General features: G+C 71.4%; 84 protein-coding genes and 1 pseudogene (1 of these 85 only partly in view). 53 read left to right on the top strand and 32 right to left on the bottom strand.

Annotation, left to right across the window (positions count from 1 at the left end; all coding sequences use genetic code 11):
* Window positions 1-174 precede the first annotated feature (174 nt).
* The 8 genes from ACIRG6_RS07525 to ACIRG6_RS07490 all read left to right on the top strand — a co-directional run bounded on the left by ACIRG6_RS07525 (window position 175) and on the right by ACIRG6_RS07490 (window position 12,778).
* Window positions 175-4,458 carry a discoidin domain-containing protein gene (locus ACIRG6_RS07525; RefSeq protein WP_403321435.1) on the top strand — a complete coding sequence of 1,428 codons (4,284 nt, stop codon included), beginning with the start codon at window positions 175-177 and terminating at the stop codon, window positions 4,456-4,458.
* A gap of 73 nt (window positions 4,459-4,531) precedes the next feature.
* On the top strand, window positions 4,532-5,578 hold the full coding sequence (locus ACIRG6_RS07520; protein WP_350716172.1) for a LacI family DNA-binding transcriptional regulator: 1,047 nt from the start codon (window positions 4,532-4,534) through the stop codon (window positions 5,576-5,578).
* Between the two features lie 176 nt (window positions 5,579-5,754).
* Window positions 5,755-7,170 carry an extracellular solute-binding protein gene (locus ACIRG6_RS07515; protein WP_364678039.1) on the top strand — a complete coding sequence of 472 codons (1,416 nt, stop codon included), beginning with the start codon at window positions 5,755-5,757 and terminating at the stop codon, window positions 7,168-7,170.
* A 121-nt stretch (window positions 7,171-7,291) separates the two neighbouring features.
* Window positions 7,292-8,251 carry a carbohydrate ABC transporter permease gene (locus tag ACIRG6_RS07510; RefSeq protein ID WP_364678038.1) on the top strand — a complete coding sequence of 320 codons (960 nt, stop codon included), beginning with the start codon at window positions 7,292-7,294 and terminating at the stop codon, window positions 8,249-8,251.
* 16 nt (window positions 8,252-8,267) lie between these two features.
* The gene (locus ACIRG6_RS07505) at window positions 8,268-9,143 is read left to right on the top strand and encodes a carbohydrate ABC transporter permease (protein ID WP_403321431.1); all 876 of its coding nucleotides are present in this window, start codon (window positions 8,268-8,270) and stop codon (window positions 9,141-9,143) included.
* A 111-nt stretch (window positions 9,144-9,254) separates the two neighbouring features.
* Entirely contained in the window at window positions 9,255-10,859 is a 1,605-nt protein-coding gene (locus ACIRG6_RS07500) for a glycoside hydrolase family 13 protein (RefSeq protein ID WP_403321429.1), read from the top strand.
* Between the two features lie 52 nt (window positions 10,860-10,911).
* On the top strand, window positions 10,912-11,475 hold the full coding sequence (locus ACIRG6_RS07495; protein WP_364825846.1) for a cysteine hydrolase family protein: 564 nt from the start codon (window positions 10,912-10,914) through the stop codon (window positions 11,473-11,475).
* 163 nt (window positions 11,476-11,638) lie between these two features.
* Complete coding sequence (locus tag ACIRG6_RS07490) at window positions 11,639-12,778, top strand: hypothetical protein (protein WP_364825844.1); 1,140 nt, start codon at window positions 11,639-11,641, stop codon at window positions 12,776-12,778.
* Window positions 12,779-12,809: 31 nt separating this feature from the next.
* On the opposite strand, the gene ACIRG6_RS07485 is transcribed toward ACIRG6_RS07490, so the two are convergent.
* Both ACIRG6_RS07485 and ACIRG6_RS07480 read right to left on the bottom strand, forming a co-directional pair.
* Window positions 12,810-13,976 (bottom strand): alanine--tRNA ligase-related protein, encoded by a 1,167-nt coding sequence (locus ACIRG6_RS07485; protein WP_364825841.1) that lies wholly within the window; start codon window positions 13,974-13,976, stop codon window positions 12,810-12,812.
* Between the two features lie 344 nt (window positions 13,977-14,320).
* Window positions 14,321-15,517, bottom strand: coding sequence for a glycoside hydrolase family 64 protein (locus ACIRG6_RS07480; RefSeq protein WP_364825839.1), 1,197 nt, complete (start codon window positions 15,515-15,517; stop codon window positions 14,321-14,323).
* Window positions 15,518-15,881: 364 nt separating this feature from the next.
* Between ACIRG6_RS07480 and ACIRG6_RS07475 the strand changes: the two genes are divergently transcribed.
* From ACIRG6_RS07475 to ACIRG6_RS07465, 3 genes are all read left to right on the top strand, one after another.
* On the top strand, window positions 15,882-16,541 hold the full coding sequence (locus ACIRG6_RS07475) for a YoaK family protein (protein WP_403321425.1): 660 nt from the start codon (window positions 15,882-15,884) through the stop codon (window positions 16,539-16,541).
* A 231-nt stretch (window positions 16,542-16,772) separates the two neighbouring features.
* Window positions 16,773-17,546 carry an SOS response-associated peptidase gene (locus ACIRG6_RS07470; RefSeq protein ID WP_403321423.1) on the top strand — a complete coding sequence of 258 codons (774 nt, stop codon included), beginning with the start codon at window positions 16,773-16,775 and terminating at the stop codon, window positions 17,544-17,546.
* Between the two features lie 69 nt (window positions 17,547-17,615).
* On the top strand, window positions 17,616-18,521 hold the full coding sequence (locus ACIRG6_RS07465; protein ID WP_403321420.1) for an arginase family protein: 906 nt from the start codon (window positions 17,616-17,618) through the stop codon (window positions 18,519-18,521).
* A gap of 58 nt (window positions 18,522-18,579) precedes the next feature.
* On the opposite strand, the gene ACIRG6_RS07460 is transcribed toward ACIRG6_RS07465, so the two are convergent.
* Window positions 18,580-19,611 (bottom strand): LLM class flavin-dependent oxidoreductase, encoded by a 1,032-nt coding sequence (locus tag ACIRG6_RS07460; RefSeq protein WP_364825834.1) that lies wholly within the window; start codon window positions 19,609-19,611, stop codon window positions 18,580-18,582.
* A 152-nt stretch (window positions 19,612-19,763) separates the two neighbouring features.
* A complete protein-coding gene (locus ACIRG6_RS07455; RefSeq protein ID WP_403321417.1) occupies window positions 19,764-20,315 on the bottom strand; it encodes a TetR/AcrR family transcriptional regulator in 552 nt (183 codons plus the stop codon).
* A 110-nt stretch (window positions 20,316-20,425) separates the two neighbouring features.
* Here ACIRG6_RS07455 and ACIRG6_RS07450 point away from each other — a divergent pair, with 110 nt between their 5' ends.
* From ACIRG6_RS07450 to ACIRG6_RS07440, 3 genes are all read left to right on the top strand, one after another.
* The gene (locus ACIRG6_RS07450) at window positions 20,426-21,076 is read left to right on the top strand and encodes an FMN-dependent NADH-azoreductase (RefSeq protein ID WP_350716142.1); all 651 of its coding nucleotides are present in this window, start codon (window positions 20,426-20,428) and stop codon (window positions 21,074-21,076) included.
* Complete coding sequence (locus tag ACIRG6_RS07445) at window positions 21,073-21,393, top strand: DMT family transporter (protein ID WP_225630892.1); 321 nt, start codon at window positions 21,073-21,075, stop codon at window positions 21,391-21,393. Before ACIRG6_RS07450 ends, ACIRG6_RS07445 begins: the two co-directional genes overlap by 4 nt.
* Window positions 21,394-21,541: 148 nt before the next feature.
* Window positions 21,542-22,789, top strand: coding sequence for a glycosyltransferase (locus ACIRG6_RS07440; protein WP_403321415.1), 1,248 nt, complete (start codon window positions 21,542-21,544; stop codon window positions 22,787-22,789).
* A gap of 250 nt (window positions 22,790-23,039) precedes the next feature.
* On the opposite strand, the gene ACIRG6_RS07435 is transcribed toward ACIRG6_RS07440, so the two are convergent.
* Entirely contained in the window at window positions 23,040-23,198 is a 159-nt protein-coding gene (locus ACIRG6_RS07435; RefSeq protein ID WP_403321413.1) for a hypothetical protein, read from the bottom strand.
* Window positions 23,199-23,441: 243 nt separating this feature from the next.
* Window positions 23,442-24,008 (bottom strand): hypothetical protein, encoded by a 567-nt coding sequence (locus ACIRG6_RS07430; RefSeq protein WP_364677981.1) that lies wholly within the window; start codon window positions 24,006-24,008, stop codon window positions 23,442-23,444.
* 334 nt (window positions 24,009-24,342) lie between these two features.
* On the opposite strand from ACIRG6_RS07430, the gene ACIRG6_RS07425 reads away from it, so the two are divergent.
* On the top strand, window positions 24,343-24,828 hold the full coding sequence (locus ACIRG6_RS07425; RefSeq protein WP_364677980.1) for a hypothetical protein: 486 nt from the start codon (window positions 24,343-24,345) through the stop codon (window positions 24,826-24,828).
* A 21-nt stretch (window positions 24,829-24,849) separates the two neighbouring features.
* Here the strand turns inward: ACIRG6_RS07425 and ACIRG6_RS07420 are convergent, their stop codons facing one another.
* Entirely contained in the window at window positions 24,850-25,272 is a 423-nt protein-coding gene (locus ACIRG6_RS07420; protein ID WP_364677978.1) for a MerR family transcriptional regulator, read from the bottom strand.
* 55 nt (window positions 25,273-25,327) lie between these two features.
* Between ACIRG6_RS07420 and ACIRG6_RS07415 the strand changes: the two genes are divergently transcribed.
* Window positions 25,328-26,299 carry an SDR family NAD(P)-dependent oxidoreductase gene (locus ACIRG6_RS07415; protein WP_403321410.1) on the top strand — a complete coding sequence of 324 codons (972 nt, stop codon included), beginning with the start codon at window positions 25,328-25,330 and terminating at the stop codon, window positions 26,297-26,299.
* Here ACIRG6_RS07415 and lepB read toward each other — a convergent pair.
* Window positions 26,289-26,890: pseudogene (gene lepB, locus ACIRG6_RS07410) on the bottom strand (signal peptidase I). The gene ACIRG6_RS07415 and the pseudogene lepB sit on opposite strands and share 11 nt — an antisense overlap.
* 197 nt (window positions 26,891-27,087) lie before the next feature.
* Between lepB and ACIRG6_RS07405 the strand changes: the two are divergent.
* Window positions 27,088-28,920, top strand: coding sequence for a cholesterol oxidase substrate-binding domain-containing protein (locus ACIRG6_RS07405; RefSeq protein ID WP_364677975.1), 1,833 nt, complete (start codon window positions 27,088-27,090; stop codon window positions 28,918-28,920).
* 187 nt (window positions 28,921-29,107) lie between these two features.
* Here ACIRG6_RS07405 and ACIRG6_RS07400 read toward each other — a convergent pair whose 3' ends face one another.
* The 4 genes from ACIRG6_RS07400 to ACIRG6_RS07385 are packed head-to-tail and all read right to left on the bottom strand — an operon-like array spanning window position 29,108 to window position 32,798.
* Window positions 29,108-29,992, bottom strand: coding sequence for a TauD/TfdA dioxygenase family protein (locus tag ACIRG6_RS07400; RefSeq protein ID WP_364677973.1), 885 nt, complete (start codon window positions 29,990-29,992; stop codon window positions 29,108-29,110).
* Between the two features lie 40 nt (window positions 29,993-30,032).
* Entirely contained in the window at window positions 30,033-30,851 is an 819-nt protein-coding gene (locus tag ACIRG6_RS07395; RefSeq protein ID WP_364822828.1) for an ABC transporter ATP-binding protein, read from the bottom strand.
* The gene (locus ACIRG6_RS07390) at window positions 30,838-31,887 is read right to left on the bottom strand and encodes a taurine ABC transporter substrate-binding protein (RefSeq protein WP_364822826.1); all 1,050 of its coding nucleotides are present in this window, start codon (window positions 31,885-31,887) and stop codon (window positions 30,838-30,840) included. Before ACIRG6_RS07390 ends, ACIRG6_RS07395 begins: the two co-directional genes overlap by 14 nt.
* 56 nt (window positions 31,888-31,943) lie before the next feature.
* Window positions 31,944-32,798 carry an ABC transporter permease gene (locus tag ACIRG6_RS07385; RefSeq protein WP_364677968.1) on the bottom strand — a complete coding sequence of 285 codons (855 nt, stop codon included), beginning with the start codon at window positions 32,796-32,798 and terminating at the stop codon, window positions 31,944-31,946.
* Window positions 32,799-33,373: 575 nt separating this feature from the next.
* Between ACIRG6_RS07385 and ACIRG6_RS07380 the strand changes: the two genes are divergently transcribed.
* The 3 genes from ACIRG6_RS07380 to ACIRG6_RS07370 are packed head-to-tail and all read left to right on the top strand — an operon-like array spanning window position 33,374 to window position 36,404.
* Entirely contained in the window at window positions 33,374-34,330 is a 957-nt protein-coding gene (locus ACIRG6_RS07380; protein ID WP_364822823.1) for an alpha/beta hydrolase, read from the top strand.
* Window positions 34,327-35,583 carry an MFS transporter gene (locus tag ACIRG6_RS07375; protein ID WP_403321405.1) on the top strand — a complete coding sequence of 419 codons (1,257 nt, stop codon included), beginning with the start codon at window positions 34,327-34,329 and terminating at the stop codon, window positions 35,581-35,583. The genes ACIRG6_RS07380 and ACIRG6_RS07375 overlap by 4 nt, the downstream gene beginning before the upstream one ends.
* Window positions 35,580-36,404 carry a 4'-phosphopantetheinyl transferase family protein gene (locus ACIRG6_RS07370; protein WP_403321403.1) on the top strand — a complete coding sequence of 275 codons (825 nt, stop codon included), beginning with the start codon at window positions 35,580-35,582 and terminating at the stop codon, window positions 36,402-36,404. Before ACIRG6_RS07375 ends, ACIRG6_RS07370 begins: the two co-directional genes overlap by 4 nt.
* On the opposite strand, the gene ACIRG6_RS07365 is transcribed toward ACIRG6_RS07370, so the two are convergent.
* The 5 genes from ACIRG6_RS07365 to ACIRG6_RS07345 form a co-directional block, all read right to left on the bottom strand.
* The gene (locus tag ACIRG6_RS07365) at window positions 36,387-38,078 is read right to left on the bottom strand and encodes a dipeptide ABC transporter ATP-binding protein (RefSeq protein WP_403321402.1); all 1,692 of its coding nucleotides are present in this window, start codon (window positions 38,076-38,078) and stop codon (window positions 36,387-36,389) included. The two genes, ACIRG6_RS07370 and ACIRG6_RS07365, sit on opposite strands and share 18 nt — an antisense overlap.
* Window positions 38,075-38,980, bottom strand: a complete 906-nt coding sequence (locus ACIRG6_RS07360; protein WP_364822818.1) for an ABC transporter permease — start codon at window positions 38,978-38,980, stop codon at window positions 38,075-38,077. The genes ACIRG6_RS07365 and ACIRG6_RS07360 overlap by 4 nt, the downstream gene beginning before the upstream one ends.
* Window positions 38,977-39,933, bottom strand: a complete 957-nt coding sequence (locus tag ACIRG6_RS07355; protein WP_403321400.1) for an ABC transporter permease — start codon at window positions 39,931-39,933, stop codon at window positions 38,977-38,979. The genes ACIRG6_RS07360 and ACIRG6_RS07355 overlap by 4 nt, the downstream gene beginning before the upstream one ends.
* Window positions 39,934-39,964: 31 nt before the next feature.
* Entirely contained in the window at window positions 39,965-41,581 is a 1,617-nt protein-coding gene (locus tag ACIRG6_RS07350; RefSeq protein ID WP_364682692.1) for an ABC transporter substrate-binding protein, read from the bottom strand.
* Between the two features lie 91 nt (window positions 41,582-41,672).
* Window positions 41,673-42,359 (bottom strand): response regulator transcription factor, encoded by a 687-nt coding sequence (locus tag ACIRG6_RS07345; RefSeq protein WP_364682690.1) that lies wholly within the window; start codon window positions 42,357-42,359, stop codon window positions 41,673-41,675.
* A 463-nt stretch (window positions 42,360-42,822) separates the two neighbouring features.
* Here ACIRG6_RS07345 and ACIRG6_RS07340 point away from each other — a divergent pair, with 463 nt between their 5' ends.
* From ACIRG6_RS07340 to ACIRG6_RS07280, 14 genes are read left to right on the top strand one after another with little or no spacing between them, the layout of a single operon-like run.
* Complete coding sequence (locus ACIRG6_RS07340) at window positions 42,823-44,298, top strand: FAD-dependent monooxygenase (RefSeq protein ID WP_350722931.1); 1,476 nt, start codon at window positions 42,823-42,825, stop codon at window positions 44,296-44,298.
* A 2-nt stretch (window positions 44,299-44,300) separates the two neighbouring features.
* Entirely contained in the window at window positions 44,301-44,627 is a 327-nt protein-coding gene (locus ACIRG6_RS07335) for a TcmI family type II polyketide cyclase (protein ID WP_239772104.1), read from the top strand.
* Entirely contained in the window at window positions 44,624-45,904 is a 1,281-nt protein-coding gene (locus ACIRG6_RS07330; protein WP_189229595.1) for a beta-ketoacyl-[acyl-carrier-protein] synthase family protein, read from the top strand. The genes ACIRG6_RS07335 and ACIRG6_RS07330 overlap by 4 nt, the downstream gene beginning before the upstream one ends.
* Window positions 45,901-47,121, top strand: coding sequence for a ketosynthase chain-length factor (locus tag ACIRG6_RS07325; protein ID WP_364682687.1), 1,221 nt, complete (start codon window positions 45,901-45,903; stop codon window positions 47,119-47,121). Before ACIRG6_RS07330 ends, ACIRG6_RS07325 begins: the two co-directional genes overlap by 4 nt.
* Window positions 47,122-47,163: 42 nt before the next feature.
* Window positions 47,164-47,445 carry an acyl carrier protein gene (locus ACIRG6_RS07320; RefSeq protein ID WP_364682685.1) on the top strand — a complete coding sequence of 94 codons (282 nt, stop codon included), beginning with the start codon at window positions 47,164-47,166 and terminating at the stop codon, window positions 47,443-47,445.
* A gap of 11 nt (window positions 47,446-47,456) precedes the next feature.
* Complete coding sequence (gene fabG, locus ACIRG6_RS07315) at window positions 47,457-48,248, top strand: 3-oxoacyl-ACP reductase FabG (protein WP_318216736.1); 792 nt, start codon at window positions 47,457-47,459, stop codon at window positions 48,246-48,248.
* A gap of 30 nt (window positions 48,249-48,278) precedes the next feature.
* The gene (locus ACIRG6_RS07310; protein ID WP_350722922.1) at window positions 48,279-49,217 is read left to right on the top strand and encodes an aromatase/cyclase; all 939 of its coding nucleotides are present in this window, start codon (window positions 48,279-48,281) and stop codon (window positions 49,215-49,217) included.
* A gap of 2 nt (window positions 49,218-49,219) precedes the next feature.
* Window positions 49,220-50,419 (top strand): FAD-dependent monooxygenase, encoded by a 1,200-nt coding sequence (locus ACIRG6_RS37715; RefSeq protein WP_450152402.1) that lies wholly within the window; start codon window positions 49,220-49,222, stop codon window positions 50,417-50,419.
* Entirely contained in the window at window positions 50,416-51,183 is a 768-nt protein-coding gene (locus ACIRG6_RS37710) for an SDR family NAD(P)-dependent oxidoreductase (RefSeq protein WP_318216733.1), read from the top strand. Before ACIRG6_RS37715 ends, ACIRG6_RS37710 begins: the two co-directional genes overlap by 4 nt.
* Window positions 51,180-52,199, top strand: a complete 1,020-nt coding sequence (locus ACIRG6_RS07300; RefSeq protein WP_403321395.1) for an LLM class flavin-dependent oxidoreductase — start codon at window positions 51,180-51,182, stop codon at window positions 52,197-52,199. Before ACIRG6_RS37710 ends, ACIRG6_RS07300 begins: the two co-directional genes overlap by 4 nt.
* The gene (locus ACIRG6_RS07295; RefSeq protein WP_403321394.1) at window positions 52,196-53,428 is read left to right on the top strand and encodes an MFS transporter; all 1,233 of its coding nucleotides are present in this window, start codon (window positions 52,196-52,198) and stop codon (window positions 53,426-53,428) included. The genes ACIRG6_RS07300 and ACIRG6_RS07295 overlap by 4 nt, the downstream gene beginning before the upstream one ends.
* Entirely contained in the window at window positions 53,425-54,021 is a 597-nt protein-coding gene (locus ACIRG6_RS07290) for an NADPH-dependent FMN reductase (protein ID WP_318216730.1), read from the top strand. The genes ACIRG6_RS07295 and ACIRG6_RS07290 overlap by 4 nt, the downstream gene beginning before the upstream one ends.
* Window positions 54,011-54,694, top strand: coding sequence for an antibiotic biosynthesis monooxygenase family protein (locus tag ACIRG6_RS07285; RefSeq protein WP_364682669.1), 684 nt, complete (start codon window positions 54,011-54,013; stop codon window positions 54,692-54,694). Before ACIRG6_RS07290 ends, ACIRG6_RS07285 begins: the two co-directional genes overlap by 11 nt.
* A complete protein-coding gene (locus tag ACIRG6_RS07280; protein ID WP_403321390.1) occupies window positions 54,691-55,524 on the top strand; it encodes an NAD(P)H-binding protein in 834 nt (277 codons plus the stop codon). Before ACIRG6_RS07285 ends, ACIRG6_RS07280 begins: the two co-directional genes overlap by 4 nt.
* A 79-nt stretch (window positions 55,525-55,603) precedes the next feature.
* On the opposite strand, the gene ACIRG6_RS07275 is transcribed toward ACIRG6_RS07280, so the two are convergent.
* The 3 genes from ACIRG6_RS07275 to ACIRG6_RS07265 all read right to left on the bottom strand — a co-directional run bounded on the left by ACIRG6_RS07275 (window position 55,604) and on the right by ACIRG6_RS07265 (window position 58,489).
* Window positions 55,604-56,695, bottom strand: coding sequence for a cytochrome P450 (locus tag ACIRG6_RS07275; RefSeq protein WP_435882949.1), 1,092 nt, complete (start codon window positions 56,693-56,695; stop codon window positions 55,604-55,606).
* Between the two features lie 237 nt (window positions 56,696-56,932).
* Complete coding sequence (locus ACIRG6_RS07270; protein ID WP_350722906.1) at window positions 56,933-57,622, bottom strand: response regulator transcription factor; 690 nt, start codon at window positions 57,620-57,622, stop codon at window positions 56,933-56,935.
* A gap of 177 nt (window positions 57,623-57,799) precedes the next feature.
* Window positions 57,800-58,489 carry a TetR/AcrR family transcriptional regulator gene (locus ACIRG6_RS07265; RefSeq protein ID WP_364682663.1) on the bottom strand — a complete coding sequence of 230 codons (690 nt, stop codon included), beginning with the start codon at window positions 58,487-58,489 and terminating at the stop codon, window positions 57,800-57,802.
* Window positions 58,490-58,687: 198 nt separating this feature from the next.
* Here ACIRG6_RS07265 and ACIRG6_RS07260 point away from each other — a divergent pair, with 198 nt between their 5' ends.
* The 5 genes from ACIRG6_RS07260 to ACIRG6_RS07240 all read left to right on the top strand — a co-directional run bounded on the left by ACIRG6_RS07260 (window position 58,688) and on the right by ACIRG6_RS07240 (window position 64,745).
* Window positions 58,688-60,193: a DHA2 family efflux MFS transporter permease subunit gene (locus ACIRG6_RS07260; RefSeq protein ID WP_403321387.1), complete on the top strand. Its 1,506-nt coding sequence runs from the start codon at window positions 58,688-58,690 to the stop codon at window positions 60,191-60,193.
* Entirely contained in the window at window positions 60,190-61,020 is an 831-nt protein-coding gene (locus ACIRG6_RS07255) for an SDR family NAD(P)-dependent oxidoreductase (protein ID WP_364822797.1), read from the top strand. Before ACIRG6_RS07260 ends, ACIRG6_RS07255 begins: the two co-directional genes overlap by 4 nt.
* A 143-nt stretch (window positions 61,021-61,163) precedes the next feature.
* Complete coding sequence (locus ACIRG6_RS07250) at window positions 61,164-61,865, top strand: hypothetical protein (RefSeq protein WP_403321384.1); 702 nt, start codon at window positions 61,164-61,166, stop codon at window positions 61,863-61,865.
* 216 nt (window positions 61,866-62,081) lie between these two features.
* Window positions 62,082-62,681 (top strand): GNAT family N-acetyltransferase, encoded by a 600-nt coding sequence (locus tag ACIRG6_RS07245; protein ID WP_364682655.1) that lies wholly within the window; start codon window positions 62,082-62,084, stop codon window positions 62,679-62,681.
* 294 nt (window positions 62,682-62,975) lie between these two features.
* On the top strand, window positions 62,976-64,745 hold the full coding sequence (locus ACIRG6_RS07240; protein WP_403321382.1) for an RICIN domain-containing protein: 1,770 nt from the start codon (window positions 62,976-62,978) through the stop codon (window positions 64,743-64,745).
* A 50-nt stretch (window positions 64,746-64,795) separates the two neighbouring features.
* Here the strand turns inward: ACIRG6_RS07240 and ACIRG6_RS07235 are convergent, their stop codons facing one another.
* The 4 genes from ACIRG6_RS07235 to ACIRG6_RS07220 are packed head-to-tail and all read right to left on the bottom strand — an operon-like array spanning window position 64,796 to window position 69,913.
* Window positions 64,796-66,616, bottom strand: a complete 1,821-nt coding sequence (locus ACIRG6_RS07235) for a glycoside hydrolase family 2 protein (RefSeq protein ID WP_403321381.1) — start codon at window positions 66,614-66,616, stop codon at window positions 64,796-64,798.
* A gap of 60 nt (window positions 66,617-66,676) precedes the next feature.
* Window positions 66,677-67,576 carry a carbohydrate ABC transporter permease gene (locus tag ACIRG6_RS07230; RefSeq protein ID WP_364682649.1) on the bottom strand — a complete coding sequence of 300 codons (900 nt, stop codon included), beginning with the start codon at window positions 67,574-67,576 and terminating at the stop codon, window positions 66,677-66,679.
* 2 nt (window positions 67,577-67,578) lie between these two features.
* On the bottom strand, window positions 67,579-68,517 hold the full coding sequence (locus tag ACIRG6_RS07225) for a carbohydrate ABC transporter permease (protein WP_318216719.1): 939 nt from the start codon (window positions 68,515-68,517) through the stop codon (window positions 67,579-67,581).
* 22 nt (window positions 68,518-68,539) lie between these two features.
* The gene (locus ACIRG6_RS07220; protein WP_403321379.1) at window positions 68,540-69,913 is read right to left on the bottom strand and encodes an extracellular solute-binding protein; all 1,374 of its coding nucleotides are present in this window, start codon (window positions 69,911-69,913) and stop codon (window positions 68,540-68,542) included.
* A 267-nt stretch (window positions 69,914-70,180) separates the two neighbouring features.
* Between ACIRG6_RS07220 and ACIRG6_RS07215 the strand changes: the two genes are divergently transcribed.
* Window positions 70,181-71,251 (top strand): LacI family DNA-binding transcriptional regulator, encoded by a 1,071-nt coding sequence (locus ACIRG6_RS07215; RefSeq protein WP_364822784.1) that lies wholly within the window; start codon window positions 70,181-70,183, stop codon window positions 71,249-71,251.
* Window positions 71,252-71,435: 184 nt separating this feature from the next.
* Here ACIRG6_RS07215 and ACIRG6_RS07210 read toward each other — a convergent pair whose 3' ends face one another.
* Window positions 71,436-72,311 (bottom strand): LysR family transcriptional regulator, encoded by an 876-nt coding sequence (locus ACIRG6_RS07210; RefSeq protein WP_403321376.1) that lies wholly within the window; start codon window positions 72,309-72,311, stop codon window positions 71,436-71,438.
* A 122-nt stretch (window positions 72,312-72,433) separates the two neighbouring features.
* Between ACIRG6_RS07210 and ACIRG6_RS07205 the strand changes: the two genes are divergently transcribed.
* Entirely contained in the window at window positions 72,434-73,432 is a 999-nt protein-coding gene (locus tag ACIRG6_RS07205) for an NADP-dependent oxidoreductase (RefSeq protein WP_403321374.1), read from the top strand.
* A 473-nt stretch (window positions 73,433-73,905) separates the two neighbouring features.
* On the opposite strand, the gene ACIRG6_RS07200 is transcribed toward ACIRG6_RS07205, so the two are convergent.
* Window positions 73,906-74,796, bottom strand: a complete 891-nt coding sequence (locus tag ACIRG6_RS07200; RefSeq protein WP_403321372.1) for a Rossmann-fold NAD(P)-binding domain-containing protein — start codon at window positions 74,794-74,796, stop codon at window positions 73,906-73,908.
* A 71-nt stretch (window positions 74,797-74,867) separates the two neighbouring features.
* Between ACIRG6_RS07200 and ACIRG6_RS07195 the strand changes: the two genes are divergently transcribed.
* Window positions 74,868-75,809 (top strand): GlxA family transcriptional regulator, encoded by a 942-nt coding sequence (locus tag ACIRG6_RS07195; protein ID WP_403321370.1) that lies wholly within the window; start codon window positions 74,868-74,870, stop codon window positions 75,807-75,809.
* A gap of 283 nt (window positions 75,810-76,092) precedes the next feature.
* Here the strand turns inward: ACIRG6_RS07195 and ACIRG6_RS07190 are convergent, their stop codons facing one another.
* Window positions 76,093-76,992: a helix-turn-helix transcriptional regulator gene (locus ACIRG6_RS07190; protein ID WP_364682636.1), complete on the bottom strand. Its 900-nt coding sequence runs from the start codon at window positions 76,990-76,992 to the stop codon at window positions 76,093-76,095.
* Window positions 76,993-77,088: 96 nt separating this feature from the next.
* Here ACIRG6_RS07190 and ACIRG6_RS07185 point away from each other — a divergent pair, with 96 nt between their 5' ends.
* The 3 genes from ACIRG6_RS07185 (at window position 77,089) to ACIRG6_RS07175 (ending at window position 79,468) form a co-directional block, all read left to right on the top strand.
* The gene (locus tag ACIRG6_RS07185) at window positions 77,089-77,679 is read left to right on the top strand and encodes a non-oxidative hydroxyarylic acid decarboxylases subunit B (RefSeq protein ID WP_318216711.1); all 591 of its coding nucleotides are present in this window, start codon (window positions 77,089-77,091) and stop codon (window positions 77,677-77,679) included.
* A gap of 71 nt (window positions 77,680-77,750) precedes the next feature.
* Window positions 77,751-79,181 (top strand): non-oxidative hydroxyarylic acid decarboxylases subunit C, encoded by a 1,431-nt coding sequence (locus ACIRG6_RS07180; protein WP_318216710.1) that lies wholly within the window; start codon window positions 77,751-77,753, stop codon window positions 79,179-79,181.
* Between the two features lie 50 nt (window positions 79,182-79,231).
* Window positions 79,232-79,468, top strand: a complete 237-nt coding sequence (locus ACIRG6_RS07175) for a non-oxidative hydroxyarylic acid decarboxylases subunit D (protein WP_350722862.1) — start codon at window positions 79,232-79,234, stop codon at window positions 79,466-79,468.
* 539 nt (window positions 79,469-80,007) lie between these two features.
* Here the strand turns inward: ACIRG6_RS07175 and ACIRG6_RS07170 are convergent.
* Together ACIRG6_RS07170 and ACIRG6_RS07165 are read right to left on the bottom strand one after the other, a co-directional pair.
* Window positions 80,008-81,771, bottom strand: a complete 1,764-nt coding sequence (locus ACIRG6_RS07170; RefSeq protein ID WP_403321363.1) for a thiamine pyrophosphate-dependent enzyme — start codon at window positions 81,769-81,771, stop codon at window positions 80,008-80,010.
* 14 nt (window positions 81,772-81,785) lie between these two features.
* Window positions 81,786-83,369 carry an FMN-binding glutamate synthase family protein gene (locus ACIRG6_RS07165; RefSeq protein WP_403321361.1) on the bottom strand — a complete coding sequence of 528 codons (1,584 nt, stop codon included), beginning with the start codon at window positions 83,367-83,369 and terminating at the stop codon, window positions 81,786-81,788.
* 335 nt (window positions 83,370-83,704) lie between these two features.
* On the opposite strand from ACIRG6_RS07165, the gene ACIRG6_RS07160 reads away from it, so the two are divergent.
* From ACIRG6_RS07160 to ACIRG6_RS07145, 4 genes are all read left to right on the top strand, one after another.
* On the top strand, window positions 83,705-83,860 hold the full coding sequence (locus ACIRG6_RS07160) for a DUF6131 family protein (RefSeq protein ID WP_318216706.1): 156 nt from the start codon (window positions 83,705-83,707) through the stop codon (window positions 83,858-83,860).
* 373 nt (window positions 83,861-84,233) lie between these two features.
* Window positions 84,234-84,665, top strand: coding sequence for an NfeD family protein (locus tag ACIRG6_RS07155; RefSeq protein WP_350722856.1), 432 nt, complete (start codon window positions 84,234-84,236; stop codon window positions 84,663-84,665).
* A 4-nt stretch (window positions 84,666-84,669) separates the two neighbouring features.
* On the top strand, window positions 84,670-85,713 hold the full coding sequence (locus ACIRG6_RS07150) for an SPFH domain-containing protein (protein WP_350722854.1): 1,044 nt from the start codon (window positions 84,670-84,672) through the stop codon (window positions 85,711-85,713).
* A gap of 195 nt (window positions 85,714-85,908) precedes the next feature.
* Window positions 85,909-87,039 (top strand): winged helix DNA-binding domain-containing protein, encoded by a 1,131-nt coding sequence (locus ACIRG6_RS07145; RefSeq protein WP_403321359.1) that lies wholly within the window; start codon window positions 85,909-85,911, stop codon window positions 87,037-87,039.
* A 190-nt stretch (window positions 87,040-87,229) separates the two neighbouring features.
* Here the strand turns inward: ACIRG6_RS07145 and ACIRG6_RS07140 are convergent, their stop codons facing one another.
* Window positions 87,230-87,772, bottom strand: a complete 543-nt coding sequence (locus ACIRG6_RS07140; RefSeq protein ID WP_364822762.1) for a pyridoxamine 5'-phosphate oxidase family protein — start codon at window positions 87,770-87,772, stop codon at window positions 87,230-87,232.
* A gap of 19 nt (window positions 87,773-87,791) precedes the next feature.
* Complete coding sequence (locus ACIRG6_RS07135) at window positions 87,792-89,249, bottom strand: MFS transporter (RefSeq protein ID WP_403321357.1); 1,458 nt, start codon at window positions 89,247-89,249, stop codon at window positions 87,792-87,794.
* Window positions 89,250-89,391: 142 nt separating this feature from the next.
* On the opposite strand from ACIRG6_RS07135, the gene ACIRG6_RS07130 reads away from it, so the two are divergent.
* Window positions 89,392-90,315, top strand: coding sequence for a LysR family transcriptional regulator (locus ACIRG6_RS07130; RefSeq protein WP_364682619.1), 924 nt, complete (start codon window positions 89,392-89,394; stop codon window positions 90,313-90,315).
* Window positions 90,316-90,325: 10 nt separating this feature from the next.
* A complete protein-coding gene (locus tag ACIRG6_RS07125) occupies window positions 90,326-90,466 on the top strand; it encodes a hypothetical protein (protein WP_364682617.1) in 141 nt (46 codons plus the stop codon).
* Between the two features lie 68 nt (window positions 90,467-90,534).
* Here the strand turns inward: ACIRG6_RS07125 and ACIRG6_RS07120 are convergent, their stop codons facing one another.
* On the bottom strand, window positions 90,535-91,464 hold the full coding sequence (locus ACIRG6_RS07120; protein WP_403321822.1) for a helix-turn-helix domain-containing protein: 930 nt from the start codon (window positions 91,462-91,464) through the stop codon (window positions 90,535-90,537).
* 92 nt (window positions 91,465-91,556) lie between these two features.
* On the opposite strand from ACIRG6_RS07120, the gene ACIRG6_RS07115 reads away from it, so the two are divergent.
* Entirely contained in the window at window positions 91,557-91,952 is a 396-nt protein-coding gene (locus tag ACIRG6_RS07115) for an MmcQ/YjbR family DNA-binding protein (RefSeq protein WP_364682615.1), read from the top strand.
* Window positions 91,949-91,959, top strand: the 5' end (the start) of a protein-coding gene (locus ACIRG6_RS07110) for an MmcQ/YjbR family DNA-binding protein (RefSeq protein ID WP_364682613.1). It continues 358 nt past the right edge of the window; 11 of the gene's 369 nt are visible here — the first part of the coding sequence; it begins with the start codon at window positions 91,949-91,951; its stop codon lies off the right edge, out of view. The genes ACIRG6_RS07115 and ACIRG6_RS07110 overlap by 4 nt, the downstream gene beginning before the upstream one ends.

Genomic DNA, 91,959 nt, shown 5'->3' with positions numbered 1-91,959 from the left:
CTTTCTCACCCCCGCCTCTTACATTACCCCGTGGGGGGGGCGCGGCCGCCCCCGCCGGCCGCCCCCCCCCCCCCGGGGGGGGGGGGCGCGCGCGGCCCCCCCCCCCCCCCCCCCGCCCCCACCCATCCCACTGCCGTGCCCCGCCGCCCGCGGCGGGGCCGAGATCGGGGACGCATGAGAACCCGCAGACGACCGACACGGAGCCTGTGCGCCGTGGTGACCACCAGCCTCCTGCTCCTGGGCGGCCCCCTGGTGACCGCCGCCCCGGCGGCCGGCGGTCCCAATGTCGCCGCCGGCGACCCCACCGCCGCGAGCAGCTCGCACGGCGAGTACGGAGCCGCGAACATCACCGACGGCAACCAGGGCACCTACTGGCAGAGCGCCGGCAGCGACCTGCCCCAATGGGTGCAGACGGACCTCGGCACCACCACCCGTATCGACGAGGTGGTCCTCAAGCTGCCCGCCTCCTGGGAGCGGCGCAGCCAGACCCTGGCGGTGCAGGGGAGCGCCGACGGCACCAGCTTCACCACCCTCAAGGCGTCCGCCGCCTACTCCTTCGAACCCGGCTCGGGCAACACCGTCACGGTGAGCTTCCCCGCCACCCGGACCCGGTTCGTGCGGGTGGCCGTCACCGCCAACACCGGCTGGCAGGCGGCCCAGTTGTCCGAGCTGGAGGTGCACGCGGCGGGCGAGTCCTCCGTCGATCTGGCCCGCGGACGCATCTTCACCGCCAGCAGCCAGACCGAGGTGTACAGCCCCGTCAACGCCGGTGACGGCAACAAGGCCACCTACTGGGAGAGCCGCAACAACGACCTCCCCCAGTGGCTGGGGACCGACCTGGGCTCCGCGGTGCGCGTCAACCGCGTCGTCCTGCGCCTCCCCGACGGCTGGGGCGCGCGCACCCAGACGCTGAAGATCCAGGGCAGCACCAACGGATCCGACTTCACCGACCTGACCGCGAGCAGCACCTACACGTTCGCACCGACGGACGGCAATTCGACGGCCATCTCCTTCGACGCCGCCACCACCCGCTACGTCCGCGTCCTGGTCACCGCCAACAGCGTCCAGCCCGCCGCCCAGGTGTCCGAGCTGGAGGTCTACGGACCCACGACCGGCGACACCCAGGCGCCCTCCGCCCCGCCGCACCTGGCGCTCACCGAACCCAGCACCGGCCAGGTCCGCCTGACCTGGGACGCGGCCACGGACGACACCGGCGTCACCGCCTACGACGTCTACGCCGACGGCGACCTGCTGACCTCGGTCGGCGGCGACGTCACCACGTACACCGACATACGGCCCGCGGGCAGCCGCGTCAGCTACTTCGTCCGGGCCAGGGACGCCGCCGGCAACCAGTCCCCGGACAGCAACACCGTGACCCGCGCGGCCGACGACGGCGACACCGAGGCCCCCACCGCGCCGGCGAACCTGTCCCTCACCGAGCCCGAGGCGGGCCGGATCCGGCTCACCTGGGGCGCCTCCGCCGACAACAAGGCCGTGACCGGCTACGACATCTACGCCAACAACACCCGGCGCGCCTCCGTCGCCGGTTCCGTGACCACCTGGACGGACACCCAGCCGGCCTCCGCGACCGTCACCTACACCGTGCGCGCCAAGGACGCGGCGGGCAACCAGTCGCCGCCCAGCAACCAGGTGACCCGCAACGGCGGCGGAGCAGGCTCCGACCTGGCGGTGGGCAAGCCCATCGAGGCATCCTCCGTGATCCACACCTACGTCGCGGCCCACGCCAACGACAACAACACGGCGACGTACTGGGAAGGCGGCGCGGGGAGCTACCCGAACACCCTCACCGTCAAGCTGGGCGCCGACGCGGACGTCGACCGGCTGGTCCTGCGCCTCAACCCCGACTGGGGCAGCCGCACCCAGACCATCGAGGTCCAGGGCCGGGAGCAGAACGCGAACGGCTTCACCTCCCTGGTCGCCGCCAGGGAGTACGCGTTCACCCCGGCCGGGCAGAACACCGTCACCGTCCCCGTCGGGAGGCGCACCGCCGACGTGCGACTGCGCTTCACCGCCAACAGCGGGGCGACGGCCGGGCAGCTCGCCGAATTCCAGGTCGTGGGCGTGGCAGCGCCCAACCCGGACCTCGAGGTGACGAGGCTGACCACGTCACCGGCGGCGCCCGTCGAGTCGGACGACATCACCGTCTCCGCGACCGTCCGCAACAGCGGAGCGGCCGACGCGCCGGCCAGCAAGGTCGCCGTGCGGCTCGGCGGCTCCACCGTGGCCACCGCCCGGACCGGGGCGCTGGGAGCGGGGGAGCAGACCACGGTCACGGCGTCCCTCGGCACCCGCGAGGCGGGCACCTACCCGCTGAGCGCCGTGGCCGACGAGGGTGACACGGTGATCGAGCAGAACGAGACCAACAACACCTACACCAGCCCGGACGCCCTGGTCGTCAAGCCCGTCGCCGGCTCGGATCTGGTCGCCGCGTCCGTGAGCACGTCCCCGTCCTCCCCGGCCGCCGGGGACGACGTCACCTTCCGCGTCAGCCTCAAGAACCAGGGCACGGTGGCCTCCGCGGGCGGCGATCACCGGATCACCCTCACCCTGACCGACAGCAAGGGCGCGACCGTCAAGACCCTGACGGGCACCCACACCGGCGTCATCGCCCCCGGCGCCACCACCGCCGCCGCCACCCTCGGGTCCTGGAAGGCGGCCAACGGGTCGTACAGCGCCAAGGTCGTGATCGACCCCGACACCGCGGAGATACCGGCCAAGCGGGACAACAACACCTCCACCAAGCCCCTGTTCGTCGGGCGCGGCGCCAACCTGCCGTACGACATGTACGAGGCCGAGGACGGTGCGCTCGGCGGCGGAGCCAAGGTCGTCGGGCCCAACCGGACCGTCGGCGACCTCGCCGGCGAGGCCTCGGGCCGCAAGGCGGTCACCCTCACCGGGACGGGTCAGTACATCGAGTTCACGACCCGGGCCGCCACCAACACCCTGGTCACCCGTTTCTCGATCCCGGACGCGCCGGGCGGCGGCGGCATCGACTCGACGATCAGCGTCTACGTCGACGGCGTCAAGACGAAGACGCTGCCGCTGACGTCGCGCTACGCCTGGCTGTACGGGGCCGAGGCCGGACCCGAGAACTCACCCGGCTCCGGGGCACCGCGCCACATCTACGACGAGGCGCACCTCATGCTCGACCAGAGCGTGCCCGCGGGGTCGAAGATCCGGTTGCAGAAGGACGCCTCGGACACCACCACGTACGCCTTCGACTTCGTCAACCTGGAGCAGGTGGCGCCGGTCACCAACCCGGACCCGGCGGCGTACGCCGTACCCGCCGGATTCACCCACCAGGACGTGCAGAACGCCCTGGACCGGGTGCGGATGGACACCTCGGGCACGCTGGTCGGCGTGTACCTGCCGCCCGGCGACTACCAGACGTCCGGCAAGTTCCAGGTGTACGGCAAGGCGGTCAAGGTCGTCGGCGCCGGACCCTGGTACACCCGGTTCCAGGCGCCCGCGGGGCAGTCGAACACCGACATCGGCTTCCGGGCGGAGGCCACCGCCAAGGGCTCGACGTTCGCGAACTTCGCCTACTTCGGCAACTACACCTCGCGCATCGACGGGCCGGGCAAGGTCTTCGACTTCCAGAACGTGTCGGACATCGTCATCGACAACATCTGGAACGAGCACATGGTGTGCCTGTACTGGGGCGCCAACACGGACCGCATGACGATCAGGAACTCCCGCATCCGCAACATGTTCGCCGACGGCATCAACATGACCAACGGGTCGACGGACAACCTGGTCTCCAACAACGACGCCCGGGCCACCGGTGACGACAGCTTCGCCCTGTTCTCGGCGATCGACGCCGGCGGCGCGGACATGAAGAACAACCTCTACGAGAACCTGACGACCACGCTGACCTGGCGTGCGGCGGGTGTCGCCGTGTACGGCGGCTACAGCAACACCTTCCGCAACATCCGTATCGCCGACACCCTGGTGTACTCCGGCATCACCATCTCGTCGCTGGACTTCAACTACCCGATGAACGGCTTCGGGACCGCCCCGACGACCTTCGAGAACATCTCGATCGAACGGGCCGGCGGACACTTCTGGGGTGCGCAGACCTTCCCCGGCATCTGGGTCTTCTCCGCCTCGAAGGTCTTCCAGGGCATCCGCGTCAACCACGTGGACATCGTCGACCCCACCTACAGCGGCATCATGTTCCAGACCAACTACGTGGGAGGACAGCCGCAGTACCCCGTCAAGGACACCGTCTTCACGGACGTCACCATCACGGGGGCGTACAAGAGCGGTGACGCCTTCGACGCCAAGTCCGGCTTCGGTCTGTGGGCCAACGAGATGCCGGAGCCGGGGCAGGGACCGGCGGTCGGCGAGGTCACCTTCAACGGGCTGAAGCTCGAGGACAACGCCGTGGACGTCCGCAACACGACCTCCACCTTCAAGATCGACATCAACCCGTAGTCGGTTCCGTTCCGTCGTGAATCGACGCAGCGTAGCGCAAGCCCTTGCGGGGACTTGCGCTACTCTTGCGTGTATGACGCGACGACTTGCTCAAGTGGCGAAGAAGGTTGGGGTCAGCGAGGCCACGGTCAGCCGGGTCCTCAACGGCAAGCCGGGGGTGTCGGAGGCGACACGGCAGTCGGTGCTCACGGCGCTGGACGTCCTGGGGTACGAACGTCCGACGCAGCTGCGCGGGGAGAGGGCCCGCCTGGTGGGCCTGGTGCTGCCCGAGCTGCAGAACCCGATCTTCCCGGCGTTCGCCGAGGTGATCGGGAGCGCGCTGGCGCAGCAGGGGCTGACGCCGGTGCTGTGCACGCAGACGAAGGGGGGCGTCTCGGAGGCCGACTACGTCGAGCTGCTGCTCCAGCAGCAGGTCTCCGGCGTGATCTTCGCGGGCGGGCTGTTCGCGCAGGCGGACGCGCCGCACGAGCACTACCGGCTGCTGGCCCAGCGCCGCATCCCCGTCGTCCTGATGAACGCGGCGATCGAGGGGCTCGACTTCCCGAGCGTCGCGTGCGACGACGCGGTGGCGACCGAGCAGTCCTGGCGCCATCTCGTCTCGCTCGGCCACGAGCGGATCGGGCTGGTGCTCGGGCCCTCCGACCACATCCCCTCCCGCCGCAGGCTCCGGGCGGCCGCCAAGGCCGCCGGCGGCTTCCTGGCCGACGCGTTCGTGCAGCGGTCGATGTTCTCCCTGGAGGGCGGCCAGGCGGCGGCCTCGCGACTGCTGGACGCCGGTGTGACGGGCATCGTGTGCGCCAGTGACCCCCTGGCCCTCGGGGCGGTCCGGGCGGCCCGCCGGCGGGGCCTGAGGGTGCCGGAGGACGTGTCCGTGGTGGGGTACGACGACTCCGCCTTCATGACGTGCACCGAGCCGCCGCTGACCACGGTGCGCCAGCCGATAGAGGCGATGGGGCGCGCCGCGGTCGAACTGCTGGCCCACCAGATCCAGGGCAGCGACGTGCCCCACAGTGAGCTGCTGTTCGAGCCGGAACTCGTCGTTCGTGCGTCGACCGCGCAGGCGGCCGGCTTGCGGGCCGCGACCGCCCCGGCCGGCGCGGACCTGGTGGCCGGCGCCTGACGGTGTTTTGTCCGGGCGAGTGCCACTTCCGTCCGGGCCTCCCGATCAGTTGTCAAGCAATTACGAAATCAGCGCGAGATCTTGCGTTCACTTGTACGTGGTGGTTGAGTGAGCGGCGCCCCACAACGCATCGGCGATGGGGCGCCTTCCTCGTTCATGCCCGAAGGGGACCACCCATGAGAAGTGCTCGGTTCCGCCGTACGCGTCGTGCCGGCGTCATCACGCTCGTCTCCGCTCTCACACTGACCGCTCTGGCCGCCTGCGGCACGAGCAGCAGCGACGACGGCGGTTCCGACGGCAGCGGCAGCGGGTCCTCCGACCCGGCCGCGCCGCTGGACCCGAAGACCAAGGTGACGATCACCATCGACTGCATGCCGCCGGCGGCGAAGGCGGCCGAGCTGAAGGAGTGGAAGGAGGACGTCGAGGAGTTCAACAAGACCTACCCGAACGTCACCGTCGAGGGCCGCTCCACCCCCGGCCAGTGTCTGGAGCCGCCGCGCTTCACGGCGATGCTGAAGGCGAAGTCGCAGCCCGACGTCTTCTACACCTACTTCACCGACCTGCCCCAGGTGCTGGACAACGACGGCGCCGAAGACATCACCGCGTACGTCAACGACAAGAGCGTCCCGGCCCTCAAGGACATCGACCCGAACGTCCTCGGCTCGCTCAAGCACGAGAACAAGCTCTACGGCCTGCCCACCAGCAATTACACGATGGGCCTGCTGATCAACCGCAAGCTGTTCGAGAAGGCCGGCCTCGACCCGGACGCACCGCCGCGCACCTGGGACGAGGTCCGTTCCGCCGCCAAGAAGATCGCCGGCCTGGGCGACGGCATCGCCGGCTTCGGCGAGTACAGCGCCGGCAACACCGGCGGCTGGCACTTCACCGCCCAGATGTACAGCCTCGGCGGCGACATCGTCGACGCGAGCGGCAAGAAGGCGGCGTTCGACAACGAGCTGGGCAAGCAGGTCGCCGAGAACCTCCACGCCATGCGCTGGGAGGACGACAGCATGGGCAAGACCCAACTGCTCAAGTGGGGTGACCTCCAGAAGCAGATAGCCACCGACAAGCTCGGCATGTTCCTCGCCGCCCCCGACGACATCACGTACATGGTCCAGCAACTCGGAGCGGACTACGAGAACTTCGGCATGGGCCCGATCCCCGGCGAGAAGAACACCCTGGCCGGCGGCAACAACTACATGATCAAGAAGGGGATCTCCGCCGACAAGATCAAGGCGGCCATCGCCTGGCTGAACTTCGAGAACCTGACCGTCGGCAAGGGGCAGTTCGACTGGGCCCGCAAGAAGACCGACAAGCTGCCGGTCGGTCTGCCGCAGCCCAACTTCTGGCTGAACGGGTCGAAGACGAAGGACGACGCGGCCCGGGTCGAGCACGCCACGATGCCGGTCGAGAACTTCAAGGCGTTCATGGACAACCCGGTCGCCGGCAAGGCCGAGCCGCCGAAGGCCCAGGAGATCTACAAGGTCCTCGACAACGTGATGTCCGCAATCCTCACCAACGAGGACGCCGACATCGACAAGCTGCTGGACACGGCCGCGAGCCAGGTCGACCAGGTCCTCGCCAACCAGTGAGCGCATCCCGGCGGGGCGGCGGCGACCGCCCCGCCGGACACCGCCGCCCCCGGGCGGCGCGGACCGGACCACCTGTGGCATCCGGGGCGACGCCCCGGCAGACCAGCGTCAAGGAGCGACGATGTCGGCCCCCAGCGTGACCCCGAGCAAGGCGGCCAGCCACCGCCCCACCCCGCCGCCCGCGGCGGACCCCGTGCCCCCGGGCGGCCGCTTCGCCAAGAGCCTGCGGCGCAACCTCACGGCCCACGGATTCCTTATCGGCGCGGTGCTCTGCTTCGCCGTGTTCTCGTGGTACCCGATGGTCCGCGAGTTCTTCCTCGCCTTCCAGAAGACGGACAACGGCGAGGTCAGCTGGGTGGGGCTGGACAACCTCACCACCGTCTTCAACGACCCGGCGTTCTGGCAGGCGTGGCGCAACACCCTGCTGTTCACCGTCCTCGCCCTGGTCTTCGGCTTCGCCGTACCGTTCGTCGTCGCCCTCGTCATCAACGAGTTCCGGCACGGCAAGGGATACCTGCGGCTGCTCGTCTACCTGCCGGTGATGCTCCCGCCCGTCGCGTCGGTGCTGCTGTTCAAGTACCTGTACGACCCGGGGTACGGACTGCTCAACGAACTGTTCGGCTTCTTCGGCCTGCCCGAGCAGCAGTGGCTCCAGGACCCGGACACCTCGATGCTGTCGATCGTCATCGCCTCCACCTGGATGAACATGGGAGGCGCCGCCCTCATCTACCTCGCCGCCCTCCAGGGGATCCCCGGCGAACTCTACGAGGCGGCAGAGCTGGACGGGGCCGGGGTGCTCCGCAAGATCTGGCACGTGACCATCCCGCAGACGCGGCTGATCCTGTCCCTGATGCTGCTGATGCAGATCATCTCCACCATGCAGGTCTTCGTCGAGCCGTTCCTGCTCACCGGCGGAGCCGGCCCCGAGGGGTCCACCACCACCGTGGTCTACCTCATCTACCAGTACGCCTTCAACTTCAACAACTACGGTGCCGCGGCGGCCCTGGGGCTGCTCCTGCTCGTCATTCTCGCCGGGTTCTCGGCGGCATACGTCAAGCTCAACCGCGCCGAGAACGAGTAGGAACCGGAGTCCCAGCATGTCCACACGCACGCTCATCTCACCGGCCCAGCTCGCCAGGCCCCGCGGCAAGGCCGTCTACTGGGTGACGTTCGCCGTCGTCGTCGCGGGCTTCACCCTCGTCTTCCTCGGCCCGCTGTACTGGATGGTCTCCAGCGGCTTCAAGGACACGCAGGAGGTCATCCAGACCCCGCCGACGCTCGTCCCCGGCTCGTTCGAACCGGACAACTACTCCAGGGCCTGGGAGGTCATGGACCTGGCCAGGCTGCTGTTCAACACCCTCTACTACGCGTTCGGCGCCCTGGCCTTCCAGCTCGTCCTCGACGTCGCCGCGGCGTACTCCCTCTCCAAGCTCCGCCCCGTCTTCGGCAAGGCCGTCCTCGGCGCGATGCTGGCGACGCTGATGATCCCCGCGACCGTCCTCGTCGTCCCCCAGTACCTCACCGTGCTCGACGTGCCCGTCGTCGAACGCAACCTTCTCAACACCCCCTGGGCGATCTGGCTGCCGTCGGTGACGAACGCCTTCAACATCTTCCTGCTGAAGCGGTTCTTCGACTCCATCCCCAAGGAACTGCTGGACGCGGCCGCCATGGACGGCGCGAGCCCGATGCGCACCCTCCGGTCGATCGTCCTGCCGATCTCCCGCCCGATCCTCGGCGTGGTCTCCATCTTCGCGATCGTCGGGGTCTGGAAGGACTTCCTCTGGCCGATGCTCACCCTGCCCGACCCGGCCATGCAGACCCTGAACGTCGGCATCTACTCGCTCTCCAACGGCGTACCGACGAACGTGCTGATCGCCGCGCTCACCATCGCCTCACTGCCGACGCTGCTGATCTTCCTGGTCTTCCAGCGCAACATCATGAGCGGCCTCACCGCCGGCGGACTCAAGGGCTGACCCTTCCCCGGCCCCGCACCCCGCCCCCTCCAAGCCTTCGCCGCCGGCCCGTCCGACGCCCCGCTTCCGGGCCGGCGGCGAAGACCCACCCTGCCCGAAAGGACCGCACCCGTGGCAGCCCCTCTTCCGCCCCGCACCGACGACTGGTGGCGAGACGCCGTCATCTACCAGGTGTACCCACGCAGCTTCGCCGACGGCGACGGCGACGGCACCGGGGACCTCGCGGGCGTCCGGGCGAGACTGCCCTATCTCGCCGGTCTCGGCGTCGACGCCGTCTGGTTCACCCCCTGGTACGCCTCCCCCCTGGTCGACGGTGGCTACGACGTGGCCGACTACCGCACCATCGACCCCGCGTTCGGCACCCTGGACGACGCCGAGAAGCTGATCGCCGACGCCGCCGAACTCGGCATCCGGGTCATCGTCGACATCGTCCCCAACCACGTCTCCGACCAGCACGCCTGGTTCCGCGCCGCCCTCGCCGCCGGCCCCGGCAGCCCGGAACGGGAGCGCTTCCACTTCCGGCCCGGCCGGGGCGCGAACGGTGAACTCCCGCCCAACGACTGGCCCTCGCAGTTCTCCGGGGCCACCTGGACACGGGTACCGGACGGCGAGTGGTACCTGCACCTGTTCACGCCCGAGCAGCCCGACCTGAACTGGGCCCACCCCGACGTCCGCCACGAGCACGAGGACATCCTCCGCTTCTGGTTCGACCGGGGGGTCGCCGGCGTGCGCATCGACTCAGCGGCCCTGCTCGTCAAGGACCCGGCGCTCGCCGACTTCGAGGAGGGCGTCGACCCCCACCCGTACATCGACCAGGACGAGCTCCACGACATCTACCGCGCCTGGCGGTCGATCGCCGACGAGTACGGCGGCGTGTTCGTCGGCGAGGTCTGGCTGCCCGACGCGGAACGCTTCGCCCGCTACCTGCGCCCCGACGAACTGCACACCGCCTTCAACTTCAACTTCCTCACCTGCCCCTGGGACCCGGACCGCCTGCGCGCCACCATCGACTCGACGCTCGCCGAACACGCTCCCGTCGGCGCCCCCGCCACCTGGGTCCTCGCCAACCACGACGTCACCCGGACCGTCACCCGCTACGGCCGCGCCGACACCGGCTTCGACTTCGCGACCAAGGCGTTCGGCACCCCGACCGACCTGGCGCTCGGCACGCGCAGGGCACGGGCCGCCGCCCTGCTGACCCTGGCCCTGCCCGGCTCGGTCTACCTCTACCAGGGCGAGGAACTGGGGCTGCCGGAAGCCGACATCCCCCTGGACCGCATCCAGGACCCGATGCACTTCCGCTCCGGCGGCACCGATCCGGGACGCGACGGCTGCCGGGTGCCGCTGCCGTGGACGGCCACGGCGCCCTGGTGGGGCTTCGGCTCGGCGACGGAGCCGTGGCTGCCGCAGCCCGGTGACTGGGCCCACTACGCGGTCGACCGGCAGCTCGGCGACCCGGAGTCGATGCTCACGCTGTACCGGGAGGCCCTGGTGCTGCGCCGGGCGGGCAACGGCTTCGGCGACGGCCCCATGACCTGGCTGCCCGCCGCGGAGGGCGTTCTCGCCTTCGGCCGGACGGACGGCCTGGTCTGCGTGGTCAACCTGTCCGACGCACCGGCCGACCTGCCGGCGCACGAACAGGTCCTGCTGTCCAGCGGCCCGCTCGAACCCGACGGCATGCTGCCGCGCGACACGGCGGTGTGGCTGCGCACCTGACGGCTTTGCAGCAGACTGCTGCCGACCCCCGGCCGAGAAAGGGACGGCGAGCATGACGAAGAGCGCACTTCTGGTGATGGACGTCCAACGGGACGTCGTGGCCATCGCCGACGACGGTTCCGGATACCTGCCTCGCCTGCGCAGGGCGATCGACGGTGCCCGAGCCGCCGGCATCACCGTGATCTACGTGGCGATGTCGTTACGGCCGGGAGATCCGGAAGTCAGCCCACGCAACAAGGTGATGGCGAACGTCGTGCGGGCCGGCCTGTTCACCGAAGGCGCCCCAGGCACCGAGATCCACGACGACATCGCACCTCGGCCGGGCGACGTCGTGGTCACCAAGAGACGGGGGAGTGCCTTCTCGGGCAGCGACCTCGACCTGGTCCTCAGGGCTCGCGGCATCGACAGCCTCGTTCTCACCGGCATCGCCACCAGCGCTGTGGTGCTGTCCACCCTGTGGAGGGCCGTCGACCTGGACTTCGGCCTCACGGTCCTGGCGGACGCCTGCCTCGACACCGACCCCGAGGTGCACCGGATGCTCGTCGACAAGCTGTTCCCGCAGTGGGCGGATGTCGTCGCCGTCGAGGACTGGCTCAAAGCCATCGCAGCGCAATAACGCGGGCGCCGCCCGCCTTGAGGACCTTTGCCGCGACCTGCCCGACGGCCGCGGCCGAGTCCGTACAACCTTCCGGTCACCGCGCGGGTCTGGTAACGGCGAACGGCTGCACGACCCCGTTCGCCGTTACCGTCCCCGCCGGACCGACCGGGAGATCCGCCCTGTGAGCCGTACCGCCACCGAAGCCCTGCGCGCCGCCGCGTTCGGCTGCGCCGCCGTCGCCGTCGCCCTCTGCCTGGTGTACGACCGCGCCGACGGAACCCGTTGGGACGTGCTGGCCGCGCTCGCCGCCGGTGCGGTGTGCGCCGGAGGGTGGGCCGTCGCGACCCGCGGGGAGCCCGTACCCGCCCCCGGCCCGCCGCAGTGGAACGGCCTGCCGTCCGTACTGCCCCGGAACCCGGTGGACTGGTACACGGTCGCGGGCATGCTGCTCGCGGCGGTCGCGCCGTTCGCCGCATACCGTTTCGCCGCCGACGGCGAAGTGAACGACGGCCTCCTGGTCCTCGGGGCCTTCCCGCTGGTCGTCTGGGTCCTGCTCTTCGTCCCGGTGCTGTGGAAACTGCTGGCCCGCACGCTGCCCGAGCGCCACCGGCTCCTCGCTCAGGACGCGAAGTCCGGCCGGGTCTTCGCCGTCCGCTTCGAGTCGGCGGGCGCCGAATGGGCGCGGATCGTGGAGGAGGACAACCCCAAGCTCATCGACCCGACGCCGGAGATCGTCCGGATGCTGAAGGTCCGCGACGAGCACGGCAAGTGGTACGGCGTCCAGGGCCTGCTCCCGGGACTCTTCGGTCAGAGCACCGTCGGCGAAGTCTCCCACTTCGGGGCCAAGTTCAAGGGCGGGCACGTCTGGATCATGTGGCCGGAACGCTGGGAGCAGGTCCTCGCGGTGGCTCGCCGGCAGGGCCCTCCGGCGTACCCCGTGGCCGTCGTCTCGGAGACCGGCGAGATGATCTGGGGCTACGCGGCGATCGACTTCACCGACCGCTACCTCACCGATCCGGCGAACCTGCGCCCCACCGTGCCCGGTCTGGCGGCCCGCACGCTCCGTCCCCGTCCCGCCTTCCGGGCGGCTGTCCACGGCCGCATGTATCTGCGCCTCGCGGTGGCGGTGGCGGCCCTGATCCCGCTCCTCCTGGACATGGTCTCCGGCGCGGCGAGCGCCTGGCTCGGCCTCCTTGCCGCCGTGGCCCTCATCGACGCCCCCTTCGCCGCCTCCCGCGCCAACACCCGCATTCCCGACCGCACCCGCTGGTCGGTCCCGCCGGTCGCGGACCTGCGCACCAGCAACGGAGCGGCCCGGTGAACCGAGGAGTCCCACGGGGCCGCCGACTCCGTCACCCCTGCCGCAGGCTGATCACCAGGTCCCGCGGCAGGCCGTGGGTGTCGTGGAGGTAATGGAAGTCCTCGTCGTCCAGCGGGCCCCGGAAGCGGGGACGGGCGAGGACCTGCCGGCCGCGCTCCAGGAGCCGGGCGAACCGCCGCTCCTCCTCGACCAGCAGCCGGCGTACGACGGCGGGGTCCTCCGTCTGCCGGAAGTGGTCCAGGGTGTGCGGGACCAGCTCGTCCGGCAGGTCCTCCAGCCGGCGCGACGGATCGTCCCGCCACAGCACGGTGAGCACCCGCCGCACCAGGCGCCGCAGCACATAGCCCTGCCCGGTGGCGGCCGGGCGGACCCCGTCGCCGATGACCACGACGGCCGACCGCAGATGGTCGCAGACCAGGCGGAACGACGGCTCGTCCAGCGACCACAGGCCGGGCACCAGACGCCGCCAGGGGGCGAACACGTCGCAGTCGAACACCGATGACGTGCCCTGCAGCAGCGAGGCCAGCCGCTCCAGGCCGAGCCCGGTGTCGACGTTGCGCTGGGGGAGCGGCACGAGACGGCCGTCGTCGAGCCGGCGGTGGCGCATCATGACGTGGTTCCACACCTCCACCCAGCGGGGATCGCGGGTGGGGGTCGAGCGGGGCGGGGTGTCACCGGTCCACAGGAAGACCTCCGAGTCGGGTCCGCACGGGCCGACGGGCCCGTTGGACCACCAGTTGTCCTCCACCGTGAGTTCCACCGGGACGCCGCGCTCCTGCCACAGCTCCAGGGAGGCGGTGTCCGGGCCGACCCGTTCGTCACCGCCGAACACGGTGGCGTGCAGCAGTCCGGGGTCGACGCCGAAGCCCTCGGTGAGCAGCCGGTGGCCCCAGTCGAGGCTCCGCGTGCCTTCGTAGTCGCCCAGTGACCAGGTGCCGAGCATCTCGAAGACCGTCAGGTGCGTGCTGTCGCCGACCTCCTCCAGGTCCGTGGTGCGCAGACAGCGCTGCACGTTGACCAGCCGCCGGCCCAGCGGATGGGGACGGCCCTCCAGGTACGGGGTGAGCGGATGCATGCCCGAGGTGGTGAACAGCACCGGGTCACCGGGTGGAGGCAGCAGCGTCGAGCCGCCGATCCGGCGGTGATCCCGGTCCTCGTAGTACTCGACGAACGTGCGGACGATCTGCTCGGTGTCCATGGGTGACTCCTTCGCGTGGCTGCGGGAAGGCACCGGAGAACGGGACCGGGGGTCGTCGTACCGAGACGAGGGCGGCGGAACGCCACGTGACCACCGACGGGCCGTTTCCGGTCGCCGGTGGGGAGGGGAGAAGGTCAGGCGGCGGCAACCGGCGAGCTGGTCGCTCGCGCGGTCGCGAAGATGCTTCGGCCGGTGACGTTCATACCGAGGAGGGTACGGCCCCCGGCCCCTTCCGGCACCTTAATTTCCCGCGGGGCCCCGGAAGTGTGCACGCCGCATGCCACGGCCCGTGCCCTGTCGCGAGAGCACGGGCCGTCCACCCGGGGGTCGGTCTGGCGCGGTGGTCAGTCGAGCGGGGCGAGGGTCAGTCGCGCCTGCGCGGGACTGCCGTCGTGCACCAGGGACTCGTGGTTGCCCACGTCGTCGAAGGCGAACGCGTACGCCTTCCCGTCGGTGGTCCGCTCGTGGATGATCCGCGCGTAGTGATTGGTCACCGAGTCCCGGTAGAAGCCGGCCGCCGAAGTGTCCGGCTGGTTCGGGTTGCTCAGCAGCGTCGAGCGGTTGAACCCGGCGCACAGCGTCCGCGAGATCGGGCCGCGCACCGCGTCGTTGGGAGCGTCCAGGAGCCGGTGGCAGCCGAAGACGCTGGACGCGTCGGGCTTCTGGAAGCTCGTCACGACCGCCCCGGCGCTGTTCGTGAAGTTCATGATGCCGCCCGAGACGCGCCCGAAGTACCTGGTGCCCGGCTGGTCGGCGAACGGGCTGACCGTCAGCGTGTCCGTCGTGTACTTCCGCCAGACGCGGTCGATGTAGTCGTTCAGGACGGAGGCGGGCAGCGCCCCGGTCTCCAGGCCGTACAGCGGCGACAGCGCCCGCAGGACGGTGCCGTCGGAGCGCGTCTGGATCAGGCTCGACCAGCCGGGCTGTGCGCGCAGCGCGTCGAACACCCCGCGGTAGCCACCCGGCTTGAGCCTGCCGGTGGTGATCACGCCGCCGTCGGAGCGCTGCACCCCGACGGAGTACGGCGCCGAGAACATGTCGACCTGTGTGCTGTTGAGCCACAGACCGGAGTCGTTGAGTGTGTACTCGGACCAGTTGAACAGGATGTCGCGGTTCGGGTCGCTCGGGTTCTGCACGGCCGGCTGCACCAGGCCGCCCGTGGTCAGCCGGAAGTCGAGCTTGCGGCCGTAGGAGAAGTAGATGCGTCCCGACAGTTTGGGGATGCGGATGGTCTTGGTCTGCCCGGCGGCCGGTCCGGGGATGGACGCGTCAGGGGCGGGAGTCGGCGGATTGCCGCCGGCGGGCCAGGCGTGGAAGGTGCCTGCGGCGTCCGCCCAGCCCTGCCGGCCCGACGTCAGGGACGTGCCGAGGGTGTAGACGTAGACGGCGTCACCGCGGCCGGAGTCGTTGGTGATCGTCAGGGGGATGGTGTCGGGCACCGCGGCGCTCGCGGATGGTGCGGGGCCGGCCGTGAGCAGGGCGCCGGTCAGGCCGATGGCGCCGGCCACGGCGAGAAGTCCGTGCTTGAGGGATGACAGCACTCTCCACCTCCGTGCGGGTGTGGGGGGATGGTCCGTACCAGTGTGTGAGAGCGCTCTCAGCGTGCCGTCGCGCCGCGTGCATGTCAACGGTTGGGGATCGTGCTCGCGGTACGGCCGACGGTGGGCGTTGCCCGGACGCGTGCCGGGAGCGCCGCGTCGGCGGGGGATCGCGTGCTTGCTCGGCTAGCGTGGCGCCGGGCACGGACGGGAGCCGCCCCGGTCCGGCGGTGGAGGTGGCCGGGCCCGCGAGCCGGCGCCCGGTGTTCCGGTGTTCGGCTGGCGTTCGGCGAGGTCAGGTGAGGAGAGGGTCACGGAAGGAAGGCGTCGCCGACATGCACCGGCCGGTGCGCGGCAGCGAGGCGGCGTGCGGACCGAGGTGTGGGTCACGCGGCTCCTGGCGTTCTCCGCGGGCGCGGTCAACGCGTGGGGTTTCCTCTTTCTCGGCGGGGTCTTCACCAGCGTCGTGACCGCCAACTCGGCGCTGATCGGCATCGGACTGGGGGACGGTCGACTGGACCTCGGCGCGCTGGCCGGTCTGGCTGTGCTCGGTTATGTGCTGGGCGCGGCGGGCGGCAGCTGGACCGCGGCCCGTGCCCAGAGCTCCGCGCGGCTCCCGGCGGCCGACTTCCTGCTCCTCGAAGCCGTCCTGCTCTGGACGGTCGCCGCGTGGTGGACGGCGGCGGGCGGCCACCCCGGCGGGGCCGCGCGCACCGTCATGCTGGGCGTCGCCTCGGCGGCGATGGGCTGCCAGAACGCCGGCGTGCGCGTCACCCTGGGCGCCCATGTGGCGACCGCCTATCTGACCGGCATGCTGACGCAGGCCGTCGCCGAGGCGGTGACCCGGCGGCGTCTGCAACGGAGGGCCCTGATGACGGTGGGGATGCTGATCTGCGGCGCCGCCGCGTTCGCACTGCTGGGTCGGTGGCTGCCGGGCACCGCCGCGACACTCCCCGCCCTGCTGGTGACGGCAGCGTGGCTGACCTGGCACACGGCGCCTCGGACAGACCCGGCGGCGCCCGTCTGACGGGGGTGCTGCCGAGTGGCCGGCCCTGGGGGAGCCGCGCGAGCAGGGCCGGTCCGCCGGTGCCGTCTCCCGTGGGCCGGACCTTGCGCCGCGCCCCGGATCCCGCCCGGCCGGCTCATCGTCTGCGGACCCCGCGAAAGCCGTGCGCCGGCGGGGACGGGGCGAACACCCGGCCTCCGACACGTCGGTCCGTGCGGTCGCGGGAGGCGCGGAGGGTGCGACAGTGGCTCCATGTGTGGCCGGTACGTATCCACCCGCAGCCCCGAAGACCTCGCCCGGCGTTTCCGGATCACCGATCGGGACTTCGGCGACCCCCTGGCGCCGAGCTGGAACGTCGCGCCGACCGACGAGGTGTGGGCCGTTCTCGAACGCGCCCCGCGAGAGGCGTCCGCCGGCGCATCGGCGACACGGCAGCTGCGGACGCTGCGCTGGGGTCTGGTGCCGTCCTGGGCCGGTGACACGAAGATCGGCGCCCGGCTGATCAACGCCCGGGTGGAGACCGTCCACGAGAAGCCGGCGTTCCGCACCGCGTTCGCCCGGCGCCGCTGCCTCCTGCCCGCCGACGGCTTCTACGAGTGGCAGCGGATCGAGGACCCGGGGACGGGGAAGACCCGCAAGCAGCCCTACTTCATCCACTCCGAGGACGACCGGGTGATGGCCCTGGCCGGGCTGTACGAGTACTGGCGCGACCCGGACACCGGGCACGACGACGACCCTTCGGCCTGGCTGATGACCTGCACCATCATCACCACCGAGGCCACCGACGCCGCCGGACGCGTCCACCCCCGCATGCCCCTGGCCGTTGCCGAGGACCACTCCGACGCCTGGCTCGACCCCGCCCGCCAGGAGACCGGCGCGCTGCGCGACCTCCTCGAACAGCCCGCCGGCGGACGTCTCGACGCCCGCCCCGTCTCCCCGGCCGTCAACAATGTCCGCAACGACGGCCCGCAGCTCGTCGAGGCAGTCACCGCCCCGGCAGCTCCCGGGTCGGATCCCGCCCCGTGAACGGGGGTCGCGCCCGGTGAAGACCAGCGATCCATTGAAGGACACTCACCCGGCGGCGAGGATGGCCCCATGCGGAACATCGTGGTCATGGACGCCCCCTCCAACCTCGGCCTGCGTCCTCCGGGACCCGGCACCGTCCCCGGCTGCTACAAGCTGGCCGGCGCACTGCGGGACAACGGCATCGTCAGCAGACTCGGCGCCCTCGAAGGGGGCGTCGTCGTGCCGCCCCGCTACGACCGGGGCGACTGGCAGGAGGGCGACGGCGTCTTCAACGCGGGGGCGATAGCCGCCTACACGCGCACCCTCGCCGACCGCATCGAGGCGCAGGTGTCCGCCGGGCGCTTCACCGTGGTCCTCGGCGGGGACTGCTCCATCCAACTCGGCGCCGCGCTGGCCCTGCGCCGCCTCGGCCGGTACGGGCTCGCCTCGATCGACGCCTCTCCGGACTTTCGCCATCCGGGCACCTCCGACCGGATCGGCGCGGCCGGCGGCGAGGAACTCGCCCTCGCGACCGGACGCGGGCAGGACGACCTCACCGACCTCGAAGGGCTCCGGCCCTACCTCAGGGACGAGGACGTCCGGCTCTTCGGCACCCGGGACGCGTTCGTGGACGACGCGGACGTCGCCGAACTGCTCCGGCTCGGCGTCCCCGTCACCACCGTCTCCGGCCTGCGCCGCACCGACCCGGCCGACCTCGGCGCCGCAACAGCCGCCGACCTCGCCGTGGAAGCCCTCGACGGCTTCTGGGTCCACCTGGACGCCGACGTCCTCGACCCGTCGGTCATGCCCGCCGTCGACAGCCCCGACCCGGGCGGCCTGCTGCCCGGCGAACTCACCGCCTTGCTGCGCCCGCTCGTCCGGTCCCCGCACTGCGTGGGGATCAACATCACCATCTACGACCCCGACCTCGACCCCGACGGCAGTGCCGGCACCCTCCTGACCGACCTGGTGGTCGCCGCCTTCACCACCGACTGAGACGCGTGGCCCGGACACGGCCGGGGTCGGCTCCGCCGCACGGCCGGCACCGTGGCCGTCAGACGGTTGGTTTCCAGCCCAGCGCGGGACCGAGACGGCCGGCGATGTCGGTCAGGATCTGCTCGTAGTCCTCCGGGCCGAAGGTGAACGGCAGCGCGAAGGCCACCTCCTCCACCTCCCGGAACGCCGCGTGGGCCCGCAGACGCTCCGCGATCCACTCGGAGGGGCCCACGAGGTCCGGGGCGAACAGCAGGCGGGCCGGGCCCTGCGGGCGCCTGGTGCGGGGCAGCCGCCGCGCGGCGTACTCCTCGTACCTGGCGCGCTGCGCGGCGTCGGCGGAGTCGGTGGGGACCACCACGAGCCCCTGGGAGACCCGCGCGGCCTCCCCGTCGGGGTGCGCCGCTCGGAAGGCCCGGATGTGGGAGAGCTGGATCGTGGCGAAGTCCTCGGCCCCGGCGTCCTCTTCGGGGCCCTCGGCCTTGACCACACTGCTGGTGAGGAGGTTCATCGCGTTTTCCCCGGCCCAGCGGGCCGAGCGCAGGCTGCCGCCCCCGTACCACATCCGCCGCCGCAGGCCGGGGGAGTGGGGCTGTACGCGGTCGGAGTAGGTCTCGATGCCCTCCGTGCCGCGGAAGTCCGTGACCGGGTCACCCGCGACGTGGTCGAGCAGGCGCCGCACCCGTGCGTAGCCGAACTCCTCGGCGTCGGCGGTGTCCGGGTACAGCGCGCCCCTCACCTGCTCGTAGTGCGTCGGCGGTCCGGTGCTCACGCCGGGATTGAGGCGTCCTCCGGACAGGATGTCCACGGTCGCCCAGTCCTCGGCGAGGCGCAGGGGGTTCTCCCACCCCAACGGTGTGACGGCGGTTCCCAGTTCGATGCGGCTGGTGCGCTGGGTGGCGGCCGCGAGCACCGCCACCGGTGAGGCGATGCCGTACTGGAGGTGGCGGTGACGCACCCACGCGCTGTCGTAACCGAGCCGTTCGCCCAGCTCCAGCATGCGCAGCGTGTCCTCGTGCCCGCGTCCCGGATCGTCCTCGTCGAACAGTCCGATCGTGAGGAACCCGAGTCTCTTCAGCACCCTGCCACTCATCTCCACCCGACTCCCCGCGACCGGCGCCCGCAACGGGCCTGCGACCTCTCAACAGACGGATCGTGCTCCCTCTTCCCCGCGGGGCGGGCCCTGGGGAACGCCTTTGGCCCGGGTGTTCACGAGAACGACACACCCGCGACGAGAAGGCGAGGTCAGGCGACGGCGCGGGCGAGGTCGGTGAGGGCGGCCGTCATCCGGGCCGTCGAAATGCCCTGCCGGCGCTGGTGCGTGAAGACGTCGGGGGCCAGAGGGGCCAGCAGGATGTCCGCCATGGCGTCGGGGTCGGCCGCGCCTGCCTGGCGCAGGAGCACCAGGACGTGAGCGCGCCAGAAGCCGTAGGCGCCAGTGGCGTACCGTCCGGCGCCGGTCTCGGCGGCGAGTGCCAGATGGGCGTGCCGGTCGAGCAGCTCGATCATGGCGGTGAAGAAGGCGGCCAGCCGCTCGCGGGGCGGCGCCCCGGGGCCCAGCGGCGCGGCGCCCTGGAGCAACTCGTGCTGGAGGGCCTTCTCGTGTTCGTCCAGCAGCGCGGTGGCGATGGAGGCGACGTCCGGGTAGCGCCGGTACAGCGTCCCGCGACCGACGCCGGCGGCTCGGGCGACGTCCTCCATGGTGACGCCCCGCGGGTCCTTCCCGGCGAACAGCTCGGCTGCGGCGGCGAGCACCTTCTGCCGGTTCCGGGCGGCGTCGGCACGTTCCTTGGTCACGGAACCCACTCTAAGCCGTCCACGGAATAAGTGGACACAGCGTCCGGTTGAACGCCTTCGGATGCTATAAATGGACGCCTCGTCCACTTATCTGCCCGGGAGGCACCCCCATGCGCACGACCCTGCTCCACCTCGACGCCAGCGCCCGCCGCACCTCCTTCAGCCGCGAACTCGGCGACACCGTCGCCGGCGCCTGGCGGGAGGCGCACCCGGACGGCACCTACGTCCACCGCGACCTCGCGCTCGACCCCGTCCCCTTCATCGACCAGGCGTGGACCGAGCTGTGCGACCACGTGCTGGAGCACGGGATCACCGACCCCCACCGCTACCGGGAGGCCGTGCGCACCCCGGCCCAGTCCGGGGCCTGGGCCGTGATCGAACCCCTGCTGTCCGAACTCCTCGCCGCGGACGTCGTCCTGATCGCCGCGCCCATGTACAACTTCTCGATACCCGCGTCCCTCAAGGCATGGATCGACCAGGTGACCTTCCCGAAGATGAACCTGGCCCCGCGGCGCTTCGTCGTCGCCCAGGCCCGCGGCGGTGCCTACGGCCCCGGCACGCCGCGCCACCCCTACGACCACCAGGAGCGTTATCTGCGGGACTTCTTCCTCGGGCACTACGCCGTCGAGGACGTCACCTTCGTCGGAACCGAGCTGGTCAACTCCCGTGTCGATCCGGCCCTGGCCGGCCGGCGCGTCCAGCACGACGAGTCCCGCACCGCCGCCCTCGCCGCCGCCCACAGGCTCGGGGGAGAGCTGTGAGCTGGCTCCTGCTCCTGGCCGCCGGCGGTGTGGAGGTGGCCTGGTCGCAGAGCATCAAGCCCACCATGGGCTTCACCCGGCCGGTGCCGACCCTGGTCTGCTTCCTTCTCGCCGCCCTGGCGGTCTACTTGCTGTCCCTGGCGATGCGGGACCTGCCGGTGGGCACGGCCTACGCGGTGTTCACGGGGATCGGCGCGGTGGGCGCGATCGTGCTGGGCATCGTCGTCCACAAGGACCCGGTCGGTGTCGGCCGCATCGCCGCCCTGACCCTCATCATCGCGGGCGTGGCCCTCGCGCGGGCCACATCGGCGGAGTGAGGCCCGTGTCGCCGCTCCGGCCGGCCCGCCCGTCCGGAGCGGCCCGTCCGGAACCCAGGGCACGCGCCTGGCCACGGGGTGCCCTCCTGGGAGCATGTGTCGACGTGGCACCACCGGCAACGCCCGTTGCGTGGTCATACTCCGTTCCATGCGCGTACTGATTGTCACGGTGGGGACCTGGGGCGATGTGGCTCCCTACCTCGGGCTGGGGCTACGGCTGAAGGCGGCCGGTCACGAGGTGGCCCTGGCCACCCACCAGCGCTTCGCCCAAGCTGTCGTGACACAGGGGCTGCACCACCGTCCCCTCCCGGCCGATCCCTGGCAGGAGATGCGGTCACCCGACGGCAGGCGACTCGCCCGCGCGGCGACCGCACCGTTGAAGCTGGGCAGGGCGCTGCGCCACTTCCGGTCGTTCCTGCCCCGCCTGACGGACGGGATGCTGGAGGCGGCGCGTCAGGGCGCGGACGTCCTGCTGGCCTCGTCCCTCGCGGACCCCCTGTGCGGGCCCGTCGCCGAGGCCCTGCGCGTGCCCTGTCTGGGTGCGTACCTTCAGCCGACGGCACCCACCGGGGCGTTCGCACCTCTCGCCCTGAGCGGCTGCCGCTCGCTCGGGCCGCAGGGCAACCTGCTCGCCGCCCACGCGCTGCGCTCGCTCACCAGTCATGCCTTCGCACCCGCGGTGACCCGGCTGCGCCGGCAGCTGGACCTGCCGCGACGGCACCGAGGCGCCACCGGACGTGCCCCGCGCAGCAGGGTGATCTACCACGGCTTCAGTCCCGCGGTGGTGCCGCCACCGCCTGACTGGCCCGCAGACCTGCGAGTATGCGGTTACTGGTGGCCGCCGAGGCCCACCGGGTGGCGTCCCGACAGCCGGATCGTCAACTTCCTGCGCGCGGGCCCCGCACCGGTCTTCATCAGCTTCGGCAGCTTCGCCGGTACGGACGCGACAGCACTGAGTGCGCTGGTCGCCGAGGCCCTGCGGACAGCGGATCTGCGGGGCATCGTGCAATCGGGCTGGAGCGGGCTGCACGTCGAGGGCGACGACATTCTCACCGTCTCCGAGGTGCCGCACGACTGGATCCTCCCTCGCTCGGCCGCCGTGGTTCACCACGCCGGTGCGGGCACCACGGCAGCCGGCCTGCGGGCGGGAGTGCCGGCGGTACCCGTGCCCGGCCAACTCGACCAGTACTTCTGGGCCACCCGGCTCGTCGCCATGGGAAGCGCGCCCGCATATGTCCCGCACCGGCGGCTGACCGCGAGCCTCCTGGCCGACGCACTGCGCCACGCCGTCGACGACCCCTCCTTCCGGGCTCGTTCCGCTCGCATCGCCGCCCGCCTCGCCACCGAGGACGGAGCGGCTCCCGTACTGACCGCGCTGACCCGTCTTTGCCGGTGACCCGGGTATCAGGGCCGTTCTCGCCGGCGTTCTCCCCGTGCTCGGCCCAGGACAACGCGTCTGTCGGTGGGAGGTTCTGCGACCGCCCGCGACGACGCCGTGAGGCGACTCAGAGGCTGCGGATCCTGAAGGCCGCCCGGGCCACTCGTCGTCACCACCTCGGGGCAGGAACGCCTGAGGAGCTCTTGCGCTGGTGGCCGAGCCGGAGGCCTGCTGCGGGGCCCGCGGGGCAGTGCGTGCGGGCAGCGGGTCACAAGCCCGCCGAGCCACCGCCGGTGAAGCCGCCGCCCGGGCCGCGCCCACCGTCGCCGCCGCCGGACTTCCACAGCAACACGCCCACCAGCACGACGATGCCGAGGAAGCCGACGAACGGCAGACCGATCCACACCATGATCAGAACCAGGTCCACGAGCGATCCCCCGTTTCCGCCGGCGTGATGGCGAGCAGACCATGACGTCACATCCGGCCAGCCGAGCCTAGGAGTCCGAGACGTGGGAGTCGTCAACCAGAGGGTGTACGGGGTTCTGCAACGGGCGTGGCAGGACCGCGACGCCTCATACCCACGGTGCAGGCGGACGGCATCACCGACGGCGCCGGTCCTCGGTTCTCCTCAGCGAAGGCTTGCGCGTCCGTGTGCCGTGGACGAGGACGATCACGAGAGTCGTGTGACGGAGCGGGCGTGCTCCCACATTCCGTGCAGTTGTGCCCAGGGACGCTGCTGCTCGCCATGGAGGGCGTTGAGCACGACCAGGCATCCGGTCAGAGCCGGGACGGTCCATTGCGCGAAGGCGAGGTGACGCCGGGCCTTGTCGAAGTCGATGGGGTGGCGCGCGGCCTTTTCGCTGTCCTCGACGGCGGGGGAGGAGGCCAGCTCCAGCTTCTTGCCGAGGACACGGGCGTAGGCGGTCGCGGCCAGAGCTGCCGCGGTGACGGCCGTCTTGGCCGTGGTGGAGGCGGCCACGCCCTTCTGGGAGGTGACCCGGTGGGCGTTGGCGACGAGCAGTCCGCCCCCGCCGAACAGGTGCGCGCCGATCGCCGCGGCATTGACCGGAACCCACTTCGCCCACCCCACCGAGGCGATCCGCGCTCGGGCGGCGACTGTGGGGCCCTCGTTCTCTGCCGCCCCGTTCAGGCCGATCGCGCCCATCAGGGAGCCCCCGAACCATGCCGCCAGGCCCACATCGTGCAGGCTGCGGATGACGGTGTTGCGTCCGGACATTGAGAATGCTCCTTCGCCCAGAGAGTCACGGCCGGCGGAACGCCGAGCCCTTCCCACCCTCGCCGTGACCTGCCCGCACCGCTATCGCGGTTAGCCCAGACGAGCCCCGGCGGCTGAGGAGTGCCCGGCCGGACGGCTCGACGGACGTGTCCGGGTTCGACCACCGGACATCCGTCCGCCCTGAGACCCGCCCGCTGTCGCACTGGCACGGGCCTGCGACGTGATCCGGCGGAGATTTCGTGAAAAGCCGGGTGCCGGCCCCACGGCAAGCGAAGCATTTCGTGTGCAACCCGGCATGTGCCGGATCGGCGACATCTCACCACAGGAGTTGCGGATGAAGCGTCTACGGAGAACACAGCTGCTGGGCCTCGGTGTCATGGCGCTGCTGCTCGGTTCGGTGGCCGCGCCCACCGCGCAGGCGGCGCCGGCCGAGGCAGCCAGGGCGCAGGCCGCCGCCCCCGCGGCCGCCGAGTGCAGTGGCAGCTGGGACGGCAAGACGTACTGGGCCAAGAGCCCCTCAGGGCGCAATGGGGGTGGCTACGCGCGCACCTACTGGAACGCCTCGACCAAGCGCAACTGCGCAAAGTTCTGGTCCAGCCCCTACGACGGCCTGGCATCGAACATCACGCTGTACATCCACGACGAGAGCGGCGACTACGCCGCCGACCCGCCTCCGGAGCACCCGCAGAACTACCACTACTACGCCGGGCCGCTCTACACCTGGTTCGACGCGACCGGTCAGTGCATCCACCTGAGCGGCTCGCTGGTCCGGGGCGGCGTGACCTACCGCCTCAGCACCGGCGAGATCAGGTGCGGCTGACTCCCCGTCACTGATCCTGCCTCACGCGGTCGGGTCCCACAGCCCGCCGGCTTCGCCACGGGCGAGGTGCTCGGCGTAGACGCCGACCTTCCAGGCGATGACGGACCGGCACTCCTCCAGCGCCTGAATCTGTGCGTCGACGCGCCGCCGATGGGCGTCGAGCAGGCGCAGCCGTTCTGCCTCGTTGCCCGGTCCTCGGCGTACCAGTTCGGCGAAGTCCTTGAGGTCGGCGAGCGGCATACCGGATTCGCGGAGCTTGACGCAGATCAGCAGCCAGTCGACATCGAAGGAGGTGTAGCGCCGCCTGCCGCCCGACGTGCGCCGGACCGGCCCGACGAGCAGGCCCTCGCGCTCGTAGAAGCGCAGGGCGTGCACGCTCAGTCCGGTCCGCTCGGCGACCTCGCCGATACTCAGTGACTGCGCGGCAGCCCCGGTGGTCGTCATGCCGCTCACTCCCGCGCTTGATCTAGACCTCGCTCCAGATCGTAGCGTCAGCGGCATGACAGTTTCTGAACAGCAGCCGCTCGGCTCGCCCTTCTCCGCCGCCACCACCGCCGAGGACATCGTGGCCGGCCGCGACCTTTCCGGCAGGACCGCTGTGGTGACCGGGGGCTACTCCGGGCTAGGTCTGGAGACCACCCGGTCACTGACGGCTGCCGGCGCCCGGGTCGTCGTTCCCGCCCGTCGTCCCCATGTCGCCCGTACCGCGCTCCAGGAGGTGCCGGGCTGCGAGGTCATCCCCATGGACCTGGCCGACCTCGACAGCGTCCGTTCCGCCGCGGCGCACATCAACGACCGTCTCGACCGGCTCGACCTCCTGATGGCCGTCGCCGGAGTCATGGCCACCCCGGAGCGGCGCGTCGGGCCCGGCTGGGAAGGCCAGCTCACCACCAACCACTTCGGGCACTTCACCCTCGTCTGCGAGCTCTACCCGCTCCTGGCCGCCGCGGACGGCGCGCGCGTCGTCGTCAACAGCTCGGCCGGACACACGCTGACCGGCATCCGCCGGCACGACCCGCACTTCCGCACCGGCTACGACAAGTGGCTGGCCTACGGTCAGGCCAAGACCGCCAACGCCCTGTTCGCCGTACACCTCGACGCTCTCGGACGCCATGACGGTGTCCGGGCGTTCTCCCTCCACCCCGGCAAGATCATCACCGGTCTTCAGCGGGAGATGACGCCCCAGGAGCAGATCGACCGCGGGTGGGTGGACGCGCACGGCAACGTGATCGGCGCCGGCTTCAAGACTCCCTCCCAGGGCGCCGCCACCGGCCTGTGGGCCGCCACGTCGCCGCTCCTCGACAACCGCGGCGGGCTCTACCTGGAAGACTGCGACATCGCCCGCGTCTCCGGCCCCGACCGGCCCATGGACGACGGCGGCGTCCGCGCGTACGCCGTCGACCCCGACGAGGCCACCCGGCTCTGGGACCTGTCTCTCGCCGCAACCGGCGCCACGCCGATCACCCGATGAACCCCGCTCCGCGGTACGGGGACCGCCCTCGGCGGACGCGAGCCGTGTGCGTTCTTCTACGCCACGGGCCACGGCGGCACAGCCGCGAGCGGCCGCCGGGCATTGCGCCCGGCCGTGTGTCCCCTGATCCCCAGACCGACCCCGGGACGTTGGAGTTCCCCCGGTGGTCGCCCAGCAGGAACAACCGCCCGTCCGGCACCCGCACGTCGTACGGATCGGCTGCCGGGTTCACGTCGCCGCGCGGCACATACGGTTCGTCGATCGGCTTTCCGTTCACCGTGATCCGGTTCCCGTCGGACACCACGTGGTCGCCCCCAGCCCGATGACCCGCTGCAGGACCGGTGCGCCCTGATAGCGGCCGGGCACGCGGGCGAGTACGACATCACCTCTGCGGATCTCGTCCGTGTCGATGTGCTCGACGACCAGCCGCTCGCCCTGGCGGTACGTGGGCTCCATCGCCTGACTCATGACGGTGACGCCTTGGTGGTTCGTGAAGAAGTACCCGATGCTTCCCAGTGCCAGGACCAGCCCGAGTGGCACCAGTACCCAGGCCGCGGCTCTCTGCCGGCTGCCCGCTGTCCGCTGCTGCATGAACGCCCCCCTCATCCCGCCCCAGGCTGGGACGGGATGAGGGCTCCAGAGGGGGCGATTCGCAAGACTTTCACTCGATCGCGTAGATCGAACGACCATATGACTACCCGAGTTCCTGACCACTGGTTAGCGTGCGTGCTCGGTCGGCCCGGCAGGGCCGGTTCCCCGCGGGACGGAGCTGGAGGAGGTACTCGGGGATGACGGACGACTCTTCGGTTCAGGGCGGCGGGCTGTCGCGACGCAGATTGCTCGCGTCGTCAGCCGCCGCGAGCGGCGCGGTCTGGCTGCTGCGCGGGATGGCCCGGCCGGGCAGCGCCTACGCCGACGCGCCGTCGCCGCCCGGCTTCCCGGCCGGGCTCGACATCTACCAGCGCGTCTACGAGAACTGGGCCGGCGAGATCCGCGCCGACCAGGTGTGGACGTGCGCCCCGCGCACCCCGCAGGACGTGCTCGACGTCGTGAACTGGGCCTACGGTGCCGGCTGGACGGTGCGCGCCCAGGGAAGGCGGCACGGCTGGGCTCCGCTCACGGTGGCCGACGGCACGCCCGCCGCGGCCAGGGTCGTCCTGGTGGACACCACCGCCCACCTCACCGGGATGTCGATCGAGCGGCAGGACGCCGACGGGTCGGCCCTGGTCCGGGTCCAGGCCGGGGCCCTGCTGGAGAGACTCCTCGCGTTCGCCGGCGCGCACGGCTACGGGGTGGTCTCCGCGCCGGCACCCGGGGAACTGTCGGTCGGCGGCGCGCTGGCCATCGGCGCGCACGGTACGGCCGTCCCCGCCACCGGCGAGAACCCGTCGCCCGGCCACGGCTACGGCTCGCTGAGCAATCTGGTCACCGAGCTGACCGCGGTCGTCTGGGACGCCGACGCCGGCGGGTACGTCCTGAGGACGGTCGGCCGGGCCGAGCCCGACTGCGACGCGCTCCTCACCCACCTCGGCCGTTCGCTCGTCACCGAGGCCGTGCTGAGGGTGGGCACCGACCACAACCTGCGCTGCCGGTCCATCCTGGACATCCCCGCCACCGAACTGTTCGCCGCACCCGGTGCCCCGGCCGGCACGCGGACCCTGGCCGGCTTCGTGGACAGGACGGGCCGGGCGGAGGCGATCTGGTTCGCGTTCACGGACAAGCCCTGGCTCAAGGTCTGGAGCGTCGCCCCCGACCGGCCGTTCGCCGCCCGTGCGGTCGACGGGCCGTACAACTACCCGTTCTCCGACTCGCTTCCCGAACCGGTGGCCCGGCTCGCCGGAACCCTGGTCTCGGGAGCCTGGGCGAGCGCCCCGCTCTTCGGGCAGGTCCAGTACCTGCTGGCCAAGGTCGCGTTGACCGGCGACATCACCGACGTCCTGCTCTCGGGAACCCTCGTGCGGGACGTGCTCACCGGCGACGTGCTCACGCACCTGCTGGCGGGCGGGCTGCGTTCGGACCTGTGGGGAGCCTCCCGCAACCTGCTGGAGTACGTGCGGCCCACCACGCTGCGCGAGACGGCGAACGGCTACGCCGTCCTCACCCGCCGTGCCGATCTGCAGTGGGTGGTCAGCCAGTTCGCCGACTTCTACCGCACGCTGCTCGCCCAGTACGCGGCACGCGGCGAGTACCCGGTCAACGGGCAGGTGGAGATCCGGGTGACCGGCCTGGAGGACCCGTCGGTGTGCGGCGTCGCCGGCGCCCGGCCACCGCTGCTGTCCGCCCTGCGGCCGCGCCCGGACCGGCCGGACGTCGACACCGCCGTGTGGATCGACATCCTCTCCCTGCCGACCACACCCGCCCTGCACCGCTTCTACCGGGACATCGAGCAGTTCCTCCTGACCATGGACGGGGACCGGGCGACGGTCCGTGTGGAGTGGTCCAAGGGCTGGGCCTACACCGACACCGCCGCGTGGTCCGACCCGGACGTCCTCACCCGCGCCGTCCCCGCCGCCCTGCGCGCCGGGGGCGGCCGGGGCTGGGACGAGGCGGTCGCCACCCTGAACCGTCTCGACCCCCATCACGTGGTCTCCAGCCCGTTCCTCGACGCGCTGCTGCGCTGAGCGGGCGGGCGGCGGGCTCTCTGCGCGGTCACCCTTCCGCGGTACCTCGCAGGTTCACCCCGGCTCAGCCACCGGTGTGACGACCGGCAGAGCATGCAAGCGAGCCGGTCCCGGTCCTGCCGCGCTGCCACCGTCCGGGTGCTGCACGGCCCGGCGCGCGGGGACGCACGCCGGGCCGCGGGGCGGGTCAGCGGGCAGTGGTGGCGGGGCCGACAGGGGTGTCCCCGCGCAGGGTGATGCGGTGCATGACGCGGTGCTGGTCGCCGTAGTCGCGGTTGGCGTAGTGGGCGGTGCTGCGGTTGTCCCACAAGGCGACGTCACCCGGCTGCCAGCGGTGGCGTACGACGTGCTCCGGCTTGGTGAGGTGGGCGTAGAGGATGTCGAGGATGCCCCGGCTCTCGTGCTCGGAGACGCCGACGATGTGCGAGGTGAAGCCGGGGTTCACGAACAGACCCTTGCGCCCGCTCTCGGGGTGCACCCGTACCACCGGGTGCTCGACCGGCACCAGTTCGCTGAACACCTCGCCCTCCCACAGGTTTCCCCGGCCCTGCCGGCGCTGGGCCAGGTAGTAGCCGAACTCGCGGCTGCCGTCGTGGACGGCGGTCAGCGTGTCGACGTACGCCCGCAGACCCGGTGACAGCGACTCGTAGGCGAGCTGGCTGTCGGCCCAGTTGGTGTCACCGCCGGAGGGCGGCAGCACCACGGCCCGGAGCACGGAGATCGCGGGTGGCCGGCGCACGAACGTCACGTCCGTGTGCCACACGTCGGCGAACCCGTTGTCCTGACTGTCCAGGCTGTACACCTCCGGTGCCACGTCGCCGGAGTCGTGGACCGGGTGGCCGACGGTGACCTCGCCCAGACGCCTGCCGAACTCGATCTGCGCGGCATCGTCGAGGCCGTCCTGGCCGCGGACGAACAGTACTTTGTGCCGTACGAGTGCTTCGCGGAGCGCGAGGACCCGGTCGTCGTCGAGGCTGCCGAGGTCGATGCCGCGGATCTCGGCGCCGAAGCTCGGGCCGAGCGGGGTGATCAGCAACTGGTCGGCCTGGGGCCGGACGCTGAGGATGCTCACGTGTGTGTCCTTTCTTCGATTCCTGGCGTGGATACGGCGGTCAGCCCGCCGCGGCGGCCTTCACGGCGTGGGAGACCCGCGTCCGCAGCTCGGCGAACTCGCGTGACTCGCGCAGCTCCTCGGCGTCGACGTCGCCTCGCGGCAGGTCGATCGGCAGGTCCAGGGCCACGGTCCCCGGTCCCTTGGTCAGCACGACGATGCGTGAGCCGAGGAACACCGCCTCGTCGGCCGAGTGCGTCACGAACACCGTGGTCCGCCCGGTCTGCGTGGCCACTCGGCGGACGTCCTCCTGGAGCCGTTCCCGGGTCAGCGCGTCCAGCGCCGCGAACGGCTCGTCGAGCAGGAGGAGGGGGTTCTCGGCGGCCAGAGCGCGGGCGATCGCGACGCGCTGCTGCTGGCCGCCGGAGATCTCCCAGGTGCGCCGGTTCTCCGTGCCGTCCAGACCGACCCGGGCCAGCAACCGCGCCCGTCGCTCGGGCCGGCGGGTACGGTCGACGCCGGCGTACCGCAGGGCGAGATCGATGTTGCCCCCGACGGTCCGCCACGGAAACAGCCGCGGCGTCTGGAACACCACGCCGGCCGCCGCACCGGGCCGCGGTTCGGCGCGGGACACCCGCACGGTGCCGCTGGTCGGCCGTTCGAATCCGGCGATCAGCCGCAGCAGCGTGCTCTTGCCGCACCCCGAGGGACCCACCAGGACGAGGAACTCGCCGGCGGGGACGGTCAGGTCGACGGGCCCCACGGCGGTGACGTCCTCGCCGCCCCGGCCGTACCGGTGGACGACGTGGTCGAGCCGGACGGTGCCGTCGAGTGCGGTCGTGGTGCTCTCGGCGGCCGTCGTGGTCTCACTTGAGGACATCGGGCAGCCCTTCGAGGTAGAAGGCCTTGCGGACGGCCTCCGCGGACGGTGGGGCGTCGATCTGCTTCTGACCGGCCAGGAACGCAGCGGTGTCGGTGACGTAGGACAGCAGCTTGCCCGGGCTGCCGTCGGTGCCCAGCCAGTCGGCGGAGGTCACCTGTTCCGGGGAGAGGAACACGCCCTGGGCGAGCTGCGCCTCGGCGTCCGCCGCGCTGATGCCCAGTTCGGCCGAGACGGCCTTCACGGATCCGTCGGGGTCGGACGTGAGCAGCCGCAGCGCCTCGGCCTGGACCTTCCGCCAGGCGTCGATCGCCTTCGGGTCCCTGGTGATCAGGTCGTCCGACACGACGGCCAGGTCCAGGGTCGGCTTGCCCGCGGTGCCGATCACCTTGCTGCTGGTGAGCTGGGTACCGGTCTTGCGCAGTTCGTCCAGGGTCGGCAGCCAGACGTAGGCGGCGTCGATGTCGCCCCGCTGCCATGCGGCGAGGATCGCCTGCGGCTGCAGGTCGATGAGTTTGACGTCCGAGGTCTTCAGGCCGGCCGTCTCCAGCGCCGCGAGCAGGCTGTAGTGCGAGGTCGAGGCGAAGGGTGTGGCGACGGTCCTGCCCTTGAGGCCGGCGACGTCCGAGACGCCGGTTTCCTTGCGGGCGACCAGTGCCTCGTTCTCCCCGGCCACGTCGAGGATCCACGCGACCTTGTACGGGATCGGCGAGGCTCCGGACACCCCCCGGGCGAAGGGGCTCGACCCGAGGGCGGCTATGTCGAGGGACTTGCCGATGAAGGCCTGGTTGACGCTGGCCCCGGAGTCGAACTTGATCCATGTGATCTTGTAGCCGGGCAGTGCCTTCTCCAGCAGCTTTCTGTTCTTCACGATCAGGTCGCCGCTGGGAAAGGCGAAGTAGCCGATGCGCAGTCTCCTGGCGCCGCCGGCCGAGTCCTCGCTGTCCGACGAGCAGCCGGTGACGGCCGCGGAGGCGACGGCAAGGGCGCCGGCGAGCAGCAGCCGACGGGAAGGGCCTTGGGGGACACGGGGCATCACGGGAGCCGTTTCTGTGCAGGGGGCGAAGAAGTGGAGGTGAGGAGGCGGTCCGGTCACACGCGGCCGCGCCAGGGAACGACGGCGCGTTCCAGCCGCAGCAGCAGGCCGTCGATGACCAGGCCCGAGACGCCGATGGCGATGATGCCGACGAGCACGACCGGGGTGTTGTTGTAATTGGCGGCGTCCTTGACCATGCCGCCGATGCCGGGCAGCCCGTTGACCAACTCGGCGGCGACGAGCGAGGAATAGGCGACGCCGACGGCCAGCCGGATGCCGGTGAGCGTCTCGGGAAGGGCGGAGGGGACGAGGACGTCCTTGACGACGTCCCACCGGGAGGCTCCGAGTGCGCGGGCCGCCTCGACCAGGGCTCTCGGCACGGCGGCCACGGCCGTGGTGGTGGACACCGCCACCGGGGGGAAGGCGGCCACGGCCAGCAGGGTGACCTTCGGCTCCTCGTTGATACCCAGCCAGATGATGAGGAGCGAGAAGTACGCCAGCGGAGGCAGGGTGCGCAGGAACGTGACCCAGGGCTCGAAGAGCGAGCGCACCCAGCCGACCGTGCCCATGAGCAGCCCGAACACCACTCCGGTGGCGATGCCGAGACCGGCCCCGAACGCTATGCGTCGCAGGCTGATGCCAAGGTGCTCGACGAGGTAGGTGCCGTTGTAGCCCCGTACGCCGTCGTGCGTGGTGGACACCTCGAGGAAGGCGTCCCACACATCGGCAGGAGGCGGGACCAGCGTCCGGCTCCACGTACCGCCGGCAGCCAGCAACTGCCACAGGACGAGGAACAGCAGGAACGAACCGAACGGCAGGGCGACACGAGTCACCCAGGGCCGGGCGCGGGGACGACGCGGTACCGGCACCTTGCCGGCAGGGGCTTCTCGCAGGGATGGGGCAGGGGGCATGGGGCGGCCTCCAAGGGGCGTCGGAACACACCGCTGGCGCAGGGGCCGACGTGGGTGAACAGCCCTGAACGAGATCGGGTCAGGGTGGAGAGAACAGCCCCGTCACGAAACGCGGGGGCGGTACGTCACCGGCACGGGCGAGACCACCGGCCGGTGGGAAGCGTCAGGGACGCGGGTTCAGCGACAACACGAAGCCGGGCGTCGGCACAGGTCGATGACCAGGCGTCGCACCAAGGGCTCGTGATTCATGGGGCTATTTCTACAGCAGCCGCGGGCGCGGCACCAACAGACGTCCCGCATGGTGGGACAAGAAGGCGCGACGCCGGTGGGAGCGACCCCCTGGGACTCCTCGCACGCGCTTCTCGCACGGGTATTGCGGTCTTTGAAGTGCCCTGAAGCCAACCTTGCGGACTTGTCCAAGTCCTGCAACGGCCGGCCTTGCTTCGTTCAGCGCGCCGAACGGACGATGGATGAGCGACGATCGGTATGTCGCCGACATGGGGAGAGGGTCTCGTGCGCAAGGTGCTCATCGCCGACCGTGGCGAAGTCGCTGTCCGAAGGAACAAGGCCTGACCATGGCGCATCCGCACACCAGGACCGCCGGCGCGACGGACACGTCGCCCGAGCCGTCCGCCGCCGCGGTCTCCCTTTCGGCCGGCTTGTCGCCGGGAGTACGGCGCATCACGCTGAACGCCGAGCGCGAACCCGTGACGGGACTGCTGGGCGAGCCGGCGGACGTGCCGTCGCGTGGCCTCGTCGTCGCGCTGCACGGCGGCGGCATGAGCGCCGGCTACTTCGACGGGCAGGCTCACCCGGACGTGTCTCTCCTGACCTTGGGACCCCGGCTCGGTTACACCGTGCTCGCCCTGGACCGGCCGGGGTACGGACCGCACGCCCGGCGCAGGCCCGACGGCCTGACCGTGACCGATCAGGTCGGTCCCGTGGCCGCCGCCGTGGAGGAGCTCACCGACCGGCACGCCGGGCACGGGGGGACCCTGCTGCTGGGTCACTCCTTCGGCGGCAAACTGGCACTCGCCGTGGCCGCGTACCGGCCGCCCCGCGCCCTGCTCGGCGTGGAGGTCTCGGGAGTGGGACATCGCCTCGCCGTGCCGCCCGAACGGGCCGGGCAGCGCTCCGGGATCGGGTCCCAGCGGCTGAACTGGGGGCCGCTGCACCTCTATCCACCGGGCACGTTCCGCGCCAGTGCTTCTGTAGTGTCCCCGATGCCGCGGCGGGAGGTGGACTCCGTGGCCGACTGGGCGGACGTGTCCGCGGACGTGCTGCCGCGCGTGCGCGTTCCCGTCCGGTTCACCTTCGCCGAGCACGAGGCGTGGTGGCGGCACGCCCCCGAGGACGTCGCCGGCCTCGTCGACACGCTGACGCGAGCGCCGCGGGTCGTCGTCGACCGGCTCCCGCGGGCAGGGCACAACATCAGCCTCGGCTGGGCGGCGCGCGCCTACCACCTGCGGGCCCTTGCCTTCCTGGAGGAGTGCCGGGAAGCTGCCCATGCCGTCAGGGACGGGCCCCCGTGAGCGACCCCTTCCGCGCGCTGCGCGTGCGCAACTTCCGGCTCTTCGCCCTCGGCCAGGTCGTGTCGGTGGCCGGTACCTGGATGATGGTCGTCGCTCAGGACTGGCTCGTCCTCGACCTGACCGACGACTCCGCGAGCGCGCTGGCCACGGTGACCGCCCTCCAGTTCACGCCGCTTCTGCTCTTCACGCTGTACGGCGGACGGCTCGCGGACCGCCACGACAAGCGGGCGCTGCTGACCCTCACCAACCTCGTCTCCGGAGTCCTCGCCCTGCCGCTGGCGCTGCTGACGCTGTCGGGCGGGGCCCGGCTGTGGCACGTCTACCTCTTCGCCTGCGCCCTGGGAGTGGTCAATGCCGTCGAGGTGCCGACGCGCATGGCCTTCGTCGGCGAACTCGTCGGACCACGACTGCTGCCCAACGCCTCGGCTCTGAGCGCCGCGTACTTCAACGTGGCCCGCATCGCCGGCCCCGCCCTGTCCGGGCTGCTCATCACGGCCGTCGGCATCGGCTGGGTGATGCTCGTGAACGCCGTCAGCTACGTCGCGACGGTCCTCGGCCTGCGCCTGATGCGTCCCGCCGAGCTGTGGCGCGAACCACGCGGAGGCGGCGACCGGGCCCGGATCGTGGACGGGCTGCGGTACGTACGAGGACGTACCGATCTCCTCGTCCCGTTGGCGCTGCTCGCGGCCGTGGCGCTGTTCGGGCTGAATTTCCAGCTGACGCTGCCCCTGCTGGCGAAGTCGGTGTACCACGCCGACGCCTCGTCCTTCGGGCTGTTGACCACTGTGTTCGCGGCGGGGTCACTGGTGGCGGCGCTGGTGGCGACCGGACGCCGCGCACGTCCGTCGGCGCGGCTGGTGGCCGGTGCGGCCGTGGTCTTCGGCGTCCTGGAAGCGGGCGTGGGCCGGGTCTCCTCGTACCCGGTCGCGGTCGTCGTGCTGTTCTTGACCGGCGGCGCGTCGATCTACTTCGTGCAGGCCGCCAACCACCGTGTCCAACTGGGCAGCGCGCCCGAGTTCCGTGGCCGGGTCCTGGCCCTGTACACCCTGATCCTCCAGGGGTCGACGCCCTTGGGCGCCCTGCTGATCGGCCGGATCATCGAATACGGGGGAGCGAGGGCGGGGTTCGTGGCCGGCGGGCTGGTCACCCTTGCCGCGGGTGCCATGGCACTGGCTGTCGGCCGCCGCGGCGAGCCGTGGGAGGCCGGCGCGCCGCCGGCCGTCCCGGCCGAGGAGCAGCGGGCGCGGCCATGACGCACGCGGAAGAGGTGCAGGACGTGGACGATCTGCCGGGGGAGGGCGTCGTGGAGCTCTGGCTGCTGTCCGAGGCGTCGTCCCGGACAGTCCATGAACCCGTTGTCGGGTACGGGATCCTCGACGACGCCGAGCTCAGTCGCGCGCGGAGCTTTCCGACTCCCGGCGGCCGGCGGAGGTACGTACAGGCGCACGTGGCGCTGCGCACCGTCCTGGCCCGCTATACCGGACAGGCACCGGCCGGCCTCCGCTTCGCCCGCGAGGGGTCCGGCCGCCCGGTGCTGCGGGACGCTCCGCTGCCGCGGTTCTCGCTCTCACACAGCCACGGCCTCGTCGCCGTCGCCGTCGCTGCACGGGCCGTGGGTGTCGACGTTCAGTGGATGTGCCCACCGGGCACGGTGGAGGCGTGCCTGCCGCGCCTGCATCCGGCGGAGCGGGACGAGGTGGGGCGGCTCTCGGGGGACAGGCGTGTCGCCGCGTTCTGCCGGCTCTGGGCACGCAAGGAGGCGTATCTCAAGGCGCTCGGGACCGGCCTGTCACGCCCGCCGCGCGCCGACTATCTCGGCGACGGTGACCGTGCCGCCCGCCCGGCGGGCTGGAGTGTGCGCGACGTGCCCGCCCCCGACGGTTACGCGGCGGCGACCGCCCTGCGTGGGGACGTGGGGGGCCCGGGGGGGGGGGGGGGGCGGGGCCCCCGGGGCCCGCGGGGGCGGGGTCCGCGGGGGGCGGGGGGCGCGGGCGGGGGGGGGGGGCGCGGGCCGCCGGGGGGCCCCCCCCCCCCCCTCGAAGCCGTCACCGGACTGTCAACGGATGCCGGTTGAGCGGCCGTTGCCCGGGACGGCGGCGAGCAGTTCCCGGGTCCACGGGTGCGTGGGGGAGGTGAGGACGGACTCCACGGAGCCTGTCTCGATCAGCCGGCCGTGCCGCATCACGCCGACCTGGTGGGCGATCTGCCGCACCACGGCCAGATCGTGTGAGATGAACAGATAGCTGAGCCCCTCTTCACGCTGCAGCTCGGCGAGGAGGTCGAGGATGCGGGACTGCGCCGACACGTCCAGCGCGGAGACCGGCTCGTCGCACACCACGAGGTCCGGCCGCAGAGCCAGGGCGCGCGCGATGGCCACCCGCTGCCGCTGCCCGCCCGACAGCTCGGAGGGACGGCGACGCAGCACCGACGCCGGCAGATGCACCCGGTCGAGCAGGGCCGCCACCCGGCGCACGCGTTCGGGACGGCCCGCCACGCGGTAGGCGCGCAGCGGCTCCGCGACGATGTCGGCGACCGCCATGCGCGGATCGAGCGAGGTGTACGGGCTCTGGTAGACGATCTGCATCCGCCGGCGCAGGGCGCGCAGCGCCGGGCCGCGCAGCCGTGTGACGTCCGTGCCGTCGAAGGTGATCCGCCCCTCCGTCGCGGTGGTCAGCCGCATCAGCATCCGGGCCGTCGTCGACTTGCCCGAGCCGGACTCACCCACCAGCGCCAGTGTCCGGGCCCGCCCGATGCGCAGACTCACTCCGTCGACGGCACGCTGCGGCGGGCCGTCGGAGCGCGCCCGGCGCGTGTCGAACACCTTGACCAGATTCTCGGCGACCACGAGATCGGGCGTCCCCTCGGCCGGCCGCGTCGGCACGGGGCCGCGCGGGACGACCATCGTCGCCCGGCGCGTGGCGAAGGCGGGTGCCGCGGCCAACAGCTCTTTCGCATAAGGGTGTTGGGGGTTCGTGAGGACGTCCTGCGTGGCGCCGGTCTCCACGACGCGCCCCTGCGACATGACCGCGATCCGTCGGGCCCGGTCCGCGGCGACCCCGAGATCGTGGGTGATGAGCAGGACGGCCGTGCCCGTCCGGCGTGTCAGGGCGTCGAGGCGGTCCAGGACGGTGCGCTGCACGGTGACGTCCAGGGCGCTGGTCGGCTCGTCCGCCACGATCAGGCGTGGGCGCGCGGCCAGCGCGATCGCGATGAGGACCCGCTGGCGCATACCGCCGGACAGTTCGTGCGGGTACTGGCGGGCCCGCTGCGACGGCCGGTCCAGACCGACCTCCTCGAGCAGTTCGACCGTTCGCTCCAGGGCCGTACTTCGGTCCCGGGCCGGTCCGTGCAGACGCAGCACCTCCGCGACCTGGCGGCCCACCCGCTGCACCGGGTTGAGAGACACCATCGGGTCCTGCGGGACCAGGCCGATGGCGCTGCCCCGCAGGGCGCGCAGCACGGGCTCGGGCGCGCCCACGAGATCGGTCCCGGAGTAGCGGACGGTGCCCCGCTGGATCCGTGCGCCGGGCGGCAGCAGCCCCAGTACTGCCTGTGCCGTCGTGCTCTTGCCGGAGCCGGACTCGCCGACCAGCGCCAGCACCTCGCCCGGCTCCACGCTGAGGTCGATGCCGCGCACCGCCGGCACCGGGCCTGCCCGGGTGGCGTACGCGATGGTCAGGTCCCGGATGTCCAGCAGGGGAGCGGCGCGGGGTGGCCCTGCGGCGTCCGTGTCGTCGTGGGTGGTCATGGTGCCTCCTTCGCCTCGCCGTCGAGGGCGCGGGCGATGCGATTGGCGGCCAGGACGGTGGCCGCGATGGTGAGGCCGGGCAGGGTGGTCAGCCACCAGGCCGTGGCGAGATAGTCGCGGCCCCCGGCGACCAGTGCCCCCCACTCCGGTTCGGGCGGGCGGGCGCCGTAGCCGAGGAACGACAGCGAGGACACCTGGAGTACCACCGCGCCGAAGTCCACGGCGGCGTACACGAGGACGGGCGCCGCCGCGTTGGGCACCACGTGGCGCAGCAGGACCGTGTACCAGCGCACGCCACCCGCCCGCGCGGCCTCCACATAGGGTGTTCCGGCGACGCGCAGGACCTCGGCGCGCATGACGCGGGCGAACATGCCGACACTGGTGACGCCCACGGCGATCGCGACCTCGACGGTGCCGAAGCCGAGCGCGGTCACCAGCGCGAGGGACAGCAGCAGTCCCGGCACGGCGAGCAGGACGTCGGTCAGCCGCATCAGGGCGTCGTCCACGAGGCCGCCCAGATATCCGGCGAGCAGCCCCAGGACCGAGCCCGCCACCAGGCCCACGGCCACCGCGAGGCCGGTGGCGCGCAGGGTCAGCGAGCAGCCGTGCACCACCCGCGCGAACAGGTCCCGCCCCAGCTGGTCGGTGCCGAACAGGTGGGCGCCGTTCGGCGGCCGCAACCGCTGCGCGGGAACGCCGGCCAGCGGGTCGGCGGACGTCACCAGCCCGGGGAACAGCGCGGCCACGAGCACCAGGGCGAGCAGCACCGCGGACAGGGCGAGCCCCGGCCGCGCCAGCCAGAAGCGGGCGGTGCGCCGTGCGCGCGTCGCGGGCCGCCGGGCCGGGGGCGGCGATTCGGTGGCCGCGGCGGACGTGCCCGGGCCGGTGACGAGGCCGGTCATGAGGCCGCCGCCGGCCGGAGCCTGGCCGCGACGCGCGGGTCCAGCAGCGGATGGAGCAGGTCCACGACGAGGTTCACCGCCACGTACACGCAGGACCCCAGCACCACGAGGCCCTGGACGACAGGGATGTCCTGCGTGGTCACGGACGTCGCCGTCAACCGCCCGACACCCGTACGGGAGAACACGGTCTCCACCACCACCGAACCCGCCAGTACCCCGCCCACCAGCACACCGGACACGGCCAGTGGCGGGGCCAGCGCGCCGCGCACGGCGTGCCCGAAGTGCACGCGGGCGCGGCTCGCGCCCTTGGCCCGGGCCGTGTCGACGTAGGGTTCGGCCAGCGTGCCGCGCAGGCTGCGCGCGAAGACCTGCGCGATCAGCCCGGCGGCGGGCAGCGTCAGGGTCACGGAGGGCAGGATCAGCGAACGCACGCCCTCGTTGCCGTATGCCGGGAGCAGGCCCCAGCGGAACGACACCAGCTGGACCAGGAGCAGTCCCACCCAGAACGTCGGCGCCGACACCCCGGCCGCGGGCAGCGACAGGACGAGCTGGCGCAGCCAGCGGCGCCGTGTGTACGTGCCGAGGAGGGCGATCGCGGCGCCCAGCGGCAGCGCCAGAACCAGGGCGCCCGCCGTGAGCTGCAACGTCGCCGGGAGGGCTTCGGCGATCAGCCGGGTGACCGGCTGCCCCCCGTGCACCGACGTCCCGAAGTCGCCGTGCGCGGCGTGCCACAGGCTCGTGGCGTACTGCTCGGGCAGCGGCCGGTCCAGGCCGTAGCGGCTCCGCAGCTCGGCCACCTGCCGGGGGGTGACGGTGCCGGCGTCCCCGCCGCCCGCGGCCATGATGGTCACCGGGTCGCCCGGCAGCACATACAGCACCGCGAAGGAGACCGTGTAGGCGGCCCACAGGACGAACAGGGCCTGGATCAGTCTGCGCAGAAGGTACGTCTTCACCGTGGCGTCCCGCCGTTTCTCGCGCGCGTCCTCACGACAGCCACGCGTCGTGGAACTGGAGGCCGGAGGCGGAGTCGAACACGACGCCGTGCACCCGCTGGGACAGTCCGAAGACGCTGGTCATCTCGAAAACCGGTATCTGGTAAGCCTGTTCGAGGACGCGGCGCTGCGCGGTGGCCACGTGCGCGGCCCGCCTCCCGGGATCGGCGGCCGACGCCTGGGCGTCGAGTTCCCGCTCCAGCGTCGTGTCGTCGATGCGGGAGAGGTTCAGCAGCTTCGAGGAGAAGGCCGTCCGCAGGATGTCCGGGTCGCTGCGGGTGCCGTTGCCCCACGCGAGGTCGTAGTCGCCGGCCGCCCTGGCCTTCTGGTAGTCGGCGATCGACAGCACCCTGAGGGTGAGCCCGATGCCGGCCTTCTTCACCTGCTGCTGGATCAGTTCCAGCGCGGTCTGGTTGGGGCCGAAGTTGGTACCGAGGATGACCTCGAGGTTCAGCTTCCGGCCGTCCTTGACGCGGATGCCGTCCGCGCCGGTACGCCATCCCGCGGCGTCCAGCAAGGACGCGGCGCGGCCGGTGTCGTGGCGCAGCAGGGCCGCGTTGTCCCGGTAGTCGTCGGTCGTGCTGGACAGCGAACTGGTCGCGGCCCGGTAGCTGGGGCTGAGGACCGTGGCGACGACCTCCTCGCGGTCGACGGCCGCCTGCAGCGCACGCCGCACGGCCACGTCCGCGCCGAGCGGACTCGCCGTGTTGGCGCTCAGCGCCACGGGCACTCCCGGATTGGCGCGGCTGACGACCGACACCCGCTGCGCCTTCAGACCCGCCTCGTCCTGCGGCGCCACCCCGGCGATCGCGTCGACCTGCCCCGACGTCAGGCTGCCGGAACGCACGCCGGACTCGGGCACGACCTGGAAGGTGATCCTGTCGAGGCGGGCCGCGCCGCGGCCGCGCCACAGCGAGGAACCCCACCGGTAGTCGTCGCGCCGGTCCAGTTCGACGGACTTGTCCGGTGTATAGCTCTTGAGCGTGAACGGGCCCGAGCCGATCACCGGCCCGGCGCACCGCTGCTCCGCTGCGCGCCGCAGCGTCGCCGGGCTCAGCAGACCCAGGGTCGGCGTCGACGTGGCCTGGAGGAACTGGGCATTGGGCCCGGCGAAGACCACCCGGACGGTGTGCGCGTCGACGACCTCGGTGCGCCGGTAGCCCTGGAGGTAGCCGGCGCCGAGCATCGAGCGGGCGCCGAGAGCGGCGACGGCGTCCAGGTTCTTCCTGACCGCTTCCGCGTCCACGGGCGTCCCGTCGCTGAAGGTGGCGCCCGAGCGCAGATGGAACGTGAACCGCGAGGCGTCCTCGGCGACCTCCCAGGAGGTGGCGAGCCAGGGCGCGATCTTCCCGGTCCTCGGGTCCTGGTCGGTGAGCGAGTCGACGACGCCGCGGAGCGCGTACATCGCGTCGTTCGTGACCGCCTGGTGCGGATCGACGCAGGTCGGATCGGAGGACAACGCGAAGGTGAGCTCCCCGCCGGAGCGCTCCTTCGCCGAGCCGCCGGCGGATCCGTCGGTCGAGCAGGCCGTGAGCGGCAGGGTGAGGGAGACGATCGAGGCGATCGCGGTGGCGGCTCTGCGGCCGGCGGATCCGGGCTGGCGGGGCATGGGACGTCAACTCCAGTCGTGGAAAAGGAAGAACGAAGAGGAAAAGAAGGGTGAGGCGGGTCGGCAGTTGGCGGCCCGGGCGCGAAAAGGATCAGGCACGGCCGAACCGGAAGCCGACGCCGCGTACGGTCAGGATCCAGTCCGGAGCCCCCAACTTGGCTCGGAGGGCGCTGACATGGGTGTCGATGGTGCGGCTCGCCCGCGCGTCCGGCGTGTAGCCGCTGGGATAGCCCCACAGCTCCGTCATCAGCCGCGTCCGCGAGTGCACGGTGTGCGGGTCGGCGGCCAGGCGGTGCAGCAGGTCGAACTCCTTGCGGGTGAGGTTGACGAGCCGGCCGTTGAGCCGGACCTCCCGGGTCAGCGGGTCGATGCAGAGCGAACCCCGGGCCAGCGGGTCCGTCGACGGACGCGGCGCGGCCTGCACCGGGTGCGAACGGCGCAGCACCGCCTCGATACGGGCGACGAGTTCCCGCAGCCCGAACGGCTTCGCCAGGCAGTCGTCGGCCCCGGCCTGAAGGCACAGGACGCGGTCGAGCCCGTGGTCGCCCGAGGCGAACGCGATCAGCGGAACGTCGCTCGTGGCGCGAACCGCTCGGCACACCTCCAGCCCGTCGATGTCCGGTAACCGCAGATCGAGCAGCAGCAGGTCGAACTTGTCATGTATTTCCAGGGCCTCGGCTCCCGTCACGCATTCCTGAGCATCAAAACCATGGCGCTGCAGCTCGGCGCTGAGAAAAGAGCTTTCGGCCGCATCGGAATCGACCACCAATGCACGCATCAGATCCCCCGGTTCCATGTCGCAGCCGTGCGACCGATGCAGCCTGACCGAATCTGCCGAGTCGCTACAACCCCGGACCTGGATAATTCACAAGCCTGTAAAAGGCGTTGGGGAGCGACATCGGCGGCGCTCCGACACCCATGTGGGTACGTACGGCGAGGTTAGGGAGACGGAGCGTGATCCGGCAGTGACCTGAGTCACACGACGTGCCGGTCCCGGCCGCCGACGGCACCCGGATCCGCAGATTTGTACTTCCCCTGACATTCGCTTGTCGAATTCCTTGCGGCATGCGTCTCGTTGACGATCGCCTGACAGGTCCTTTTGTGGGTCCTGCACCTTCCCGGGTTGAAATCGCACACTGCCGCCGCCGACGATATTTGCGGTTGCTCGAGGCCGCCGAACGAAAAGCGCGGCGAGGGCCTGTCGGACCGGTAATCACCGCCACATCAACCGGGAGAGCTGAATGGACGCTTCGGTCGTCATTGTGGGAGCAGGCCCGGCCGGCCTGATGCTCGCCGGAGAACTGCGCCTGGCCGGAACAGCTGTCGTCGTCATCGAGCGGCTGACGCGACGCACCGGCGAATCCCGCGGACTCGGCCTCACGATCCGCACGATGGAGACCTTCGACCAGCGCGGGCTGCTGCCCCGGTTCGGCCGTCCGGTCACCAGCACGCAGGGGCACTTCGGCGGCATCCCGCTCGACTTCACCGTCCTGGACGGCGCGCACAAGGCCGCCAGAACCGTCCCGCAGTCCCGCACCGAGACCGTACTGGAGGCATGGGCACGCGAGCTGGGCGCTGACATCCGGCGCGGCCACACCTTCCGCGACGTCGAGGAGGACACGGACGGCGTGACGGTGCACGTCGACGGCCCGGCCGGCCGGCACGCGCTGCGGGCCCGCTACCTCGTCGGCGCCGACGGCGGCCGCAGCCGCGTACGCAAGGCGGCCGGCTTCGACTTCCCGGGGACCGCGGCGACCACGGAGCTGCTCCTCGCCGACATCCGGGGCGTCGACATAGCACCCCGGGCGACGGGAGAACTGCTCTCCGACGGCATGATCATGTCCGCTCCGCTCGGCGACGGAGTCCACCGGGTGATCGTCGGGGAACGCGGCACCCCGCCGCGCCGCCGCGACGGACCACCCCGCTTCGAGGAGGTCGCCGACACCTACAAACGCCTCACCGGCGACGACATCGCCCACGCGGAGCCCGTCTGGGTCAGCGCCTTCACCGACGCGGCCCGGCAGGTGACCGAGTACCGGCGCGGCCGGGTGCTGCTCACCGGGGACGCCGCCCACATCCACCTGCCGGCCGGCGGCCAGGGCATGAACACCGGCATCCAGGACTCCGTGAACCTCGGCTGGAAACTGGCCGCCGTCCTGCACGGCCGCGCCCCGGCGCAGCTGCTCGACACCTACCACGGCGAACGGCACCCCGTGGGGCGGAACCTGCTCGCCAACACACAGGCGCAGAGCCTGCTGATCCTCGGCGGCACCGAGGTGCAGCCGCTGCGCGACGTACTCACCGAACTGGTCTCCTACGAACAGGTGGCCCGCCATCTCGCCGCCAAGGTCAGCGGAATCGAGATCCGCTACGACGTCGGCGCCGGAGAGCACCCGCTGCTCGGCGCCCGGCTGCCCGCCGTGCCCGTGACCGTCCGGGAACGCCCCACCACCAGCGCCGCACTGCTGCGCCACGGCCGCGGCGTGCTGCTCGACCTCGACGACAACCCCTGGCTGCGCCGCCGTGCCGACCCCTGGCGCGACCGCGTCGACATCGTCACGGCCCGCCCCACGGGCGACGTCCCGCACGACAGCTCCGCGGTGCTGCTGCGCCCGGACGGCTACGTGGCGTGGGCCGCGCCCGGCAGCCACGACGACCTGCCCACCGCCCTGGCCCGCTGGTTCGGGCCGCACCGCACCGGTTCCCAAGAGAGGTAACGATGCACAGCACCCTGATCGTCGCCCGGCTCCAGCCCGGCTCCGACGACGAAGTCGCCCGCCTCTTCGGCGCGTTCGACACCACGGAGATGCCCCACCTCATGGGCACCCGCAGGCGCCAGCTCTTCGCCTACCGCGGCCTCTACTTCCATCTGCAGGACTTCGACGACGCCGACGGAGGCGAGCGCATCGAGGACGCCAAGACCGACCCGCGCTTCGTCGCCATCAGCGACGACCTCAAGCCGCACATAGAGGCCTACGACCCCGCCACCTGGCGCTCGCCCGCCGACGCCATGGCCCGCCGCTTCTACCACTGGAGCGCCCGGTGACCCGCTCCGCCGGCCACAGGGTCGTGATCACCGGCATCGGTGTCACCGCCCCCGGCTCGCTCGGCACCAAGAACTTCTGGCAACTCCTCACCGACGGGCGCACCGCGACCCGCCGCATCTCCTTCTTCGACCCCTCCCCGTTCCGCTCCCAGATCGCCGCCGAGGTCGACTTCGACGCGGAACTCGCCGGGCTGACCCCGCACGAGATCCGCCGCACCGACCGCGCCGCCCAGTTCGCGATCGTCACCGCCCGCGAGGCCGTGCAGGACAGCGGACTCGACCTCGACGCCCTCGACCCGGCCAGGACCGGAGTCACCATCGGCAGCGCCGTCGGCGCGACCACCGGACTCGACCAGGAGTACCGCACGGTCAGCGACGGCGGACGCCTCGACGTGGTGGACGACGCCTACGCGGTGCCGCACCTGTACAACTTCCTAGTCCCCAGCTCCTTCGCCACCGAGGTCGCCTGGGCGGTGGGCGCCGAAGGCCCCAGCACCGTTGTCTCCACCGGCTGCACCTCCGGCCTCGACGCCATCGGCTACGCCACCGAGGTCATCCGCGACGGACTCGCCGACGTCATGGTGGCCGGCGCCACCGACGCCCCCGTCTCCCCGATCACCGTCGCCTGCTTCGACGCCATCAAAGCCACCACCGCCCGCAACGACGACCCCGAACACGCCTCACGCCCCTTCGACGCCAGCCGCAACGGCTTCGTGCTCGGCGAGGGCTGCGCCGTCTTCGTCCTCGAACGCCTCGACCACGCCCGCGCCCGGGGCGCCCACGTCTACGCCGAGATCGCCGGCTACGCGACCCGCTCCAACGCCTTCCACATGACCGGACTGCGGCCCGACGGCCGGGAGATGGCCGAGGCCATCCGCGTCGCCCTCGACGAGGCCCGCCTCAACCCGCAGGACATCGACTACATCAACGCCCACGGCTCCGGCACCAAACAGAACGACCGGCACGAGACCGCGGCCTTCAAGGCGAGCCTCGGCGAGCACGCCTACCGCACCCCCATCAGCTCCATCAAGTCGATGGTCGGACACTCGCTCGGCGCCATCGGCTCGATCGAGATCGCCGCGTCCGCCCTCGCCATGGAACACCACGTCGTGCCCCCGACCGCCAACCTGCACACCCCCGACCCGGAGTGCGACCTGGACTACGTCCCCCTGACCGCCCGCGACCAGCTGACCGACGCGGTCCTGTCCGTGGGCAGCGGCTTCGGCGGCTTCCAGAGCGCCGTCGTGCTCGCCCGGCCCGAACGGAGCGCTCGATGAGCGTACGCACCGTGGTGACCGGCCTCGGCGTCGCGGCACCCAACGGCCTCGGCCTCGACGAGTACTGGCGCAACACGCTGGCCGGACGCAGCGCCATCGGACAGGTCACCCGCTTCGACGCCTCGTCCTACCCCTCCCGGCTCGCCGGCGAGATCAGCGGCTTCGAGGCGGCCGACCACCTGCCGAGCCGGCTGCTGCCCCAGACCGACCGCATGACCCGCATCGCGCTGGTGAGCGCCGACTGGGCCCTCGCCGACGCCGACGTGGACCCCGCCGATCTCCCCGACTACGCCGCCGGAGTCATCACGGCGAGCCACTCGGGCGGCTTCGAGTTCGGCCAGCACGAGCTGCAGGCACTCTGGAGCAAGGGCGGCCAGTACGTCTCCGCATACCAGTCCTTCGCCTGGTTCTACGCAGTCAACAGCGGCCAGATCTCCATCCGCAACGGCCTGCGCGGCCCCAGCAGCGTCGTCGTCAGCGACCAGGCGGGCGGCCTCGACGCCGTGGCCCAGGCACGCCGCCAGGTCCGCAAGGGCACCTCACTGGTGGTCTCCGGGGCCGTCGACGCCTCCATCTGCTCCTGGGGCTGGGTCGCGCAACAGGCCGGTGGACGGCTCACCACCCGCCACGACGCCGAGCGCGCCTACGTGCCCTTCGACGCGGAAGCGAGCGGACACGTGCCCGGCGAGGGCGGGGCACTGCTCGTCGTGGAGGACGCCGAGCACGCCCGCCGCCGCGGCGCCCCGCGGATCTACGGCGAGATCGCCGGACACGCCGCGACGATGGACCCGAGGCCGGGCAGCGACCGCCCCTCAGGTCTGCGCCGCGCCGTCGAACTGGCCCTGAAGGACGCGGACGCGGAACCGGGCGAGATCGACGTCGTCTTCGCCGACGCGGCCGCCGTACCCGAACTCGACCGGGTCGAGGCGCAGGCCCTGGCCGACGTGTTCGGTCCGCGCGGCGTCCCGGTCACCGCGCCCAAGACGATGACCGGCCGGCTCTACTCGGGCGCCGCGCCGCTCGACCTGGCCGCCGCGCTGCTCGCCCTGCGCGACGGCGTCATCCCGCCCACCGTCGCCACCCGTCCCGCCGACGACTACGCCCTCGACCTCGTGACCGGCGCCCCGCGCCCCGCGCCCCTGCGCACCGCCCTCGTCCTGGCCCGCGGCCAAGGCGGCTTCAACTCCGCGCTGGTCGTCCGCGCGGCCACCCGCTGACACCCGCGGCTCCACCCACACCCCACCCGGAAAGGCTCAGCCATGTCCTTCACCCCCTCCACCCCGTTCACCCTCGACGACCTGCGGCGCATCCTGCGCGAGGCGGCCGGCGCCGACGAGGGAGTCGACCTCGACGGCGACATCCTCGGCACCGAGTTCGAGGCGCTCGGCTACGAGTCGCTGGCCCTGCTGGAGACCGGCGGGCGCATCGAGCGCGAATACGGCATCACCCTCGACGACGACACCCTCGCCGAGGCCCGCACCCCCGGCGAACTGATCGACGCGGTCAACGCCCGCCTGACCGCCGCCGCCCAGGCCGCCTGAAGGAGACCGGCATGACCGACAGGACGACCACACCGCGCGTCGCGCTGGTGACCGGGGCGACCAGCGGCATCGGGCTCGCCGTCGCACGGCTGCTCGCCACCCAGGGCCACCGGGTGTTCATCGGCGCACGCAACGCCGACAACGTGACCGCCACCGTCAAGGAACTGCGCGAAGAGGGACTGGACGTCGACGGCTCCGTCCTCGACGTGCGCTCGCCCGACGACGTACGGGAGTTCGTACGTGCCGCGGTCGACCGCTACGGGCCCGTCGACGTCCTCGTCAACAACGCGGGCCGCAGCGGGGGAGGGGTCACCGCCGACCTCGCCGACGAACTGTGGGACGACGTCATCGACACCAACCTCACCAGTGTCTTCCGTGTCACCCGGGAGGTGCTCAACGCCGGCGGTCTGCGCACCAAGGACCGCGGCCGCATCATCAACATCGCCTCCACCGCCGGGAAGCAGGGCGTCGTCCTCGGAGCCCCGTACTCGGCCTCCAAACACGGCGTCGTCGGTTTCACCAAGGCCCTCGGCAACGAACTGGCCCCCACCGGCATCACCGTCAACGCCGTATGCCCCGGCTACGTCGAGACACCCATGGCCCAGCGCGTGCGCCAGGGCTACGCCACCGCCTACGAGACGACCGAGGACGCCATCCTCACCAAGTTCCAGGCCAAGATCCCGCTCGGCCGCTACTCGACCCCCGAGGAAGTGGCCGGCCTCGTCGGCTACCTCGCCTCGGACACCGCGGCCTCCATCACCGCGCAGGCACTCAACGTCTGCGGCGGCCTCGGCAACTTCTAGCCCCCGCACACACCCGAGAGGAGCTCAGTCATGACCGTACGAGAGGTCGAGCACGACATCACGGTGCGGGCGGCCGCGGCCGACGTGTACCGGCTGCTGGCCGAGGTGGAGAACTGGCCCCGCCTCTTCCCGCCCTCCGTCTACGTCGACTACCTGGAACGCGACGGAGACGAGGAGCGGATACGCATCTGGGCCACCGCCAACGGCGAGGCCAAGAACTGGACCTCCCGTCGCGTCCTCGACCCCGAGGCCCTGCGCATCCGCTTCTGGCAGGAGGTCTCCGCGCCCCCGGTCGCCGAGATGACCGGCACCTGGATCATCGAACCCGTCACCGCCGAGGAGACCCGCGTACGCCTGCTGCACACCTACCGTGCCATCGACGACGACCCCGAGTCCCTCGCCTGGATCGACGCGGCCGTCGACCGCAACAGCCGAGCCGAACTGCCCGCACTGAAAAGCAATCTGGAACTCACCGCGCAGGCCGGCGAGCTCACCCTCTCCTTCGAGGACAGCGTCCGCGTCGAAGGCTCCGCCAAGGACGTGTTCGACTTCCTCAACGAGGCCGACCGGTGGACGGAGCGGCTGCCCCACGTCGCCTCCGTCGAATTCACCGAGGACACCCCGGGGCTGCAGACCCTGCGCATGGACACCCGCACCAAGGACGGCTCGACCCACACCACCGAATCCGTGCGGGTGGCCTTCCCCCATCACAGGATCGCCTACAAGCAGACCACGCTGCCCGCCCTGCTCACCCTGCACACCGGCTACTGGCAGCTCGACGAGGGTCCCGACGGCGTCACCACCGCCACGTCCCAGCACACGGTCGTCCTCAACCCCGACGCCATCACCCAGGTGCTCGGCGCCGACGCCGGCGTCCCCGAGGCCCGGGCCTTCATCCGGGAAGCCCTCGGCGGGAACAGCCGCGCGACCCTCGGCCACGCCAAGCGGTACGCGGAAGCGCGGCGCTGACCATGAACTCCCTCCCGGAGACGGGCGCGCCCGACCACACCGACGTCATCGTGGTCGGCGCCGGACCGGTGGGCCTGCTGCTCGCCGGCGACCTGCGCCGGGCCGGCGCCCGCGTCACCGTCCTCGAACAGCTCACCGCGCCGGTCACCGAGTCACGGGCCTCCACCCTCCACACGCGCACCATGGAGATCCTCGCCGAACGGGGCATCCTCGACCGGCTCGGTCCGCTGCCCGACGGCGGGCCCGGCCACTTCGGCGGGCTCCCGCTCGACCTGCGGGCCGCCGCCCCCGGGCACCCTTACGCCGGACAGTGGAAATGCCCGCAGACCCGGCTCGAAGCCACCCTGTACACCTGGGCCACCGGCCTCGGGGCAACCGTGCGCCGCGGCCACGCCGTCACCGGGCTGCACCAGTACCCGGACCGGGTCGTCGTCTCCGGCATCGAACTCGGCGCCGGACCCCGCCGGTTCGCGGCCTCGTACGTCGTCGGCTGCGACGGTGAACGCAGCACGGTACGGCAGCTCGCCGGATTCGACTTCCCCGGCGACGACGCGACCCTCGAGATGCTGCGCGCCGACGTCGCGGGCATCGGCGTGCCCGACCGGCGCTTCGAACGCCACCCCCACGGCCTCGCCACCGCCCACCGCTGGCCCGACGGCACCACCCGGATCATGGTGCACCTGCACGGCGCCGTACCCGGGCCGCGCACCGGCCCTCCGGCCTTCGACGAAGTCGTGGCGGCCTGGGCGAAGGTCACCGGCGAGGACATCGGACACGGCACCCCCGTGTGGCTCGACGCCTTCGACGACACCAGCCGCCAGGCCGACCGGTACGTCAAGGGCCGTGTCGTGCTCGCCGGAGACGCCGCCCACGTGCAGATGCCGGTCGGCGGACAGGCCCTCAACCTCGGCCTCCAGGACGCCGCGGCCCTCGGACACCGGCTCGCCGGCCTCGCCACCGGCCGGTCCCCGCAAGCCGGGCTCGACGACTACGACCGGCTGCGCCACCGCGTCGGCGCCCGCGCCCTCACCGGGATCCGGGCCCAGTCCCGGCTGCTCCTCGGCGGCCCCGAGGTCGAGGGACTGCGCGCGGTCCTCGCCGAACTGCTCGGCCTCGACGAGGTGTGCGGGCACCTCGCCCGCGTCATCAGCGGCGTCGACGTATTCCCGACACCCCACGATTCCCCAGGAGTTGCCGCATGACCCGACTCACCGGAAAGACCGCTCTCGTCACCGGCTCCAGCCGCGGCATCGGCCGGGCCATCGCCGTCCGGCTCGCCCGCGAGGGCGCGCTCGTCGCCGTGCACTACGCCGGCAACGAAACGGCCGCCAAGGAGACCCTGGACCTCATCGAGAAGGACGGCGGGCGCGGCTTCACCGTCCGCGCCGAACTCGGCGTCCCCGGCGACGTGCACGAACTCTTCCTCGCCCTGGAGGCAGGCCTGAAGGAACGCACCGGCGGCACCACCCTCGACATCGTCGTCAACAACGCCGGTGAGACCACCCAGAGCGGCATCGCCCCCGAGGACCTCACGCCGGAGCAGTTCGACCGGTTCTTCGCCGTCAACGCCAAGGCCCCGTACTTCCTGCTGCAACGCGCCCTGCCGCAGATACCCGAGGGCGGCCGCGTCATCAACATCTCCTCCGGCCTGACCCGCGTCGCCAACCCCGATCAGACCGCGTACGCGATGACGAAGGGTGCCATCGAGCAGCTCACCCTGCACCTCGCACGTCACCTCGCCCCGCGCGGGATCACGATCAACAGCGTGGCGCCCGGCATCACGAACAACGGCAGTGCGGTGTTCGACATCCCCGAGGCCGTCGAGCAGATGGCGGCGCTCTCCGCCTTCCACCGCGTCGGCGAGGCCGGTGACGTGGCCGACGTCGTGACGTTCCTCGCCACCGACGAGGCCCGCTGGATCACCGGGGCCTTCATCGACGCCACCGGCGGGACCCTCCTCGGATGAGCCTGCCGCCCGCCCCCCTACCCAAGGACCAGCACACCGTGGACGTCGGACTCCTCTTCGACCTGCGCAACCCCGACCAGTGGCACCGCCCGCGGGCCGCCCACTACGCACAGACGCTGGAGCTGTGCGAGGAGGCCGACCGGCGAGGCGTCGGCGGCCTCTGGTTCACCGAACACCACCTCTTCGAAGACGGCTACCTGCCGCAGCCCCTGACCTTCGCCGCCGCCGTCGCGGCCCGCACCCGCAACGCCCGCATCGGCACCTCCGTCGTCCTGCCCGCGCTGCACCACCCCGTCGACCTCGCCGAACAGGCAGCCCTCGTCGACCTGATCAGCGGCGGCCGCCTCGAACTCGGCCTCGGCGCCGGCTACCGGCGACCCGAGTACGACCTGTTCGGCGCCCCGTTCGGGCGCCGCTTCCGGCACACCGAGCAGAACATCACCGAGATCCTCAGACTGTGGCGCGACAAGGAGATCACCCCCGCGCCCCTCCAGGACCCGCCGCCGGTGTGGGGCGGGTTCTACGGGCCGCGCGGCGCACGCATCGCCGGACGCCTCGGCCTCGGCCTGCTGCACATCTCCCGGACGGGCTACGAGCACTACCTCAAGGGCCTCGCCGAAGGCGGCCATGCGCCCGACACCGCCCGGGTCGGCGACCTGCTGCCGATCATCCTCTCCCGCGACCCCGAGGCGGCCTGGCAGCGTATCGGCCCGCACCTGCTGCACCAGGTCAACTCCTACCGGCAGGGTGCCCTGCAGGGCACCGGCCAGGACGGCCCGCCGCCGCTGGCCCTGGAGGACCTGCGGGACCCGGACGCCGAGGACACCCGCGGACTGCTCGACATCCTCACTCCCGAGGACGCGGCTGCCCGCATCAAGGACCTCACCGCGGGACTGCCCGTACGCCACCTCATCTTCTGGGCGAGCATCGCCGGGATGCCGGACGACCTGGTGACGGAGAACGTGGAGCTGATCACCGAGCAGCTCCCGCCGCTCCTCGCCCGCGCCGCGCCATGACCGGCACCGCGGCCCACCCGGCCGGCACGGCCGCGCGCAGCGGCCAGGACCGGGACGGCAGGAACCGGGTCGTCCTGCTGATCCTGTCGGCCAACATGATCCTCGACGCGATCGAGGTGTCCGTGGTCCTGGTGGCCCTGCCCACCATCCGCGCGCAGCTCGGCCTGTCGGCCGAGGCCGTGCAGTGGCTGATGAGCGGGTTCGCCCTCGGCTTCGCCCTGCTGCTGATCCTCGGGGCGCGGCTCGTCGCCCGGCTGGGCACCCGCCGCCTCTACCTGGCGGCGATGCTGGGCTTCGCCGCGGCCTCCCTCGCCGGCGGCTTCACCGACGACCCCGCGCTCCTCGTCGCCACGCGCGTCCTCAAGGGCGCGTGCGCCGCCCTGACCGCCCCGGCCGGCCTGGCCCTCATCGCCACCGCGTTCCCCGACGGACCGCGCAGGCGCCGCGCCGTCTCCGTCTACTCCCTGTGCGGCGCCACCGGTTTCACGGCGGGCCTCCTGCTGTCCGGGGCGCTGCTCCGGGCGAGCTGGCGCTGGACCCTGTGGTTCCCCGCGCCGCTCGCCCTGATCCTGCTCCTCCTCGCCCTGCGGCTGCTGCCGGACGTCCCCCGGGCGCCCCGGGCTGGACGGCCCGTGCTGCGGCTGCTGCGCGAGGGCACCCTGCTGCGCACGGCGGTCGGCGCCGCCACGCTGAACGGCACCTATCACAGCCTGCTGTTCCTCCTCACCTTCCACCTGCAGGAACGACTCCACTGGTCGCCCTGGCAGAACGCGCTCGCCCTGCTGCCCGCCTGCCTCCCGCTCGCCGTGACCGTGCCCTTCGCCGGCCGCATGACGGCCCGCTACGGCACGGCGAGGCTGATCACCCTCGGCGCAGCGGCACCGCTCGTCGGCTACGCCCTGCTGCTCGCACGGCCGGCCCCCACCTCGTACGTCACCGGGATCCTGCCCACCCTGCTGCTCGTCGGCGCCGGTTTCGTGCTGTCCTTCGCCGCGCTCAACCTGCGCGCCGCCTCGTCGGCAGCCGACGAGGACCGGCCCGCCGCCGTCCGCGCCTATCAGGCGGCCGTACAGCTCGGCGCCGTTCCGATGCTGCCGCTCACCGCCTGGCTGCTCGGCGCGGGACACGGACAACGGCCTGCCCTCGCCCTGATCACCGCCGTCGCCGCCGTGGGCCTCACGGCGGCGCTGTCCACCGCGTCCGCCTCCGACGGAAAGGCCCCCGCATGACCGCCCCGCACGACCCGCTCACCCTCGTCGTCCTCACGGCCAGCGTCCGGGACGGACGCCTCGGCCCCACGGTCGCCGACTGGTTCGCCGACCGCGCCCGCGCCCGCCCCGAACTCGTCGTCCGCACCGTGGACCTGCGGGACTTCCCGCTGCCCGTGACCCTGCCCGAGCCCGGCCACGAGCCGCCGCCCGAGACCGCCGCCGTCCGCGACGAACTGCACGACGAACTCGCCCGGGCCGACGCGTACGCCGTCGTCACCCCCGAGTACAACCACAGCTTCCCCGCCTCGCTGAAGAACGTCCTCGACTGGTTCCTCACCGAGTGGGCCGCCAAGCCGGTCGGCCTCGTCTCGTACGGGGGACTGGCCGGGGGCCTGCGGGCCGTGGAGCACCTGCGCCAGGTCTTCGCCGAACTGCACGCGGTGACGGTGCGTGAGACCGTCAGCTTCCACACCGCCTGGGACCGCTTCGACACGCACGGAGCGGCCCTGGACCCCGCCGCGGACGCCGCGGCAAAGGCGCTGCTCGACCAACTGCACTGGTGGGCGCGGGCGCTGCGCACCGCACGGCAGGAGCACCCCTATGGCTCGTGACACCCTGCCCGCACCCGCGTACCCGGACATCCGGCGCCCCGACGCCCACGCGGTCTTCGTCACCCAGTGGTACGTGCCCGGCCGGGCGGCCGGCCTCGCCCTGCTCGACGAGGTGGCCGGCCAGTGGCGCGACGCCCGGCCCGACGGCGTCATCGCCTTCCACGCCTACCTCGGCACCGACAACGACACCGTCCTCACCTACGTCCAGGCCCGGCACGCCGACTCCTACCGGCCGTTCGTCCGAACCCTGACCGGCACCGCCCGCGCCGAAGCCGTCGAGTACCGGCTGCGCCGCAGCGTCGTCCGCGGCACCTCGTCCTCCGCGCCCGGTTGCGTGGTCGTGGCCGCCTTCGACGTGGACGGCGCCGAACGGCAGGAACGCATCATCGAGGCCGTCGTCGAGGCGCTCGACGGCGCCCCCGAAGAGCAGCACCGCGGCATGCTCACGGCGCACTTCCACACCAGCACCGACGGCAGCCGCGTGCTCAACTACGCGGAGTGGACGAGCGACGAGGCACACGAGGCCTTCCTGCGCGGCACCACCCGGCAGGCCACCCTGCGCGCCACCGGCGCCACCCCGGGCGTTCGCCCCATCGGCTTCAAGCGCTACCACCTGCACCACAGCATCGACCCGCGACAGCACGTCACCCCGAGCGGCAGGAGCACGCCATGACCGTCCTCGTCACCGGAGTCCGCGGCCGCGTCGGACGCGGGGTGCTCCGTCTCCTCCGCGACGCCGGCGTCCCGGTCCGGGCCGCGAGTGCCGGCGGGGAGACGGACCCGGCCGGCGGGGAACCGCCCGTCCACCTGGACCTGGGCGACCCGGGCACGTTCCCCGCGGCACTCAAGGGGATCCGCCGGGTCTTCCTGTACGCACATCCCGGCACCGCCCGGCAGTTCGTCCGGGAGGCCGTGGACGCCGGGGTGGAACACGTGGTCCTCCTGTCGTCGCTGGCGATCGACGCGGGCGGCGCGCAGGAGAGCCCCATCGCCCGCCTGCACCTCGAAGTGGAAGAGGCACTGCGCTCCTCGGCCCTGGGCTGGACATTCGTGCGCCCCGGCGCGTTCGCCGCCAACGCCCTGCAGTGGGCGGCACCGATCCGTGCGGGCCGGGGCCTGCGCCTGGCCTACCCCGACACGTACAGCGAGCCCGTGCACGAAAGGGATCTCGCGGAGGTGGCGTTCCGCGCCCTCTTCGACGACGCCCACCGGGGCGCCGTGCTGCGGATCACCGGCCCCGAGTCGCTGTCGGCGCGCCGACAGGCGGAGCTGATCGGGCAGGCCACCGGCGTCCCGGTCGCCGTGGAGCGGATCGGCCGGGAGGAGCAGCGCGCGCAGTTGACCGCGGTGCTGCCCGAGGCGTTCGCGGACACCCTCCTGACCTACCAGGAGCAGCGCGACGGCCGCCCGGCGGCACCGTCGACCGACGCGGAGCGGGTACTGGGGCGCAGCGCCGTGTCCTTCGCCGCGTGGGCGCGGGAGCACGCGGAATCCTTCCGCTGAGCCGGCAGCGGCCACACACCGACGGCGCGGTGCCACCCCACCGAGGGGAGGCGCCGCGCCGTCGGCGTCCGCGCGGGTGTCACCACTTCACAGGGAGTTCCTTGACGCCACGCATCACCCGGTTGCTCTGCCACACGACCTCGTCGACCGGCACCGCAAGGCGCAGCCCGGGCAGCCGGCGGACCAGCGTACCGATGGCGATGTTCAGTTCCAGCCGCGCCAGCGGTGCGGCGGGGCAGTGGTGGGCACCGTGCCCGAAGGCGAGATGCGGGTTGGGAGCGCGGGTGAAGTCGATCTCCTCCGGGCGTTCGAAGACGCTCTCGTCCCGGTTGGCCGAGTCGTTCTGCGCGACGACGGCGTCACCGGCACGGATCACCTCACCACCGAACTCGAAGTCCTCGACGGCGATCCGGGAGAACGGCGCGACGCTGGTGGCGAGCGGCGTGTAGCGCAGCAGCTCCTCCACGGCCGAGGGCACGAGGCCGGGGTCCTCGACCAGGGAGTCCCACAGGCGGGGCCGGGACAGCAGCGTGAACAGGAAGTTGCCCGTCTGGTTCGCGGTGGTCTCGTGGCCGGCCGTCAGCAGGTCCACGGCGAAGATGCCCAGTTCGGCCTCGGTGAGCTGGTCGGCGCCCTCTCGAGCCGTGACGAGCCGGCTGAGCAGGTCGTCGCCCGGCTCGGCGATCCGGCGTGCGATGAGGCCGCGCAGATAGGCGTCGAGGCCGTCCCGCGCCGCCTGGATCGCCGTCGGGTCCGCGACCGTGAGCGCCATCATCTCGTCGGTCCAGGCCCGGAACCGGGCCCGGTCCTCCTCCGGGATACCGAACGTCTCGCAGATCACCGTGATGCCCATCGGCCAGGCGAGCCCGCTCGCCAGGTCGGCGGGGGAGCCGGACTCCTCCAGCCGGTCGACGAGTCCGTCGACGATGGCCTGCACCCTCGGCCGGACGGCCTCCACCTGCCGCACGGTGAACGCCTTGGCGGCCAGCCGGCGCAACCGCGTGTGTTCCGGCGGATCCATGCTGAGAAGCGACTCGGCCTGCTGGATGAGCGGACTGGAGCGGGGCACGTCCTTGCCGATGCCCGCGGCCCGGCTGAGCCGGGGGTCGGCGAGCGCCGCGCGGACGTCGTCGTAGCGGGTTATCAGCCAGGCGTCGCCACCATGGGGCATGGTCACACGGCTCACCGGCCGCGTGCGACGCAATTGCGCATACCTCGGGTCGACCTCAAGGCGTTCCGAGGTGAAGTCCGAGGCGAGAAAGGGGCAGGATTTCTCAGGTGAACGAGAATCGGTGGATGTCATACGGGAATCTCCGTCGCTGAATCGGGCGGATGCCGTCCGTTCGACTCTAGGCCGGGATCCAGGACGCGATCGTCAGGGCAACAACCACTTATTCACAATTCGCCGTCAAGAGCAGCCGTGCCCCACCCGGAAACCGACCCCCCGCACCGTGCGGATCCATCCTCTGTCGCCCAACTTGCTGCGCAGGGAGCTCACATGGGTGTCGACGGTGCGGCTGGCGCGAGGCCCGAGCTCTTGCGGCCTCGGATCCTCCCATATCTCCGTCATCAGGCGCTGCCGGCTGACGACTTTCTCGGAGTGCCGGGCGAGATAGTAGAGAAGATCGAATTCCTTCCGGGTCAGATCGACAGGGCGCCCGCGCACCATGACCTCGCGGGACGCCGCATCGATGGACAGACCGCCGATGGACACCACCGTCAGCGATTCCCGGTCCGTCTCCCGCGGCCGCGTCCGGCGGGTCACCGCGTCGATACGGGCGACCAGTTCGCGGAATTCGTACGGCTTGTCGAGGCAGTCGTCGGCACCGGCCCGCAGCCCGAGGACACGGTCGAGTTCGGTACCGCTGTCGGTGAAGGCGATGACCGGTGTCCTCGTGAGCGCCCGGATGCGGCGGCACACCTCCAGACCGTCGATGTCCGGCAGGTCCAGGTCGAGCAGAATCAGTTCCGCGTCCTGGTGCGCCTCCAGCGCCGCGGCGCCGGTGGTGACGCAAGTGACGCTGTGGCCGAGTCGTTCCAGACGCGTCACGGGCGAGCCGGACCCGTCCGTAGCGGTGCCCGCCATCACTATGTGCATGGTGCCTCCCTCGTTGCCGTAGTCGTTCGACAAGCCGCACATGCCTGATGGTTCACCCGCATCGACGGAGCGGGGAGGGGACGACTGCGGCTTTAAAGGGGCGTTCACAGGAGTTCATCGTCGTTCACGAGGACGCCGTCGAGTGGAAGGAGGAGCGCGGGGCGGAGCGCGGAGAGGTCAGGCCGGCCGCCCGTAGGCCAGCAGGAAGGTGCGTACGGCCGACCCCGCGACGGCGCGCAGCTCCTCCTCGTCCACCGCGTGGGTGCCGAGGCGGGAACGCCGCTCCATCGGGCCGGTGAGCAGCGCGAGGAACTGTTCGGCGGCCTCCGCCGGATCACACGGGCGCAGCCGCCCGGCCAGCGACAGACGGGCGAGACGATCGGCGAGGGACTGCTGGAGACGGCTCGCGCCGCGGCCCCAGACGATCTCCAGAAGCTCGGGGAACCGGGCCACCTCCGCGTACAGCAGCCGCCGCAACGCCCACGACCGGTCGTCACAACACTGGAGCAGCAGACGGTGCGCCACGTCCTCGAACGTCGCACGCAACTCCTCGTCGCCGGCCGTGGACCCGTGTCCGTCGAGGGTCAGCAGCTCGACCACGGTCAGGTTCTCGGCCATGACGGTGTCCGCGGCCGCTTCGAGCGCACTGCGGAAGACGTTCTCCTTGTCGCCGAGATGGTTGTACACGGTGTGCTTCGCCACGCCCGCCACCTCCGCGATCTCCTCCATGCACGCGCGGGCGTAGCCGCGTTGGGAGAACACCGCGAACGCGGCACTCAGGATCGCCTCCCGCTTGTCGATACGTCCGCGGGACGCCGCCCGCGGGGCCGCCCTGCCCGTCTTCCTCGCTGCGCTTGCTCCGGTCACCGGGCCATCGTACCCAGTCGTGCCAGAAACTGCACCAGTGGGTTCAATCAACTATGACAGCCATTGCAATCAGACTCCGCTGACCCATAAAGTGCACTAGCCGGTGCAGTCGGCGAGGGCGTGGTCCGTGACCGTTCGCCCCGGCCCCGCACACGGCTTTTCCGCTCGCCCTGTTCCGCTCGAATCTCGGAGACAGTCATGGCGCAACTACCGGACGGACGCCTCGATCCCGCACTGCGGCGACTGATCGGGGTCATCCTGCTGGGCGGGATCATGGGGATCCTCGACGGCTCGATGATCGCCGTCGCGGCCGACACCCTGGCCCACGACCTGGACACCTCACTGGCCACCATCAGCTGGGTCTCCACCAGCTACCTGCTGGCCGTCACCCTCTCCATCCCCGTCACCACCTGGGCCGTCGACCGGTTCGGCGGCCGACGCCTGTGGCTGCTCGGCCTCGTCGTCTTCCTCGCCGGCTCCATCGGATCGGGGCTCGCCTGGGACGCCGCGAGCCTCATCGTCTTCCGCGTCGTCCAGGGCCTGGGAGCGGGCCTGATCGACCCGCTGATGCTCACCCTCCTCGCCCGCGCCGCGGGCCCGGGACGGGCCGGACGTGTCATGGGGCTCATGGGCGTGGTCGGGTCCAGCGGTCCCGTCCTCGGACCGGTGATCGGCGGCATCATCCTGCAGGGACTGCCCTGGCGCTGGATGTTCCTGGTCAACATCCCGATCGGGATCGTCGCCCTGCTGCTCGCCCGCGTCGTCGTCCCCGATGACGCACCCGACTCCGCGCGCGAGGTGTCGCGCCTCGACGTCGTCGGTCTCGCCCTGATCGGTCCGGGCGTCGCCGCGGGAGTGCTCGCCCTGTCGCAGAGCGCCGAGCGCGCCGCCTTCGCCACCTGGCAGGTACTCGTCCCGCTCGCTGCCGCGATCGTCCTGCTCGCCGGGTACGCGGTGCACGCCCTCGGCGCCCGGCGCACACCTCCCCTCATCGACCTGCGGCTGTTCACCCGGCGCAGCTTCTCCGCCAGCGTGACGGTCGGCTCGCTGGTCGGACTCGCCACCTTCGCGAGCCTCTTCGCGCTGCCGCTCTACTACCAGCAGGCCCGCGGGCACGGCACGTTCGCCGCGGCACTGCTCCTCGCGCCGCTGGGCGTCGGATCCGCTCTCTCCATGCCCCTCACCGGACGGCTGTCCGACCGGCTGGGCTCCCGCCGTCCCGTCCTCGCGGGCGGTGTCGTCGCCGGGCTCAGTGCGCTCGCCTTCACTCAGGTCGGCGCGCACACCCCCGAGGCCCTCACGGCGCTGATCGCGTTCACGCTCGGGCTCGGGCTCGGCTCGGTGGGCGCCCCGACCATCGCCTCCCTGTACCGGACCCTGCCACCGGCCCTGGTGCCGCAGGGCAGCTCGGTCCTCTACATGCTCAACCAGCTCGGCGCCTCGATCGGCATCGCGACCGTCGCGCTCGTCGTGCAGACCGTGGGCGACGGCGACGCCGTACGCGGTTTCCGCGCCGCCGCATGGACGGTGACGATCGCGCTCCTGGTGACCCTGGCCGCCTCCACCCAACTCCCGGGCCGCCCAGAAGCGAAGGACGGCCAGGACGACCCCGATGCCCCGGCCACGGCGGCACCGGAACGGCCCGGCCACGAGGACGAGGCCGGTGCGCGGTCCGTCGTGACGACGCAAGGAGACCCGAAGTGAAGACCCTCGTCATCGCCGGAGGCACGGACGGCATCGGCAAGGCCCTGGCCGAGCGGCATCTGGCCCGGGGCGACACGGTGTTCGTCATCGGGCGGAACCCTGCCAAGGGCCGCGCCTACCTGGAGCGGGCCGAGCGGCACGGCGCCGCGGACCGGGCGCGGTTCGTGACCGCAGACCTGAGCCTGCTGGCCCAGACCTCCGCGGCCGTCGACGAGATCACGCGCGAGGCGTCGTCCGTGGACGCGCTGGTCCTCTGCGCCCGGCACTACCAGTACCGCCGCACCGTCACCGCGGAAGGCTACGAGGAGAACTTCGCCCTCTTCTACCTGAGCCGCTACCTCCTCGGCCACGGGCTGGTGGAGTCCCTGCGCAAGGCGGAACGGCCCGTCGTCGTGAACGTCGCGGGCCCCGGCGCCGGCCTCGGCGTCGTGCGCTGGGACGATCTGCAGCTGCGGCACGGATACCACGGGGGCGCCGCCCTCGGCCAGGGCGGCAAGCTCAACGACCTGCTGGGCGTGGCGTTCGCCGAACGGTACGGCGCCACCACCGGCATCCGGTACGTACTCATCCACCCCGGGGTGACGGCGACCGGCTTCTCCGGTGTGTACGACGCGGAGACGCTCGAGCACATCCGGTCGATGCAGCAGCACGCGAAACCCGTCTCCGCCGCGCTGCCGCCGATCGTCGCCGCCCTCGACGATCCACCCGCTGACCCGTTGACCGCCTTCGTCGAGGGGCAGCGGATCAGGGTCGACACCCACGGCTTCGATCGCGCGGCCGCCGGCCGCCTGGACAGCATCACCGAGCAACTCCTGACACGGAGTTGACGTTCTGGCCGAAGAACTTGCGCAGTTCTGAGACGGCGGGCCTTGGGGACGGTCGCCCGGCCGGTCGAGACTGGATCCGTCCCGCGGGCCACCGCGCCCGCGCATCAGAACCGACCCGTTCCGAGCTGTGCCGAGGAGATCCCGTGTCGCATCCGCCTTCCGCCCCCGCCCGACCCGTCCTCGACACCGCGGACAGCGCCGTCGCCCTGGTGACCACGGTGCGCTGCGACGGGCCGCGGTGGCAACGGGCGGTGGCCGAGGCCCTGACCCGCGAGACGCGGGAGCGCAACGACTGGCCCGACGGACTGATATCCCTGACCGTCTACGTGGACGGCCAGGAGGAGACGGTCCTCGTCTACACCCAGTGGGCGACGCGGCGGCGACTGACCGAAGCCTTGGCGGGCCCCGAGAGCGCGGCATGGCGTGGCGACGTCGACGCGGTCGAGGGTGCCCTCCAGGCGCAGGCGATCCCGTTCCGGCACTACCGCACGGTTCGGGGCAGCGCCGTGTCCGAACCGGTCCCGCTCCCCGAGTCGTTCCCGGTCGCGTTCTTCGACACCGCCGGCGAGGACGCGGCCCGCGCCTGGCTCGACGGTCTGCTGGCGTCCGAGGAACGCACGGAGGGCGAGGACCGCGCCTACCCCGGCGCGGTCGCGGCCCATCTGTCCATCAGCCTCGACGGGACCAAGGTGCTCAGCTTCTCCGAGTGGCTCTCCGAGGAACAGGCCGCGGCGCACATCGCGGCCGTGTGGGAGCCGGTCCTCAAGGAACTCGGCGGTACCGGAAGGCTCTACCGTCACTTCAGCACGGTTTTCGCGAGGGACACCGGCACCCGCCCGCGGTGACCCGCACTGGGCGCCCGATGCTGTGACCGGATGCGTACGACGGGCGGCGCTCAGAACGGTGGCCAGTTGCGCTGGGCGGCGTCGGCCGTCTCCTGCAGTTCGGCGCGGCCGAGCCCGGCATTCGGCATCGGCAGGACACCGCAGGCGCTGGGAAAAGCCGTTGCGAGTGACCCGCGTCGGTTGTCTGATGGGTCGGCCACCGACCAGGGAGAGAACATGAGGGCGTCGCTGCCCACCCCCTCGTTGCACACCGCTCGTCTTCGACTGCGTGCCTTCGAAGACGCGGATGCGAACGACCTCTTCGCACTGCAGAGCAGCGCCCGCATCCTGCGTTACTGGGACTCGCCACCGTGGACCGAACGCTCGCGCGCCGAGGCGTTCATCACCGCTTGCCGGCGGATGGAACAGGAGGGCACCGGGGCACGGCTGGCCGTGGACCGTGTCTCCGACGGGGCGTTCATCGGCTGGTGCACCCTGAACAGTTGGAACCCGGACTTCCGCAGCGCGTCGCTGGGCTACTGCTACGACGAGTCAGCGTGGGGCCAGGGCTACGCGACCGAGGCCGCGCGCGCTCTGCTGGGGTGGGCGTTCGACACGCTGGACCTGAATCGCGTCCAGGCCGAGGCCGATACGCGCAACGTGGCTTCCGCCCGCGTGCTGGAGAAGCTCGGATTCGTGCGCGAGGGAACGTTGCGGGAGGACTGCGTCGTCAACGGCGACGTCTCCGACTCGTGGGTCTACGGGCTGCTCAGGCGGGAGTGGCAGCCACTCGGTTCCGTCACTCGGCACCCGGCCTCGGCTGACCCCACCAACTGATCACTGCGCCTCACCCGCACACCACGGCGAACCACCGACAGCCCCCGTGCGGCCGGCCACGCAGGGCCACGTTCCGGTGGGCCGGGCCCTGTCACGTACCGCGGATGCGGCGCAGCAGGGATCCGCACACCCATTTACATCGATGTACACGCAGCTCTACTGTGACGCCGTCAGAAGGCGGCAACACCCCGTAGGCCTCTGCCGCCCCGCCGCACGCACATCCGAAGAGACGACAGCCGCGGTCCGCACCGCGGTCGCCCTGTCACGCCTTCGTGCCTCCAGGGAAGGAAACCCGTGCTCCGCTCACTCCGACCACCCCGCCCCGGCAACCACCCTTCCTCCACCGGCCGGCCCCCGCGCCCCGGGCCCACGACCGCCGGCCACCGCGCCCGGTGGGCTGCGCGTGCCGTGGTGCCGGTCCTTGCCGCGGTACTGGGCCTGTCGCTCACGCCGGCCGGCGCGGCGCCGTCCGCGGCCGCGCCACCTGTCACGTCCCGCCCCGCGGACACCGGGGCGTCCGGTTCCTCTGTCTCGGCCACCGGTACGCCCCTGGGCAACGGGACCGGTCTCTACCCCCGGGCGGTCCGGCTGGCGCACAGCGGCGCCGCCAACGGCCGGGTGCTCGCGAGCGTCGTGACCTTCGACGGCAACAACGGTATCGGCGCCGTCCACGAGAGCACCGACGGCGGAGCGACCTTCCGGCAGGTGGGCAGGGTCACCGATCCGGAGTCGGCGGCCGGGCAGGGCCTGTGCTGCGCCACCCTGTTCGAGCTTCCCCGGCAGGTCGGCGCCCTGCCCGCCGGTACGCTCCTGTGGGCCGCCTCGGCCGGGCAGGACGAGCAGAACCGGCGCATGGCGCTGCGCATCTGGCGGAGCGGCGACGTGGGCCGCACCTGGTCCTACCTGTCCTCCTGCGCCACCGCGACCGGGACGGGCGGGCTGTGGGAGCCTGAGTTCTCCGTGGCCGCCGACGGAGCACTCGTCTGCCACTACGCCGACGAGACGGATCCGGCCCACAGCCAGAAGCTGGCCGCCACCCGCAGTTATGACGGGGTCCACTGGCAGGACCGGCGCAATACCGTGGCCAGCGGCTGGGAAGCGGACCGGCCCGGGATGCCCGTGGTGCGCAAGCTGCCCGACGGCACGTACTTCATGAGCTTCGAGATCTGCAATCCGGGCGGCCAGTACCAGTGCGTCGTGCACTACCGAACCTCTCCGGACGGGTGGAACTGGGGCGACCCCGCGTCCCTGGGCTTCCGCCCGGAGACCGTGGACGGCAAGTACTTCCGCGCGGCGCCCACCATCGCCTGGGCCCCGGCACCGGGTGGTGGACCGAACGGCCGGATCCTGCTGATCGGCCAGCAGCTCCTCAACCGTGACGGCACGCCTGCCGCGGACAGCGGGCGCACGATCCTGGCCAACACGGAGAACGGCACGGGCCCCTGGTACGAGATCGTGGCCCCGGTCCGGGTCACGGCCCCGACCGCGACCTACTGCCCGAACTACAGCTCCCCGCTGCTGCCCTCCGCGGACGGACGTACGGTGCTGGAGATCGCGACCGACTGGGACGGCGACGTCTGCCGCCCGTACGTGGCGACCGGTCCGCTCACCGGCAGCGGTGACGCGGCCGGAGTCGTGGACGGGGCGCGGTACCGGCTGGTGAACGCCAACAGCGGTCACTGCCTGGACGTGGCCGGTGACTCCCGTGCCGCGGGCGGCAACGTCCAGCAGTGGACCTGCAACGGCCAGGGCCCGCAGGAGTGGACCCTGCGGGCGCGCGACGCCGGCTACTTCACGCTCACCGGCCGCAACAGCGGTCACTGCCTGGACGTGGAGAACGGCTCCACCACCCCCGGCACGAACGTCCGCCAGTGGTACTGCAACGCCCAGCCGGCCCAGGACTGGCGGCTGGAGAACGCCGGGCGCGGCTATTACCGCCTCGTGGCGAAGTCCGCCGGACAATGCCTGGACGTCGCCCAGGGCTCTCGCTCGGCGGGCGCGAACGTCCAGCAGTGGACCTGCAACGGCCTCCAGCCGCAGCTCTGGCAGCTCCAGCGGCTCTGAGACACCCGGGTGCCCGCCCTCCAGGGGCGGGCACCCTCCGTCCCGGCCCGTCAGCCGACGTCCGTGTCCTCGATCGCGGTGGGCCTCAGCTGAGCCTCCCGGATGCGGGCGACGTCCAGCTTGGGGCCCCGGTCGAAGCGGTAGACGCCGTTCTGCTCCTGGAAGACGTCGGTCAGCTGGGTGTAGCAGTAGCCGAACATCTCCGGGTCCTCCAGCAGTACGCCGGTGAGGCCGGCGAAGCGCTCGTGGAACTCGTCCTCGGTGCGCACCCGGTCCCCGTAGCCCCAGGACACCGTCCGGTCGCTGCCGGACTGCTCGGCGGCCGCCTCCGGGTCCCACCAGATCCCGCCGAACTCGCTGACGAAGTACGGCTGGCCCCGGTACGGCTGGGAGTAGGCGGCGCCGTTCTCGTAGGCGTTGACGAAGGGCTCGCCCTTGGCCAGTCCCGACATGAGCTGCCGGAAGGCCGCCGGGTCCTGCTCGTAGTTGTGGGAGTCGTAGACGTCGGTCTCCAGGACCCGGTGGGAGTATCCGGAGGCGTCGATCACCGGCCGGGACGTGTCCATGGCCTTCGTGGCGAGGAACATCGCCCGGGTCACGTCGTCGAGCTGGGTGATGCGGTCGTGGAGCTTCTGATAGGTCTCGTTCAGCGGGCACCAGCCGACGATCGACGGGTGCGAGTAGTCGCGTTCCACGGCTTCGAGCCACTGGGCGACGAAGGAGGCGTCGGGCCGCTGGTTGTCGCCCGAGGACCCGCCGACCTCGCAGCCCCAGTCGCCGAACTCGCCCCAGACCAGGTATCCGAGCCGGTCGGCGTGGTAGAGGAAGCGCTCCTCGAAGACCTTCTGGTGCAGCCGGGCCCCGTTGAAGCCGGCCTCCATGGCCAGTTCGATGTCACGGACCAGAGCCTCGTCGGAGGGGGCGGTCATCAGACCGTCCGGATACCAGCCCTGGTCGAGCACGAGGCGCTGGAAGCGGGGGCGTCCGTTGAGGAGCACGGTCCTGCCGCGGACGGCGACGGCGCGCAGGCCCGCGTAGCTCTCGACGGTGTCGGCCACTTCGCCGTCCGCGTCGAGGAGTTCCAGCCGCAGGCCGTACAGGAACGGGTCCTCCGGGCTCCATTCGCGACGCCGGTCCTCCGGGAGGGCCAGGTGCAGGCGGGGCGCCAGATCGAGGTCGGCGCGCACTTCGGCGCGGCAGACCTCGCCCGCGTCGTCGCTGAGGACGGCGCGTACGCGGTGACCAGGGCGGTTGGACGACAGGGGCAGTTCGACGGAGAAGGCCGCGCCGGCCATGTCGGGGGTGATGCGGGGGCGGCGCAGATGCGTCTCGGGTACCGGCTCGGCCCAGACGGTCTGCCAGATACCGGTGGTGCGGGTGTAGTTGCAGTCGTGGTTGGCGTACTGGACAGCCTGCTTGCCGCGGGCCTGGGGGCCGGACTTCGGGTCGCGGGCGCGGACGGTGATCTCCACCTCCCGGCCCGGGGCGAGGTCGCCGAGATCGGCGGTGAAGGGGGTGAAGCCGCCCCGGTGGCGGACCACTTCGGTGCCGTCCACCCATACGGTCGTGTCGTGGTCGACGGCACCGAAGTGCAGCAGCACCCGGCGGCCGGCCCACTCGGCGGGCGGGGTGAACCGCCGCCGGTACCAGACGGCTTCCAGGAAGTCGGTGTCACCGACGCCCGACAGTTCGGACTCGGGGGCGAAGGGCACGAGGATCTCGCCGGTGAGAGCGCGGTCGAGGAGACCCCGCTCGAGGCCGCTGTCCCCTTGGTCGGTCTCGAACTGCCAGGTCCCGTTGAGGTTGAGCCAGTCGCGACGGACGAACTGCGGTCGCGGGTACTCCGGACGGGGGACGGAGGGGGTGTGCACAGGGACTCCAGTCAAGTGGTGGCGGCCGGCGGGCCGGCGCGGACAGGTGAAGCGGTGGGGTCAGGTGCCCCCGAGGCCGGTGGTGGCCACGGAGTTGACGATGCGCCGCTGGAAGAGCAGGAACATCACGATCAGCGGGAGCGCCGCCAGCAGGGCGGACGCCATGGCCTGGGCGTACTGGATGCCGTAGGCGTCCTTGACGGTGGCGAGGCCCACCGGGAGCGTCATGAGGTCCGGGTCGTTGGTCACGACGAAGGGCCACATGAAGTTGTTCCACGCCCCGATGAAGACGAAGATCGCCACGGCGGAGACGATCGGGCGGGACAGCGGCAGCACGATCGACCGGAAGACCCGCAGTTCGGAGGCGCCGTCGATCCGGGCGGCGTCCTCCAGCTCGCGGGGGATCCCGTCGAAGAAGCGCTTGAGGATGAAGACCATCATCGGGGCCACGACCTGCGGCAGGACGACCGCCGCGTAGGTGTCGACCAGGTGGAACATCGTCATCTGTTCGAAGAGCGGGACGATGAGCAGTTGCGGCGGGACCATGATCGCGGCGACGGTGACGGCCAGGAGGGCACGCCGTCCGCGGAAGGTGCCGCGGGAGAACCCGTAGGCGGCGAGCGTCGAGATGGCCACGGTGAGCACGGTGACCAGAGCGGCTATCAGCACGCTGTTGAACGCCCAGGTCGGAACGTTCCCGCGCTCCAGGATCTGCCGATAGGCGGAGAGTGTGAAGGCTCCCTTGAACGGCGACAGGCCCGGCTGCATCACGTCCTGCTCGCTCTGTACCGAGGTGGCGACCGCCCAGAGGAGGGGCAGCAGCCAGACGGCGGCGAGGACGGTCAGCGCGGTCCCGGCGAGCAAGCGGGGAAGCCGGCCGTGGCCGAGCAGCAAGGGGGAGCCGGACTCCTCGCGGCGGGGGCGGTGCGGCCGGCGGACGGGGGTGGAGACGGCGGACACGGTCAGCCCTCCTGACGGAAGAAGCGGAGCTGTACGACGGAGATGACGATGACGATCGCGAAGAAGACGTAGCTGACCGCCGAGGCGTAGCCCAGCCGGTATCCGGTGAATCCGACGTCGTAGACGTACTCGAGGATCGGGCGGGTGGAGCCGTTGGGGCCGCCCTTGGTGAGGATGTAGATCTGGTCGAACACCTTCAGCGAGGCGAGCATCTGGAGTATGGCGACCAGGACGGTGGTGTGCCGAAGCTGCGGCAGGGTGACGGACCACAGCCGACGCCAGGCACCGGCCCCGTCGAGTGCGGCGGCCTCGTCGTAGGTGACGGGCAGGGACTGCAGGGCCGCGAGGTAGAGCAGGAAGTTGAAGCCGACCGTCCACCAGACGGTGAGGGCCGCGACGGACCACATCGCCACCGACTCGTCCGAGAGCCAGCCGACGGGTTCCAGGCCCAGCGACGTCAGCAGCTGGTTGCCCAGGCCGATGTCGGGCTGGTAGAGCCACGTCCAGATGAGCGTGACCACCGTGACGGGCAGCAGGTAGGGGGCGAAGTAGGCCAGCCGCCACACCCACTGGCCGGCGAGCCCGCTGTGCACCAGCAGGGCCATGGCCAGGGCCACCAGGACGAGCGGTACGCAGGAGATCACGGTGAAGAAGACGGTGTTGCCGAGGCTGCTCCAGACGTCCGGATCACCGAACGCCTCGGCATAGTTGGCGAAACCGACGAACTCGGTGCCGCGCAGGGAGAGGGAGGCGTCGGTGAGGCTCATCCAGAGGCCCTGGACGACGGGCCAGACCAGGAAGAGCCCGAAGAACACCAGGAACGGCAGGACGAACAGCCCTCCGTTACCGGAGAGAGACAGGCGGCGACGGGGGACGGGCGGGGGCGCGGAGGGGTGCGGCTGCGGGGGCGCCGTGGCTCCGTCGGGCGCGGTGGTGGTCACGATGCGGCTCCTTCGGCTGTCGTCAGGCGACCGGGTTGGGCTGGCGCAGCAAGGTGTCCGCTTCCCGGACCATCTGCCGCACCGCCTTCTCGGCGGAGGTGTTGCCCAGCAGCGCCGACTGGAGCGGCTGGCACATGCGGTTCTGGAAGTTGCCGCCGGCCCCGGCGAACCAGTTCGGCGGATCGAGCACGGCGATCTCGCCCGCGGCCGCGTACGAGGACTGGGGGTCGAGCTTGGCGTATGCGGGGAGGGCCTGCACCGGCTGGTACGCCGGGATGTGTCCGGCACCCGCCCAGGTCAGGCTCTGTTTGATGATCTCGGCGACATACCGGTGGGCCTCGCGGCGCCGGGCCGGGTCGGGGTTGTCCTGGTGCGGGAGGACGAAGCTGTGGGAGTCGGCGTAGACGGCCGGCCGGCCGAAGATCTGCGGGAAGGGGGCCGCCCCCAGGCGCTTGATGCCGGACTTCCGGAACGTCGGCAGTTCCCACTCCCCGGCCATGATCATGCCGCCGCGGCCGTCCATGAACGCGGCCATCGCGCCGTTGTAGTCGAGGTTGTTGGGGTTCGTCCGGCCGTCGAAGAGCTGCTTCATGAAGGTCACGACCTTCACCGCGGCCTCGACGTCGATCTTCGGCGGACCGCCGTCGGGCAGGGTGAAAGAGGCACCGGTCTGGGCGTACAGCGCCGCGAACTGGCGCCAGCTCTGGGCGGTGTCGGTGACGTGCCCGAAGAGGACCCCGGACTTCCCGGTCGCCTCGGCGAGCTTCCTCCCGGCCTCCAGGAACGCTTCGGGCGATCCCGTGGGTGCCAGGTGGCCGGACGGATCGAGGAGACCGGCCTGGCCGGCGACGTCCTTGTCGTAGAAGACGATGAAGGGGTGGACGTCCAGCGGGACCGCGTAGACCGTGCCCTGGTGCTGGGCGCGCTTCCAGACGGCGGGGGCGAAGTCCTTCTCGGTCACACCGAATTCGGCAAGGACGTCCAGGTCGAAGGGGTCGAGCAGGCCGCCGGGGGCGTATCCGGCCAGGCGTGACAGGTGCAGCACGGCCACGTCCGAGGCCCGGCCGCCGGCCGCCGACATGGCGAGTTTCGTGTAGTACGACGGGCCCCAGTCCAGGATCGTCCGGTCCACGTCGAAACCGTCACCGCCCCGGGAGACGGCCGCGATCATCTCGTCCATCAGCATGCCGTCGCCGCCCTGGAACAGGTCCCACACCTTCAGTGAGGAGGCCGCACCGGCGCGGGCCGGCGAGGCGCAGCCGGTCAGCGGGCCCGCGGTCAGCAGGGCCGCCGCCGCGGCCGTCCCGTAGCGCAGCAGCCGGCGGCGGCCGACGCCGGTCGCCGGGTTCGGGTCCCAGGCGCCAAGCGGCCCACGGGCAGGGGGTGCAGAGCTCATCACTGACCTTTCGACGGCCGGACGACGTGCCCGGCCGACGGCAGGGGCCATCGGCACGACAGCCGCCGGCCGCCCGTGCACATCGGGGTGATCCGCGCCGGATCTCCCGGCGCGGTGACCCGTTTTTACATCGATGTACATTGGCTGTAAAGAGCTGGGTCATCACCCGAGCGTCGGACGCGCCCCCTCGTCCGGTACTCCCGAGCCGTCCCGGCCGCCGGAAAGCACCCATAGACTCGGGACGTACCAGGGGCAGGGAGGTTGCAGGTGGCACGGCCGAGGATCAAAGACGTGGCACGGCACGCGGGGGTGTCGGAGAAGACGGTGTCCAACGTGCTCAACGACTACGTCCACGTGTCCGAGAGGACCCGGCGGGTGGTGCAGGAAGCGATCGACCAGCTCGGCTACCGCATCAACCTCGCCGGACGGCACCTGCGCAGCGGACGCACGGGCATCATCGCCCTCGTGGTCCCGGAACTCGACGTCCCGTACTTCGCCGAACTGGCCCGGCATGTCGTCCGGGAGGCCGAGAACCGCTCCCTGACCGTGCTGATCCATCAGTCCGGCGCGGACCGGGAGCGGGAGAAGGCGGCGCTGGCCGGCTTCGGTTCGGACTTCGTGGACGGTGTCATCCTCAGCCCGCTGGCCCTCGCACCGGAGGACCTGCGTGCACACGCCGGCCTCCCGCCGACCGTCCTGCTGGGCGAGCTGCTGACCGACGGCGCCGACCACGTGGCGATCGACAACGAACTCGCGGCCCGCGAGGCGACCGAGCACCTGCTCGCTCTGGGACGCCGGCACATCCTCGCCGTCGGCGGACGGGACGACGAGGGCGTCGGCACCGCGCAGGCGCGCACCCGCGGTTTCCGCTCCGCGCTGGCCGAGGCGGGCATCGCGTACGACCCGGCCTCCCTGCTGCCGGTGGAGGCGTTCCACATGAGCGACGGGGCCGCCGCCGTGCGCCGGGTACTGGCCGGTGGGGCCCGGCCGGACGCCCTGCTGTGCCTCAACGACCAGTTGGCACTGGGGGCGTTGCGGACGCTGCACTCCTACGGGGCACGGGTGCCCGAAGACGTGGCCGTCATCGGCTTCGACGACGTGGAGGGCGGCCGGTTCAGCGTGCCGTCGCTGAGCACGGTCGCCCCGGACAAGGAGGCGGTGGCCCGGGTCGCGATCGACCTGCTGCTGCGCCGCATCGACGAGGCGACGCGCCCGGAATCCCGACCGGACGACGCGGGCCGCCCCGGATCGGCGCACCCGCAGGACCACGTCGTGGCCCACCGGCTCGTCCTGCGCGAGAGCACCGAGGGAGCGGCGGGACGTGACGGGGTGTGGTGAGCGCCCGGCACAGAGGTCCTCACGACCATGCCTCGACTCGACGCGGGCGCAGCCCGGCCCCCAGGCCACGCACCGTGTCCTCACAGCCTCCTCGATCCGCGGCGTAGGGCCTTCCCGAAGCAGAAACAAGCAGTTCGAACGGGCTTTCCTCCAGATCGGCGCCGTGCGGGCCGGCTGGTCCCGGTCAGGCTGCCGGGGCGGTCAGGACTGCCTTGGCAGCCAGCCGGAGATTGCCGATCATCGGATTCGGGTCGCCCTTGCGGCTGATCAGGACGACCTGGCTGGGGGGAGCGCCCTCGATCGGAACGGTGACGAGGTCGGGACGCAGTGAGCTACGCCGGTCGCCGACCGGCAGCACGGCGATCGCCCTGCCACTCGCGACGAGTTCGAGCTTGTCCTCGTAACTCTCGATCGGCGGCACGCCGGCCCCAAGGATCCGGTAGGACGTCCAGTCCGCCGTCTCGAACGCGCACGGCGCCGCCTCCTCGCCGGCCAGTTCTTCCGCGGTCACCGACGCGCGGTCGGCCAAGGGATGGCCGCGCGGAACCACGAGCATCCGGGGCTCCTCGTAGAGCGGGGTGGTGAACACGTCGTCGGCGGCGAGCGGCAACGGGGCCCGCGCGATCAGGGCGTCGACGCGCTTGTCGGACAGCGCCCCGACGTCGCGGCAGCTCAGATACCGGGTGGCGATCTCGGCGTCCGGGTGCCGGCGGCGCAGTTCCCGTACGGCGGCAGTGATCACCAGGTCTTCGACGTAACCGATGGCGATGCGTTCGGTCCGGGATTGTTCACGCACAGCCAGCTCGGCCTGGCGGGCGGCCTGCAGCAGGGCTTGGGCCCGGGGGAGGAACGTCTGGCCGGCCGGAGTGAGCCGGGTGCCCCGGGGTGTGCGGTCCAGCAGTCGAGCGCCGAGATATGTCTCGAGCCGTCGGATCTGGCGGCTCAGCGCCGGCTGGGCCACGTGCAGGTCGGCAGCGGCCCGGCCGAAGTGCTGGTGCGCCGCCACCACGGTGAAGTAGCGCACCAGCCGCAGTTCCAGGTCCTGTCCGAGATCGTTCACCCTTCCAGCCTACGCATCATGCCGTTTCGGAATGACCAGGTTGCCGAACGGGTCTTGGACGGCCATGCCGTCCTGGGCCTTGACTGAAGGAGCAACGTTCCCCCGAGAAAGCGACAGGCGCGATGAAGGCGATCCAGATCCACAAAGCGGGCGGGCCGGAAGTTCTGCGGTACGACGAGGTGCCGGTTCCCGAGATCGGCCCGGGCGAGGTGCTCGTCCGGGTGCACGCGGCGGGCATCAACCCGCCGGACTGGTACCTGCGTGAGGGGATGAAGGTCATGCCGGCCGAGATGAGGCCGGCACTGGAGTTCCCCCTGATCCCCGGAACGGACATGTCGGGCGTGGTCCAGGCGGTCGCTCCGGACGTGCTGGGGTTCGCCGTCGGTGACGAGGTCTTCGGCATGCTGCGGTTCCCCGGACTCGACGGCCGGACGTACGCCGAGTACGTGGCCGCGCCGGCTTCGGACCTGGCTCACAAGCCGGCCGGTATCGACCACGTGCAGGCGGCCGGGGCGCCGATGGCCGTGCTCACGGCCTGGCAGTACCTGGTGGAGCTCGGCCACGACGTGCCGTCTCCTTTCACCGGACGGGTGCACCAGCCGGTGCCGATCACGCCAGGGACGACCGTACTGGTCAACGGGGCCGCCGGTGGAGTGGGCCACTTCGCGGTGCAGCTGGCGAAAGGGAAGGGAGCCCACGTCATCGCGGTGGCCTCGGGCCGGCACGAGCAGTTCCTGCGCGCGCTCGGAGCCGACGAATTCATCGACTACACCAGGACGCAGGCCGCGGACGTGGTCCGTGGTGCCGACCTGGTGATCGACACCGTCGGTGGCCCGGACAGCTCACGCTTCCTGACCGTGCTCAAGCGCGGCGGCACCATGCTTCCGGTGTTCTTCGCCCAGTACGACCCGGAAGAGACGGCGCGTCTGGGCATCACGGTCTCGAACATCCAGGTGCGTTCCAACGGCACCCAACTCGCCGAGATCGGGCGCCTGTTCGACGCGGGCAAGCTCCAGGTCGGGGTGGACAGCACCTATCCGCTGCCGGAGGCGGCCGACGCACACACGCGAGCCGCGCAGGGCCACATCCAAGGCAAGATCGTGCTGACCGTGGTCTCCTGATCGCCCAACTCCGCAAGCGGTGGCGAACTACGCCCACGGCCTGGACGAGCTGAATGTGCCCTGGCTGGAAGCGGTCCTGACCGAAGACACCACCCGTCCGGCGAGACCAGGACCGGCGCCTCGCTCGCCGGCCTCCTGCTTCGCCCGCACCACCGTATGGAGCGGATCAGTACCAGGGCGCTGTGCCGCCAGGAGAGCGCACGCACCGTTCGGCCCGGCCCCAGGAACCACGTCCCGGGGCCGGGGGCCGCCCACCGTTGGCCGCGCTCGCGCCGCCGCCCCGCCCCGCCCCGCGCCAGTTCGCCCCCATCGGCGCCGACCACCGCAGCGATGCGGAAGAGAACGCCGCCGACGCCGCCTAGGTCCGTCGGCGCGATGCCCGCGCCGACCCGAAGACGAACTCCGAACTCCGCACCCGCGTCACCGATCCGTCCGTGGACCGAGTACCCGGCCGAGGCCGCACGACGAGCCGCCTAGATGACTTCCCGGAGCACGTCGTCCACCGGAGTGGCGCTCACGCCGAGGATCTTCTCGGTCTCGGAGTAGTCGATGACGAACGGGTGCCCCGGCTTGGTGAGCACTTCATGCATCTCCGCCCAGAACGGCTCCGTGAACGCAAGCAGGGTCAGATCGCGTTCGGTCATCTCCTCCATCCGCGGTTCCGGTGCCCCCGCGAGTTCGGCGAGGCGCGCTGCCAGTCCCCGCACCGACAGGGTCGAGGTCGGCACGTGCCAGGCCCGGCCGTAGGCATGCTCGTTGCGGCTCGCGGCGACCAGCGTGCGCGCGGTGTCGCCGATCGCCGAGTAGCTGTGCGGCACGTCGAGTTCCTGCGGCACCAGCACCAGCCTGCCTGCCATGACCTGCCGCTGCACCGTGAGGCTGAACACCGAGAAGGCGCCGGCGCCGTAGAACTGGGCGGCCCGCACCTCGGTGACCTTCACCCCTGAGGCGGCGGCCTCCTCCCACACCCGCGCCCTGGCCCGCCCCTTGGGGCCGGCCGCGGTCAGGGGAAAGTCCGGCGTGATCGGCCCGCTCACCGGCCCGTACGCGTAGAGGTTGCCGAGCATGACGTACGCGGCCCCGGTCCGCCTCACCGTGCTCAGAAGCGACTGCGACAGGGCCGGGAACTGCTCGGGCCAGAGGTGGTACGGCGGCGCGGCGGTGGTGAACAGCGTGTCCGCCCCCTCCGACAGCTCGGTGAGCCGATCGGTGTCTGTCGCATCCGCGGCGACCTTGTCGATGAGCGGGTGGTCCGGCCCGCCGCCCGTCCGGCTGATCATTCGCACCCGCTCGCCGTCCTCGGCCAGCAGCAGAGCGGTCTTCGACGCGGCGGCCCCGCGACCCACGATCACATGAGATGTCATGCCGACCACGGTGCCGCTGCGAGGCCTCGTAGGATAGTGGCCCGAATGCCGCCCTTCCGGAGGTTCTGGCCATGCACCGCGTCACCGCAGTCGTCGTGCCGCCCGTGCTGAGCTTCGACGTCTCGATCCCGCTCATGGTGTTCAACAGCGTCCCGCACTACGACGTGCGTATCTGCACGGCGCTGCCCGGCCCGACGCCCACCGTCGGTGGCCCCGACATCGTGGTGCCGGACGGCTTGGACGCGGTCGAGGGCGCAGATACGGTGATCGCCGTCGGCAGCGGCGGCGAGCAGGCTCCCACGGAGGTCCTCGACGCCCTGCGGAATGCCGCGGCCGCCGGCACGCGGATCGCCTCCCTGTGCACGGGTGCTTTCGTACTGGCCCAGGCCGGCCTGCTCGACGGGCTCCGCGCCACGACCCACTGGGGGCTGGCCGGCGACCTTGCCACTCGCTTCCCGTCAGTCGATGTGCAACCCGACCTCCTCTTCGTCGAGGACGGCGGCATCTTCACCTCGGCGGGTGCGGCCGCCGCCATCGATCTGTGCCTGCATCTGGTCAGGACCGACTACGGCGCAGCGGTTGCCAACACGGCCGCGCGACTCGCGGTCGTCCCTCCCGTACGGCCGGGCGGACAGTCCCAGTTCATCCAGACACCGCTACCGCCGGAACGCGGAACCTCGCTCGCTCCCACGCGCGCCTGGGCACTCGAACACCTCGATGGCCCGCTCACCCTGACCGACCTGGCCGGTCACGCCAGGACGAGCGTGCGCACCCTCACGCGACGCTTCCACGCGGAGACCGGGCTGAGCCCGCTCCAATGGTTGCTCCACCAGCGCATCGACCGGGCCAAAGAGCTGCTGGAGACCACCGAACTGTCCATGGACCAGGTAGCCCGGAAGAGCGGCCTGGGCAGCGCGGACTCCCTCCGCAAGCACATGACCGGCCGGGTCGGCCTCACTCCCACGGCCTACCGCGCAAGCTTCAACCGGGCGCCCGCGGACACCTCCCGCTGAGGCCCGAAGCAGGACCCACCCGATAACGAAAGAAGGCTCCGTCGGGGTGCAGCAGCGTGACCCTCACGCCCGGCGCTGAGCATCCCTTCGCCGCTGCATCGGAGTCGACAGCCCCCCTGACCTGCTCCCTGCCACGGCGGCCGGGGCAGACGCGCGTCCGGGCACGCGGGGGCGCTTTTGCGCACGGTGAGGCCGCCACGAATGATCATGTTCACCCCGCAGTCCCCGTCGCAGAGGGCCCCGCACCCGGGCCGGGGCGGCCGCCGGTCCGGTCAGGTGCCGCTCAGGCGCCGCGAGCCGTGTGGCGGAAAGCCGTCGGCGTCGTCCCCGTCCGCTGCCGGAAGAACTTGGTGAAGTCGCTGGCGTCGGCGAACCCCAGCCGTGCGGCCACGGCAGCGACGCCCGCCGGACCGTGTGCCAGCTCCCGTTTGGCCTCCAGCACCACGCGTTCGTCGATGTAGCGCTTGGCCGGCATGCCGGTGACGGCCTCCGTGGCCCGGGTGAGCGTGCGACGGCTGTACCCGAGCGCCGCCGCGTAGTCCTCCACCCGGCGGGTGACCGTGAAGTCCCGCTCCACGGCCGCGTGGAACCGGCGGAACGTCTCGTTCGCGGCCGGTCCCCCCGGCTCCGAGCCGTACGCACCCGCCAGGCGCACCAGCAGCACCGCCAGCAGGTGCCGCAGCACCCGCAGGTGGGCCTCCAGAGGCAGCTCCGCCATCGCCTCGTACTCGTACCGCAAGTGGTCCAGTGCCCGGCGCAGACCCTCCGCGTCCGGGGCGCCCGGCGTAAGGGGGGCCTGGACCGATGCCACGTCGGCGACCGAGGTAGCGGCCGTCTCCGTGTCGGGGAAACCCGCGGGGAAGGCGACCACCAGGCCCTCGGCCGTCACCAGGTCCTCGCCCCAGCGCTGCACCTGCCCGGGGCGGATCCACAGCCAGGCTCCGCCGGGCAGCTCGTGCCGGGTGAAGTCCACCGACACGGTCAGGCGGCTGCCAGGCCGCACGGTGACGAGCTGGTGGAAGGCGGGGCGCAGCGAGGCGTACGGGTCGTTGCCGTGCCGGCGGGCGCGCTCGGCCAGTCCCGCCAGTTCGACCAGCTCCAGACCCGGCGGTGAACCGGCCGTACGCCGAAGGGCCAGGTCCCGGATGACCGACCGCTGCGCAACCTGTCCTTTTTTCCCCATGTCGAGTCCCGAGTGTACCGCCGCACCCCGTCACCGGGCTCCTAGCGTGAGGACGTAGGCGCAGATCAGCGCGATGCTTGCGGAAGGAAGCCCAGTATGAGACTGGTCGTGGGGATGACGGGAGCCACCGGCGCCGTGTTCGGTGTCCGGTTCCTCCAGGTGCTGGCCCAGCTGCCGGACGTCGAGACCCATCTGGTCCTCAGCCGGTGGGCGCGGACGACCATCGAGTTGGAGACGGGCATGTCCGTGGACGAGGTCGGCGACCTGGCCGACGTCGTGCACCGGCCGGAGGACCAGGGCGCCACCATCTCTTCCGGGTCGTTCCGCACCGACGGCATGGTGATCGTGCCGTGCTCGATGAAGACCCTCGCCGGGATCCGTGCCGGCTACGCCGACAGCCTGGTCGGGCGCGCCGCCGACGTGGTGCTCAAGGAGCGCCGCAGGCTCGTCCTCGTCCCGCGCGAGACACCGCTGAGCGAGATCCATCTGGAGAACATGCTCGCGCTCTCCCGGATGGGCGTGCAGTTGGTGCCGCCCATGCCCGCCTTCTACAACCATCCGCAGTCGGTGGACGACATCGTCGATCACATCGTGGCCCGGATCCTCGACCAGTTCGACCTGCCTGCCCCCGCCGCGAAGAGGTGGGAGGGCATGCGCGCCGCCCGCCGGCTGCGACCGGCTTCCTGACCACGTTCCCGTCGCTGCCCTGTGCCCCGACGCCCCCCCACCCCGACCCTTTCGGTTTCCACGGAGTACCCATGGCTTATGACGACCTGCGCGGTTTCCTCAGCACGCTGGAGAAGGAAGGCCAGCTGCTGCGCATCACCGACGAAGTCCTGCCCGAACCCGACCTGGCCGCGGCGGCCAACGCCGCCGGACGCATCGGCGAAGGCGCGCCCGCCCTGTGGTTCGACAACGTCAAGGGCTTCACCGACGCCCGGATCGCCCTGAACGTCCACGGCTCCTGGGCCAACCACGCCCTCGCCCTCGGCCTGCCCAAGCACACCCCGGTCAAGGAGCAGGTGGAGGAGTTCGCCCGGCGCTGGGACGCCTTCCCGGTCGCCCCCGAGCGGCGCGAGGACGCGCCGTGGCGGGAGAACACCCAGGAGGGCACTGACGTCGACCTCTTCTCGGTCCTTCCCCTGTTCCGCCTCAACGACGGCGACGGCGGCTTCTACCTCGACAAGGCCGCCGTGGTCTCCCGCGACCCGGAGGACCCCGGTCACTTCGGCAAGCAGAACGTCGGGACCTACCGTCTCCAGGTCATCGACAGGAACCGGCTCGCGATACAGCCCGTCCCCGTGCACGACGTCGCGATCCACCTGCGCAAGGCGGAGGAGAAGGGCGAGGACCTGCCCATCGCCATCACCCTCGGCAACGACCCGGTGATGGCCATCGTGGCCGGGATGCCCATGGGGTACGACCAGAGCGAGTACGAGATGGCCGGCGCCCTGCGCGGCGCTCCCGCCCCGATCGCCACCGCCCCGCTCACCGGCTTCGACGTGCCCTGGGGCTCCGAGGTCGTCATCGAGGGTGTCGTCGAGAGCCGCAAGCGGCAGATCGAGGGCCCCTTCGGCGAGTTCACCGGGCACTACTCCGGCGGCCGCCGCATGCCCGTCGTCCGCATCGACCGCATCTCGTACCGCACGAACCCGGTCTTCGAGTCCCTCTACCTGGGCATGCCGTGGACCGAGTGCGACTACCTCGTGGGCCCCAACACCTGTGTCCCGCTGCTGAAGCAGCTGCGCGCCGAGTTCCCCGAGGTCCAGGCCGTCAACGCCATGTACACCCACGGTCTGCTGGCCGTGATCTCCACCAGGAAGCGGTACGGCGGCTTCGCCAAGGCCGTGGCCATGCGTGCCATGACGACCCCCCACGGCCTCGGCTACATCACCACGGTCATCGTCGTCGACGAGGACGTGGACCCGTTCGACCTGCCGCAGGTCATGTGGGCGTTGTCCTCGAAGGTCAACCCGGCCGGCGACGTCATGATCCTGCCCAACCTCTCGGTGGTCGAACTGGCCCCCGCCGCCCAGCCGGCGGGCCTGACCAGCAAGATGATCATCGACGCCACCACACCCGTGCATCCCGACACGCGAGGCAACTTCTCCACGCCGACCAAGGACCTCCCCGAGGCGAAGGACTGGGCGGCCAGGCTCCAGCGCCTGCTGTCCGAAGCCCGCGGCTGACGCCCGCCTCCGGCACCGCCCTACCGGCTCCCTATCAGGAAGGCACTCCCATGACCGACTGCTGCGCCCGCTGTGCCCACGAGAGCATCGGGACCCTCTACTCCTCACCCGTCCCCGGTGTCTGGGACGTCCTGCAGTGCGACCGCTGCCTCTACACCTGGCGTACCAGCGAACCGCCCCGGCGTACTCGCCGCGACGCCTACCCGGAGGCGTTCCGGCTGACGCAGGCGGACATCGAGAACGCCACCGAGGTACCGGCCGTCCCACCCCTCCGCACGGCCGCCTGACTGCGTCCGGGGCGGGACCGAGCTGCGGTGCTCGGCGATCACCGGCGCCTCCCGCCCCGAGCAGGGCACGGCAACGCCGCCGCCTCCGGCCGTGAGCCGCGCCCCGGCCCGCCGGCACCAGCCGGGCGGTCCGCCGCGGGCCGCATCCGTCGCGCTCGCGGAGTGGGTTGCCACCAGCTCTCGGGTGAAGCCTTGCGGCCGATGAGGCGGGGCTGGCGGCCCTGACCGAGACGGCGGGCAGGTGCCCGGACCAGAACGCCACGTACGAGCCGGCCGCGCCCTGGGCGAGGGCGCCGGCGAAGTCGCCGCCGCCGAAGATGGGCAGGCGCGGCCGGGTGGCTCCGCGGAGCCGTCGGGACCGTGCGGCGCGCGCCCGCGCGGAGGCCCCCCGAAGACGCGAGTTCGTCCGTGCCCCGCCCCGGTTGGGGTACGAGATCCTCCAACGCGGGCCGCGTCCCCACGCCGGGTGAAGACGGGTGTCGGCGCGGCGGTGGCACACGCTTGCCCCGGCGACGATCCGTATGCCTGCCAGGTGCCGGTCAGTTTCCGTCCGGCTCTCCCTGGCTGCGTACGACCTCCTTCATCTTGGCCAGCGCGAAACCCCATCCCTGCTCGACCGTCGGCTTGGCGGGAACGGCGATCTCGTCGGGATTGGTGAGGACGTCGAGCAGCACCGGGCCCGGGGTGCGGAAGGCGCGTTCCACGGCGCTCTCCACGTCGGCGGGGTCCGTCACGCGGATACCGGTGATGCCCATGGCCTCGGCCACGGCGGCGAAGTCGGGGTTGTCGAGTACCGTGCCGAACTCGGGCAGGCCGGCCTGCTCCTGTTCGAGTTTCACCATGCCCAGCCGGCGGTTGTCGAAGACGACCAGCTTGACGGGGAGTCGGTACGTCTTCAGCGTCATGAGGTCACCGAGGAGCATGCTCAGTCCGCCGTCACCGCAGAAGGCGACGACCTGCCGCTCGCGGTCCAGGAACTGGGCCCCCAGGGCCTGGGGCATGGCGTTGGCCATCGAGCCCAGGTTGTAGGAGCCGACAAGGCGTCGCTCGCCCCGCATCTCGACGAACCGCGACAGCCACACCGTGGCCATGCCCGTGTCGGAGGTGAACACTGCGTCGTCGGCCGCGAGGCGGTCCACGACCGCGGCCAGGGCCTCCGGCCGGATGTCGTGGGCACGGTTGTCCAGGGCGGAGCGGATGTGCCCCACGACGCCCTTGTCGTGCGACGGGTCGGCGAGCCGGGCCTGGCCCGTACGCCACTGGTCGAAGCGTTCACGCGCCTTCTCCACGTGCGAGCGGTCACGCGCACCCTCGGACCCGGCGGGTGCGGCGGCGAGGTGGTTCAGGAGGTCGCGTACGGTGGCGCCGGTGTCGCCCACCAGCCCCACGTCCACCGGGACACGGCGTCCGATGTGGGTCGCCTCGGTGTCCACCTGGATCACGGTCCGGCCCTCGGGATACCAGTCCCGGTAGGGGAAGTCCGTGCCGAGCAGCAGCAGGGTGTCCGCGTCCTGGAGGGCCGCCGCCGCGGCGGGATTGCCGATCAGGCCCGTCTGGCCGACCTGGAAGGGATTGGCGGCGCCCTCGAAACCGGCCTTGGCCTTCAGGGTGAGCACCATGGGCGCGGCCAGGCGGTCGGCGAGGGTGAGGACGTCCTGGCGGGCAGCCCGGGCGCCCTCGCCGACGAGCAGGGTGACACGCTCCGACCCGTCGAGGAGTTCCGCGGCGCGGCGGACGGCGGACTCGTCCGGCCGGCTCAACGGGGCGTTCAGCGAGAACCGGGCCGGCCGGTCCGCGGTCAGTTCGCGCTCGCCCAGGTCGCCGGGCACGGTGAGGACGGCGACGCCCTTGCGGCCCAGTGCGTGGCGCACGGCCGTCTCCAGCATCTGCGGCAGTTGGTCGGGTGAGGTGACGGTCGCGCGGAAGACGGCCACGTCGCTGAAGAGGGCGTCGTTGTCGACCTCCTGGAAGTAGTCGCTGCCGATCTCGGCGAGCGGCACCTGGCCGGCGATGGCCAGCACCGGGGCGTGGCTCTTGGCCGCGTCGTACAGCCCGTTGAGGAGGTGCACGGAGCCGGGCCCGACGGTGCCCATGCACACGCCGAGGGTGTCGGTGAGCTGCGACTGGGCGCTCGCGGCGAAGGCGGCCGCCTCCTCGTGCCGGCATCCCACCCACTCCAGGCCGTCGGTGGTGCGGATGGCGTCCGTCAGGGGGTTGAGGGCGTCTCCCACGACGCCGAACACCTGGCGCACGCCGAGTTCGCTCAGCGCGTCCACGATCACTTGGGCAACGGTACGGGCCACGTGAGTCCTCCAGGTCACACGGTGAAACGATCAGGGTCGGCGGCCTTCCAGTCGGCCGCCCATGAAGCCGGTGGCTCGACGAGCAACTGCCCCGGCTCGAGCCACTCGTACAGCTCCTCGTAGGAGCGTTCGGTGAGGGGGTCGACCCGCCGCCGGAGCATGTGCGGGCGCAGCTCCGCGGGGTCGGTGACACCCATGGACGCCATGATCTGCAGGGCGCTCGCCACGGTCGCCTCCTGGAAGCGCCGGACGCGCGGCGTCTTGTCCCGCACGTCCAGGGCACGGGCTCGGCGGGGGTCCTGGGTCGTGACGCCGGTGGGGCAGGTGTTCGTGTGGCACCTCTGTGCCTGGATGCAGCCGACGGCGAACATCATCGCCCGTGCCGCGTTGCCGTAGTCGGCGCCCTGCACCATGCGCTTGACGAGGTCGGTACCCGTGGCGATCTTGCCGCTCGCCCCGATCCTGATCCGGTCGCGCAGGCCCGCCCCCACGAGCGCATTGTGCACGGTGAGCAGGCCCTCGGTGAGCGGGGTGCCCACGTGGTCGGCGAACTCCAGGGGCGCGGCCCCGGTCCCGCCCTCGGCTCCGTCCACCACGATGAAATCGGGCGCCGTGCCCTCCTCCACCATGGCCTTGCACACGGCCAGGAACTGCCGGCGTGAACCCACACACAGCTTGAACCCGGCCGGCTTGCCACCCGACAGCTCACGCATGCGGGCGACGAACCGCACGAGTTCACGCGGAGTGGAGAACACCCGGTGGTACGGCGGCGAGACGACCGTACGTCCCTCGGGCACGCCCCGGACCCGGGCTATCTCGGAGTTCACCTTGGGCCCCGGCAGCACACCGCCGATGCCGGGCTTGGCGCCCTGCGACAGCTTCAGGGACACACACTTGACGTGGTCGTGCGCGGCCTTGTCGGCGAACTCGGCGGCGTCGAAGCCGCCGTCGCGGGTCCGGCAGCCGAAGTACCCGGTGCCGATCTCCCACACGAGGTCGCCCCCTGGACGCAGGTGGTACTCCGACAGCCCGCCCTCGCCGGTGTCCTGGGCGAACCCGCCCGCCGCCGCACCGCCGTTGAGAGCCAGCACCGCGTTGGCCGACAGCGAGCCGAAGCTCATCGCCGACACGTTCAGCAGTGCCATGTCGTACGGCCGGGTGCAGTCCGTGCCTCCGATCCGAACGCGTGGCGGGGACTCGGGCACCGGGCACGGCGCCATCGACGGGACCAGGAACTCGTAGCCGGGCTGGTACACGTCCCGTTCGGTACCGAACGGCTCCTCGGCGTCGGTGCCCTTCGCCCGCTCGTAGACGATGCTGCGCACGTCCCGGTCGAAGGGGCGCCCGTCGAAGTTCCGCTCGACGAAGTACTGCTGCAGCTCCGGACGTATGCGCTCCAGCAGGAAGCGGGCATGCCCGAGCACGGGATAGTTGCGCAGCACTGAATGCCGGCGTTGCACCAGATCCCCCACAGCCAACAGGCCCAGCAGGAGTACCGGCACAGCGGCCAGCAACCACCAAGGGGAGGCCAGGGCCGCGGCCAGGGCCGCCAGTACACCTGCGACGAGGATCAGAACGACGATTGCCATGCGTGTCACCACTAGCTCATTGCCGTGCGATCGCTCTCCAGTCCTGCGGTTGCGTCAAAGATCCACCAAGCGCGTGCCTGCCCGGCCCCCGGGGAAGGAGGACGCCGGTCCGCTCGAGCGCGCTCTGGGCGGGCCGGCCGGCTTCGGGCGGGCTGCCCATTCTGCCGATCTTCGTCGATGCCTTCGACGTCGATCCGTTCCTTGCGGACCTGGCCGCGCAACGCGTCCTCGTCCGTCTGTTCGCCGGCTTCTGCTGCCCAGCTCCAAACCGTGACGGCGGCACTTCCCTAACGGGGCGGCGCGGTCCACAGTGGAAGAAGCACTTCTGCGCACCGGAGGCGATCATGCTCCTCCTTGGCATCATCCTGCTGGTGGTCGGTTTCGTCACAGGCGTATCGATCTTGTGGACGATAGGGATCATCCTGGCGGTCATCGGCGCGGTTCTGTGGATCATGGGCTCCATGGGACACGCGGTCGCCGGCCGTCGGCACTACTGGTGACCTCAGACAGCCGGCCGCACTGCATCGACGCACGGCAGCCGCCGCGGCAACGCCCTCGATCGCCTCCGGGAGCAGCGGGGCGTGGGGGAGAAGGTGCCGGGTGCCGTCCTCGTGGCGCAGGGCGACTCCGCTGTCGGCGAGCATCAGCACCGGCTCGGCAGCTCGGCGCCTGCCTCGCCCACGCCACGGCCGCGCGCCTCGGGCACTACTGCGATCCGGCGGCCCGCGGAACTACGGCCGACCTTCTGCCGACCATCAGGAATAGATGCTGGTCAAAGTAGGTAAAATAACGACACCGCATCTGTCCGGTCGGTTGAAGGACTGAACGGCGCGATCCGCCCTCTGCCCCCGGACCGGTGAGAAGAGGTGCCTCATGGATCCATGGCTTGTCTGGTTGATCGTTGCGGCGGTTCTGGCGGTGGCGGAGATCTTCACGCTCACCGCAGCGCTCGGCATGCTGAGCGTGGCCGCAGTGGTCACGGCCGGAGGGGCCGCCATCGGGTTGCCGGTGCCGTTCCAGTTCCTGGTCTACGCCGTCGTCGCCACGGTCACCGTGCTGTTCGTGCGGCCGATCGCGCTGCGCCACGTGTTGCAGCCCCAAGTGGCACGGTTCGGTATCGACGCGCTGGTCGGCAAGGCCGCCTACGTCACCTCGGAGGTGACGGCCACGGGCGGCAGGATCCGCATCGACGGAGAGGAGTGGACCGCCCGCCCCTACGACGAGACGCTGGTGATCGCCACCGGAGCGACCGTCGACGTCATCCAGATCAGCGGCACCACCGCCTTCGTCTACCCACGGGACTGAAGCCATGGACCTGTCCGCGTCTCTCATCGCCGGCCTGATCGTCGCGCTCATCGCGATCTTCACCGTGGTGCGGGCGGTGCGCATCGTGCCCCAGGCACGCGCTCGCAACGTCGAGCGACTCGGCCGCTACCACCGCACGCTGACTCCCGGGCTCAGCCTCGTCATCCCCTTCATCGACCGCGTACATCCGCTGATCGATCTGCGAGAACAGGTCGTCTCGTTCAAACCGCAGCCGGTCATCACCGAGGACAACCTCGTCGTCGAGATCGACACGGTCCTGTACTTCCAGGTCACCGACCCGCGAGCGGCCTTCTACGAGATCGCCAGCTTCCTCCAGGCCGTCGAACAGCTCACCGTCACCACGTTGCGCAATGTCGTGGGCTCGATGGACCTGGAGAAGACGCTCACCTCACGGGACACCATCAACAGCCAGCTCCGCGGCGTACTGGACGAGGCCACCGGCAAGTGGGGGCTGCGGGTGAACCGAGTGGAGATCAAGGCCATTGATCCCCCGCAGTCCATCAAGGACGCGATGCAGAAGCAGATGCGGGCTGAACGGGACAAGCGCGCGGCGATCCTTGGTGCGGAAGGCCAGCGCCAGTCGCAGATCCTCACCGCCGAAGGGGACAAGCAGGCTGCCGTCCTGCGCGCGGAGGGGAACCGGACCGCGGCCATTCTGCAGGCCGAGGGCCAGTCCCGGGCCATCGACGAGGTGTTCCAGGCGGTGCACCGCAACGACCCCGACCCCAAACTCCTCGCCTACCAGTATCTCCAGGCGCTGCCCCAGCTCGCGCAAGGCCAGGGGAACAACTTCTGGGTCATCCCCAGCGAGATCACGTCTGCCCTTCAGGGCGTGTCCCGAGCCTTCAGCGAGGTGCTCCCCCCGTCCCCGGCAACCCGCGAGAAGCCGTCGAGCGACGACATGGCCGCCCAGGCCGCCAACGACACGGCGCAGGCGGCGGAAGCCGCCGCGGAGGCCCTGGCCGACGCCGCCAAGGCCGACGGCGTCCCCCCGACCGAGCCTCTGCCGCCCCAGTCACCGCGTTGACGGCGAGCGGTCGGCGAGCTCATCGTCCGCGGTGAGGACGGACAGCGTGTGGTGCCGGAACGGATGCCTCTGTGCTCCCGAGCCCCGGGCCACGGGGCTGCTCCCACTCCCTCGGGGCGCTCCGGCACCACAGCACTCCGGCACGCCCGCCGGGCGCTGCCTCGCCGGTGCAGTGCAGGCGTACCCTGCACCGTTGTGGTCACCGCACGCGAACTCAACCGAGCTGCCCTCGGCCGCCAGTTGCTGCTCAGGCGAGAGCTACTGACCGTCCCCGAGGCGGTGCGGCGCGTGGTCGCGCTCCAGGCGCAGCATCCGGCCTCGCCTTACCTCGCGCTCTGGAACCGGGTCACGGGGTTCGCACCGGCCGAGCTCGATGCTGCCTTCGTCGAGGGTGCGGTGGTCAAGGCGACCCTCATGCGGATCACCTTGCACGCCGTGCACGGCGAGGACTATCCGGTCTGGCGCGCGGCGGTGCAGCCCACCCTGTACGCCTCCCGGCTCGGCTTCCGCTTCGCCGAGGCAGGGCTGACCCCAGCGGACGCCGGCGAGCTGGTGCCGGAGCTGCTGGCCTTCGCCCGTCGGCCGCGGACTTCGGCCGAGATGAAGGCGTGGGTCACGGAGCGGCTTGGTGCCGAGAAGACGGACGGGGCGTGGTGGGGGCTGAAGGCGTACGCGCCGCTGCACCATGTCCCGACAGGCGCGCCGTGGTCATTCGGCCTCCGGCCGTCCTTCGTCGCGGCTGGGACCGGGCCCGTCCCCGGGGGGAGGGCAGTGGATCCACAGGCGCTGCAGACCTTGGTCCTGCGCTATCTGGCGGGCTTCGGACCCGCGTCGGTGGCGGACGTGGCGCAGTTCGCCATGGTGCAGCGGGCGCCCGTTCGCGCGGCTCTGCGTGCTCTGGACGGTGCTGTCGAGCAGGTCAAGGGGCCGGACGGTGGCACACTGTTCGACCTCCCGGCCGCCCCCCGGCCCCCTGCGGGTACTCCCGCGCCGCCTCGGCTCATGGCGATGTGGGACAGCATTCTGCTGGCTTACGCCGACCGCAGCCGGGTGATACCCCCGGCCTACCGTCCCCTGGTGATCCGCAGAAACGGAGACGTACTGCCCACCCTGCTGGTGGACGGCTACGTCGCCGGTGTGTGGCGCCCGGTGCACGGGGGCATCGAGGCCACGGCATTCCACTCCCTGTCACCCGCTACCTGGGACGGGCTCGCGGCCGAGGCCCAGTCTCTGAAGGAGCTGCTCGGCGACCGCGAGGTGGAGATCTACAGCCGCTACCACCACTGGTGGGCGAAGCTCCCCGCCACCGAGGTGCGGACCCTGTGAGCAGCTGATCCGTCGCTCAGACTCAGGCGGCTGTGACGGAAAGGAAGGGTCTCGCCGCTCGTGGAAGGGACCGGCGCCGTGACCGGCGTCGTCTTCGGCCGTCTCACCGTCTCGGGGACCGCTGCCACCGTGATCACGGCCTGACGGCACCCGCCCGGTGGCCACCAGAGCGCAGAGCCACCCGTCCTTCTCACGCGGGTTCAGCCGTCGTCGAGCCCTCCAGGTCGACGGACGAAGTGACCGCCGGAGCCGTGGCCCGCTTCCGCCACAGCGTGCTGCGCAGATCGGAACCGCGGACGAGCTGTACACGCCACGGGGCGATCCGCAGCACGTGGTAGTCGGGATCGCCGGGGCCGCCACGCCAGTAACGGACCGGGTCGTAGCCCACACCCAGCGGACCGCCCCGCTCGTACAGCTCCCACGCGTGAACCTTGGATTCCTCGTCTTCGGCCCAGGTGGAGACGCTGTCCACGAAGACCGCGTTCTGTCGGGGGCTCCAGTAGGCGTACGTCGTATGGGGGTTGCCCGCCAGATGTGCACTCTTGACAGGGGTTCGGTATGCGGCGAGCCAGCCGACCGGCGCACCGTCGACAATCTCCCACACAGGCAGCAGTACACGAGCGCGCGGGCGGTTCTGACGGTCGACGGTGACCATGGTCGCGTACTTGATGTCGCGGATGTAGTCGAGGAAGGTGCGCTCGATCTCGGAGAACTCGCTGACAGCGACGGCCATGACCCTGCCCTTTCGAAAGTCACCGGGAGACGGGGGCGTCGGTGCGCTCAGCGGCAGCGGCAGCGCCCGGGGGAGTGGACGCCACACCTCCCTGCTGGGAGCGCAGGCCGAAGGCACTGACGACTGCGGCGATGACGGCTGCCGCAAAGGGGACGAGCAGACCGGCCCGGTAGCCGTCGAGCAGGGCTTCAGGAGTCTGCGTGCGAGTGGCGGCCACGCTGACGGCGGTGGCCGCCGAGAGACCGAGCGCGGCACCGAACTGAAAGGCGGTGTAGAGGAGACCGCCCGCGAGTCCCTGCTCTTCCTCCGCGATCCCCTCCGTAGCCACAATGGTGAGGGGGCCGTACGCCAAAGAGAAGGCGAGACCGAGGACGATCAGGCTCGGGAACATCGTCGCGTAACTCCAGTCCGCTCCTACCGGAAGGAACAGCCCGTAGGAGAGCACCGCGAGCAGAAGACCGCCCAGGATCACCTTGGCGTTGCCGAAGCGGTCGACCAGTCGTGGTGTGAGGGTCGGCGAGAGGATCGCGTCGATGCCAATGATGAGCATCGCGAAGCTCGTCTCCAGCGTCGACCAGCCGCGCAGTTCCTGGAGGTACAGCACCACCAGGAACTGGAATCCGAAAAATCCGGCAGAGAACAGCATCGCCGAAAGGTTGGCCCGCACCAGGGGGCCGTGACGCAGGATCCCCAGGCGCACGAGGGGCTCGGCGGACCGCCGTTCGATGACGAGGAAGGCCACGAGGAACGCCAGCCCGGCCAGCAACGTACCGGCGCTGACGGCCATCCCGGCATGGGCGGCACGCTCGACGCCCAGCACGATCAGCACGAGTGCAGCGGTGACGGTCAGCGCGCCGGCCACGTCGACGCGCTTGCCGGATCTGTCGGGCCGTGCCGACCGGGGGACGAACACCAGGGCCGCGACGAGGATGAGGAGGGAGAGCACGACCGGGGCGAAGAACACCCACCGCCAGCCGACGGCGGTGAGCAGCCCGCCGGCGACCAGACCGATCGTGAAGCCTCCTGCGGCGGTGCCGGAGTAGACAAGTAGTGCCTTGTTCCGCTCCGGACCCTCGGCGAAGCCCGTGGTGATGATGGACAGACCCGCCGGAGTCATGAAGGCTGCGGCGACGCCCGTGATGAACCGGGCGAGGATCAGCATCCACTCCTCAGTGGCGAAGCCGCCGAGCCCGGAGAACAACAGGAAGACGGTGAGCCAGAAGACGAACATCTGACGGCGTCCGAACAGATCAGCGGCCCGTCCGCCGAGGAGCATGAAACCGCCGTAACCGAGTACGTAGGCGCTCATCACCCATTGCAGCTCACCGGTGGACAGTCCTAGATCGGTGCGGATCGACGGCAGGGCCACGTTGAGCATGGCCACATCAATGCCTTCGAGGAAGATCGCGCCGCACAGTACGAGCAGGATGCCCCACTTGCGTGCGCTCAGCCCGCCCGACGTACTCAAGGCACTCATGACGATGTACTCCTTCCGGAGTGAGGGGTGTTGTCGGTGCCCCAAGCCTTCGCCACAGCCGAGGCGGGAACAACAGCGGCCTTCGCAACGTTCGGTCAGCCAGGCTTACCGATCCGTACCCGCACGTATCTCGGAGACGTATGTGGACCAGAGCGAACTCGACTGCTTTCTCGTACTCGCCGAAGAACTGCACTTCGGACGTACCGCCACCCGACTGCATCTCTCCCGTGCCCGGGTGAGTCAGCTCATCGCCAAGCTGGAACGCCGCGTCGGAGCACCTCTGTTCACACGCACCAGCCGGCGTGTGGCCCTTACCGGTCTGGGCGGCCGCCTCCGTGACGACCTCGAACCGCACTACCGCGGTATCGAGGACGCCCTGGCGCGGGCTGTCGCGTCGGCTCGCGGTATCGCGGGAGTCCTCCACGTCGGATTCTCCACGCCCCTCGCCGGGGAAATGGTGATGAAGGCGACCGAGAAGCTGCACACCAGCCATCCGGAACTCGCCGTCGAGGTATGCGAGGTACCGCTCTCAGATCCGTACGGAATGCTGCGCAAAGGCGAATTCGACGTCCAGTTGACCGACTTTCCCGTGCGCGAGGCCGACCTGACCCGCGGACCCACGCTCCTCGCGGAGGACAGAGTCCTTGCTGTCGCGGCCGGGCATCCTCTGGCCGGACGCAATTCGGTGACACTTGAGGATCTGGCCGGTATGCCGTTGCTGGCCATCGCGGGCGACCTCCCCGAGTACTGGCTGGAACATCAGGTGCCGACGCGCACACCCAGCGGCAGGCCCATCGGGCAGGGGCCGTCCGTCACCAACTTCCAGGAGGCACTGACGCTCGTCGCCGGCGGCAAGGGAGCCCTGCTGGCAGGGGCCCACATCGCCATCTACCACGGACGCCCTGGAGTCTCCTACGTCCCGGTGGAGGAAGATACGCCACTCGGATACGGCCTGATGTGGCGGTCCGGCGGCAGCACCCGGGCAATAGAGCTCTTCAGCCACATGATCCGCGAGACCGCGCGGACCATGGCGGCCACCGAGACCCGGCGGCACTCGAACGAGTAACGCACCTGACGTGCGCGGCTCAGCTTTCGTGACCAAGCGGCCACGAAAGCTGAAACCCTCCCGTGCCCACTGCCCCGCGATCCGCGAGATCCTCCCGACCGGCGGATTCGGCGCCCGCTACGCCGAGGAGCATGCCCCCGACTGGGTCTGACCCCCACCCGAGCGGGCCTATGAACCAATCACCGGTCCGCCGTATGAACATCCGGAGCCCAGCCGCCCTCACGGGCCGGTCGTGGCGTCGCGGGCCGCGAAGGCGGCGGGCGTGAGACCGGTGCGGTCGCGGAAGAAACGGCCGAAGTTCGCGGGGTCGGTGAAGCCGAGGTGGGCGGCCACGGACCGGGCATCCCATTGGGCGCTTCCCAGCAGGCGCCGGGCTTCGAGCAGGCGCCGCTCGTCGATGAGCTCTCGCACTCCCTTACCGGTGGCGTCCCGGGCGGCGCGGCTGAGTGTGCGGACCGAGCAGCCGAGCAACTCGGCGTAATCCGCGGCCCGGTGCAGTTCGCGGAAGTGCAGCTCCAGGGCGTCCGTGAACCGCCCGTAGGTGTCACCACGGCTCGTGCCCGCACTCGTGTCGGCGGGGGTGATCCCGGGAGCGTTGGCGAGGCGCAGCAGCAGAGATTCGAGCAGGCTGCGCCGCAGAGCGTGGTGAACATCGAGAGGCCGGCGCCCGAGGGCGCGGTGTTCGTCCAGCAGCTGGAGCGCCGTCTGCCGGAGCCAGGCGGCGTCGTCGGGGTGCGGGCTCAGCACGGAAGGAGCGTCGTGCGCGGTGAGCGGGGCCAGCAGGCGGGCGAGGTCGGGCCGCAGCACATCCGGCTCGAACAGGATGAACGGGCCGCGGGCGGCGCCGGGCGGATGCCAGCATTGCGTGTGTCCGGGACGCACCCACAGCCACTGGCCGGGGGCGACGATTCGAGTGATGTGGTCGACGTCGTGCCGCAACTCGCCCTCGGTGACGGCGATGAGGTAGTGGAAGGTGGCGCGGCCAGGACGGGGCGGGTTCCACGGCCAGTCGTCGTGCTGGGCGAAGAAGTCCTCGACGGTACTCACCTCCGGACCGTACGGGGTGCCGACCGGGGGCTGGAAACCGTACAGCGGGACCGCGGCCGGCCCGGCCTGTCCGCCCGTCCTGGAGTGTCCGTTCTCGACCATCACGTGTCCGCAGCCTACTGCCCTTTTTGTCGACTTCGAGGGAAGGATGGGATGTGCCGCCGCGACCACCCCCTGAGGAAGGCAACCTCCCCATGAACGGAACGACCCTGCACCAGACCGCCGCCGACTGCGCCGAGGGGCTTCCCGGTACGGCGCTGGAGCATCCCTTCGGCGACGACTGGGAGGTCTTCAAGGTGCGCGGCAAGGTGTTCATGCTGATGACCGAGGTCCCGGGCCGGCCCGTCGTGATCCTCAAGGCCGACCCCGATGAGGCCCACGCCCTGCGGGAGCAGTACAGCCACATCACGCCCGGCTACCACATGAACAAGAAGCACTGGATCACGCTGGAGGGCGGGAACGACATCGACAAGGAACTCGTCGGAGAGCTCGTCACCGACTCCTACCGACTCGTGGTCACTCACCTGCCCAAGGCCGAGCGGCCCGTCGACCCGCACACCTACGGCAGCCGCACGCGGGCGGCCCGGTGAGCGCGGC

It is taken from the genome of Streptomyces flaveolus (assembly GCF_044765825.1).
Lineage (GTDB): Bacteria > Actinomycetota > Actinomycetes > Streptomycetales > Streptomycetaceae > Streptomyces > Streptomyces flaveolus.
This window is presented reverse-complemented; position numbering and strand designations above follow the sequence as displayed.

What these genes read in the sequence shown, in the direction of transcription:
- ACIRG6_RS07365 (WP_403321402.1), bottom strand. Translation starts at nt 38,078, where the DNA reads ATGACCACCCACGACGACACGGACGCCGCAGGGCCACCCCGCGCCGCT.
- ACIRG6_RS07310 (WP_350722922.1), top strand. Translation starts at nt 48,279, where the DNA reads ATGACCGTACGAGAGGTCGAGCACGACATCACGGTGCGGGCGGCCGCG.
- fabG (WP_318216736.1), top strand. Translation starts at nt 47,457, where the DNA reads ATGACCGACAGGACGACCACACCGCGCGTCGCGCTGGTGACCGGGGCG.
- ACIRG6_RS07520 (WP_350716172.1), top strand. Translation starts at nt 4,532, where the DNA reads ATGACGCGACGACTTGCTCAAGTGGCGAAGAAGGTTGGGGTCAGCGAG.
- ACIRG6_RS07425 (WP_364677980.1), top strand. Translation starts at nt 24,343, where the DNA reads ATGAAGCGTCTACGGAGAACACAGCTGCTGGGCCTCGGTGTCATGGCG.
- ACIRG6_RS07280 (WP_403321390.1), top strand. Translation starts at nt 54,691, where the DNA reads ATGACCGTCCTCGTCACCGGAGTCCGCGGCCGCGTCGGACGCGGGGTG.
- ACIRG6_RS07360 (WP_364822818.1), bottom strand. Translation starts at nt 38,980, where the DNA reads ATGACCGGCCTCGTCACCGGCCCGGGCACGTCCGCCGCGGCCACCGAA.
- ACIRG6_RS07320 (WP_364682685.1), top strand. Translation starts at nt 47,164, where the DNA reads ATGTCCTTCACCCCCTCCACCCCGTTCACCCTCGACGACCTGCGGCGC.
- ACIRG6_RS07450 (WP_350716142.1), top strand. Translation starts at nt 20,426, where the DNA reads ATGCGCACGACCCTGCTCCACCTCGACGCCAGCGCCCGCCGCACCTCC.
- ACIRG6_RS07300 (WP_403321395.1), top strand. Translation starts at nt 51,180, where the DNA reads ATGAGCCTGCCGCCCGCCCCCCTACCCAAGGACCAGCACACCGTGGAC.
- ACIRG6_RS07115 (WP_364682615.1), top strand. Translation starts at nt 91,557, where the DNA reads ATGAACGGAACGACCCTGCACCAGACCGCCGCCGACTGCGCCGAGGGG.
- ACIRG6_RS07155 (WP_350722856.1), top strand. Translation starts at nt 84,234, where the DNA reads ATGGATCCATGGCTTGTCTGGTTGATCGTTGCGGCGGTTCTGGCGGTG.
- ACIRG6_RS07350 (WP_364682692.1), bottom strand. Translation starts at nt 41,581, where the DNA reads ATGCCCCGCCAGCCCGGATCCGCCGGCCGCAGAGCCGCCACCGCGATC.
- ACIRG6_RS07515 (WP_364678039.1), top strand. Translation starts at nt 5,755, where the DNA reads ATGAGAAGTGCTCGGTTCCGCCGTACGCGTCGTGCCGGCGTCATCACG.
- ACIRG6_RS07175 (WP_350722862.1), top strand. Translation starts at nt 79,232, where the DNA reads ATGACCGACTGCTGCGCCCGCTGTGCCCACGAGAGCATCGGGACCCTC.
- ACIRG6_RS07440 (WP_403321415.1), top strand. Translation starts at nt 21,542, where the DNA reads ATGCGCGTACTGATTGTCACGGTGGGGACCTGGGGCGATGTGGCTCCC.
- ACIRG6_RS07260 (WP_403321387.1), top strand. Translation starts at nt 58,688, where the DNA reads ATGGCGCAACTACCGGACGGACGCCTCGATCCCGCACTGCGGCGACTG.
- ACIRG6_RS07460 (WP_364825834.1), bottom strand. Translation starts at nt 19,611, where the DNA reads ATGAGTGGCAGGGTGCTGAAGAGACTCGGGTTCCTCACGATCGGACTG.
- ACIRG6_RS07275 (WP_435882949.1), bottom strand. Translation starts at nt 56,695, where the DNA reads ATGCCCCATGGTGGCGACGCCTGGCTGATAACCCGCTACGACGACGTC.
- ACIRG6_RS07185 (WP_318216711.1), top strand. Translation starts at nt 77,089, where the DNA reads ATGAGACTGGTCGTGGGGATGACGGGAGCCACCGGCGCCGTGTTCGGT.
- ACIRG6_RS07495 (WP_364825846.1), top strand. Translation starts at nt 10,912, where the DNA reads ATGACGAAGAGCGCACTTCTGGTGATGGACGTCCAACGGGACGTCGTG.
- ACIRG6_RS07430 (WP_364677981.1), bottom strand. Translation starts at nt 24,008, where the DNA reads ATGTCCGGACGCAACACCGTCATCCGCAGCCTGCACGATGTGGGCCTG.
- ACIRG6_RS07135 (WP_403321357.1), bottom strand. Translation starts at nt 89,249, where the DNA reads ATGAGTGCCTTGAGTACGTCGGGCGGGCTGAGCGCACGCAAGTGGGGC.
- ACIRG6_RS07270 (WP_350722906.1), bottom strand. Translation starts at nt 57,622, where the DNA reads ATGCACATAGTGATGGCGGGCACCGCTACGGACGGGTCCGGCTCGCCC.
- ACIRG6_RS07370 (WP_403321403.1), top strand. Translation starts at nt 35,580, where the DNA reads ATGACGCACGCGGAAGAGGTGCAGGACGTGGACGATCTGCCGGGGGAG.
- ACIRG6_RS07160 (WP_318216706.1), top strand. Translation starts at nt 83,705, where the DNA reads ATGCTCCTCCTTGGCATCATCCTGCTGGTGGTCGGTTTCGTCACAGGC.
- ACIRG6_RS07290 (WP_318216730.1), top strand. Translation starts at nt 53,425, where the DNA reads ATGACCGCCCCGCACGACCCGCTCACCCTCGTCGTCCTCACGGCCAGC.
- ACIRG6_RS07380 (WP_364822823.1), top strand. Translation starts at nt 33,374, where the DNA reads ATGGCGCATCCGCACACCAGGACCGCCGGCGCGACGGACACGTCGCCC.
- ACIRG6_RS07195 (WP_403321370.1), top strand. Translation starts at nt 74,868, where the DNA reads ATGCACCGCGTCACCGCAGTCGTCGTGCCGCCCGTGCTGAGCTTCGAC.
- ACIRG6_RS07245 (WP_364682655.1), top strand. Translation starts at nt 62,082, where the DNA reads ATGAGGGCGTCGCTGCCCACCCCCTCGTTGCACACCGCTCGTCTTCGA.
- ACIRG6_RS07505 (WP_403321431.1), top strand. Translation starts at nt 8,268, where the DNA reads ATGTCCACACGCACGCTCATCTCACCGGCCCAGCTCGCCAGGCCCCGC.
- ACIRG6_RS07205 (WP_403321374.1), top strand. Translation starts at nt 72,434, where the DNA reads ATGAAGGCGATCCAGATCCACAAAGCGGGCGGGCCGGAAGTTCTGCGG.
- ACIRG6_RS07200 (WP_403321372.1), bottom strand. Translation starts at nt 74,796, where the DNA reads ATGACATCTCATGTGATCGTGGGTCGCGGGGCCGCCGCGTCGAAGACC.
- ACIRG6_RS07510 (WP_364678038.1), top strand. Translation starts at nt 7,292, where the DNA reads ATGTCGGCCCCCAGCGTGACCCCGAGCAAGGCGGCCAGCCACCGCCCC.
- ACIRG6_RS07415 (WP_403321410.1), top strand. Translation starts at nt 25,328, where the DNA reads ATGACAGTTTCTGAACAGCAGCCGCTCGGCTCGCCCTTCTCCGCCGCC.
- ACIRG6_RS37710 (WP_318216733.1), top strand. Translation starts at nt 50,416, where the DNA reads ATGACCCGACTCACCGGAAAGACCGCTCTCGTCACCGGCTCCAGCCGC.
- ACIRG6_RS07180 (WP_318216710.1), top strand. Translation starts at nt 77,751, where the DNA reads ATGGCTTATGACGACCTGCGCGGTTTCCTCAGCACGCTGGAGAAGGAA.
- ACIRG6_RS07150 (WP_350722854.1), top strand. Translation starts at nt 84,670, where the DNA reads ATGGACCTGTCCGCGTCTCTCATCGCCGGCCTGATCGTCGCGCTCATC.
- ACIRG6_RS07390 (WP_364822826.1), bottom strand. Translation starts at nt 31,887, where the DNA reads ATGCCCCGTGTCCCCCAAGGCCCTTCCCGTCGGCTGCTGCTCGCCGGC.
- ACIRG6_RS07470 (WP_403321423.1), top strand. Translation starts at nt 16,773, where the DNA reads ATGTGTGGCCGGTACGTATCCACCCGCAGCCCCGAAGACCTCGCCCGG.
- ACIRG6_RS07335 (WP_239772104.1), top strand. Translation starts at nt 44,301, where the DNA reads ATGCACAGCACCCTGATCGTCGCCCGGCTCCAGCCCGGCTCCGACGAC.
- ACIRG6_RS07325 (WP_364682687.1), top strand. Translation starts at nt 45,901, where the DNA reads ATGAGCGTACGCACCGTGGTGACCGGCCTCGGCGTCGCGGCACCCAAC.
- ACIRG6_RS07485 (WP_364825841.1), bottom strand. Translation starts at nt 13,976, where the DNA reads ATGGACACCGAGCAGATCGTCCGCACGTTCGTCGAGTACTACGAGGAC.
- ACIRG6_RS07190 (WP_364682636.1), bottom strand. Translation starts at nt 76,992, where the DNA reads ATGGGGAAAAAAGGACAGGTTGCGCAGCGGTCGGTCATCCGGGACCTG.
- ACIRG6_RS07220 (WP_403321379.1), bottom strand. Translation starts at nt 69,913, where the DNA reads ATGAGCTCTGCACCCCCTGCCCGTGGGCCGCTTGGCGCCTGGGACCCG.
- ACIRG6_RS07385 (WP_364677968.1), bottom strand. Translation starts at nt 32,798, where the DNA reads ATGCCCCCTGCCCCATCCCTGCGAGAAGCCCCTGCCGGCAAGGTGCCG.
- ACIRG6_RS07465 (WP_403321420.1), top strand. Translation starts at nt 17,616, where the DNA reads ATGCGGAACATCGTGGTCATGGACGCCCCCTCCAACCTCGGCCTGCGT.
- ACIRG6_RS37715 (WP_450152402.1), top strand. Translation starts at nt 49,220, where the DNA reads ATGAACTCCCTCCCGGAGACGGGCGCGCCCGACCACACCGACGTCATC.
- ACIRG6_RS07525 (WP_403321435.1), top strand. Translation starts at nt 175, where the DNA reads ATGAGAACCCGCAGACGACCGACACGGAGCCTGTGCGCCGTGGTGACC.
- ACIRG6_RS07395 (WP_364822828.1), bottom strand. Translation starts at nt 30,851, where the DNA reads ATGTCCTCAAGTGAGACCACGACGGCCGCCGAGAGCACCACGACCGCA.
- ACIRG6_RS07345 (WP_364682690.1), bottom strand. Translation starts at nt 42,359, where the DNA reads ATGCGTGCATTGGTGGTCGATTCCGATGCGGCCGAAAGCTCTTTTCTC.
- ACIRG6_RS07140 (WP_364822762.1), bottom strand. Translation starts at nt 87,772, where the DNA reads ATGGCCGTCGCTGTCAGCGAGTTCTCCGAGATCGAGCGCACCTTCCTC.
- ACIRG6_RS07295 (WP_403321394.1), top strand. Translation starts at nt 52,196, where the DNA reads ATGACCGGCACCGCGGCCCACCCGGCCGGCACGGCCGCGCGCAGCGGC.
- ACIRG6_RS07285 (WP_364682669.1), top strand. Translation starts at nt 54,011, where the DNA reads ATGGCTCGTGACACCCTGCCCGCACCCGCGTACCCGGACATCCGGCGC.
- ACIRG6_RS07120 (WP_403321822.1), bottom strand. Translation starts at nt 91,464, where the DNA reads ATGGTCGAGAACGGACACTCCAGGACGGGCGGACAGGCCGGGCCGGCC.
- ACIRG6_RS07340 (WP_350722931.1), top strand. Translation starts at nt 42,823, where the DNA reads ATGGACGCTTCGGTCGTCATTGTGGGAGCAGGCCCGGCCGGCCTGATG.
- ACIRG6_RS07405 (WP_364677975.1), top strand. Translation starts at nt 27,088, where the DNA reads ATGACGGACGACTCTTCGGTTCAGGGCGGCGGGCTGTCGCGACGCAGA.
- ACIRG6_RS07420 (WP_364677978.1), bottom strand. Translation starts at nt 25,272, where the DNA reads ATGACGACCACCGGGGCTGCCGCGCAGTCACTGAGTATCGGCGAGGTC.